General features: G+C 35.6%; 101 protein-coding genes, 4 tRNA genes, 3 riboswitches and 1 other annotated feature (1 of these 109 running past the window's edge). Of the genes, 22 read left to right on the forward strand and 83 right to left on the reverse strand.

The window, feature by feature from the left end:
* Positions 1 to 385 precede the first annotated feature (385 nt).
* Both CS063_RS08270 and rlmH read right to left on the reverse strand, forming a co-directional pair.
* Positions 386 to 571 carry a hypothetical protein gene (locus CS063_RS08270; RefSeq protein ID WP_099449234.1) on the reverse strand — a complete coding sequence of 62 codons (186 nt, stop codon included), beginning with the start codon at positions 569 to 571 and terminating at the stop codon, positions 386 to 388.
* 239 nt (positions 572 to 810) lie between these two features.
* Positions 811 to 1,290, reverse strand: a complete 480-nt coding sequence (gene rlmH / locus CS063_RS08275) for a 23S rRNA (pseudouridine(1915)-N(3))-methyltransferase RlmH (RefSeq protein WP_099449235.1) — start codon at positions 1,288 to 1,290, stop codon at positions 811 to 813.
* Positions 1,291 to 1,450: 160 nt separating this feature from the next.
* Between rlmH and CS063_RS08280 the strand changes: the two genes are divergently transcribed.
* On the forward strand, positions 1,451 to 1,870 hold the full coding sequence (locus CS063_RS08280; protein WP_099449236.1) for a DUF3783 domain-containing protein: 420 nt from the start codon (positions 1,451 to 1,453) through the stop codon (positions 1,868 to 1,870).
* Here the strand turns inward: CS063_RS08280 and CS063_RS08285 are convergent.
* The 6 genes from CS063_RS08285 to CS063_RS08310 all read right to left on the reverse strand — a co-directional run bounded on the left by CS063_RS08285 (position 1,867) and on the right by CS063_RS08310 (position 6,966).
* The gene (locus CS063_RS08285) at positions 1,867 to 3,327 is read right to left on the reverse strand and encodes a leucyl aminopeptidase (RefSeq protein WP_099449237.1); all 1,461 of its coding nucleotides are present in this window, start codon (positions 3,325 to 3,327) and stop codon (positions 1,867 to 1,869) included. The genes CS063_RS08280 and CS063_RS08285 overlap by 4 nt on opposite strands.
* 202 nt (positions 3,328 to 3,529) lie before the next feature.
* Positions 3,530 to 3,603 (reverse strand) — tRNA-Arg (locus tag CS063_RS08290).
* Positions 3,604 to 3,651: 48 nt separating this feature from the next.
* Entirely contained in the window at positions 3,652 to 4,527 is an 876-nt protein-coding gene (locus CS063_RS08295; protein WP_099449238.1) for a DUF3881 family protein, read from the reverse strand.
* Positions 4,528 to 4,795: 268 nt separating this feature from the next.
* Complete coding sequence (locus CS063_RS08300; RefSeq protein ID WP_099449239.1) at positions 4,796 to 5,524, reverse strand: glycerophosphodiester phosphodiesterase; 729 nt, start codon at positions 5,522 to 5,524, stop codon at positions 4,796 to 4,798.
* Positions 5,525 to 5,672: 148 nt separating this feature from the next.
* Entirely contained in the window at positions 5,673 to 6,632 is a 960-nt protein-coding gene (locus CS063_RS08305) for a polysaccharide deacetylase family protein (RefSeq protein ID WP_099449240.1), read from the reverse strand.
* 31 nt (positions 6,633 to 6,663) lie between these two features.
* Positions 6,664 to 6,966, reverse strand: a complete 303-nt coding sequence (locus CS063_RS08310; RefSeq protein ID WP_099449241.1) for a hypothetical protein — start codon at positions 6,964 to 6,966, stop codon at positions 6,664 to 6,666.
* Between the two features lie 269 nt (positions 6,967 to 7,235).
* Here CS063_RS08310 and CS063_RS08315 point away from each other — a divergent pair.
* A tRNA-Arg gene (locus CS063_RS08315) sits at positions 7,236 to 7,309 on the forward strand.
* A gap of 50 nt (positions 7,310 to 7,359) precedes the next feature.
* Here the strand turns inward: CS063_RS08315 and CS063_RS08320 are convergent.
* Positions 7,360 to 7,998, reverse strand: coding sequence for a TetR/AcrR family transcriptional regulator (locus tag CS063_RS08320; RefSeq protein WP_099449242.1), 639 nt, complete (start codon positions 7,996 to 7,998; stop codon positions 7,360 to 7,362).
* A 255-nt stretch (positions 7,999 to 8,253) separates the two neighbouring features.
* On the opposite strand from CS063_RS08320, the gene CS063_RS08325 reads away from it, so the two are divergent.
* Positions 8,254 to 9,645 carry a D-alanyl-D-alanine carboxypeptidase family protein gene (locus CS063_RS08325; RefSeq protein ID WP_099449243.1) on the forward strand — a complete coding sequence of 464 codons (1,392 nt, stop codon included), beginning with the start codon at positions 8,254 to 8,256 and terminating at the stop codon, positions 9,643 to 9,645.
* Positions 9,646 to 9,700: 55 nt separating this feature from the next.
* Here the strand turns inward: CS063_RS08325 and CS063_RS08330 are convergent, their stop codons facing one another.
* A complete protein-coding gene (locus CS063_RS08330; RefSeq protein WP_099449244.1) occupies positions 9,701 to 10,057 on the reverse strand; it encodes a DUF2752 domain-containing protein in 357 nt (118 codons plus the stop codon).
* A complete protein-coding gene (locus CS063_RS08335; protein WP_099449245.1) occupies positions 10,057 to 10,434 on the reverse strand; it encodes a TM2 domain-containing protein in 378 nt (125 codons plus the stop codon). Before CS063_RS08335 ends, CS063_RS08330 begins: the two co-directional genes overlap by 1 nt.
* Positions 10,435 to 10,601: 167 nt before the next feature.
* On the opposite strand from CS063_RS08335, the gene CS063_RS08340 reads away from it, so the two are divergent.
* Entirely contained in the window at positions 10,602 to 11,318 is a 717-nt protein-coding gene (locus CS063_RS08340; protein WP_099449246.1) for a M15 family metallopeptidase, read from the forward strand.
* 71 nt (positions 11,319 to 11,389) lie between these two features.
* Here CS063_RS08340 and CS063_RS08345 read toward each other — a convergent pair whose 3' ends face one another.
* The 5 genes from CS063_RS08345 to licT all read right to left on the reverse strand — a co-directional run bounded on the left by CS063_RS08345 (position 11,390) and on the right by licT (position 19,107).
* Positions 11,390 to 12,781, reverse strand: coding sequence for an MATE family efflux transporter (locus tag CS063_RS08345; RefSeq protein ID WP_308415467.1), 1,392 nt, complete (start codon positions 12,779 to 12,781; stop codon positions 11,390 to 11,392).
* 173 nt (positions 12,782 to 12,954) lie between these two features.
* Positions 12,955 to 14,241, reverse strand: a complete 1,287-nt coding sequence (gene serS, locus CS063_RS08350; RefSeq protein WP_099449248.1) for a serine--tRNA ligase — start codon at positions 14,239 to 14,241, stop codon at positions 12,955 to 12,957.
* 96 nt (positions 14,242 to 14,337) lie between these two features.
* Positions 14,338 to 14,552 (reverse strand) — a binding site (T-box leader).
* Positions 14,553 to 14,765: 213 nt separating this feature from the next.
* Positions 14,766 to 16,190 carry a 6-phospho-beta-glucosidase gene (locus CS063_RS08355; protein WP_099449249.1) on the reverse strand — a complete coding sequence of 475 codons (1,425 nt, stop codon included), beginning with the start codon at positions 16,188 to 16,190 and terminating at the stop codon, positions 14,766 to 14,768.
* 81 nt (positions 16,191 to 16,271) lie between these two features.
* The gene (locus CS063_RS08360) at positions 16,272 to 18,140 is read right to left on the reverse strand and encodes a beta-glucoside-specific PTS transporter subunit IIABC (protein ID WP_099449250.1); all 1,869 of its coding nucleotides are present in this window, start codon (positions 18,138 to 18,140) and stop codon (positions 16,272 to 16,274) included.
* 133 nt (positions 18,141 to 18,273) lie between these two features.
* Positions 18,274 to 19,107, reverse strand: a complete 834-nt coding sequence (gene licT, locus CS063_RS08365; protein WP_099449251.1) for a BglG family transcription antiterminator LicT — start codon at positions 19,105 to 19,107, stop codon at positions 18,274 to 18,276.
* A gap of 645 nt (positions 19,108 to 19,752) precedes the next feature.
* Between licT and adhE the strand changes: the two genes are divergently transcribed.
* Positions 19,753 to 22,368 (forward strand): bifunctional acetaldehyde-CoA/alcohol dehydrogenase, encoded by a 2,616-nt coding sequence (adhE, locus tag CS063_RS08370; protein ID WP_099449252.1) that lies wholly within the window; start codon positions 19,753 to 19,755, stop codon positions 22,366 to 22,368.
* Positions 22,369 to 22,503: 135 nt separating this feature from the next.
* On the opposite strand, the gene CS063_RS08375 is transcribed toward adhE, so the two are convergent.
* The 5 genes from CS063_RS08375 to CS063_RS08395 form a co-directional block, all read right to left on the reverse strand.
* Positions 22,504 to 23,265 (reverse strand): EFR1 family ferrodoxin, encoded by a 762-nt coding sequence (locus CS063_RS08375; RefSeq protein WP_099449253.1) that lies wholly within the window; start codon positions 23,263 to 23,265, stop codon positions 22,504 to 22,506.
* Between the two features lie 133 nt (positions 23,266 to 23,398).
* Positions 23,399 to 24,919: a DUF4179 domain-containing protein gene (locus tag CS063_RS08380; RefSeq protein ID WP_099449254.1), complete on the reverse strand. Its 1,521-nt coding sequence runs from the start codon at positions 24,917 to 24,919 to the stop codon at positions 23,399 to 23,401.
* Positions 24,920 to 24,987: 68 nt separating this feature from the next.
* Positions 24,988 to 26,256, reverse strand: a complete 1,269-nt coding sequence (locus CS063_RS08385; protein ID WP_099449255.1) for an HD-GYP domain-containing protein — start codon at positions 26,254 to 26,256, stop codon at positions 24,988 to 24,990.
* Positions 26,257 to 26,330: 74 nt separating this feature from the next.
* The gene (locus tag CS063_RS08390; RefSeq protein ID WP_180270733.1) at positions 26,331 to 26,699 is read right to left on the reverse strand and encodes a BlaI/MecI/CopY family transcriptional regulator; all 369 of its coding nucleotides are present in this window, start codon (positions 26,697 to 26,699) and stop codon (positions 26,331 to 26,333) included.
* A 364-nt stretch (positions 26,700 to 27,063) separates the two neighbouring features.
* Positions 27,064 to 27,705, reverse strand: a complete 642-nt coding sequence (locus CS063_RS08395) for a Crp/Fnr family transcriptional regulator (protein WP_099449257.1) — start codon at positions 27,703 to 27,705, stop codon at positions 27,064 to 27,066.
* A gap of 113 nt (positions 27,706 to 27,818) precedes the next feature.
* On the opposite strand from CS063_RS08395, the gene CS063_RS08400 reads away from it, so the two are divergent.
* The 5 genes from CS063_RS08400 to hcp (CS063_RS08420) all read left to right on the forward strand — a co-directional run bounded on the left by CS063_RS08400 (position 27,819) and on the right by hcp (CS063_RS08420) (position 31,322).
* Positions 27,819 to 28,301: a permease gene (locus tag CS063_RS08400; RefSeq protein ID WP_045093661.1), complete on the forward strand. Its 483-nt coding sequence runs from the start codon at positions 27,819 to 27,821 to the stop codon at positions 28,299 to 28,301.
* Entirely contained in the window at positions 28,298 to 29,011 is a 714-nt protein-coding gene (locus CS063_RS08405) for a permease (protein ID WP_099449258.1), read from the forward strand. Before CS063_RS08400 ends, CS063_RS08405 begins: the two co-directional genes overlap by 4 nt.
* Before the next feature lie 141 nt (positions 29,012 to 29,152).
* Positions 29,153 to 29,467: a cupin domain-containing protein gene (locus CS063_RS08410; protein ID WP_045093659.1), complete on the forward strand. Its 315-nt coding sequence runs from the start codon at positions 29,153 to 29,155 to the stop codon at positions 29,465 to 29,467.
* 39 nt (positions 29,468 to 29,506) lie between these two features.
* The gene (rd, locus tag CS063_RS08415) at positions 29,507 to 29,671 is read left to right on the forward strand and encodes a rubredoxin (protein ID WP_082082671.1); all 165 of its coding nucleotides are present in this window, start codon (positions 29,507 to 29,509) and stop codon (positions 29,669 to 29,671) included.
* Between the two features lie 19 nt (positions 29,672 to 29,690).
* The gene (hcp, locus tag CS063_RS08420) at positions 29,691 to 31,322 is read left to right on the forward strand and encodes a hydroxylamine reductase (RefSeq protein WP_099449259.1); all 1,632 of its coding nucleotides are present in this window, start codon (positions 29,691 to 29,693) and stop codon (positions 31,320 to 31,322) included.
* A gap of 428 nt (positions 31,323 to 31,750) precedes the next feature.
* Here the strand turns inward: hcp (CS063_RS08420) and CS063_RS08425 are convergent, their stop codons facing one another.
* The gene (locus CS063_RS08425) at positions 31,751 to 32,197 is read right to left on the reverse strand and encodes a manganese catalase family protein (protein ID WP_330400999.1); all 447 of its coding nucleotides are present in this window, start codon (positions 32,195 to 32,197) and stop codon (positions 31,751 to 31,753) included.
* 207 nt (positions 32,198 to 32,404) lie between these two features.
* On the opposite strand from CS063_RS08425, the gene CS063_RS08430 reads away from it, so the two are divergent.
* Positions 32,405 to 33,715: an FAD-dependent oxidoreductase gene (locus CS063_RS08430; protein WP_099449260.1), complete on the forward strand. Its 1,311-nt coding sequence runs from the start codon at positions 32,405 to 32,407 to the stop codon at positions 33,713 to 33,715.
* Positions 33,716 to 33,932: 217 nt separating this feature from the next.
* Here the strand turns inward: CS063_RS08430 and catA are convergent, their stop codons facing one another.
* The 3 genes from catA to CS063_RS08445 form a co-directional block, all read right to left on the reverse strand.
* On the reverse strand, positions 33,933 to 34,565 hold the full coding sequence (catA, locus tag CS063_RS08435) for a type A chloramphenicol O-acetyltransferase (RefSeq protein WP_099449261.1): 633 nt from the start codon (positions 34,563 to 34,565) through the stop codon (positions 33,933 to 33,935).
* A gap of 174 nt (positions 34,566 to 34,739) precedes the next feature.
* A complete protein-coding gene (locus CS063_RS08440) occupies positions 34,740 to 35,195 on the reverse strand; it encodes an AraC family transcriptional regulator (RefSeq protein WP_099449262.1) in 456 nt (151 codons plus the stop codon).
* A gap of 463 nt (positions 35,196 to 35,658) precedes the next feature.
* Positions 35,659 to 38,181, reverse strand: a complete 2,523-nt coding sequence (locus CS063_RS08445) for a cation-translocating P-type ATPase (protein WP_099449263.1) — start codon at positions 38,179 to 38,181, stop codon at positions 35,659 to 35,661.
* Between the two features lie 112 nt (positions 38,182 to 38,293).
* A riboswitch (NiCo riboswitch) is annotated at positions 38,294 to 38,399 on the reverse strand.
* A gap of 289 nt (positions 38,400 to 38,688) precedes the next feature.
* On the opposite strand from CS063_RS08445, the gene CS063_RS08450 reads away from it, so the two are divergent.
* From CS063_RS08450 to CS063_RS08460, 3 genes are all read left to right on the forward strand, one after another.
* Positions 38,689 to 39,582 (forward strand): helix-turn-helix transcriptional regulator, encoded by an 894-nt coding sequence (locus tag CS063_RS08450; protein ID WP_099449264.1) that lies wholly within the window; start codon positions 38,689 to 38,691, stop codon positions 39,580 to 39,582.
* Between the two features lie 66 nt (positions 39,583 to 39,648).
* Positions 39,649 to 40,089, forward strand: coding sequence for a GyrI-like domain-containing protein (locus tag CS063_RS08455; protein WP_099449265.1), 441 nt, complete (start codon positions 39,649 to 39,651; stop codon positions 40,087 to 40,089).
* Positions 40,090 to 40,121: 32 nt separating this feature from the next.
* The gene (locus tag CS063_RS08460; RefSeq protein WP_099449266.1) at positions 40,122 to 40,448 is read left to right on the forward strand and encodes a TfoX/Sxy family protein; all 327 of its coding nucleotides are present in this window, start codon (positions 40,122 to 40,124) and stop codon (positions 40,446 to 40,448) included.
* A 210-nt stretch (positions 40,449 to 40,658) separates the two neighbouring features.
* Here CS063_RS08460 and CS063_RS08465 read toward each other — a convergent pair whose 3' ends face one another.
* The 13 genes from CS063_RS08465 to CS063_RS08525 form a co-directional block, all read right to left on the reverse strand.
* Positions 40,659 to 41,123, reverse strand: a complete 465-nt coding sequence (locus tag CS063_RS08465; RefSeq protein WP_099449267.1) for a VOC family protein — start codon at positions 41,121 to 41,123, stop codon at positions 40,659 to 40,661.
* A 161-nt stretch (positions 41,124 to 41,284) separates the two neighbouring features.
* Positions 41,285 to 42,127: a L,D-transpeptidase family protein gene (locus CS063_RS08470; protein WP_099449268.1), complete on the reverse strand. Its 843-nt coding sequence runs from the start codon at positions 42,125 to 42,127 to the stop codon at positions 41,285 to 41,287.
* A gap of 92 nt (positions 42,128 to 42,219) precedes the next feature.
* Positions 42,220 to 42,438: a hypothetical protein gene (locus tag CS063_RS08475; RefSeq protein WP_099449269.1), complete on the reverse strand. Its 219-nt coding sequence runs from the start codon at positions 42,436 to 42,438 to the stop codon at positions 42,220 to 42,222.
* Positions 42,439 to 42,511: 73 nt separating this feature from the next.
* A complete protein-coding gene (locus CS063_RS08480; RefSeq protein WP_099449270.1) occupies positions 42,512 to 44,146 on the reverse strand; it encodes a class I adenylate-forming enzyme family protein in 1,635 nt (544 codons plus the stop codon).
* Between the two features lie 143 nt (positions 44,147 to 44,289).
* Positions 44,290 to 44,841 (reverse strand): hypothetical protein, encoded by a 552-nt coding sequence (locus CS063_RS08485; protein WP_099449271.1) that lies wholly within the window; start codon positions 44,839 to 44,841, stop codon positions 44,290 to 44,292.
* A gap of 191 nt (positions 44,842 to 45,032) precedes the next feature.
* On the reverse strand, positions 45,033 to 46,199 hold the full coding sequence (locus CS063_RS08490) for an HlyD family secretion protein (RefSeq protein WP_099449272.1): 1,167 nt from the start codon (positions 46,197 to 46,199) through the stop codon (positions 45,033 to 45,035).
* Positions 46,196 to 46,903: an ABC transporter ATP-binding protein gene (locus CS063_RS08495; RefSeq protein ID WP_099449273.1), complete on the reverse strand. Its 708-nt coding sequence runs from the start codon at positions 46,901 to 46,903 to the stop codon at positions 46,196 to 46,198. Before CS063_RS08495 ends, CS063_RS08490 begins: the two co-directional genes overlap by 4 nt.
* 271 nt (positions 46,904 to 47,174) lie before the next feature.
* Positions 47,175 to 49,697: an ABC transporter permease gene (locus CS063_RS08500; protein WP_099449274.1), complete on the reverse strand. Its 2,523-nt coding sequence runs from the start codon at positions 49,695 to 49,697 to the stop codon at positions 47,175 to 47,177.
* 115 nt (positions 49,698 to 49,812) lie between these two features.
* Positions 49,813 to 50,736 (reverse strand): sensor histidine kinase, encoded by a 924-nt coding sequence (locus CS063_RS08505; protein WP_099449275.1) that lies wholly within the window; start codon positions 50,734 to 50,736, stop codon positions 49,813 to 49,815.
* A gap of 29 nt (positions 50,737 to 50,765) precedes the next feature.
* Positions 50,766 to 51,683: an ABC transporter permease subunit gene (locus CS063_RS08510; RefSeq protein ID WP_099449276.1), complete on the reverse strand. Its 918-nt coding sequence runs from the start codon at positions 51,681 to 51,683 to the stop codon at positions 50,766 to 50,768.
* Positions 51,676 to 52,596 carry an ATP-binding cassette domain-containing protein gene (locus tag CS063_RS08515; protein WP_099449277.1) on the reverse strand — a complete coding sequence of 307 codons (921 nt, stop codon included), beginning with the start codon at positions 52,594 to 52,596 and terminating at the stop codon, positions 51,676 to 51,678. The genes CS063_RS08510 and CS063_RS08515 overlap by 8 nt, the downstream gene beginning before the upstream one ends.
* 99 nt (positions 52,597 to 52,695) lie before the next feature.
* Positions 52,696 to 53,385, reverse strand: coding sequence for a response regulator transcription factor (locus CS063_RS08520; protein ID WP_099449278.1), 690 nt, complete (start codon positions 53,383 to 53,385; stop codon positions 52,696 to 52,698).
* A gap of 228 nt (positions 53,386 to 53,613) precedes the next feature.
* Positions 53,614 to 55,722, reverse strand: coding sequence for a methyl-accepting chemotaxis protein (locus CS063_RS08525; RefSeq protein WP_099449279.1), 2,109 nt, complete (start codon positions 55,720 to 55,722; stop codon positions 53,614 to 53,616).
* Between the two features lie 271 nt (positions 55,723 to 55,993).
* On the opposite strand from CS063_RS08525, the gene CS063_RS08530 reads away from it, so the two are divergent.
* Complete coding sequence (locus CS063_RS08530) at positions 55,994 to 56,626, forward strand: hypothetical protein (protein WP_099449280.1); 633 nt, start codon at positions 55,994 to 55,996, stop codon at positions 56,624 to 56,626.
* Between the two features lie 62 nt (positions 56,627 to 56,688).
* Here the strand turns inward: CS063_RS08530 and CS063_RS08535 are convergent, their stop codons facing one another.
* From CS063_RS08535 to CS063_RS08555, 6 genes are read right to left on the reverse strand one after another with little or no spacing between them, the layout of a single operon-like run.
* Positions 56,689 to 57,777, reverse strand: a complete 1,089-nt coding sequence (locus CS063_RS08535; RefSeq protein ID WP_099449281.1) for a hypothetical protein — start codon at positions 57,775 to 57,777, stop codon at positions 56,689 to 56,691.
* 21 nt (positions 57,778 to 57,798) lie between these two features.
* Positions 57,799 to 58,566: a hypothetical protein gene (locus CS063_RS08540; RefSeq protein WP_099449282.1), complete on the reverse strand. Its 768-nt coding sequence runs from the start codon at positions 58,564 to 58,566 to the stop codon at positions 57,799 to 57,801.
* 1 nt (position 58,567) lies between these two features.
* Positions 58,568 to 59,275, reverse strand: a complete 708-nt coding sequence (locus CS063_RS08545) for a hypothetical protein (RefSeq protein WP_099449283.1) — start codon at positions 59,273 to 59,275, stop codon at positions 58,568 to 58,570.
* Positions 59,272 to 59,721: an ATP-binding cassette domain-containing protein gene (locus CS063_RS08550; protein ID WP_143452452.1), complete on the reverse strand. Its 450-nt coding sequence runs from the start codon at positions 59,719 to 59,721 to the stop codon at positions 59,272 to 59,274. The genes CS063_RS08545 and CS063_RS08550 overlap by 4 nt, the downstream gene beginning before the upstream one ends.
* Positions 59,714 to 59,932, reverse strand: coding sequence for an ATP-binding cassette domain-containing protein (locus tag CS063_RS17860; protein ID WP_143452453.1), 219 nt, complete (start codon positions 59,930 to 59,932; stop codon positions 59,714 to 59,716). Before CS063_RS17860 ends, CS063_RS08550 begins: the two co-directional genes overlap by 8 nt.
* Positions 59,933 to 59,972: 40 nt before the next feature.
* A complete protein-coding gene (locus CS063_RS08555; RefSeq protein WP_099449284.1) occupies positions 59,973 to 60,659 on the reverse strand; it encodes a Crp/Fnr family transcriptional regulator in 687 nt (228 codons plus the stop codon).
* A gap of 302 nt (positions 60,660 to 60,961) precedes the next feature.
* On the opposite strand from CS063_RS08555, the gene hcp (CS063_RS08560) reads away from it, so the two are divergent.
* On the forward strand, positions 60,962 to 62,821 hold the full coding sequence (gene hcp / locus CS063_RS08560) for a hydroxylamine reductase (RefSeq protein WP_099449285.1): 1,860 nt from the start codon (positions 60,962 to 60,964) through the stop codon (positions 62,819 to 62,821).
* Between the two features lie 189 nt (positions 62,822 to 63,010).
* Here hcp (CS063_RS08560) and CS063_RS08565 read toward each other — a convergent pair whose 3' ends face one another.
* The 17 genes from CS063_RS08565 to CS063_RS08645 form a co-directional block, all read right to left on the reverse strand.
* Positions 63,011 to 68,485 carry an S-layer homology domain-containing protein gene (locus CS063_RS08565; RefSeq protein ID WP_099449286.1) on the reverse strand — a complete coding sequence of 1,825 codons (5,475 nt, stop codon included), beginning with the start codon at positions 68,483 to 68,485 and terminating at the stop codon, positions 63,011 to 63,013.
* A 289-nt stretch (positions 68,486 to 68,774) separates the two neighbouring features.
* A complete protein-coding gene (locus CS063_RS08570) occupies positions 68,775 to 69,158 on the reverse strand; it encodes a hypothetical protein (protein ID WP_308415468.1) in 384 nt (127 codons plus the stop codon).
* Positions 69,159 to 69,765: 607 nt separating this feature from the next.
* The gene (locus CS063_RS08575; protein WP_099449344.1) at positions 69,766 to 70,419 is read right to left on the reverse strand and encodes a peroxiredoxin; all 654 of its coding nucleotides are present in this window, start codon (positions 70,417 to 70,419) and stop codon (positions 69,766 to 69,768) included.
* Positions 70,420 to 70,494: 75 nt separating this feature from the next.
* Positions 70,495 to 71,964 carry a methyl-accepting chemotaxis protein gene (locus tag CS063_RS08580; RefSeq protein ID WP_099449288.1) on the reverse strand — a complete coding sequence of 490 codons (1,470 nt, stop codon included), beginning with the start codon at positions 71,962 to 71,964 and terminating at the stop codon, positions 70,495 to 70,497.
* Positions 71,965 to 72,096: 132 nt separating this feature from the next.
* The gene (locus CS063_RS08585; RefSeq protein WP_099449289.1) at positions 72,097 to 73,233 is read right to left on the reverse strand and encodes a YibE/F family protein; all 1,137 of its coding nucleotides are present in this window, start codon (positions 73,231 to 73,233) and stop codon (positions 72,097 to 72,099) included.
* 126 nt (positions 73,234 to 73,359) lie between these two features.
* Entirely contained in the window at positions 73,360 to 74,889 is a 1,530-nt protein-coding gene (locus CS063_RS08590; RefSeq protein ID WP_099449290.1) for an alkaline phosphatase, read from the reverse strand.
* A 267-nt stretch (positions 74,890 to 75,156) separates the two neighbouring features.
* Positions 75,157 to 77,310: a glycoside hydrolase family 36 protein gene (locus CS063_RS08595; RefSeq protein WP_099449291.1), complete on the reverse strand. Its 2,154-nt coding sequence runs from the start codon at positions 77,308 to 77,310 to the stop codon at positions 75,157 to 75,159.
* A gap of 51 nt (positions 77,311 to 77,361) precedes the next feature.
* A complete protein-coding gene (locus CS063_RS08600) occupies positions 77,362 to 78,189 on the reverse strand; it encodes a carbohydrate ABC transporter permease (protein ID WP_099449292.1) in 828 nt (275 codons plus the stop codon).
* 22 nt (positions 78,190 to 78,211) lie between these two features.
* A complete protein-coding gene (locus CS063_RS08605) occupies positions 78,212 to 79,096 on the reverse strand; it encodes a carbohydrate ABC transporter permease (RefSeq protein ID WP_099449293.1) in 885 nt (294 codons plus the stop codon).
* Positions 79,097 to 79,208: 112 nt separating this feature from the next.
* A complete protein-coding gene (locus CS063_RS08610) occupies positions 79,209 to 80,558 on the reverse strand; it encodes an ABC transporter substrate-binding protein (protein WP_099449294.1) in 1,350 nt (449 codons plus the stop codon).
* 97 nt (positions 80,559 to 80,655) lie between these two features.
* A complete protein-coding gene (locus CS063_RS08615; RefSeq protein ID WP_099449295.1) occupies positions 80,656 to 82,281 on the reverse strand; it encodes a response regulator in 1,626 nt (541 codons plus the stop codon).
* Positions 82,282 to 82,309: 28 nt separating this feature from the next.
* The gene (locus tag CS063_RS08620) at positions 82,310 to 84,106 is read right to left on the reverse strand and encodes a cache domain-containing sensor histidine kinase (RefSeq protein WP_099449296.1); all 1,797 of its coding nucleotides are present in this window, start codon (positions 84,104 to 84,106) and stop codon (positions 82,310 to 82,312) included.
* A gap of 244 nt (positions 84,107 to 84,350) precedes the next feature.
* On the reverse strand, positions 84,351 to 85,850 hold the full coding sequence (locus CS063_RS08625) for a sugar ABC transporter ATP-binding protein (protein WP_099449297.1): 1,500 nt from the start codon (positions 85,848 to 85,850) through the stop codon (positions 84,351 to 84,353).
* Between the two features lie 35 nt (positions 85,851 to 85,885).
* On the reverse strand, positions 85,886 to 86,977 hold the full coding sequence (locus CS063_RS08630; protein ID WP_099449298.1) for a sugar ABC transporter substrate-binding protein: 1,092 nt from the start codon (positions 86,975 to 86,977) through the stop codon (positions 85,886 to 85,888).
* Positions 86,978 to 87,001: 24 nt separating this feature from the next.
* Entirely contained in the window at positions 87,002 to 88,012 is a 1,011-nt protein-coding gene (locus CS063_RS08635) for an ABC transporter permease (protein WP_308415469.1), read from the reverse strand.
* 19 nt (positions 88,013 to 88,031) lie between these two features.
* A complete protein-coding gene (locus CS063_RS08640) occupies positions 88,032 to 88,355 on the reverse strand; it encodes an L-rhamnose mutarotase (RefSeq protein ID WP_099449300.1) in 324 nt (107 codons plus the stop codon).
* Positions 88,356 to 88,365: 10 nt separating this feature from the next.
* A complete protein-coding gene (locus tag CS063_RS08645) occupies positions 88,366 to 89,604 on the reverse strand; it encodes a uroporphyrinogen decarboxylase family protein (protein ID WP_099449301.1) in 1,239 nt (412 codons plus the stop codon).
* Positions 89,605 to 89,950: 346 nt separating this feature from the next.
* On the opposite strand from CS063_RS08645, the gene CS063_RS08650 reads away from it, so the two are divergent.
* The 3 genes from CS063_RS08650 to CS063_RS18075 all read left to right on the forward strand — a co-directional run bounded on the left by CS063_RS08650 (position 89,951) and on the right by CS063_RS18075 (position 92,006).
* Entirely contained in the window at positions 89,951 to 90,847 is an 897-nt protein-coding gene (locus CS063_RS08650) for an AraC family transcriptional regulator (RefSeq protein ID WP_099449302.1), read from the forward strand.
* A gap of 98 nt (positions 90,848 to 90,945) precedes the next feature.
* Entirely contained in the window at positions 90,946 to 91,350 is a 405-nt protein-coding gene (locus CS063_RS18070) for a BMP family lipoprotein (RefSeq protein WP_330401000.1), read from the forward strand.
* Positions 91,351 to 91,406: 56 nt separating this feature from the next.
* Complete coding sequence (locus CS063_RS18075; RefSeq protein WP_334293219.1) at positions 91,407 to 92,006, forward strand: BMP family lipoprotein; 600 nt, start codon at positions 91,407 to 91,409, stop codon at positions 92,004 to 92,006.
* A gap of 85 nt (positions 92,007 to 92,091) precedes the next feature.
* Here CS063_RS18075 and CS063_RS08660 read toward each other — a convergent pair whose 3' ends face one another.
* Positions 92,092 to 92,298, reverse strand: a complete 207-nt coding sequence (locus CS063_RS08660) for a hypothetical protein (protein WP_099449303.1) — start codon at positions 92,296 to 92,298, stop codon at positions 92,092 to 92,094.
* Positions 92,299 to 92,477: 179 nt separating this feature from the next.
* Here CS063_RS08660 and CS063_RS08665 point away from each other — a divergent pair, with 179 nt between their 5' ends.
* Positions 92,478 to 93,437 carry an oligoribonuclease gene (locus CS063_RS08665; protein ID WP_099449304.1) on the forward strand — a complete coding sequence of 320 codons (960 nt, stop codon included), beginning with the start codon at positions 92,478 to 92,480 and terminating at the stop codon, positions 93,435 to 93,437.
* A gap of 75 nt (positions 93,438 to 93,512) precedes the next feature.
* Here CS063_RS08665 and CS063_RS08670 read toward each other — a convergent pair whose 3' ends face one another.
* The gene (locus CS063_RS08670; protein WP_099449305.1) at positions 93,513 to 93,755 is read right to left on the reverse strand and encodes a hypothetical protein; all 243 of its coding nucleotides are present in this window, start codon (positions 93,753 to 93,755) and stop codon (positions 93,513 to 93,515) included.
* Between the two features lie 277 nt (positions 93,756 to 94,032).
* Between CS063_RS08670 and CS063_RS08675 the strand changes: the two genes are divergently transcribed.
* Entirely contained in the window at positions 94,033 to 94,995 is a 963-nt protein-coding gene (locus tag CS063_RS08675; RefSeq protein ID WP_099449306.1) for a methyl-accepting chemotaxis protein, read from the forward strand.
* A 108-nt stretch (positions 94,996 to 95,103) separates the two neighbouring features.
* On the opposite strand, the gene CS063_RS08680 is transcribed toward CS063_RS08675, so the two are convergent.
* The 10 genes from CS063_RS08680 to CS063_RS08725 all read right to left on the reverse strand — a co-directional run bounded on the left by CS063_RS08680 (position 95,104) and on the right by CS063_RS08725 (position 103,652).
* Positions 95,104 to 95,541, reverse strand: a complete 438-nt coding sequence (locus tag CS063_RS08680) for a GNAT family N-acetyltransferase (RefSeq protein WP_099449307.1) — start codon at positions 95,539 to 95,541, stop codon at positions 95,104 to 95,106.
* 164 nt (positions 95,542 to 95,705) lie between these two features.
* A complete protein-coding gene (locus tag CS063_RS08685) occupies positions 95,706 to 96,131 on the reverse strand; it encodes an acetolactate synthase (RefSeq protein ID WP_099449308.1) in 426 nt (141 codons plus the stop codon).
* 14 nt (positions 96,132 to 96,145) lie between these two features.
* Positions 96,146 to 97,444 (reverse strand): phenylacetate--CoA ligase family protein, encoded by a 1,299-nt coding sequence (locus tag CS063_RS08690; RefSeq protein ID WP_099449309.1) that lies wholly within the window; start codon positions 97,442 to 97,444, stop codon positions 96,146 to 96,148.
* 150 nt (positions 97,445 to 97,594) lie between these two features.
* Positions 97,595 to 99,124 (reverse strand): glycerol kinase GlpK, encoded by a 1,530-nt coding sequence (gene glpK / locus CS063_RS08695; protein ID WP_099449310.1) that lies wholly within the window; start codon positions 99,122 to 99,124, stop codon positions 97,595 to 97,597.
* A 140-nt stretch (positions 99,125 to 99,264) separates the two neighbouring features.
* Positions 99,265 to 100,269 carry a signal peptide peptidase SppA gene (gene sppA, locus CS063_RS08700; RefSeq protein ID WP_308415470.1) on the reverse strand — a complete coding sequence of 335 codons (1,005 nt, stop codon included), beginning with the start codon at positions 100,267 to 100,269 and terminating at the stop codon, positions 99,265 to 99,267.
* A 30-nt stretch (positions 100,270 to 100,299) separates the two neighbouring features.
* The gene (locus CS063_RS08705; RefSeq protein ID WP_099449311.1) at positions 100,300 to 100,851 is read right to left on the reverse strand and encodes a Fe-S-containing hydro-lyase; all 552 of its coding nucleotides are present in this window, start codon (positions 100,849 to 100,851) and stop codon (positions 100,300 to 100,302) included.
* Between the two features lie 11 nt (positions 100,852 to 100,862).
* A complete protein-coding gene (locus tag CS063_RS08710; protein ID WP_099449312.1) occupies positions 100,863 to 101,705 on the reverse strand; it encodes a fumarate hydratase in 843 nt (280 codons plus the stop codon).
* 1 nt (position 101,706) lies between these two features.
* Positions 101,707 to 102,807: a sporulation integral membrane protein YtvI gene (ytvI, locus tag CS063_RS08715; RefSeq protein WP_180270734.1), complete on the reverse strand. Its 1,101-nt coding sequence runs from the start codon at positions 102,805 to 102,807 to the stop codon at positions 101,707 to 101,709.
* Between the two features lie 619 nt (positions 102,808 to 103,426).
* Positions 103,427 to 103,510 (reverse strand) — tRNA-Leu (locus tag CS063_RS08720).
* 57 nt (positions 103,511 to 103,567) lie between these two features.
* Positions 103,568 to 103,652: transfer RNA gene (locus tag CS063_RS08725), tRNA-Leu, on the reverse strand.
* A 147-nt stretch (positions 103,653 to 103,799) separates the two neighbouring features.
* Between CS063_RS08725 and CS063_RS08730 the strand changes: the two genes are divergently transcribed.
* A complete protein-coding gene (locus CS063_RS08730; RefSeq protein WP_099449314.1) occupies positions 103,800 to 105,068 on the forward strand; it encodes an AI-2E family transporter in 1,269 nt (422 codons plus the stop codon).
* Between the two features lie 51 nt (positions 105,069 to 105,119).
* On the opposite strand, the gene trxA is transcribed toward CS063_RS08730, so the two are convergent.
* The 10 genes from trxA to CS063_RS08785 form a co-directional block, all read right to left on the reverse strand.
* Positions 105,120 to 105,437, reverse strand: a complete 318-nt coding sequence (gene trxA / locus CS063_RS08735; protein ID WP_099449315.1) for a thioredoxin — start codon at positions 105,435 to 105,437, stop codon at positions 105,120 to 105,122.
* A gap of 151 nt (positions 105,438 to 105,588) precedes the next feature.
* Positions 105,589 to 105,774, reverse strand: a complete 186-nt coding sequence (locus tag CS063_RS08740) for a hypothetical protein (RefSeq protein WP_099449316.1) — start codon at positions 105,772 to 105,774, stop codon at positions 105,589 to 105,591.
* A 65-nt stretch (positions 105,775 to 105,839) separates the two neighbouring features.
* Positions 105,840 to 106,493, reverse strand: a complete 654-nt coding sequence (gene trmB, locus CS063_RS08745) for a tRNA (guanosine(46)-N7)-methyltransferase TrmB (protein WP_099449317.1) — start codon at positions 106,491 to 106,493, stop codon at positions 105,840 to 105,842.
* A 64-nt stretch (positions 106,494 to 106,557) separates the two neighbouring features.
* Complete coding sequence (locus tag CS063_RS08750; protein ID WP_099449318.1) at positions 106,558 to 107,388, reverse strand: energy-coupling factor transporter transmembrane component T family protein; 831 nt, start codon at positions 107,386 to 107,388, stop codon at positions 106,558 to 106,560.
* Positions 107,388 to 109,091 (reverse strand): ABC transporter ATP-binding protein, encoded by a 1,704-nt coding sequence (locus CS063_RS08755; protein ID WP_099449319.1) that lies wholly within the window; start codon positions 109,089 to 109,091, stop codon positions 107,388 to 107,390. The genes CS063_RS08750 and CS063_RS08755 overlap by 1 nt, the downstream gene beginning before the upstream one ends.
* A gap of 207 nt (positions 109,092 to 109,298) precedes the next feature.
* Positions 109,299 to 109,856, reverse strand: coding sequence for an ECF-type riboflavin transporter substrate-binding protein (locus CS063_RS08760; protein ID WP_099449320.1), 558 nt, complete (start codon positions 109,854 to 109,856; stop codon positions 109,299 to 109,301).
* Positions 109,857 to 110,029: 173 nt separating this feature from the next.
* Positions 110,030 to 110,130, reverse strand: a riboswitch (SAM riboswitch).
* Positions 110,131 to 110,274: 144 nt separating this feature from the next.
* On the reverse strand, positions 110,275 to 111,045 hold the full coding sequence (locus CS063_RS08765; protein WP_099449321.1) for an ABC transporter ATP-binding protein: 771 nt from the start codon (positions 111,043 to 111,045) through the stop codon (positions 110,275 to 110,277).
* Positions 111,045 to 112,073, reverse strand: coding sequence for a FecCD family ABC transporter permease (locus CS063_RS08770; protein ID WP_099449322.1), 1,029 nt, complete (start codon positions 112,071 to 112,073; stop codon positions 111,045 to 111,047). Before CS063_RS08770 ends, CS063_RS08765 begins: the two co-directional genes overlap by 1 nt.
* On the reverse strand, positions 112,057 to 113,031 hold the full coding sequence (locus CS063_RS08775; protein ID WP_099449323.1) for an ABC transporter substrate-binding protein: 975 nt from the start codon (positions 113,029 to 113,031) through the stop codon (positions 112,057 to 112,059). The genes CS063_RS08770 and CS063_RS08775 overlap by 17 nt, the downstream gene beginning before the upstream one ends.
* Before the next feature lie 114 nt (positions 113,032 to 113,145).
* Positions 113,146 to 113,314, reverse strand: a riboswitch (cobalamin riboswitch).
* Between the two features lie 914 nt (positions 113,315 to 114,228).
* Positions 114,229 to 115,343, reverse strand: the 3' portion of a protein-coding gene (locus CS063_RS08785) for an MATE family efflux transporter (RefSeq protein ID WP_099449325.1). 226 nt of this gene lie beyond the right edge of the window; only the last 1,115 of its 1,341 coding nucleotides appear in the window; its start codon lies beyond the right edge, outside the window; it ends in the stop codon at positions 114,229 to 114,231.

Below are 115,343 nucleotides of genomic sequence, written 5' to 3' on the forward strand. Positions count from 1 at the left end.
ATTTAATAAGGAATATGAAAAATTTAAACTTTCGTGATACAGTGCAGAGCAAGAAAGAAGGCTTTTCGCAGGTTTCCTCCACAGACTTTCGCAAAGTCTTGGTGAAAGCCTGTAGGCTGTCTTTAGGGACGTTATCGCAAGTGTTCTTCTTGCGATAGGTAGGACCGTTAGTCTACAGGCCTGAGCCTAGAGTTTGCCAAGGCGAGGACCCAGAAATCGGAGAAAAGCCTTCTTTCTTGCGGCCCCACAGGTATCCCTCCTTTTTCCTGACTTCTAGGACCCCAAGAGTACTTAAAAAAACTGAAATTTAACTAACTCTTTATCGGAAACCAATCCTCAATAATTGAGGTTTACTCATTCCAATAAGGACGATAATCCTATTTAATTATTTTTTCTTTCTTAGACCTACAAAGCTAATAATTACATTTAGAAAACATAAAACTAACAGTCCAGGAAAGCTATGTTCTCCAATATCCCATATAACATCAACAACTAACAGCACGCAAACTATAAGTGTGGCAATAATACTGACGATTTTGTAAATATCCCATCCCGTAATAACCCTTTTCATACTCCATCCCCCAATCATCCTATAAATACTTTTCATTAAACAAATAGTTACTTTATATTCATTTTAACATTCTATTTAAATTATTCAAATACTTAAACTTCTACACTTTAAACCTTATAGTTACCAATAATTTTACCATGTGGTATGGTCCCTACCTCCTTACTATAACTCTTCTTATTTATCCTTGCGGCCAACTATCTTTATTCTCTACATTTATTAACTCTAAAAAGAGTTATCACTTACTTATGATACGGTTCACCATTGTTAATACGATAGCCTCTATAAATTTGTTCTAGGAGCATCACTCTAAATAATTGGTGTGGAAATGTCATTTTTGAAAAACATAGCTTGTAATTTGCCCGTTTTAGAACTGCATCGGATAAACCTAGAGAACCTCCTATAGTAAAAATAAGATGGCTATTTCCTTTGATGCCGCAATCTAACATAAAGTGTGCTAGTTCTTCAGACGATAGCATCCTTCCCTGTAAATCCAGGGCTATCACATAAGCCGAATCACTTATCTTGGCAAGAATTTTTTCACCTTCCCTCTCTTTGATGATAAGTTCCTCCTTCACCGAAGCATTATCAGGTGTTTTCTCATCAGCTAATTCTATAATGTTCAGTTTACAATAACGACTTAAACGTTTGCTATATTCATCTATGGCTTGCACCAGATATTTTTCTTTGAGCTTACCTACACATATTACTTCAATCTTCATACCCTGTTCCTCTTTCATCTTGTTTTATCTTTCTTTTATTGTATCACGAATTTAAGCTTTTATTTTGACCCTCACCTATCTTTTGACCTTTTCTTATTCCTAGACAAACTTTATCCCTTCTTTTACAATAAAGTAAATAACACTCAAAAGGAGATTAACTATGTCATTTAAACCTCTTCATAAACAAGAAACAGCCTCTACCGAAGGCAGAAGCTGTCTTATATTTTATAATTTAGCAGGTAAGGATTTACAAACAGCTAAAAATCTTGCTGGAATGCTTGGCCTTCGTGATATCGTAATTACTACTTCTAAAAATAGTAAGGTTTGTATTCAAGATTTATTGGACACTAAACCTTTACCTGAAGACGGAGAAGGCATCAAAGAGCGTGCTATCTTATTTCATCAAATTCCCGCTACTAAGCTTTCTGCTTTTATGGATCATCTCAAGAAATTCAGGCTATCTGGCATTCTTTATGCCACTATCACTGAAACCTCTATTCATTGGACACTTGATGAGCTTTTAGCCAATCTAGTAGCAGAACGTCAAAGCTTTAAAGAAGGAAAACCTTCTTATCATTAATGTTTGCCACAGCCACAAGGTCCTTCTACCATTGCGTAAAGTGTGCGTACTGGTACACCTGTGGCTCCTTTTGTTAAATACCCTGTATTTGTCTCTACCCAAGAAGTTCCAGCAATATCAAGGTGTAACCAAGGTAAATCCTTTACAAATTCACCAATGAAAAGGCCTGCTGTAATGGTTCCAGCATTTCTTCCCCCTACGTTTTTAAGGTCAGCTACTTCACTTTTAATGAGCTTTTGATAATCTTTATGATTAGGAAGCTCCCAGAAGGTTTCACCTGTTTTTGCTGCTGCACCTTGAAGCCTCTCATAGAAAGCAGAATTATTCGTAACAACAGCTGTAGTTGTGGTACCGAGTGCAACAAGGGCTGCACCTGTTAAAGTGGCTACATCAATCACTTCTGTTACTTTTTCTTTTTCAATAATATAGGTTACTGCATCTGCAAGAGTTAGACGCCCTTCTGCATCTGTATTTAAAATCTCAATGCTTTTTCCTGCCATCGAACCAATAATATCACCTGGCTTATAACTACTTCCTGAAATGGTATTTTCACATGCTGCTACAACTGCAACAATATTTCTTTTTACTTTATTTTTAGCAATAGCACTCATGGCACCTATAACTGCACCTGCTCCACCCATATCACTATGCATGGTTTTCATGGAGTCAGTAGGTTTTAATGAGTAGCCACCTGTATCATAAGTTAAACCTTTACCTACTAATCCTAATATTTCCTGACTATCAGGCTCTCCCATATAACGCATAACAATGAGTCTTGGTTTGTTCTCAGAGCTCATCCCAACGGCTAAAAAGGCTTCCATTCCTAACTCTTTAATTGTCTCTTCTTTCATTACCTCTACTTCGAAGCCGGCTTCTTCCCCAAGCTTTTCTACTTCTTTAGCAAGACTTTCTGGATAGATAATATTAGAAGGTTCATTCACTAAGTTTCTAGCAATGATAACACCTTCTACTATATGAAGGGTTTCTTGTAATTTGATTTGGGCTCTATCCCTTTTTGCTTCTGGCACACCTGTTAGATAAATAGTCATTTCTTCTTGATGTTGATCGGTTGTTTTGTACTTAATAAAGTCATAAAGAGCAAGGCTCATAGCTTCTGTAATAGCTTTTACATTGCCACCTACACAAAGCTTTTCATTTACTAACAGCTGCACACCTAATGTTTTTACTTTAAGAGCCTTTGCCTTTCTAGCTCCTTCTGATAAAGCACGTCTAAAACCTTCTGACGTGAAATCTTCTTTTTTTCCTACACCTATAAAAATTTCATATCTTACTTTTTCCTCTATTGTTGTGGCACAAAAAACTTCTCCTTCTTTACCTAAAAAAGCTTTTTGTTCTTTAAGTACTTCTACTTTATTTATATTACTTACTTCATCCTCATAAACAGGAATCAGTAAAGCCTCTACCTCATGTAAAGTCACATCTTTGATTGTAATCATTTATTCTCTCCTCCTGTATAGTGTAAATAGCTTAACTTCTTTACTATACTCTATTAGTATAAACGCTCTCAATGAAAATAAGTAAAGATAGTTTTAATAAAATTTTCGTAATACATCAACGAAAATTTGCTACTCTTAGTAATAGATATAAAAAAATAGGGCTATCCTTTCACCCTTTTACGTGAAGAAATAGTCCTATATACGTTCCCGACTGGAATCGAACCAGCGGCCTACCGCTTAGGAGGCGGTCGCTCTATCCTACTGAGCTACGGAAACACTGCATCTATTATAGTACATTTTTATTTGTTTTTCGTCAAGTATTTATTAGCAAATGACAGTACCCTGTAACCAACACGTACCCATAAAACGCATACCTATACTTGGCTCGCCGATGAGAATTTTTTTATTAATCATAACCTCAAGAGGCATATCGTTGACGTTTAGGACAAAGAGATACATCTCTTCCTTTGTTTTCATATTTTTACGTATATGAATCTCTTTAATCTCACCTAAAATAGCATAAATAGCATCTTCCAAAGTAGTTGGAACAAAATAACCACTCATAATGGATAAGAAATCCTCTTCTAGCATACGCTCTTTAAGCTGCTCATCCAGTTCTTTTTCTTCTTTCTCAAGAAGTTCCTTAGCCTCTTCATCACCTTCTCTAGCCCTTTGAACCATCACTTTAAACTTCTCACGCTCTTCCTTTTCGATGCTTTCTTCTTCTTCATCTCTCTCTATCGGAAGGACAATAGTCCCTTCTGTAGCTAAGCCAACTACCTTAACTTTGTTAAACTTTTTATTTTCACTATTTGCCTCTGTATAATCAATTACATTTTGCAGCCAAAAAATAAAAGGCATACCTGTTTCTTTTTCTTCACAAATAGCATAATAACTATAATCATCATCTATACATTCTACAGTTAACTCTTCTACCTCAATACAATGGCGTGCTTCTACATAAGGCTCACACTGCTCTACTTCAATCTTTGCATCTTTCTTCTCTGAACGTACAACAATACGAACCATTAAATAAGTGTTCTCACCATATTTCTTATAGTACTCTCCCAATATTTCTTTGCTTTTTGTCTTACTAGCTAATTGTATAGTGGGTTTGTCTAAAATTTCTTTTACCATCTCTTGAAGCTTATCTTCATCTACAATTTTTGAAAAACCTATTGCTGTAATTGGTGCTTCCATACGTCACCCCCCTCTCTCGCATAACTATCCATGCTCAATAAGTATCATTCCTATTATACAAAGTGGCTGTTTAAGTTTCAAGTGCATTTCACCCTTAATTAAATATATCTATTCGCCCTCTTCATTATGCCTGCTGCTCCTCTAATAAAAAATGTGTAAATAAAAACAAGGGATTATTACAATCTTTCTTTCTCATTAGGCATGTTTAAACAGCAAACACACTACCTCTTATATAAAAGAAATGATCGTAGTAATCCCTCTTTATTTCCTAGCATAAACCATTAATGACATCATTAAAGGTATCTGGATGATTTGTAATAACTGCATCTACACCTAAGTCTTTCATTCTATGCATATCTTCTACTTCATCTACTGTCCAAACAGTTAATGTCTTGCCAATACTGTGCACCGTTGCAACAGCTTCTGCATCAATCTTTTCATAGTTACAAGAGATGGCATCCGCATATCTATAAGAGCGAATATCCCATGGCATTTCTTTACAAAGAAGAGCTGTCTGAATGTTAGGGGCTACTTCCTTTACTTTTCTAAGTGTTTCTACATTATAAGAAGAGATAATCACTTTGTCTTCTGCCCCTACTAATTTTACACGGTCAAGTACTTCTTCTTCTAATCCTTCATAATGTCCTGTATTATCTTTAAGCTCTACATAAAGCTTAACATTATACTTTTTAGCAAGCTCTAACGCTGATTTAATACATAAGATTTTTTGTCCTTTAAATTTAGAATCATATTTAATTCCTGCATCAAATTCTAATAATTCCTCTAATGTATAGTCTTTGATATAACCTGTACCTGTTGTTGTACGGTCTAATTTATCATCATGAATAAGAACAAGCATCTTATCCTTTGTCATGTGTACATCTACTTCAATTCCATCACAATAACCTTCTGTTAACGCCTTTGCAAATGCAATGTTTGTATTCTCTGGGTATTTTCCACTAAAACCTCTGTGTGCAATATTAAGTGCTCTTTTCATTGAAACACACTCCTTTTACATTATTATTTCTATTTTACTCTACTGATTATACATGAAAAATTGTACTTATTGTATACAGTATCCTTATATACTTCCTATTATATACTTTATATCTGTTGCACTCAATGATTTTTAGGGAAATTTTTATTTATTTGAAACGAATGGCATCTGATTGTGGGGTAAGCTCCTTAAAAACAAAGCCTTGTTTTTTTAAACCTTCTACAATAGCTGGCAGTGCTTCTACTGTTGAAGTTTTAGCTGCTGCATCATGCATTAAAATAACTGCACTGGCATTCTCAGATTTGCTTGCTACAGATTTCGCTCCATTCAAAACAGAGTCAATAATGACTTGTTTATCTTGTTTGCTTACAGCTGCATCACGTGAATCTACATTCCAATCAAAATAACTTAAGCCTGCTGCTTTAACTGCTGGGATCACTTGCTCCATGATATCTTCTCCACCATATTTCTTACTAATCGTATTATTGGAACCACCTGGGAAACGCATAACTGTTGGTTTTACCCCTGTAGATTCTTCAATAAGCTTACTCAGGTCATTAATATCTGTCATAAAACTATTTACATCTTTATAAATTTCTTGATACTTATGAGTATTAGAGTGAATAGCAATAGTATGCCCCTCATCTACAATTCGTTTATAAATATGTGTTTGCTTTTTATTACCTAGTACAAAGAAAGTGGCTTTAATATTATTTGCCTTAAGAAAGTCAAGGATCTTGGTTGTATTTGGACTAGGACCATCATCAAAAGTTAAGTAGGCTACCTTTTTTTCTTGTTCCTCTGCAATCTCTGGCATCTCAGGGTTTTTATTTTTAAGTTCTTCTAACTCTTTTTTGAGTTCATCTATCTCCTTCTTGAAAGCTTCACGCATTCCTTGAAAGTTTTCAATTTGTGTTTGTAAAACCTGTTGTTCTTCTTTTGCCACTTGAAGTGCCGTCTTTATCTCTTGTAGCTCCACAGTTTTTTTCTGTACCTTTTTAGATACAAAACCTACTGAAAAAGTCAAAAGGCTGGATAGTGTTAAGAGAATAAGTATCAAGCCTATTCTACTCTTTTTTCTTTTAGTTGTTTTAATTTTATATTTCACAGAATTACCTACCTTAGTATATTATATTTTATTATTTCATAGACTCTGGAATCACAATCGGTGCATAAAGCTGCAAAGTATCTTTTATACGCTTTACATCTTTTTCTGTAGTTTCCACCTCTTGCTTAATTTGTTCAAGCTGAGCTTCTAACTCAGATTTTACATTAATTCCATGCTCTACCTGTGTCTTATAACCTTGTAACTTCTGATAAGTGTAAATTAGTCTACAAGTTTGTGTGGCAGTAACAATACCTCCTATGCAAGTTATTCCCACCAAAATCTTTAACAAAATATTTTTTTTACGCTGTACTCCTAAGCTGCTATATCTTCTCATCTGTCTTCCTTTCTTATGTAACTACCGTCATTAAAAATTAGTCTTATCTAAATTATACCTTCTTTTATAATGAAATTAAACAGACTTTTATAATTAAAAACTGGTATTTAATAGTACCCTCTTATTTCCTTCTCTCTTATAAGACTCTTTTTTACTTCATAAAGTTTCTTTTTTTATTAAATTGATGTAAAATCCTCGTCTATCTCTTCCTAATAATTGTATTGAACTCTCTTTTAAAAAGTGTTACAATAAACAAGCAAACAAAATAGGCATGCGTAGTTCAGCTGGATAGAGCGTCTGACTTCGGATCAGAATGTCGTGGGTTCGAATCCTACCGCATGCGTATAAAATAAAACGGCCTCCCTTTATCTTTTAATGGGTTGCCGTTTTATTTTATTTCCATATTTTATTAAAAATATCTAGATACATGGTACCTTTGTTAACGGAACTACTTACATAGCTAGCTGTAAGTACACCTGCACACAAAGCACCTAGTTCTTTAGTTGGTTTTTGAAGAGTAATTTCCTTGTTTGCTTTTGCTTTCTCACAAATATCTTCAAAGAGCTTCTGTAAAGTTAAACCATTATAATAAGCATATTCTTGCTCTTTTATACCATTAAAGAAGTACACAAATTCGGCATCAATTAGCTTCATTTCATTAGCCTCCTCACCGATGCTTAAAAGGAAGTTAATATAGCCATCAAAGAACTTTATATACTGCTTCTCTTCACTAAACCAACTATAAATTTTCCCTAATTTCTCCTCAAAGCTTAAACCTGGTGGAAGTTCCTTTAAACGGAATGCTACTTTAATCGTAAAGATTCTCAGATAGTAATGAAAGATATGATCCTTTGTAGGGAAGTAATTAAAAAAAGTTCCCCTTGAAATTTGAGCCTTTTGACAAATTTCATCTACTGTAATAGCAGAAAAATCTTCATTCTTAAGTAAATTGGTGACTGTCTTTAAAATAGTTGTTCTTGTTTTAACATAATTTATCTTTCTTAATGGAAAGTTTTCTAATGATTGATACATGTTATAACCATCTCCTTTAGTACAAATATTTATTTCTTCTAAAGTATGGTCTAATTAAAATTTATTATTCAATCTTCAACAATTTATTTTTTTTTAAAACTATATCTTTACCTTTTTACATCCTTAAAGATATTTATGAAAAAAATTTCTACTTCTAATTGTTTCTAATTGTTTACTTAACTGCTATAATGTTAATGCTATAATAACTTACATTTTTTTACTCTACTGCTTCGTATATAATGAAAGGATTACCACATGATTAAGAGATTTACTATTGTTTTTTTGTGTTTGATAACATTTTGTTTTCCTATATTGGCTTCTTCTATTCCAAACCTTCATTCTGAAGGTGCTATTTTGATTGAGCCTACAACTAATACTGTCCTTTATTCAAAAAATGGTCGTTCTACCTTTTATCCAGCTAGCACAACCAAAATACTTACAGCACTTCTTTTAATAGAAGATTTAGATTTAGAAGCTCCTATCACTAAAACTATAGCTTCGATTAATAATACACCCATTGACAGTAGCCATATTGGTCTTCAAGTTGGAGATCGCTATACTGCATTAGATGGACTTTATGGCATTTTATTAGGCTCAGACAATTTCATTAGTTATGATATGTCTCTCAAAGCTGCTGGGAGTATGGAAGCCTTTGTTGATAAAATGAATCAAAAAGCAAAGGCATTAGGCGCAACCTCCTCTCACTTTGTAAATCCTCACGGTTATCATTCTCCTATGCATTATACAACCCCATATGATTTATCTCAAATTGCAAGAGGTGCCTTTAGTAATCCACTTTTACTTCAAATTGCTGGCACCCCACTTTATAATTTTGTGGTTCAAAATACTGGTACTACTATCTCCCTTAAGCATACAGCTGCTTTACTAGACACGAGTAGTCCTCTATATAATAATCATGTAATAGGTGTTAAAACAGGTTTTCACGATGCTGCCAAACGTGTTCTTGTAGCTAAAGCACACTTTGATAATATTGACTTAATTGGAGTGGTCATGCATACAGATGCCCCTTATCAATTTGAAGATATGAATACACTTTTTGAATACGGTCAAACTAATTTTAGTCTAGTACAAACTGAAAATTTTAGACCTTACATCGCTAATCATTCCTATTCACCTTGGGCCAAACCTTATATTGAAACTGCACTTTCTAAAGCCTGGATTACTCAAACTACTCGTAACTATACTGATTTTATTACCAAACGTGAGCTTATTCATTTATTAAAAAGTAGTTTGCCAGCTGCTTATCGTCTTATCCTAGATGAATGTATTACTTATAAGGAGGATTCTATTTATGCAGAAAATCTTCCTGCTACACGTCAGCAGTTAGAAGCTACCTTGCTCCATCTTTTTAACACACTTGCTCTTCCACCACGTGAGATTTTTACGCAAAAGAAATCCTGCTTGTCTTCAGCGCCTACACCTAGCCAAGAAGTTTTTCTTTATACCCTTACAGATACTCAGTCTATGGGGAAACCTGAAATGTCTTCTAGTCCAGATGACTATTTAACGTATGAAGAGGCCATTGCCATCGCCACTAAAATTTCTACACTCGTTCAATGCTATGATCAATCTAAATTAGTAGACAATGAGTACCCTTATTCTTTGCCTATCCTTAATTTTTATTAATAGTTTAACTCCAATATAAAAGACTAAAGGAGTGTACCTCATTAGATACACTCCTTTAGTCTTTTATACCTTTAAACATTGTTTTTATCAATTTATCTAACCAGCTTAGGCTACTTCTCTGAGTAATATAATCTTTACTACGGTGATATAATTCATTTACCCCTAAGCTTCCTAATAGAAGTACCCAAATAAAGATAAGTGGATTAAGCTCAAAGGCTTTTAGCCACTTCCCCCTTACCAAAACCTTTAAGGCTGCTAGGCTATTGCATCCCCAACAAGGCTGTCCTAATGCATCTAAAATACAACTTGTTCTAAAATGAGAATACCTGCTTACTCCATACATCATTGCTAGCATTGCTATACTATTTAAACTAATAAATCCCATTTTAAAAATTTGCCACTTTGTTTTCATTATTCCTTTAATGGTACACCATTAGCATCATTCGGCACTTGATCACAAAGGATAAGTATACCATCTACAATCGTCCAAATAATCCCCCCTATTGTAGCTAGCCCACAGGTAAAAGGTATCCCTAACCATACTACTAAAAGTTGTGCAACACCTATTGCCGTATAACCTAAATAAAATCTCCCTACACCAAAACACCCTAAAAAGATCTGAAGTAAACCTGCTACTAATTTAGATTTTTGATTGGATGTTACATGGTCATTATTAGGATAATAATTAGGCATAGGTTCTTGTCTATTCTCCACCATTATAGGTGCTCCACAATTCGAACAAAACTTAGCTTCTTCATTTAGTTCAGCACCACATTTACCACAAAACATATATACCCCTCCATTTACTCATTCTTTGCATATTTCCCTTCTTTTCATAGTATCATACTCACACAACTTACTTCAAGCACAAATCTTTAATAAAACGCACACTCTTAGTAGCTTGTAACATATATTATAAAGAGTATGTAACTGCTATAAATAAGGGAGGACTTTTTATGGGAATAGAACTTTGTAAGGATCTTAATGCATTACATCCTAAAGTGAAAGAACTCGCTCTCCAGCTTCTTGAAGCATGTAAAAAAGCTGGACTTGATATTTTAATTACAGAAACTTATCGTACTATGGAACGCCAAGACTATCTCTATGCTCAAGGTCGTACTCGAGCTGGTAATATTGTAACCAATTCTCCAGGCAAAAACATGAGTTCTTATCACCAATGGCGCTTAGCTTTTGATGTTGTTAATAATTCTAAAACGGCACCTTATGACCCAGCTATTTTAGCTAAGGTTGGAGCCATAGGCCAAAAGCTTGGTCTCGAATGGGGTGGGAGTTGGCAAGGCTTTAAGGATTATCCTCATTTCCAATACACCTTTGGTCTTTCTATAGAAGATCTTCGTACTGGAAAAAGGCCACCTACCTGTGCTTGTAATGAGGGAGACTATGAGATAGCCGTTGATCGTCTCGTAACTAAAGGAATTATATCAACGCCTTCTGCTTGGAAAAACCTTACTCAATCCAACCCTATCTATGTTGAAATGCTCCTTTTTAATATGGGGAAATATATTGATCCTACCATTACCACTTATCAAGAAGGTGTTCAAAGACTCGTCCAAAAACAAATCATTAGTTATCCAGATGCTTGGCTCAATCAAAAAAACTATCCTATTCAAAATGTTAAACGTTTAATTCTCCTTGCTGCCCAAAAGCTTTAAATAATTAACTATTTCTAAACTATTTAAATATAAAAACAAGCATCCTCATTATACACTGAGGATGCTTGTTTTTATCGTGTTACATTCTTTATCCACTTACCTTTCATAACTCGTATAACAGCCGCAACAGCTTTTATAAGCTCTTCTGAGCGCAAGAGCAAATAAACAACTGGTACCGAAAAACCAAATACTTTAAGTCCAATATAACCAAGAGGTATAGCAATCCCCCATAAGAAAAGAACATCTGCTATGAGTACAAACTTTGTATCCCCACCACCTCTTAGGATACCCATCATTAAAATAAACCCTAGGGATTGGAAAACTAGAATAAGTGCTCCTACTGTCATAATTTGCATAGCAATCCCTTTGGTTAGATCAGATACATTATACAGTAACAGGACATAAGGACGAATTCCATACATGATTATACCACCTATTATCCCTAAAATAATAGCAATAATAATGAAGGTGTTTCCATATTCCTTAGCTTTAGTATAGTCTTCCTGTCCAATAGTATTACCAATCATAACAGCTGCTGCATTACCCACACCCATAATGAACACAGATACAAATTGCCATACTACACTATTAATACTATTAGCTGCAACTGTTTCAGTTCCCATTAAAGCCACAATAAAGGAAAGAACAGATGAACCTAACACCCAAACTAGCTCATTTGCAATAACGGGTCCTCCAACCTTCCAAAAGTCTTTTACAAGAAGTTTATCTGTCATTAAAAGACTCTTTGGTTTAAATTTAATCTTCTTTTCGAAGAAAACAATAAAAAATAGAGCAATAATAAATTCTACTAAACGAGCAATTGTCGTTGCAATAGCTGCACCTTGTACACCTAATCGAGGTGCTCCAAAGTTCCCAAAGATAAGAACGTAATTAAGACAAACATTTACAATAAGTGAAGCCCCATAGACTACCAAAGAAATTCTAACTGTTTGTACTGAACGTAGTGCACTAATAATGATATTCGTAATAGCAAAGAAAATATAACTTATAAAAATAACCCTCAAATACTGTGTTCCTTGCTCAATAATAACAGGGTCTTTACTAAAAACAGTCATAAATTGCCCAGGAAATACTACAGCAATCACCATAAAAATAAGAGCTGCCACTATACTAATCTTAGTCACAATGGCAATAATCTTATGAATAGCTCCTATATCCTCTTTACCCCAATACTGTGAAATAAGTACATTGGCACCACTTCCAATCCCAAAACATAAAATCATAAATATAAAGAAAAGTTGATTAGCAAGTGTTACTGCTGAAAGAGCCTGCTCACCTAAACTGCCTACCATAATTGAGTCTGCCATACTTACTGCAAAAGTAATTAGATTTTGTAAAGCAATAGGCACAGCAATAGATACAATCAATTTATAAAAGGTTTTGTCACGTGTTAGCATTTTTAAAATCCCCCTTTTTGTTGATTTTGAAAATCTATTTTTCATTCTATCATATCCTTCTTACCTATTCTAGACTTTTCCTCTTTATTCACATTGATTTCCTTTTCTTTAAATTTCTTATCCTTTATTGTACTATTAACATTTTAAAACAAAAAAGTAGAGCTTTGTCCCTACCGTTTAGGGTTACAAATCTCTACTTTTTAATATTTACTGCTTTCTTATTTTGACTGAGGTAATTCGATCTTTTCTACTCCTCCCATATAAGGGCGAAGCACTTCTGGAATAACAATTGTCCCATCTGCTTGTTGGAAGTTTTCAAGAACAGCTGCTGTTGTACGTCCTACTGCAAGACCACTTCCGTTTAAGGTGTGTACAAAACGTGCTTTATCTTCTTTACTATCTTTAAACTTAATATTTGCACGTCTTGCTTGGAAATCTTCAAAGTTAGAACAACTTGAAATTTCTACATAACGTCCATAACTTGGCATCCATACTTCGATATCATAGGTCATAGCTGAACTAAAGCCTAAATCTCCTGTACACAGGCGTACTACACGGTAAGGAAGCCCTATTGCCTTTAAGATATCTTCTGCATCACTTGTTAATTTCTCAAGCTCTTCATAAGATTCTTCTGGCCTTGCAAATTTAACCATCTCTACCTTATTAAATTGATGTTGACGGATAATACCTCTTGTATCACGTCCTGCTGAACCAGCTTCTGCACGGAAACAAGGTGTATAAGCACAGTGCTTAATAGTAAGATCTTTGCCCTCTAATATTTGGTCACGATACATATTGGTAACAGGTACTTCTGCGGTTGGAATTAAGAAATAATCTGTTCCTACTACTTTGAAAGCATCTTCTTCAAACTTAGGAAGCTGACCTGTTCCTGTCATACTTGCACGATTAACCATTAAAGGAGGAAACACTTCTGTATAGCCATGTTTATCTACATGCATATCTAGCATGAAGTTCATAATCGCACGTTCTAGCCTTGCACCTAAGCCTTTGTAGAATACAAAACGAGAACCTGTTACTTTACCTGCTTTTTCAAAGTCTAATACATCTAAGCTTTCTCCTAAATCCCAATGAGCTTTTATTTCAAAGTCAAATTCTCTAGGCGCTCCTACCTTGCGAAGCTCAAGGTTCTCACTATCATCTGCTCCTACTGGCACGATTGGGTTAGGTAAATTAGGAAGATTCATGACAATAAGAGAAATCTTTTCATCTATTTCTTTGATTTGTGCATCTAATACTTTAACTTCCTCTGAAAGTTTTTTCATCTCAGCAAAGATAGCTGTTACATCTTCTCCTGCTTTTTTCAGTGCAGGTATTTGCTTAGATACAGCATTTTGCTTACTTTTATGAGCTTCTACTTCTTGTAGCAGTTCACGCCTTTTTACATCAAGTGTTGTGAATTCATCTAAGCTATATTTTCCACTTCTTGTAGCAAGCCTCGTCTTAACACCTTCTAAATCATCACGTAATAATTTAATATCTAACATACTCTTCACCTCATCATAAAATAGTTTATTAAAGTTAAATACACCCTATAAGCTTTTAAGCATTAAAAAACGCCCTTTTATCCATAAAGTTATGAATAAAAGGGCGAGTATAAGTCCCGCGGTGCCACCTTTATTTGTTAGCCCTAAAAAATCAGACTAACCTTGCATACTGCTATATAGGGCAGTCCCCTCCTGATTCATCACCAGCGACTCCAAAAGCGGACCATCTTAACATATTTACTAGTTCTCACCATCCACTAGCTCTCTAAAAAACATTATTAAGACTTTTCTTTTATCATCATCGTAAATTTATATCATTTGCTTCTATTATAAAATACCCCTTCACAAAAAGCAAGGAATTAGAATTATTATTTTAATAATGTATATAATGTTCAATTATTGGTGATAATATGCTTGTACCAAGTGTGAGGTACATCGCTAAATCCCCCCTCAACCTAGGTTTCTCCCCCTGAAACCTAGGCTTTTTTATGCGTTTTGTTAATATATTTCTAAACTCATTGAGCCTATTTTAATCCATTATTTGCTATTATATTTTTATACCAATTAAAAGATTTCTTTTTGTATCTTTTCAATGTACCATTACCAGCATTATCTTTGTCTACGTAGATAAAGCCATAGCGTTTTTTCATTTCGCCAGTTGATGCACTTACAAGGTCAATACATCCCCAAGGGGTATATCCTAATAAATCTACACCATCTTCTTCTACCGCTTCAATCATAGCTTTAATATGTGCTTCTAAATAAGCAATTCTGTAATCATCTTCTATAGTGCCATCTTCTTTTAAAGTATCTACTGCACCCAAACCATTTTCTACGATGAAAAGTGGCTTTTGATAACGATCATATAAGGTATTCATTGTAATTCTAAGACCTAGTGGGTCAATTTGCCAGCCCCATTCACTTTCAGGTAAGTGTGGATTTTTGATACCAGCAAAGGCATTTCCTTGTTTTGGTTCACCTACTGTTGGGTCTGCACTTACGACTCTTGATGAGTAATAGCTAAAGGCAATGAAGTCTACTGTGTTTTCTTTTAAAACCTTTTCATCCTCTTCACCCATCTCAAGCTGAATATTGTTTTTTTCTAAGAATTTCTTAGCATAGCATGGATATTCTCCTCTTGATTGAACATCGATGAAGAAGTAATTTTCTCTATCTTTTCCAAGTGCTGCAAAAACATCTTCTGGTTTACAGCTGTATGGATAGTAATCTCCTGCTGCAAGCATACAGCCTACTTTATTTTCTGGGTTGATTTCGTGAGCTAATTTTGTTGCTAACGCAGAAGCCACTAATTCATTGTGAGCTGCTTGGTATTGTACTTGAAGTTTGTTATCTCCTTCTTCGAACATAATTCCTGCACCCATAAATGGTAAGTGCATCAGCATGTTAATCTCATTAAATGTCATCCAGTATTTAACTTTACCATTAAATCTTTCAAAAATAGCTTTGCAGTATCTTACATAGGCATCAATTACTTTACGGCTTCTCCATGAACCATACTCTTCTACAAGTGTTAATGGAAGGTCAAAGTGGCAGATCGTAACCACTGGCTCAATATTGTATTTTAATAACTCATTAATGAAGTCTTCGTAGAATTTAAGGCCTTCTTCGTTTGGCTCTAACTCTTTACCTGTTGGGAAGATACGTGACCATGCAAAAGAGAAACGATAGCATTTAAAGCCCATTTCTGCAAATAAGGCAATATCTTCTTTATAGTTACCATACATATCAATGGCTTCATGAGAAGGGAAGTAAGCATCTTCTGGTAAATCTTTGTAGTGCATTTCACCTTTCATAATTGCTTTTCTATATGTTCCATGAGGGATGACATCTACTGTTCCAAGGCCTTTGCCTCCTGATAAATAGCCACCTTCACATTGGTTTGCAGCTGTTGCGCCGCCCCATAAAAAGTCTTTTCTAAGTCCACTCATTGTTTTTACTCCTTTTTCTAAAAAGGGGATGCTACCAAACAGTTCCCTATTTTGTATCATCCCCCATTTTTATATACTTTATTATTTTACTACTTTAATAACTTCTTCACCCATTTTAACAGCTTTATCAGTGATTGGTAAAACACTGCTATATTCACCGCTGTTAGTTACAATCACTGGTGTAATGACATCATAGCCCTCAGCTTTGATACCTTTTAAGTCAAAATCTACAAGTGGTGAACCGACTTTTACTTTATCTCCTGCTTTAACATGAGCTGTAAAGTATTTACCACCTAATTTAACTGTATCAAGACCTACGTGGATTAATAACTCTGTTCCACGATCATCTACTAAGGCAATAGCATGTTTTGTTTCAAAAATCATAGCTACTGTTCCATTCACTGGTGAAACGACTTTCCCTTCTGTTGGAATAATAGCCATTCCTGGTCCCATAATTTCTTCTGCAAATGTTAAATCATTTACTTCACTTAATGCTACTGCTTCTCCAGTAAGAGGCGCACAAACAATTGACATACCTTCTGCAACTGGTGCTGTTTTCACTTCTTCTTTTTTCTCTTCTACTGTTTCTTCTACTTGATCTTTGTAAAGGATAAAGGCTGCAATAAAAGCTACTGCAATACTAATTGCTGCACCGATACATGCATAGTAGAAGTTAGACATCGAATCTCCACCTATATAAACTGGTAATGTTAATAATCCTGGAGAACCTGTTGCATATCTCGCTACACCAAAAATACCGTAGAATAAACCACCGATAGCTCCACCGATCATAGATGCATAAAGACCCGTTTTGGTTTTTAGGTTAACACCGTACAATGCAGGCTCTGTAATCCCACATAGAGCTGTGATACCTGAAGTACTTGCTAATTGTTTAAATTCTGAGTCTTTAGTTTTTAAAGAAATAGCAACTGCTGCGCTGCCTTGAGCCACATTAGAAACGAGCATTCCTGGTCCTACTAATGTATCATAACCTACTGTCATAATATTATTAATCCCAATTGGGATAATCCCATAGTGTGTTCCTGTCATAACTAAAAGCGGTGATAATGCACCAAGAATGGTTGGTACTAACCAACTTACATGTGTTTCAATGGTACGAATAACAAATGCCACTTTATCACTAATAATATAACCAAGAGGTCCAACAATAACTAATGTTGCAATCCCTACTACCATTGCTGTAATTAATGGTTTTAAGAAGAATTTCACTGCATTTGGGGATACTTTATCAGCAAATGGTTCTACATAAGACATAAGCCATACTGATAAGATAATAGGAATTACACTTGATCCATAACTCGCTAATGGAATATTCATCCCAAATACCGCAATACCTGTCCCTGCTTCTTTAGCAGCACTAATCATACTTGTAAATGTTGGATGAAGGAGCACTCCTCCCATCATCATCGCTAAATAGGGATTACATTTAAACTTCTTAGCTGCAGAGTTTGCAAGTAAGATTGGTAAGAAATAGAAGCCTGCATCTGCCATAAAGTTTAATACTTGATAAGTTTGTGAGTCATTCGTAAGCAGTCCCGTTGTAATAAGGATGGCAAGTACTGCTTTTAGCATACCAGCTGCTGTAATGGCTGGCAAAACGGGTGTGAAGATACCTGAAATTGTATCAATTACCTTATCAAACACCTTACGATTATCTTTTTCTTGTCCACCATCACTACTTTCTAATTTTGTCATACCCATTATTTCTTTAAAAACATGAGATACATTGCTCCCAATAATAACTTGGTATTGGCCGCCATTACTTACAACGCCCATAACACCTTTCGTTTGTTTAAGCTTTGCTGTATCTGCCTTCTTTTCATCTTTTAAGGTAAAACGTAATCTTGTGGCACAATGTACAAGTGACACAATGTTGCCTTCTCCACCTACAAGATGAAGAATTTCTTCTGCTAAAATTTTGTAATTCATAGCTTAATCCTCCTTTTGTTTTTAAAATAGAATAAAAAAATACCTAAATAAGAATCAATTAGCCAAAACTAATTCATTTTTATTTAGGTATAGCCTACTTAAAGTAACAACCCTACTTCATTTTATTATTCGTTTATATAGTTGTAATACGATTAATGTGGATAGTTAAATAAATCATTTCATCCTCAGTAAGATCCCAATCAAATTCTTGTTTAATATAGTCTCTTATCTTTAGAGTACATTCATATTCTTTCTTATACTTAAGCCTTAAAACCTCAATAAATTGAGTATCTTGATCCTCTATTTTGATACCTGTAAAAATACGCTGAGCAAAAAATTTAAGATGTGTGATAAAACGTTCATAGTGAATAGAATATTCATCAAGCTCTAGATTAAAATGGTATTTAATAATACTTAATATTTTTTGAATCATCTTTGTCATATCTGTAGTCTTTTCCATAGATAAGTCATCCATAAGTGCATTGACCAAGTGAAGTGCAATAAAGCCTGCTTCATCTTCTGGTAAATTCACACCTAACCTGCGTGAGATAATATGAAGCGCTTCTTTTCCTACCAAAAACTCGTGATTATAAAGCTTTTTAATTTCCCAGAGTAGTGCATTTTTAAGAATGACACCCTTTTTGTAACGTTCTAAGGCAAAATTAATATGATCTACCAAAGAAATATAGATATTAGGATTCAGCTTTTTGCCTAAAGACGCTTTGGCAAAGCTGATAATTTCATTTGTAGCTTGAATATGTTCAAGCGGTATCTTTTCTAAAAGTTTAATAAGTTGATTAGAGGTTGTCTGATCATTACAGGTGTATACCTTATCTATCAACCGCTCCTCTATTTCATCTCCTGGCTTCTTTTTAAAACCAATACCACATCCCATCGCCAATACTTCATTGTTTTTATCATCAAAAGACTTTATGAGATTATTGTTAATTACTTTAACAACTTTCATGGCGTCCTGTCCTCTCTTGCAGTGTTATATCATCAAAAAAGGCTACACCACCTCTCTTAGTGAATTACAGTAATATAACTTATTCACTCTAAAAGGGTATAGCCTGCATTACCAGTCACAATCCCACTATTTATTTCTACCTATATGGTACAGCATGTCCCTAAAAAAGTCAACATCTTCATCCATTTTTGTATATAATTTACATTATTTTTCACACTACTTCCTCTTATACAAGTTTCTCTCTACCTACTAGTTGTTTATCTTTTCCTAGTAAAACTATTTTCTATTTTATGCTCTAAACTCAACTTATAAATAGAGTATTTATATGCAAAATATATAATTTAATATTTTGTTTTTTTTATCTAAGCCATAAATTAAACTAAAACATCTTGCTTTTTTCTTATATTTTCATTTTATTTTAGAGACTACTCTATCCTTCTATAAGTTTCATCTTGTTAAATTGTTGACAACTTTTTTGAGGTATGTTAGTATCAACCCATAAAGGCAAGCGACATTCTTTTAACAGACATGTTGTAACTTAACCTTTATTGTTAAAAAAATAACATTCTTCAAGATTTTACTTGAAAATACAAAATTTTTATTTTTCTCTTATATTAAAGTGATTATTTTAAGGAGGGTATTAAAATGTCTGAAAACAAAAAAGCTAAAGCAGTAGAACCTGAAGTAGATGCAGTAGTAATGGTTGATGAGCTTGTAAAAAAAGCTTCTGTCGCTTTAGATGCATTTATGAGCTATAATCAAGAACAAATCGATGAAATTACAAAAGCAATGGCTCTTGCTGGTCTTTCTAATCAAATGAAACTTGCTAAAATGGCTGTTGAAGAAACAGGTCGTGGAATCTTTGAAGATAAAGTAACTAAAAATATTTTTGCAACTGAATATATCTACCACAGTATCAAACATGAAAAAACTGTAGGTATCATTGAAGATAACGAAGATGAAGGTTACATTGAAATCGCTGAACCAGTTGGTATTGTAGCGGGTGTTACACCAACTACTAACCCTACTTCTACAACAATGTTCAAAGCAATTATTGCTATTAAAACACGTAATCCTATTATTTTTGGTTTCCACCCAGCAGCTCAAAACTGTTCTCGTGAAGCAGCTATTATCGTAAGAGATGCAGCGATTAAAGCAGGTGCTCCTGAAAACTGTATTCAATGGATTGACCATCCTTCAATCGATGCAACAAATGCTCTTATGAATCACAAAGATGTAGCAATGGTACTTGCAACAGGTGGTTCTGCCATGGTTACAGCAGCTTACTCTACTGGTAAACCAGCTCTTGGTGTAGGTCCTGGTAACGTACCTGCTTTCATTGAAAAAACTGCTAATCTTGAGCAATCACTTACAGACCTTATCCTTTCTAAATCTTTTGATAATGGTATGATCTGTGCCTCTGAACAAGCAGCTATCATTGAAGCACCTATTTATGACCAAGCAGTTGCCTTCATGAAAAAACAAGGTTGCTATTTTGCAACAAAAGAAGAAATAAAAAAACTTGAACCAGTTGTTATTGATCCTATTCGTCAAATGGCTGGTCCAGCAATTGTAGGTAAATACCCTCATGAAATCGCTGCTCTTGCAGGTATCACTATTCCAAAAGAAACGAAAGTAATCTGTTGTGAAATTGATGGTGTAGGTGAAGCTTACCCACTTTCAAGAGAAAAACTATCTCCTGTTCTTGCCGTTGTAAAAGCGAAAGACGTAGAAGATGGTATTCAAAAGGCTGAAACAATGGTTGAATTAGGTGGTCTTGGTCATACAGCAGTTATCCATACAACAGATAATGACCTTATTGATGAATATGGTAAAAGACTGAAAGCTTGCCGTATCATTGTTAACTCTCCATCAGCATTTGGTGGTATTGGTGACGTTTATAACTCACTTATGCCTTCACTGACACTTGGCTGCGGTTCTTATGGACGTAACTCAACTTCTTCAAACGTTACAGCATCAAACTTAATTAATACGAAAAGGGTGGCTAAAAGACGCGTGAATATGCAGTGGTTTAAAATTCCAGAAAAAATCTATTTTGAAGCAGGCTCTGTTCAATACTTAGCTAAAATGCCAGAAATCTCTCGTGCAATGATTATCGCTGACCCTATGATGGTAAAACTTGGCTATGTTGACCGTGTAACCTATCAACTCAATAAAAATTTAAATAAAGTAGCTATTGAAATCTTTAGTGAGGTTGAACCCGATCCAGACCTTGTAACAGTTAGAAAAGGGACTGCTGCTATGAATTCCTTCAAACCAGACGTTATCATCGCTCTTGGTGGTGGTTCTGCAATGGATGCTGCTAAAGCCATGTGGTTATTCTATGAAAACCCAGAAGCTGACTTCGTAGGTATGGCTCAAAAATTCATGGATATTAGAAAACGTGTTTACAAATTCCCTAAACTTGGTAAAAAAGCAAAAATGGTTGCTATTCCAACAACATCAGGTACAGGTTCAGAAGTAACTTCTTTCGCTGTAATTTCTGATAAATCTAAAAACATGAAATACCCACTTGCTGACTACGAATTAACACCAGATGTAGCTATTATTGACCCAGAATTCGTTATGTCTGTACCAGCTGGTCCAACTGCTGATACGGGTCTTGATGTATTAACACATGCTATTGAAGCTTATGTATCTGTACTTGCTTCTGACTACACAGATGCGCTTGCAATGAAAGCTATTGAACTTGTATTTAAATATTTACCACGTTCTTATAAAAATGGTGCAAAAGACCCTGAAGCACGTGAAAAAATGCACAATGCATCTTGTATCGCAGGTATGGCATTCACAAATGCTTTCTTAGGTATTAACCACTCACTTGCTCACAAACTTGGTGGTGAATTCCACATTGCCCACGGTCGTGCAAATGCCATCTTATTACCACATGTTATTGCTTACAATGGAGAAGCTAATCCTTCTAAATTCATGGCATTCCCTAAATATGGCAAGTTTATTGCACCTGAGCGTTATCAAGAAATCTCTAAAATGTTAGGTCTTCCAGCTTCTACTCCTGAAGAAGGTGTAGCATCTCTTGTAAAAGCTGTTAAAGACTTAATGAAAGAACTTAACATTCCATTTACTATCAAAGAAATGGGTATTGACGAAAAAACATTCCTTTCAAAAGTAAACGACCTTGCTTACAAAGCTTTTGAAGATCAATGTACAACAGCTAACCCAAGACTTCCAAAAGTAGCTGAACTCGAAGATCTTTACAAAAAAGCTTACTACGGAAAATAAGCTTTAAAACATGACATTTATGCCCCTCAATTAACTATATAAAGCGCATGATTAATGAGTTTTCCTACTCTTAATCATGCGCTATTCTATTATCTTTTATTTATCTCTTGCTTACTTCATTTATTACTCAAAAAATCAAAGATAGTTTTCTATTTTACATTGCTCGTGAAGGGTTTTTCCTAGTAATGTGATTGCCTGCTTAGGGCAGTTACTAATGCAGCGATAGCACATCGTACATCTGCCTTTCTGCTCTGCTTTTTGATTAAGGATTGCTAAGTTTTTCATTGGACATAACTGCACGCAGCTTCCACAACCTATACATTTTTGAATATCAATCTTTAATTTATTAGAATAGTTTTTGGTTTTATTATAAAACCAAAGCCTTTGCCCAAAAAGCCCTGCCATATGATAAAAAAATCCGATTCCCTCTTTTGTCGGTTGACCCTTTTTAAGGGTATTAACAGATTTTTCTATTTTTAGCTGTGCCTGTTTTACTATGGCTTTGTTTTGCTGTATCGTTTTCTTTAATTGCTTTTCATCCCCTATACAATCAGGCATTTTTAGATGTAGTCCACCAATAATTTCAGCTCCACACCGGGTAAGTAGCCTTGCACTATAGCCACTTCCATCCCCACTAAATAGCCCCATCGTTGCAATAATAAATACCTTTTTCCCTTGAAATGCTGATTGATTCTGCAAAATAAAATCTCTCATTATTTTGGGTAAGTTGCTGAAATAAATAGGATACCCCAGTATAATCCAATCATTTTTCTGTATTTCAGTTAGGACATTTGCATCTTCAATAGAAATACATCTTGATTCTGTGTCCATTGCCTCTGCAAAGTATTGAACGCAATGCCTTGTATTGCCAGTTCCGCTAAAATAGACTCCCAACATATCTTTGCTCCCCTTCTTTAAATATCATTATTCATCTATTACTCGTATTTCTTTTGCTCCCTCATCCTCCTACGAGAGGTATCTTCTCTCATTCACTTAACTATTCTAATATAAAATCTTTCTATATTAGATATTATTTATATGCTTTATAAAGAACAATATCTCCTACTTCTACACTTGCTATATCTGTCCCTATCCAGTCCCTAAAACTATAAATCAACGTCATTTTATCTTTCTCAAGACTCGATGCTTCACTCGAATTTAATAGGATTTCTTTTCCATCTTTTAATATCACTTTAAGCTTAGGAGTTATATCCCCAGCATTTTGGTTCTCTTCCTGCCTATCTAGTACTAGAGCCATAGATCCTTTTCCAATTTGAATTTCTCTTACATTAATCTCTTTTTCCGTTCCATAAGGGATGATTTGATTAACTGTGAGAGTCTTCACTTCACCTTTGTTTTCTACTTCAAATTCCCATGGACCTTGCCAGTTCTCTACTACCTCTCTCGTTGTTAACTGGAATTGATAAGCCTTTAGCTCTTCTGGAGAAGCAATATCATAAACCCAATAAGCTGTATTTTTTATAGTCTCATTTTCTGAAGTATGACTACTTCCAACTTGATAACTAGACTCTATCATCTCTCCTGTCTTATCATATAGTCTCATATCATATGTCTTCTTTCCTTCTCCTGCCATAAGAATATGTAATTTATCTTGTATAAAACCTATATTGTCTATCGTAAAACGATTATCTCCTTCTATTAATTGGAGTCCTAATCCTGCCTCATCTAGTAACATTTGCGGCTGCCCTTCTAGTTCTTTTTTTCTTTCAAGGTATAACTCTTCATTGCTGTCCTTGAGCCTCTCGAGATGTTTCTTTTCATGATCTTCTAATACATGTGGTATAAGTTTTAATGCCTCTCCTTTATGAGCCATAAGATAATCTGTTAAATTAACTGCTATAGGGTAAGTTTTTTCCTCTTCTCCCTCTATTCCTTCAATAGATACAATAATGTCCCCTAAAACAGATTCTCCATATCTTCCCTTATAAGTAAAGTATACCTTGCTATCTGTATTTTCCTTAGTATAGCACATCCCATAGGATGCACTACTTGTTCCTGACATCATACTTTGTGCTGTGTTTAAATAGGTACTTAACCCTTCCATGTCCAATGTATTATCTTCTTGAATAAATGCTTTTAAACCTTCATCAAACTCCGCCATTACCTTTATGTATTCTGTATAAGGCGCACCCTTTGGAATGGCTTCAAGGCGTTTCTGCTTTTCTATATCCTCTTTAGAATTTATTTCTATACTCCTTAACCTTAAATTCTCACTTGCTATAAAAGGGAATCCGTCTAGCTTTTCTACGCTAATAAGGAGCTGCATGGTATGTTTATCTGCTAATACCCGTTCAAGTGTCATCTTCAAGTCATCTTGCACCACACTCCTATAAACAGGCTCACCATATGTTCGTATAAAATGCATCTGGTTTTCCTGACCATCTAACATTATACTTTGTCCTGTAGCTTGTACAGACGTAGTCACTACCGCTTTCTCTTCTGCAACTGCTTGGGCTTGTATCACAGGACAACCTAACATGCTTGCTACTAGTAAAAGTACTAATTCTTTTCTTACCTTCCCTAATCTCATCTTGTCATCTCCTTACAAAATTTTATTTATTATTCCTTACTCACAATACAGCTTCACCTCATCTTATTTTACTTAAGGACAAAACCTATCTTTTCAAAATACCCCAATAAATCTTTGTACTCATTCATTAAATTAGTATATAAATCTACTGCCTCTTTCGTATTCACTTTAACCTTTTCTTCAATAGCGTCATAATTCTTAATAACCAAATGGCAGATATCCTTATCGATCTCATGATGAGCTACCATACTTAATAAGATGGATATAACCTTATCTTTTGAAAATTCATCCTTATAGCTCCTTTTTCCTATCAACGCACTTAATACATCTGCAATTGCTACTATTCTTGCTTCCTGTGATATTTGATTACCCTTTAAGCCAAACGGATATCCTGTACCGTTGAGCTTCTCATGATGCAATGTAGCCATATCTCGTATATCATCTATTCCCATATCGCTTAAAATATTATATCCGACTATAGCATGGCTTTTTATGATTTCAAATTCTTCCTTAGTAAGCCTTCCCTTCTTCTCTAATATATGAATTGGAATGGATAATTTTCCTATATCATGAAGCATAGATGCTATCTTAATAATTGTTGATTTATCATCATCTAATCCCATCATTTTAGATATTTGAAAACTTATCTCTTCTACAGTTATAGTATGTAACATAGTGGCTTCACTTCTAAAGTCTATAGCACAATTTAACATTCTTATATAGGAAATAATTTCACTTCTTGATAATGTTTTCTTTTCTAAAATCTCATACAGTTCATTTAAATAAGTATCATCTTTTATTTTTTCTAATAAATGATAGGTATCACATGTCTTTTTAAATAACACCTTATGCTCTTCAAGTATATAATCATCATTTTTATTTAATAGCCACATCGGATCTATTTTATTAAAATGCAATTGTAAAATGGCAATAGTATCCGCTAAATTTAATATAAGTGCTTCTTTAGGAATCTTCATTTTTGCTGAGCCACTAAAATCTTTAGGATATAAATGATGTCCTAACACTATATCTGCTAAATCTGATAAAGGTGAGAAATACTTTATAAATAAATAACCGTATACTGAATGATTCATGGGGATGTCTAATTCAATGTCAATAATATGCTCCCTTTCTTCTATCTTATAGACTCCTATATCATGAAACACAGCTAATGTAGTTAGTCTTAATATTTCTTCATTACTATAACCACCATGGCATTTTAATAGCATATACATTATATAGGCAACCTTTTCTCCATGGCCTGCTAATCTGTCATCCATAGAATCTAATGTTCTCTGTATGACCCTCACAATATCTTTTAAAGTAATTTTTTTCACACAAACACTACTCCCATCATCAACCTTTGTTTTTCCTATCTTGTCTTATTGTTTGACATTATTTATTAATTAATTTATTCTTCTATTTTATCTATAATTCTTTTAAGTTCCTCTAACTCTTTCCCTGATAACTTTCCCTTCTTATCAAAAGCTGTAATTAGCATCTCCATTGATCCCTCAAAAACAGTATTAATAAGATTCTTAGCTTCTTTTACCTGACATTCCCCTTTATCAATCAAAGGATAGTATTTAAAGTTTGCTGCTGTCTTATCAGCACCTATAAACTCTTTTTCCATAAGCCTTACCACTAAAGTTCGTACCGTTGTGTTTGACCAATTTATCTCTCTTTTTAATTCTTTAATAATCTCTTTTAAAGTTATAGGTGCGTGATTCCATAAAATCCTCATTATTTTCCATTCTGCTTCAGTTATTTTTTTATCCATCATTCCCCTCCCTCACCTATCCCTTTCAAATAAACTACAAGTTTAGTTCCTATTAAGACTACATGTGTAGTCTTAATATGTCAATATATTTTTAATTGTTTCACATAATTTATGCTTAATGATAGAGGTATCCTTCAGTAAAGATAGTTGTGAAAATTAGAATTTAAAAAAGCTGTCTGCAATAGCAAACAGTCAACTAAAAAGTATGTAGATCTGTTCATCACCTATATACCAAGGATACTCTGGACGATACTTGGATTATGATATTGGAATAGGAAGTGGGCAACCAAGCCAAGGTTGCCCACACTTTCGTAGTAGTCAAGATCAGCTTTGGTAATCCTACTTTATGTCATACTAAGGTATGTCATTTTTTTATTGTGATTGTACGGTTATTAATTTCAATAATACCTTCCTCTTTTAATTTCTTAAGCTCTCTAAATAGAGAAGGTCTTTGTACACCCAAATAATCTGCCAGTTGTCTTTTACTCATTGGAAGAAGAATTACCGAAGATTTCTGTATAATAGTTTGCTGTTTAAAATAATCCATAATATTTTCTCGAAGTGTTCTTTGAGTAAACATTGCTATCTTCTGATTTATTCCTTGCGAATTTTGTGAGATTGACTTTATATAGTGCAATGTAAAATTGTAATCATGCAAAAACTCCAAAACAGCATTTATGTCAATATGGATAATTTGACAATCTGTAAGACAATAGATAGTAAGAGGATAACTGTGGTTGTCACCAAATAATAAATTTGCTCCTATCACACTTCCCTGACTAAATTCAAACATCGTAGTTGCTGAACCGTTCGTTGATAAAGAATACGCAACCAAACTTCCTGACAATACAATATCTAATGTACGGCAAGTTTCATTTGCATTATGAACGGTTGCACCTTTCATATAGTGTTTTTGATAAATATGATTACCTGCTATTAGTTTTTCTAAATTAGATTCCTTTACAGCTGAAAATAATGAAATGTTTCGTAAAATGTCAATATTCATATGAATTTACTCCTCCATTTAAAAACATTATATCAAAAAGAAACATCGGTGTCTATTTGCGAATGATAAACTACTTTATAATTGTGTTATCACAAAAAGAATGGAGGATTTGTATGGATATTTTTACAGTGGCAATGTGGATAGGAACGATTATATTCCTTTTGATTTCCTTGAAAAAGGATAAAACAAAGACAGTGAAAGCCCTTAAAATGGCATTTGGTATGGGCAAGGGTATGTTGGGAAGCATATTATCAATTATTTTTTTAATTGGTTTAATTCTGACAATATTACCACCAGAGAATATTGCCAAATTTGTAGGAAGTCAATCATTGTTTATAGCAACGGTGGGTTCGGCGGCATTTGGAACAATTACACTGATCCCTGCTTTTATTGCTTTTCCGCTTGTCGGTACACTGGTTGACGCTGGGGTTAGTATTGTTCCTTCCGTAGCATTTTTAACTACACTTACAATGGTAGGGATCGTAACATTTCCACTTGAAAAGCGTGAATTTGGGCTTAAATTTACTGCTACCAGAAATGGATTAAGCTTTTTATTTGCCATAATTATCGCTATGGTAATGGGGGTGATTGTATGAAAATCTTAAAAAAAGCAAAAGATAATATCTTCTTGATATTGATTGCAACTTCCTATATCCTACTGTTTGTAATTAAACCAGATATGGGTGTCACATCAATTAAAAACAGTGCCTATTACATTAAAGAAATGCTTATGATAATGCCCGTGATATTTGTTCTTACGGCGCTTTTGGATACATGGATTGCAAAAGAAAAAATCACGAAATACTTAGGAAAAGAATCCAAAGTTAAAGGTATCATATTGTCGTTCGTTTTAGGCAGCATTTCTGCGGGACCGATATATGCAGCATTTCCTATGTGTGTCATGCTCCACAAAAAGGGAGCTTCTGTACGAAATTTGGTTATAATTTTAAGTTCGTGGGCAGTAATAAAGGTTCCAATGCTGCTAAATGAAGCAAAATTTTTGGGAATAAAGTTTATGGCAATCCGTTGGGTGTTAACAGTAATTGCTATAGTAGTATTTTCGTGGATTGCTTCAAAGATTGTTAAGGACGAAGACATAGTACAAAAAGAAGAAAAAGCAAGTGGACTTACATTAAACAGAGGATCTTGCATGGGCTGTACATTGTGTACTAAAAAATATCCTGAGGTTTTTGGTATGCAAGGTAAAAAAGCATATATAAAAGCTTATGACTCTGAAATAGATAAAGAAAGGCTTAACCAAACAATATTAGCTTGTCCTGTTAGAGCCATTCATTTTAATGAATAATTAAGAAATGTTGTAAAAGCAACGTACATTTCTTAGTATATGCGGTATAATTTAATCATTAGCTATTTTAACAATAAGGAATTATTGAATAATAACCCCCACAATTCAAAACCTATTATAATAAAAGAGGAGATATATACAATGATTGAGCAAATTCATGAGATGTCAACCGGAGATGAAAAAGCGATTGAAAGAGTAATTCAGGATGAAAATATTCATTATCTTCATATGGTCTTTAATAAGGAGGAAGGCCTCCCAGAACATTTCTCTAATTCCAACGTTTATATGACAGTGGTAAGAGGGACTTTATCTATCGGGCTAAATGATCAAGAAGTTCACCAATATGATAAAGGAACTCTTTTGAAGATTCCTGTAAATACAAAGATGAATGTAAAAAATTTATCCAAAAGTGTGCTTGAGTTAATTGTTGTAAAAGCACCGGCACCTTTGAAATAGTGAAACAAAATTTATAATCATTGAAAGGAGGAGCAAATAATGATAAAATATGTATGTATCCCATGTGGATATATCTATGACCCACAAATAGGTGATCCAGATAGTGGAATAGCCCCTGGCACTGCGTTTGAAGATATCCCTGATAATTGGGTTTGCCCAATTTGCTTTGTGGGTAAAGATGAGTTTGAACCAGTAAAGGAATAATACGAAGGAGGGAACGATTATGAGTATGTTTTGTTACCAATGCCAAGAAACCGCAAAAGGTACCGGTTGTGAGGTAAGAGGTGTATGTGGCAAAAATGAGGAAGTTGCAAAATTGCAAGACTTACTGATTTATGTTACAAAAGGGATTTCTGAAATAGTGGTAAAAGGCAAAGTGGATGTTAAATCCATAAGTGAAGTAAATCATCAAGTCCTAAAAAGCCTTTTTATTACTATTACAAACGCTAATTTTGATGATGGCGCAATCGAAAATCAAATCCATAAAATGATTGAATTTAGAAACGGGCTAAAAAAACAGCTTTCTGGTGTTAACCTTGGTGATGCGGCGGAGTTTGAAGTAATCGATAGAGCGTCTATGTTAGACAAAGCATCTAAAGTAGGTGTACTTTCAACGGAAAATGAAGATGTTCGTTCTCTTAGAGAGATGATTATCTATGGTTTGAAAGGTATGGCAGCGTATACACATCACGCCCTTAATATCGGAAAAGAAGATCTTGCTATCAATGCATTTATTTATGAAGCACTTGCTTCAACCCTTGACGATTCTTTGTCTGCAGATGATCTTGTGGCATTAACATTAAAGACAGGCGAGTTTGGCGTGAAAGCGATGGCGCTGCTAGACGAAGCCAATACCTCCAAATATGGAAATCCTGAAATTACCAGCGTTAATATTGGTGTAAGAAACAATCCTGGAATACTGATTTCAGGCCATGATCTCACTGATTTAGAGCAACTACTGGAACAAACCAAGGGTACTGGTATCGATGTTTATACACATAGTGAAATGCTTCCTGCACATTACTATCCTTTCTTTAAAAAGTATGATAATTTTGCGGGAAATTACGGCGGTTCATGGTGGCAGCAAGTGACCGAATTTGAAACCTTTAATGGCCCCATTTTATTTACTACAAACTGTATTGTACCTCCAAGAAGTGAGGAAATCAGACAAAGAATCTTTACTTCCGGTGCATCAGGCTATCCCGGATGCCCTCACATCACAGCTGATGAAAATGGCAAAAAAGATTTTTCTGAAATTATTGCGATGGCAAAGCAGTGTAAGCCTCCTGTAGAAATTGAATCAGGCAATATTGTTGGCGGTTTTGCTCACAACCAAGTTTTTGCCCTTGCAGACAAAGTAGTTGATGCAGTAAAATCAGGTGCAATTAAAAAGTTCTTCGTTATGGCAGGCTGTGATGGCAGAATGAAATCTCGTGAGTATTACACCGAGTTTGCAAAAAAACTGCCTAATGACACAGTTATTCTCACAGCGGGATGTGCCAAGTACCGTTACAATAAACTTGGATTGGGAGATATCGGAGGTATTCCAAGAGTTCTTGATGCTGGTCAGTGTAATGATTCCTACTCGCTTGTAGTAATCGCATTGAAGCTGAAGGAAATATTTGGACTTGACGATGTTAACGATCTACCGATTGCATATAACATTGCTTGGTATGAGCAAAAGGCGGTAATTGTACTACTTGCGTTACTTTATTTAGGTGTGAAGAATATCCATCTTGGACCTACCTTACCAGGATTTTTATCTCCGAACGTTGCAAAGGTCCTTGTTGAAAAATTTGGCATTGCAGGTATCGGACAAGTTGAAGATGATATCAAGTTATTCATGGGCGAATAATTCGTTTTGATATTTTAAATAAAAGCAAAGATTCTGATTAACATTCGGAATCTTTGCTTTTTTATATTTAGAAATAAATTTGTCACCACCCATATGCAAGGATACCCTGGACGATTTTGGGCATATAAGAATTATGGCACTGTACTAAATTGAATGGTACAGTGCCAAGATTGTGTGTTTATATATATTTTATTGCGCAGATAAAATTAACCATTAAAAGAGGGCATGCTCTTAATAGTTAGTAATTCAATATTGGAAGCAACGTCTGTTTCACAATTAAAATCTATTTGGTATTTGCTGATTATCATTTAGGGGTTGTCCGAGATAGTCAAAAATCCAAAGCTTTTCAGGAGCTACTTAGGGACTAATGTTTATAATATGAGTTATTGGGTCTAAGTCAACCCACTCAATATTACTGGGGTCATGGCTTATCCATTAGGATTATTGAAACTGACAGGATTGGCCGTTGTATTGCCAAATGCATTTGATGGAGAAGGTGTAGAAAGATCAAAATAAATACGGGAATCTTTTGTAACACCAAAATCCTTGTTGGAGCCAGGATCCTGAACACGATTAAATGCCTCTCGAAATATAGCGTTATGCGCTTCTTCACGGTTAAGCAGAAAATCGATGGTTTCCTTTACTTTTTTGTCGTTAATCTGACGATAGAGGTACTGATACACTACCTTTGCTCTCTGCTCTGATGCAATGTTCGATAGCAAATCTGCGCACAAATCACCAGTTACTGTAACATAGTCACCAGTCCAAGAGTAGCCAGAGGAATTGATTAGTCCAGGGTTAAGTCCTAAAATCACATGTGACTGAATTTCGCCTGCTCCGACAGCGGTAGCATCTACATCATGCCCATTAAGCAAATTGTGGGTTAGCCTTTTCTACCTCAACAGGGTGAAAAAGCTGTTTTTCGTGCTTAAACATTATAACACTTCCTTTTACACAGAATATTATTCCACTTTTTGCAAACAATATGCGTAAATAATTTAAAGCAATTTGAGGTTTAAATAATTAACTAATAAATGAAAATATATAAAATTACGCAAACAATTGCATTAAGGTGGGAAAATATGAATTCTGTATGGAAAGAAAAATCACATTTGCCAATTTACAATTCGTTGGAACATGATATTAAGACAGAAGTACTCATTATTGGCGGAGGTTTAGCAGGCATACTGTGTAACTATATGTTAACACAGGCTGGAATTGATTGTGTATTGGTAGAAGCGGATCGTATTTGCAGTGGAATTACAAAAAATACAACCGCAAAAATTACCTCGCAACATGGTTTTATTTTTGATAAGCTAATCAGTGAATTTGATGTGGAAACAGCAACACTTTACTTGAAAACCAATGAAGAAGCACTTGGTAAATATCGTACTCTGTGTAAAACAGTAGACTGCGATTTTGAAGAAAAGGACAATTATGTCTATTCTATTGATGATACACAAAAGGTCCAGCAAGAGCTTACTGCATTGCATAAGATCGGGTTTCCGGCACAAGTCATAAATAGCATTCCGCTTCCATTTTCTATAGCTGGTGCCGTTAAGTTTCCACATCAAGCACAATTTAATCCTTTAAAATTCATATCGGGTATTGTAGATGGACTGTCAATTTATGAGAAAACAGCTGTTCGTGAACTGATTGGTACTACTGCTATCACAGACCATGGGAAAATTAAAGCAAATAAAATTATTGTTACCACTCATTTTCCCTTTCTAAATAAACACGGAAGTTATTTTTTGAAGTTATACCAGCACCGATCCTATGTAATTGCTCTGGAGAACGCACCTTATGTAAACGGTATGTATGTTGATGAGGCCCAAAAGGGATTATCTTTCCGTAACTATGACAATCTTTTGCTTATTGGTGGTGGAGATCATCGAACTGGTAAGCAGGGTGGAAATTTTGCGGAACTTGAGGATTTTGCTAAGCGATACTATCCAAATTGCAATATCAAATACCGCTGGGCAACTCAGGACTGCATGACCCTTGACAGTGTACCCTACATTGGTGCATATTCTGCTAGCACATCAAATCTTTATGTTGCTACAGGTTTTAACAAATGGGGCATGACCAGTTCCATGGTTTCTGCACTTCTACTCTGTGACTTGGTTCAGGGCAAAGAAAACCCCTATGCATGCGTATTTTCACCATCACGTACCATTCTCCGTCCGCAACTTGCTGCAAATGCTTTTGAGGCTGTTATGAATCTGCTTACCCCAACGGTTCCTCGATGCCCTCATATGGGTTGTGCATTAAAGTGGAATAAGCTTGAGCACAGTTGGGATTGTTCTTGTCATGGGTCACGATTTGCGAAGGATGGCAAAATAATTGATAATCCTGCTACTGGAGATTTAAAGCTGAAAGGTAAAAAATAAGTAATTGTCAAAAATATTAATAAATTAGTAAATCGAAAAAGCTTTTTATTAACACAGCTTAATTAGTTGATTGTAAAATTTTGAATAATAATCATGATTTTTTAAAAAGTTTAAATCCGATTCCCATCCTTTTGTAAGGATATTATGGCAGATACTCGGCATTTAATGAATAAGAGGAGCCGCTACACAACCACGAAGTGTAGCGGCTCCTCTTAGATTAATTTGTAGGGAGTTGTTCAATCATTTCTTGTAGTTCGTTGAAAAATCGCGACAGATGAAACCCATCACAAACAGCATGATGCACTTGTACGGCAAGGGGTAATAAGCACCGATCATTTACAGTCTCAAACTTGCCCATTGTGAAAATCGGTAATAAATAGCTGTAGCCTTTTTGCAAATTTAGGTTGAAGCCCTCAAAGCTCGACCATGGAATCATAGATACTGAAAAGGTGTTTTTAGGGGCATTGGGCTTGGCTATCATACGATTGATAGAGCCATATTCCTGAATATCATTTTCGTAATTCGCACAAAACTGCTTATAGTTAGGACTATATGTAGTCCATAGGTTGGAGAAGGTTTCGCTTTCTTTGTGAAAGACAGTATAGCAAGGAGAAAGATAATCGTATACGCCTACTTCTCCGTTATCGTCCAACGCTGTGCGAAATTCCTCGTGGCGATTTACAACACAAGCAATCAGATAGAGCATGGTCGGATACAGGCTCACTCGTTTCTCCCTTAGTTCAGTAATATCAAGACGCACAGTCATGCTGTAGGTACACGGTACATCTGATAAGTAATGGTTAAAATATTCTTCACGCTTCCATGTGGAGCGGTCAATCAACTGAAACATTGTTGATTTCCTTTCAAGTTATTTTCGTTGTTTTTATTTTACCATACAAAAGTACACTAATCTACGTTGTAAATGCAAACTAATCATTGACCGTCCTTTTGCAAGGATTGACTGGAATATACTCGGATTATAGTAGTGAAAACGCAGGGCGGTTATCCGCCCTGCGTTATATTATTATAGAATAGGTACACAAATTTCACAGTAATGATTAGCTACAAGCTTAGCGATGTATCGTTCCATTATTGGTCGATTATAATCTACTTCATATTTTGATTTAGATATCGTGGGGAAGATTTCTGACCATGCTTTCTGCATTGCAGATGCAGTGTGTTCAATTGTAAATACTGCATATTTCCCTCCTGAGATCTTACCAATTGTAATGGTGTCATTACCTATAACAGTATTGTTGCCAAGAACAATGCAGGCATCATATCGGCAATTTTCAGGTTTTGTTAATTGCACATTATCATGAGCTATTCCTAAAATTATTGAGTTTTCATCCATATAATTATTTGTAGTAGCCCAAGATTTCAGTTTTTCCATAGTTTCAATATTTTCTACACCATATGCTCCATATCTTCTGTAATATGCAATGGTTGATGGTGAGATCGTTTCGATTTTGATATTCATAGCAAATATCCCTTCATAAATATAGTGACCGGCCCTTTTTTACTGTACAATGATTTAAAATGAATTACAAATACTATTTTAAAAGTTGTGCATAATAACTAAACCTATTGTTATCCTTTTGTAAGGATACTCTAGACGATTTTGGGTATGTAGTAAAATAGCTAATAAGTAATATCTGCAAACCAATCAAAATGAAGCCATGAAGAATGCATATTACCGAGCCAGAACGAACAAAAATGTTCATGTGTTGCGACTACTGTATCTGCTAAGTGAATAACGAAACGGTCAGGTGAGATGCCTGACCGTTTTGTACTCTATTTGCCACGTTCAAAATAGAAGTCGCAATATAAGCAGGACTTCATATCCTGTCAGAAATCTTGGATAAATGGGTGCATGGGGCGTCTGCAAATTCACAATATGCAAGCCACTGTTGCAGATTTCATCTTGATACCATCCCATTTTTTCACCCCTTGCGTAGCTTCTTAATCAGCTTTACTATTTCATACCAAAACACCGAGATAGCTGCAATGCCGACAGCAATCAAAAGAGCTGTTGCAGACAGCGGTGCCAGCTTCAAGAATGCATTTAGCGGCGAGTAAAGGATAATGCCAAGCATAGCAAGTGTTCCGATATTAACTGCCCACATCACCTTGTCTTTGGCAAGGCATTTGACCGACTGTATAGCAAAATCATGGTCGGAGCTGTTGACCTGCACAAGGAATAGGTTAGACAGCATAATAATTGCAAGCCCCATAGCACGAGCAATGGGTGCATTGTCTGCATTTCCTCCCAGTATGGTGTAGTATGTTCCAAAGAAGGCTGCAAAAATCACAAGTCCCTGTAATATACTTTTGGCAAGAGTTTTTGCGGTTAGTAGCTTTTCTTTGGGGTTACGAGGTTTGCGCTCCATAATGTCCGTTTCTGCAGGCTGACGTTCTAACACAATAGAGCAAGTAGGGTCAATGAGAAGTTCCAGTAGCACAACATGCAGTGGAAGTAAAAGTAGTTCTGTAGGTGCAATGCCCAGGATAGGTGCAAGCAAGGAGGCAAATGCAATAGGAATGTGAATAGTGAACACATAGCCCACTGCCTTTCGGATATTATCATAAATTCGCCTACCATCCTTGACTGTTTCCACAATGGTAGTAAAGTTGTCGTCCATTAAAATAAGGTCGGCGGCCTCACGAGATACCTCACTGCCACGCTTGCCCATTGCAATGCCGATGTCTGCATATTTTAGAGCAGGTGCATCGTTAACACCGTCGCCGGTCATAGCAACAATCTCGCCATTATCCTTAAACGCTTTCACAATGCGCATTTTATGTTCAGGAATAACACGGGAGAAAATGCTAACATCCTTAACCCTTTCACATAGTTCCGTATCAGACATTTCGTTTAGCATATCACCTGTAATGATATGGTCACTGTTTGGCATACCAATTTTCTTTGCAATGGAAGATGCGGTAATTCCGTTGTCGCCTGTAATCATAACAACACGAATACCCGCCCTATTGCATACTGCAATGTCTGCTTTTACGCCTTCACGTGGGGGATCTGCAAGCCCGATGAGTCCACAAAACTTCAAACGACAATCGGTGATTTGTGCTGGGATTTCTGACTCACTCTGAAGATTTGCAGTGGCAATTGCAATCACACGCAGACCCTGCTTTGACATTTCAGTAATTTTATGCTCTACTACTTCTTTATCATCCTCCGTCAACTCGCAGATGGTCAAAATACGCTCTGGTGAACCTTTTGCGGCAATAACAATACTGTCGTTTCTTCTCCATATATGTCCCATCATTTTCAGTTCATTGGTAAAAGCATATTCGCTAATTAGTTCACCGCTAAAGAGATGTTCCTTGGAGATGCCAAGCCAATCACAATGTTTAAGCATTGCTTTTTCCATTGGGTCGTAGGCGTCAGTTTCGCAGCCAAGTCCCATCACTTCACACAGAGTATGGGTATCACCATCGGTAGCCCAAATATCCTGCACTGTCATCTGATTCATGGTAATAGTACCTGTTTTATCCACACATAGTACCGAAACAGCTCCGAGTGTTTCCACTGAGGGAAGCTTGCGCACCAGTGATTGCTTTTTGGCAAGCCTCCATGCACCCATTGAGAGAAACACGGTGAGAATAACCGGGAATTCTTCCGGGATCATAGCCATAGCAAGAGTTATGCCTGACAAAATGCTTTCAATCAGTCGATCGCCAAAAGCGTGATCGGGTATGTTAAACCAAGTGAACACACCCACAAGGGCAAACAAAACAGCCGCTATTCCAGCGCATAGCTTAACAAGGCTGCCGGTCTGTTTTTGAAGCGGTGTATCCTCATTGGGTGCTGCGGCAACATTTGCACCGATTTTACCGTATTGGGTAGCCCCGCCGATTTTATCAACCAATACAGTTGCTGTTCCTTGGGTAACCAAGGTGCCTGCATAGCAATAATCACGGCGCCAGTAATCCTCTGTGAACTCGGCATTTTCGGTTGGGTTCTTCCACACCCCCTCGGCTTCACCTGTGAGAGAGGATTCATCTACGCAGAGGTCATTGCATTTAACAATTATTCCGTCAGCAGAAATTTTGACACCCTCATAAATCATCATTAAATCGCCAGGAACGAGGTCACTGCTGGCGATGGTCTGCTCCTTGTCATCACGAATGACAGTGACGTGTGGGGCAGATAAATCCTTGAGAGCATTTAAGGTTTTGTCAGTTTTCCATTCTTGGATAACATCAATGCTGATAATACCCACTACAAAAATGAGCATAATCCCACCATCTCTGGGCTCACCCAGAATAAAATAGATGATTGCAGCAACAATTAGTAGCAAAAACATCGGCTCACAGATAATGTGCAGAACTTTTCTTTGAAAACTCTCTTTCTTTTGTGAGGTCAATTCATTTTTGCCATATTGTTCTTGCAATCGTTTTACTTCGTCAGCGGTTAGGCCTACCATGTTCAGTTTGTTGCTTATCATAAAAGTTACCTCCGTTTTAGCCTTTCGGCAGTCGTTTGATAGCTCTATGGCACTCCATTTTCAGGGTCATTGTTCCATTTGGGCATAAAAATAGCACACCTATGGAACATACTACTGTCCCACAGATGTGCGTAAAATGCAATCTGTTGCCGCTCACTGGGCGGCCCGGCCCCATGACCTTTCAAAGAAAGGTTCATCGCCTGCTCAGTTTGTACTGTTGATCTCGCATTCACAAAGGAATGTAATGCAGCGCAAAGAGGTTACTAAATATTATATGCAGTTGTAATATAATTGTCAACTGAAATAAGATATTTTAATATTTTTTAAAAATTTATTATTAATTTTAATAATTAAAATCTGTTCGTCATCTTTATACAAGTATTGACTGGACGATACTTGGAATTCACTACAACGAACAAACACTCTTAGGAAGAAATACATTGTTTTTAATATGTCTTGTAGATGTCATAGGATCACCTTATAATTAAAAGTAATAGAGGTGATACTATGCAGGTTAATAGGCTGTTCGAAATGATTTATCTATTGCTAAATAAAGAAAGCATTACCGCTGGGGAACTTGCGACGCACTTTGAGGTTTCACCCCGTACGATTTATCGGGATGTAGAGCTTTTATCCTCGGCAGGAATACCCATTTATATGACCAAAGGTAAGGGGGGTGGCATTTCACTTCTCTCTGGCTTCGTTCTCAATAAAGCTATTCTTACCGATAGTGAAAAATCAGATATTCTCTCTGCTCTGCATGCTGTAGAGGCAGTCAGCTTGGAACAAACTAACTCTGCGGTGCAAAAGCTATCCTCTCTTTTTGGAAACACAAATGCAGATTGGGTTGAAGTTGATTTCTCAGGGTGGGCAAATACAGATGAGGAAGCCAAGCTATTTGGCATACTAAAGGCCGCTATTATAGGAAAGAAAAAAATGGCGTTTCATTATCATAGCAGTGAGGGCAGTATGAAGCGTATAGTAGAACCAATGAAACTCTGCTTTAAGGGGCAGAGCTGGTACCTTTATGCTTTCTGCACGGTGCGTAAAGATTACCGTTTTTTTAAGTTGCGACGCATTAAAAAGTTGGAGTTATTAAATGAGCACTTTGAACGCACGACTCCTACAAAGGTATTTGTTGACAGCAATGTTTTTCAAGATGATTTTATAACTATTACCCTTAAGCTATCAAAGAAAATGGCGTATCGTGTATATGATGAGTTCTCACAATACGAAATACTTCCTAGCGGCGACTTTATTGCTCAGCTCATCATGCCGAGAGGTGATTGGGTCTATCATTATCTCGCAACCTTCGGTGAGCATTGTGAAGTTTTAGAGCCGGAAGATATGCGTCTACAAATAAAGGATACCCTGCAAAAAACACTGGCTCATTATTTATAATATGACATGCTATTGTCGTATTATCCTTGATATGATGATTGTATCAAAAACAAGGAGGTTTATAAAATGAATTATGAGGTTGTGCATTTAGAGCAAAAAATCATTGTGGGGGTAAGTGCAATAACAGGAAGCAGCGACCCTGAAATGGGAAAAATCATTAGTGGACTTTGGGAGAAGCTCTACCAAGAAGGCATTCATGCCGTTATAAAAAACAAAGTAAACGACTATGCTATTGGACTTTATTCCGATTATACGGCGGATGGGTACTGCGTTACAGCAGGGAATGAGGTTTCCAAGGCAGAAAATCCTGAACTGACCATAAAAATAATTCCTGCTGGGAAATATGCAAAATTCTCTGTACATGGACATATGGAGAAAGCTGTTGCCCATGCATGGGGAGAGATTTGGCAAATGAATTTAGACCGTAGCTTTACTGGAGACTTTGAGGAGTATCGAAATGCAGACTTTGAAAACTGTGATATTGATCTCTACATTGCCTTAAAATAAAGGGACGCACTATCGACATAGGAGGAGAAAAAATGGCATCTTCACAAAATTATGTTTTATATGTTTGTGAGCAAGTGAGTCTTGCAGGAAATATTACTTTTAGAAAGATGTTTGGTGAGTATGCCATCTATTGTGATGGCAAATGCTTTGCCCTCATTTGCGACAATCAGTTCTTTATTAACCCTACTAAAGCAGGACTGGCACTTTTACCCAATGTGCAAATGGGAATCCCCTATGAAGGTGCAAAGCCAAGGATACTGCTGGAAGATATAGAGGATCGAGATTTCTTGTGCAAACTGGTGCAAGAAACCTGTGCCGAATTGCCAATGCCCAAGCCTAAAAAGAAGAAGGAGAAATGAAATATCAGGTTTGTTTCTTTCTTTTGGAGCTGTTGCACTAAACAATTAGTGTTCGGCTCCTTTTCTACGTAAAATACACTACACATATGAAGATTACAAAAAAGCCATGTATCAAGGGAAATACTAGCTTGATTCCTGTTCCACCTATTTGTACACATAAAAATAACCTCTGAGAGATTACTCACCCAAAGGTTATTTCAAAATATCTACTTAATTATTCAAGATTTTTCCTAAATCTGTTAGGGATGCACCCATTCTCTTTGAGATTTCTTCCATAGATAGCCCAGAAGAAAGAAAACGCTTGATAACCATTTTCATACATTCGCCCACTTCAATAATATGACTATCTAAGTCATAAAACCTTATCACGCGTTGTCCCCAAGTATGTTCTATAACATCTCCCAAATACTTAATATTAGAGTACTGTTCTAACTTCTTTAAAAAACCATCAAAATCCTCTTCCTCGAAGCATAGTTCCATATTATTGGATTCTTGTAGTATTTTATTTTTAGGAATATTTACAAGCCAATCAAATTCTTGCTGCAATGCTAAACCACAATCAAAAGCAATATTGATTCCATAATCTTGATATACTTTTAGTCCAAATAAATCTTCATAAAATTTTCTCGATGTATTTATATCCTTTACTGATATTACAGTGCATGAATATTTCACTTTGTCTCCCCTTTTACATGTTCTTCCCCTTACCAGATTCCCTGTAAGTTTCTCCTTTGTAAATGAATCAATTTTATTACAACTATCTTACCTTGGAATAAGCCTTTTCTAAAATCAATATCTCCTATTCCTTAGTCCTATTCATTTAATTTTAGGTTGGTTTAATTAATAACAATAGCTGTTGCATCTAATATATTATCATAAATCCACTGAGCATTTTCTGTTGCCAATCTGATACATCCATGACTTAAAGCCATGCCTAACCTGTCGTCAATCACTTCAGTTCCCTCTGCATTAAATAAAATTGAATGATAATAATAAGCACCTTTGATTCTAGTAGCATATTTTACTCTATAAGCGTCAGTACCAAAGTAAGGCTTTCTACCAGTTACATAAAAAGTACCTTTGATTGTCGGGGTACTAGGCTTTCCAACAGTACATTCCCATTTATAGAGTTGTTTCCATAGATTGTTATCATCCTGTACAAATATATACGTAAGTTTATTTTCTAAATCCGTTGTAATTAAATTTGTGGTAGGGCTTTTGATTTGATTATCATTTACGAACCGAGTCATATCTGTATAAAAATATGTGAAATCATATTCTGTTGGAGGATTAGCATCATCAGATAGAAAAGGGGTAAATATATAGCCCTTTCGATTATTATAGATAACTTGACTCCAATCTCCAGTTACAGATAAAACTTGTACTTCAGCTTTGGCCGGAATGACAGTCACTGGGTTGGATTCAGCAGATGGATAGGATCTTAAGAGTGTATCCCTCCAAGTATATTTCGTGATTGATAGGAAGGCATCATAGACATAGCCTTTTAGGTTATTATAGATGACCTCATACCAATCTTCTGCTGCATCAATAACTTGAACCATTGAACCTAAAGGTATTACAGCAAGTACTTTAGATGTTGCAGTGTTATTTTCTCTTAGATTAACATTAGCCAAGGTATATTTATAGACATCTAGCTTTTGGCGGGCATACTTTCTCATCATTCACCTCTAAATTAGTCTTATAATAAAGTATGCTAGCTTTAAGATATTAATGAAAAGATTGATGTATTAACCTATCACTTCTATTTATCTTAGTTAAACTCTTTTTTAATCCACTGCCCTACTTTTACTATTTCTTCTTTTAAGGAACATAACCCAAGTAATATTCCACCAATAAGTAAGGCTCCTCCTACTTGTTGTAATGAAAATGTCCAACCTTGCCATGTATTTCCTGTAACATCCAAGGCTCCTATCGAAAACATAATAGCTCCAGAAATCATAACTCCTACACTAAAAATGGTTAATTTCATACTTTTATACTCCTTACACCTTATTTCTAAAGCACAAGTACCTCATTAAATCTCCCTAGTTAGTAAAATAGATTTATCCTCTATTTTGTGCCTCTACAAGATTTTGGCTACTGAACATCTTACGCAAGGTATTTTTCTCAATTTTACCTGTGGGATTTCTAGGAATATCTTCAAAAAAGATTTTACGTGGTCTTTTGTAACGAGGTAATTTAAGACAGAATTGATTAATTTCCTCTTCTGTTAGTGTATGGTCTGGTTTTACTTCGATAATTGCTGCCGCAATCTCACCTAGACGTTTATCAGGAAGTCCAATAACGGCTACATCATGCACTGCCTCATTGGTGCGAATGAAATCTTCGATTTGAACAGGATATAAGTTTTCGCCACCGCTAATGATGACATCCTTCTTACGGTCTACTAACAGAATAAAGTCATCTTCATCTTGCTCAGCCATATCTCCAGTAAATAACCAACCCTCCTTCAGAACTTCATTAGTTGCTTTTTCATCACGATAGTAGCAGGTCATCACACCAGGTCCTTTAACTGCTAGCTCCCCAACTTCTCCTTTTTTAACAGGATTGCCTTTTTCATCTACAATTTTCACTTCCCAACCATAGCCAGCCTTACCGATAGTACCTACTTTATGTACATTCTCTACTCCTAAATGTACACAACCTGGTCCTATAGACTCACTTAAACCATAGTTCGTATCATATTGATGATTAGGAAAGTATTCTAACCATTTACTGACTAAGCTTGGTGGTACAGGCTGTGCTCCAATATGCATCATACGCCACTGATCTAGCTTATAATCTGCTATTTTTAATTCCTCACGGTCTAAAGCTTCTAGTATATCTTGTGCCCATGGTACGAGTAACCATACAATGGAACATTTTTCTTCAGAAACAGTTTGTAAAATAAACTCTGGCGTCGTGCTTCTTAAAAGGACCGCCTTCCCCCCTGAAAGTAAGCTACCAAACCAGTGCATTTTAGCCCCTGTATGGTAAAGTGGGGGAATGCATAAGAATACATCCTCTTTTTCTTGTCCATGATGAGCTTGTTCTACAACAGCCGCATGCATCAAGCTACGATGCTTATGTAAAATAGCCTTTGGAAAACCGGTCGTACCTGATGAGAAATAAATGGCTGCATCATCCTCATCAGTTAATTCAATATCAGGTGTACGACTTGAACAATTGGCTGTAAGTGCCACATAATCTTCAGCAAAAGTTGGACAGTTATCTCCTACATAAAACAAAAGACGGTTTTTACTAATCTCATCTGCTATTTCTTCCACGCGTCCAATGAATTCTGGTCCAAATACTAAAATATCTACTTCAGCTAGCTCCACACAATATTTAATTTCATCCGGTGCATAGCGAAAGTTAAGAGGAACAGCCAGAGCACCTGTTTTTAAAATACCAAAATAAATAGGTAACCATTCCAGACAATTCATTAAAAGAATACCTACTTTGTCTCCTTTTTCAATTCCTCTATCTAGAAGCATATTAGCAAAACGATTGGCTTTTTCATTAAAAACATGCCAAGTGATTTCTCTGCGATAATGTGTCATAGGATTAGGTTCCATCAGCTCGTACTCCTTCCAAGTGACACGCCTCTTCTCTTTTACCTCTGGATTTATCTCAATTAAACAAATAGCATCACCGAACTTTTCACTATTTTGTTCTAACAATTTCGTAATAGGCATAATAACTTCCTTCCTTAATGTGTTTAAAAACTTACTCATTATAGTGTACACATAATTTAGGCTATTATCAATGTTCGAATTTAAATTTTACTGATTTTTTTAATAGTTTTTGTTTATTTTTTATTATCTTAGTTAATCATTTTTTATTTTCTTTTATATATAATGGGTTCATCGTATCCAAATGTTTTCTTACCGTTTGCTTCCATCATTTCAGTCACTTCTAGCCTTTCTTCCGAAAATCGTTCAAATAAAGTAAATTTGAGAACAGGAGAGAACATACTTACACTTCCACCTTCCCATACACCATTTTTTAGGACATAAATTGCTGGTGTAAATTTCTCAGATTTCTTTAAACACGAATACTCTACATCTCTTAGCGCATCATATGTAAAAGTTGTTTTATCATAACCATTTGGTATGTCATAAGATGTTAGCTTGATTCCTTCCTCTTTCTCTGTAAACAAAAATAAATGAGGAGCTGCATGTGTTTTTCCTTCAGAAGTGTAATAACTTTCCTCTACAAGAAAAATACCTTTAAAATCTTCTGGTAAATGGATTATCTTATCATTACATATCGTATTAATATGTTCGGCAAATGGAAAATGTCTCATTCCTTGATCTTGAAATCTTTTGTATTGCTCCCTATTATCAAACTTACCTGTTAAAATATTCATGAAAGCTTCTAATTTGCTCATATGGCATCCTCCCAAGTCATAAATTAATTGTTTATCAATTGATGATGGTAAGTATACTCCACTTTTTTATGGTTGTCACGTATTTTGAATATATTTACATTTATATCATATAATGGTTCTTTGTATAAATAACTTTCTTAATATATTTGAATTCTTATTTGTTAACTTTATTTTATCTAAGAACTTGCATTTTAATAAAAGATAGTAGCATCTACTTCATAACCTTTTTTCAGTATTCCTTTATTTTCTTGAAGCTCAAGATCTACCTTAATCATATTTTCACCATTTACTACTACTGATTGGTTGGCAATGCGACTTACTTTGGCTTCTAGTACTTGTTCCTTATTAGCTAAGAGTGTTGCTTCTGCTTTACTACCTACTGCTATATGACCAATAAAACTTTCTGGAACATCTACTGTAATTACTAAATCCTCCGTATCTACCATACGTAAAATAGGCTCTTTGCTATTTTCTTCTAATAGACTTCCTTCTTGAATAAGTAAATCACAAATCACACTATTCTCTTTGTCTACTACAATAGCATTTTCTTTTAAATAACTTTTAGTTAATTTATCTTTCATATTCTTGAGCTCTATTTGAGCAATTTGAATTTGCATATTAAGCTTCTTTGCATAAGTTATTTTATCTGCATGTGCATTGTCGACAGTTGTTTGAAGACTTTTTATAGTAGTAGCAAGTTCACCTATTTCAAGTTGCTTTTGGGCATAAAGCTTTTCAAGATTAGCTTCATACTCTCTTTTGCTGTTTGTAAGCTGTTTCATGTTAAGTACCATCTTTTCTAACTCGTGTTTCGCAACATCGCCCATTTCTGCTAACTGCTCGCTAGCTTCATATTCTTTATGAGCTACTTTAAATTTTTCATCTGCTAAAGCAATTTTTTCCTGAATAACTTTTATCTCTGAGTCTGTTCCAGACTCTAAAAGATTTTTTTTAAGAGCAAGTTCACTGCTTTTTTGGGCTATTTGAATACTTTCTGGACTAAGATTACGATTTGCTGCCGCCAGTTCTATTTCTAAAAGTTGAATCTCCTGTTCTTTTTTTAAGATGTCATTTTTATAACCTTCATAATTAATACTTACTAATTTATCACCCCTTTTAACTTCATCTCCTGTCTTTACATAAACTTTTTCTATAGAAGTTGGAAAATCCACATAAATCTCTCTTATTACATTAGCCTCTACCTTGCCAAAAACATCTACTTTATTTTCTTCTACTTCTTCTGCTTGTTGTTCCACTACGACTGCAGCCTTGGTTTCCTTACCGCTACAACCTGTCACCCAAACACCTGTCCCGAATATACTCATACTTAAAATAAACATACTCCACCACTTCCTCATTTTCTTCCTCCTCCTATCAGTATGGATCCTTCTTTATGAATATGTCCATCTTTTACCCTAAGCAAATGAGTCCCATAATCAGCAGCTTCTCTGGAATGGGTTACTTGTACAATAGTCTTTCCTTGCTCTCTATTAATGCACTTTAGCAATTCCATAATCTCTATGCCTGTCTTGCTATCTAAATTTCCTATTGGCTCATCTGCAAAAATAATATCTGGCTTATTAATCAGTGCCCTGGCAATAGCTACCCTCTGTTGCTGACCTCCTGAAAGCTCTCTTGGCGTATGTTTCCTTCTGTCTTTAAGTCCCACAATCTCTAAGATTTCATCTAAATCTTGACGATAATTTTTCATCTTTTTGCCATCTAATAAAATAGGTAAAAGTATATTCTCCTCTACATTTAAGTTAGGAATAAGGTTGTAAAACTGAAAGACAAAACCAATATCATTTCGTCTCATCTGACTTTCCTCCTTATCCTTCATCTTACTAAGTTCCTTTCCATTAATTTTAATAGTCCCTTCAGTCACCTTATCTAATCCACCTAAAAGGTAAAGTAATGTACTCTTCCCTGAACCAGAAGGTCCCATAATAGAATAAAAATGTCCCTTCTCAATCCTTAGATTAATATCCTTTAAAATATTTATTTTTTCACTACCTAAAGCATAACTCTTACAAAGTCCCTGAGTTTCAATAGCAATCTCCACCTTTAACCCCTCACCTTTCCTTATCTAACCCTTTTCATCTCTTAACCTTACGATTAATTTATTTAACGTTTAATATTTTCTTTATAGAATTTATCTTAAAAGTTCTCTCATAAGAAACTTCTAAGAAAACCTTAAAAAAACCTTAAGAAATAAAATTTTTCTTCATACCATCCAATTAAATAGGCGAGTATAGAATTACAGGCAGATATAGAATCTCGGGCAGATATAGAATCTGCCCCTACGGGAAGAAAGTGGTGTATAGACTTAAAGTTTACTCAAACTTAATGGCTTCAATGATATTAAGTTTGGAACTCTTAAAGGCTGGCGAAATAGAAGCCACCACTGTCACAAGGGTAGCCATCATTAAATATACCCCTATCCCCTCTCCAATAAAATAAGCAACAGGTGGCATTTGAATAAGTTCTAAAGCATAAGGTAAATTCTTCATCATTATCCATCCCATTCCAATCCCTACACTTGCTCCCATAGAACCGGTATATAAAGCTTCAAGAAAAATCATTTGAAGCACTTGTTTCTTACTCATTCCCACTGAACGGTAGACTGCGATACTTCGCTTCCTTTCGATAAAGCTAATAAAAAGATTATTGATAATCCCTACAATTCCAATTAGTACAGCTAATAGGGATAAAGTAGATAAAACCATCATAACCGAAGCATTTGAGTCTGCATTATCTTTTATTTGATTTTGTAAACTCCTACCTTGTAAATGCCTATCCCTATATTTCATCTTTAAATATTCAAGAACAGCATCTGGTTCATGGCTTGTTTTAAGATAAATGGAAGTATAATTATGGCTTGCAAAGTCTTGCCTATAATAATTTTCTCCAATTTGCACCATGTTACCATTATTCATTAGAGTATCAAAAAAACCTACTATCCTATAAGTACGAATTCCCTCTGGCAACTCTAACCTTAATAATTGACCTTTTTCAAGGTTATAGCGTTTTTTTAGGATGCTCGCTACAGCTATATTACGTCCCTCTCTTAGGCTATTTAAAATTTCTCTCTTTGCTTCTTCACTAACATAAGTATAGGTTTTATACTTACCATGTCTTTCTCCTTGTACTGCTTCCACTGAAAGAATAGGTGCATTATCATAATCCACTAATAACGTTTTCTGTCCTGCAAATACCCCTCCCTCTATATTACCGTATGCTTCTTTTATCCCCTCTTCATAATAAAGAGCTCTTACATCTATTTTAGTCATTCGATCCATTTTTATCTCTAAGCTATAGGCAAAGCTTTTCTCATAAGCATTGACTATTTCAACTGCTAGGTTCTGTCCGAAATTATTAATCATTAACAGTATGCCTACACCAATGACAATAAGTGTCAGGCTATTACGGATACTCTTATTATCTTTAATGTTTTTAATAGCCAATAAACCAATATTGCCAAATAGGCTACCAAATAAACTTTCAATTAAACCAGTAGTCCACTTAACAATTAGTGGCAAAACGCCAATGACACCTAATATACAAAGTATTAAACTTAAGCTTCCTGCTACTAAAGAGAGCTGCTCTGGCACAACTTGTGTACCCCAAATGCTAAACCCCACTATCAATAGATAAAATATATCCTTCCAAAACCTTCTTCCTTTCATCTTTTCTGTACCCCCTAATACAATTTCCTTAACTGGTATCTTGGAAATCTTTAAAATAGGGAAAAGACTACTTAATAAACATATCAAAAGACATAACAAAAAGGTACCTATAAAGTAACTGGGCTTTAAAACCACCTTTCCAGTTACCACCTCTCCTTTTAGAGCTACCATCATAGCCATAACAATACCTTTTAGAATCCCTACTCCTACTAAACTTGCTAGCACTCCTCCTAAAACACCATAAAAGCTTCCCTCTAATAGCAATACTCTATTCACCATCTGCTTACTTGCACCTATACTTCGAAATGTGCCTATAACTGGCATCTTTTCTAGCATAATAACCTTAAAAGAAGAATACACAATAAATAAACTCATCATTGTAATAATGACTGCCATCATCACAAGCATAGTAGAAAAAGATGTCAGTATTTCTCTAAAACTCCCTAAGTCCATAGCTTCACTCACTTCATACTTCGGATAAAGTTTTTTTATACTCTCCATCAAAACCCTTAGATCTTTACCTCCTGTAGCCTTAATATAGAGAATTGTTGCTCGATTATCTGCCCCTAAGTTACTAGAGAGCTCCTCGTAAGGAACCATAAGAAGTGGCGTATCCCCCTCATTCTTAAAAATCCCTACATTTGTCGTCACACCATAAATAATGTACCTTTTTCTTTTATCTTTTAAACGAACCTCTAAGCTATCACCTACTTGAAATCCGTATTTATCGGCTGTCTTTGCACTAATAATTATGTTACTTCCCTCAAAGGCAAGACTTTTACTCACCCTTATAAGTTCTAATGTATTCATTCGCATATAATCCTCTAAGGTAATCCCTATCAGATGCATTTCATCGTATACTTCTTGCCCAACTTTGTAATATGCTGAGGTATTTATAGTCGGAATAATATAATTTGTTTCTTTACTTAATTGTCTACTAGGCCCTAGGTTCACATATTCACTAGGCGATTTACCATTAGCTGTAATCTTAAGGTCAGCATTCCCAATGCTGGCCTTTGCATTATCTTCATACAGCTTCATGACTGAATCTGTAATCCCCATAGAAGCAAAGCATAAAGCGCCGGATAAAAGTATTGCTAACATAATAAGCAGCGTACGCAGTTTTTTTTCACACATGGATTTTATAATGTATTTTATAATAATAGACATCTTCCCCACTCCTTAAACTAAAAAAGTTAGTATAAAAGCACTGTATCTTAACTTGCTTCTATACTAACTTTTCACCTATAAGAAATCTCAAAGAAAATCTTAAGAAAATCTTAATTTATTTGCTCTCTTTATTTATCTGCCACATACACTTCATAACTAAATTCTCTTCTTTTAAATACGCCTCTATAGAACCTTCCATTTTTTCCATAAGTCCTTTAGCAATGCACAATCCAAGACCAGATCCTTTACCTACTCTTACCTCGTCTGCTTTATAAAAGCGATCAAAAAGTTTATCTACTATTTCTTGTTTTAAACCTCTAGCTTCATTGATTACTTTAAGATACACTTTATCCTTGTCTTCATCAAGCTGTATTGTAACCCTTCCTTTGGCATGCTTTAAGACATTACCAATTAGATTCTCAATAACCCTTATCATTGCTTCCTCTTCCCCTAATACCCAAAGTGAGTAATCAGGAAAAAGAAATTCTGGATAAATCTGCTTTTGAACAAAATCATCATAGTAAGAAAATAAAAGTTCTCTGACTAAATTATTCACATTAACTCCTTTTAGATGCAGTTCATAATCCACCGATTCCACAACAGACAGTTCAAAAAAGTCATTAAGTAGCTTTTGAAGGCTCTTACCCTTTTTTTGTGTTACCTCTAAGAATTTCTTTTTTTCTTCTATACTCACTTCGTCTTCTCGCAGAAGCTGAATGTAACCTAAAATTGAGGTTAAAGGCGTCCGTAAATCGTGTGACATATTAGCAATGGTCCTTTTTAATTTCATCTCTGTTTCTTTGCTCCTTGCTTCACAATCATTGTAAAGCTTAAGATAATGGTTCAGGTTTTCACCTAACCGTTCGACCTCTTTATGTCCCAAGGTAACTTCAAGGCGACTAAAGTCCTTCGTCTTATACTGTGTTTCTAACTGCTTATTAAGCCCCTTTAAAGCTTGTTGCATCTTAAATAGCTTTAGCCCAATAAGGCTTAACAAAAGTATTAAAATCCCTACTATAAACTGAGACCCTCCCCCCACCTTTCCACCTTCCCTCTTGTTTTTTAGTTTTACTTAAATTCTGCTCGTTCAAAAAGTATCTTCCCCCACCATAAAGCTATCACTGTTATAGTCACTGCTTGTATAACAACACCTAATATCCCTATAGATGTTATTTTTTCTCTTAGAAGGATAATATATTGTCCTAGCCATAAATGATGCTTCCATTCTACTGTATGAAATAAGCTTACACCTACTATGCTATAAATTAGCTCATCTATTACTGCTAGAGCCATACCTGCACCAATGGTAGCTGCTACATGCTTTGTCAGAATAGCTACTCCTCCTAAGACGGTCATTATACTTATATGAAGTAAGCTCCCTAGCGCAAAAACTCTTAATACATAAAGTATGCTTTGTACATCAAAAGGCTTTCCCCATCCACAGGTCAACGTTATAAGTATACTACCTATAATAGGGAAGAGCCATGTAAGTAATAATCCACCTAGCCAATACGCAGTCATTTTAGCTACAAAAAGTTTTCCTCTACTATGACCAAAAGCTATACTTATTTTAAGAGAACCGTTTTTAAATTCCCTACTTATGAATAAGGCTGCTAAGAGGGCTGCTACTAAAATAATTTGAGATACATTGCCTACAGTCATGACAAACATTTCTTCTCCATTAGTAGGCATACCATCTCCTACTTCCAAGAGAAGCCTCCTAACTTCGCCTTCTTTTAAGTTGTATCTTTTCATTAAACTTTTATAAACCTCAACCTCTAAAGGAGTTATGCTATCATTTTGTATACTTTTTTCTAAAATAAGGATACCACCCTCTTCTGTTCTATAAACAGCTGATTTTTCCGGACTAGCAACCCACATCACACCACTCACAATGGCACTACATAGGATTATTGCAATAAATAATATCTTAAAGCTTCTTAATCGAGATAACTTATAGCATTCACTCTTTATAAGATTAAACATATTCTTGTCCTCCTACTACTTCTAGGAAATATTTTTCTAAGTTCCCTTCCTCTTCTATAATCTGACTAACCATCATATTATTTTTCACTAATAACTTGTTAATTTCACTTGCTTCATGCTTTGTATCATAAAGGCGTATAATATGGTCAGGGTAGACTTCAAAATCGCATATATGAAAACTTTCCTCAATAAGGCTTGTAGCCTTTTCCACATTGTCTACCTTTATCTTTAGTGATTTTCTAGAGCGTTTGGCAAGTTCCTCACTCGTGAGCTGCTCAACAAGCCTTCCTTGATGAATAATACCATAGGCAGTTCCTATCTGGTAAAGCTCACCTAACATATGGCTCGATATGAGAATAGTCACCTGATACATACTATTAAGGTGTTTAAGAAGTTCTCGCATCTCCCGCATTCCTTTAGGATCAAGTCCATTAAGAGGCTCATCTAAAATCAAAAATTGAGGTTCCCCTAACATAGCTGCTGCTAAACCCAAGCGTTGTTTCATTCCTAACGAAAAGTGAGCTACCTTTTTCTTTTCTGTATGAGTAAGATTCATCACCTCAAGCATCTCATCTATACACTTCTTCCCTGGAATACCTTTTATCTGCCGAATAATCTCAAGGTTTTCTCTAGCAGTTAACGTGGTATAAAAAGAAGGTCCATTTACCATACAGCCTATATGCTTTCTATGAGGCATTTGTTTCTTTTTATCTCTTTCACCATAAAGCTCAATCTCTCCTTCTGTAGGTTTTACTAAATCAGCTATCATACGAAAAAGTGTTGTTTTCCCAGCTCCATTTTCTCCGATAAAGCCATAGATCTCGCCTTTCTTAATAGTGAGATTAACGTTTTTTAATGCCCACTCACTTTTAAACTGTTTACTTAAATTAATTGTTCGCAAAATAGTTGTCACTACTTATTCCCTCCTATCCTTACCTTACTTATGCTTCCTACCTCTAGACTATAGAAAGATACATAAGAAATCTAAAAGAATTCCTTAAGAAAACCTTAATTATTTTAACCGATAGCCCATTCCCCAAATGGTCTCTATATACTCTTCATTAGGATTATTTTTCCCTAACTTATTGCGTAAATTGCTCATATGTACATTAACTGTATTATCATCGCCCATATAGTCCTCGCCCCATACACTTTCGAACAAATTAGCTTTGGAAAAGATTTTTTTAGGATAAGTAAGTAAAAGCTCTAGGATGCCATACTCTCTTACTGTTAAGGTTATAGTGATACCACCTACACTTACTTCTTTAGTATCCCTATCTAAGCAAATATTCTTATGAATAAGCTGAGAGTTTTTGGGCTCTATTATAGCTACCTTCCTTCGTCTGAGGTTTGTTGCAATTCGAGCTGCTACCTCATCTAAATCAAACGGCTTTGTAATATAGTCATCTGCCCCTGCTCTCAGTACATTAATTTTAGTTTCTTTATCTATACGTGCCGAAATTACAATAACAGGGATCTCCCCTTTTTCACGTATGACTTTTAAAATTTCTTCTCCATTCAGTCCAGGTAAATTCAAATCTAAAATTACCATTTGCCAGTCCCCTTGCCCTAAATAAAGCATTGCTTCTGTTCCTGAATAAGCCCCTTGCGCCTTATACCCATTCTTATCAATTAACTTACAAAGTAACATATTAATCGCATCATCATCTTCTACCACTAATATACGAATTGCTTCTTCCATCTTACTTACTTCCTCCATGACTTTATTCTTTATCTCATGTTAGCGTATACCGGTAAAATAATCTATATTTTTATACTACTTAAACAACTTAAATTTTCATAATTTATAAAATAAAATATATTAGTACTATAAAAATTAATAAAGACACTTGTAGTGAAAATGGCCTTAACCTTCTTTCACTTACAAGTGTCTTTACTCCCCTTATACTCTCTTCTCTTTCTTTTCTCTCTAATTAATTTTGAAATGTGCCATCGCCTTACTTAGTATATCCATAGAAGTGCTCAGAGTCTTGGATACTTCTAGGAGCTGTGTCATAACAGCCTTTTGCTCCTCACTTAAAGCATTTACTTGTTCTGTAGCTGAGGCTGTGTCCTCTGTAATCATTTTAATACGACTAATATTTTCAAGCATATTTTCCTTTAAATATTCCATATCATTTACTTCTGTATTTATATTGCCTATATCACTATCCATGTTTTTTAGTTTTTGTATAATGGTTCTAAAGGCAACATCTGCCTTATCTACCGCAGCTTCTTGATTAGCAAAAATAGCATTAGCAGCTTTAACAAGATTAACAGCATCCTTCGTTTTTTTCTCAATCGTATGAAGTGTATGTCTTACATTATCTGTAGAATGTTTAGACTGTTCTGCTAGATTGCGTACCTCATGGGCAACTACTGCAAAACCTTTACCCACTGCCCCTGCCCGTGCTGCCTCAATACTTGCATTTAATGCAAGAAGATTGGTCTGTTCACTAATGCCATCTACTAGCTTCATAATCTCACCAATACTTCTCGTAAGACCACTTAATTCTGTGATACTCTCTTTGATCTTATTAGCTACTTGTATAGATGAAGCCATAGTTGTATTGAGCATTTCCATACTTTGAGTAGCTTCTTCAATAATGATTTTAGCCCCTTGATTATCTGTATAAATATCTTTAGTCTTTACCATAACTCTCTGAATACTATCTGAAAGCTGATCCATTTTCTTTGAAGTCTTTTGTGCATCTACTGCTTGGTCACTAGAACCTACTGCAATATCTCCAATAGATAAGGCTAACTGTTCAAATGCCTCTACAGATTGATTAGTTGAAACAGCTAATGTCTTACTTCCTGCAATAGTTTGTTCAATAACAATTTGTGTGTCTTGAACAAGCTTTTGAATATTACCCATCATTTTATTAAAACTTAGGCAAAGAAGCCCAATCTCATCTGTTCGTTTTGTATCTATACGTACTGTTAAGTCTCCATCTTCTGCTAACTTCATGAGTTTCATTATATGAATAATGGGGCCTGAAAAGCTTTTAGCTACTACAAAGCTAACACCAACTGCTATAGCAGCTATACCACCTATAATGAGCCAAATAATAACTGTTGCTGCATGTAAATTCTTAGTCAGTGATTTTTGTGGAAGTTCCGCAATAACTCTCCAGCTATTATCTGTTGTTGCATAGGTAATTAAGGTATTATTTTTAATTGTACTTCCTATAGTATCTTTAGAGTCTTTAATAAATTCCCATATGTAATCTTTTATCTGAAGCTTTTCTGTGTTTTTGTTATAAATCATCTTCCCCTCTTGATCTACTAAATAAACATCTGCTCCATCTAATAATTTAATCTTTTCCATGTCTTCCTTTATGGCATCTAACTTAATGGGACAAAACATCAAACCAAATTCTTCACCGATGGCTGTATTGGGTACTTTTCTAATAAAATAAATACTTTTTACATCTGAACCTAGCCCCTTTTGCCATATATACTCACCATTAAGTTCTAAATCTTTAAAGCTAGAAAGCTCATCTGGTGTTATACTTGGAAGCTTCCCCATAACTGTACCATCCCTATGTACAATAGCTGCACTCTCTATACTATTTTCAATGGAGCTTAAATAAACCAATCCTTTCTGTATAGATTGAACAACCTTTACTTTTTCTGTTTGATTCTGCTTTGCCTTAGAATAATTAATAAGTAAATTTTCTGTAGTAGAGTTTAAATCATTTATAATATATTTGGTTATATTTTTTTCTATATCCTCCAAAAAATAATTTACCGTTGAAGAAGTTTGATTCACAATATCCGCAGTAAGCTGTTTACTTGTATTTCTTAATGTACTTGTAGATATAGAAGATGAGAGAATATTAATAAACAAAAGTGGAATCGTTGTAAATGCTACCGTAATTATAATAAGCTTTATCTTAATAGAATCAATACTAAAAAGCCTCCCTAATTGAAACTGTTCTATCTGATGTTTATTTATCTTAGGCTTACTTATTTTGAGTTTACTTTCAGGGGCACCCCCTTTGGTCTTCTTCAACTGTCCTTGTGCCAAACTCATCTCTTCTCCTCCTCCTCAACTAATTACTTACACAATATATATACTTAATATGCATTAATATTTGTGAATTTTCAATATACTTTATTGTTGTACAATTTTTCAGTATTAACTTGAAAGTTGACTTTTCATAATTGATACTCTGCTTTTAAGTTAACTTGAATAAAATATTATTTTTGATTATAAAATTTTATTTTTTCCTTTCTTTCATTCATATTTTTTTCTTTTTTGCAGATAGTAATGAGTAGGTTTATCTCAATTAAAGGAGGATACTATGAAAAATAAATGGCTTTTTTGGTTCTTATACGCTCTTGTAATCTTTTGTTGTGTAGGTTGTGGTACTGATAAAAAAACAGATTCTACACCTACTGAAACGACTCGTAAATTTTTAGATGCTCTAAAAGACCAAAATTTTAGTGCAGTCAAAGAAATTTATGCTGAAAATATAGATAATCTCCCCAATTTTAAAAACAAAGTGGAGGATATCTCACCTTTATTGGCAAATAAACTCTTTGATAAAATGTTTGATTTTGAATATACCATTGATAAAGTTGAACTGGATGAAAAAAATCCTAAAAAAGCTACGGTTTTAGTTACCTTGAATAGCTATGATTTAGGAAAAGCCTTTCAAAGTACTATTACAGATTATTTGAAAACCGACTTACAAATGACATTTAATGGGGCAACTGATGATGAAATAATCAAAAAAGCTGAAGAAGTTATTGTAAAAGATATTGAAAAAGCTGAAAAAAATTTTGTATCTCATGTAGGTATTAAGCTTACAGAAGAAGAAGGTAATTGGAAGCTTGATAAAATAGGGGATAATCCTGAATTCCTTAATGCACTTTCAGGTAATATTATTGCTACAATTAATCAGTTAAACAACAATTTTAACACCACTCAATAAATAACAAGATACCTTTGGAACTTAGATTGTCTCTAAATTCTAAAGGTATCCTTTATTTGACCTTATTTATTTACCCCACTACTTAAACTAAAACCTATATCTCCTTCTACATTCATTCCAGTACTCATAATCAGCTCTACAACTTCTTCCCTAGAAAGCAATCTTCTCCCTTCAACTCCTTCTAAAAAAATCACATTGGTTTTTTCTTTTAAATCAATACCTTGATTAATAACATCTTTTACAGCTGGCAGGACTTCCTTGGTCATTTGTTGAATAAAGACTGGTAACGCTAGAACAGGATTATAAGAAGGGTTAGAAGCATCCATAGGTGCAACAATCTCCTCCATCTTATTTAAGGCAACATTTGCTGTGTCAAAGTAAGTATTGATGTGATTGTAAATGGCTTCAAATTCTGGTCCTTTACTTTTTACATCTGCATATTTTTCATTAAATTCAACTTTTAGAGCATTCATCTGCTGTGCACTGTCTGTCACTGCACCCTTTTTAAAATCCTTAAAATTCATAAAACTATTAACAAGTGGATCTAAGCTCTTAATGACATAAGTTTCCATATCATTAGCTAGAATTTTGCGTTCTTTCCTAAGAGCATCTGTTTCTTGCTCACTATAAATATAACCATCTAGAAAATAATTATCTATAAGATAGGCAGTTACCCCTGCTATTTGTTCTTTAGTAAGAGTTATGCCTTCTGTTATACTTTGTCTCACTGCTACTATGCGTGGGTCTTGCTTCCCTAGGTCATCTTTCCCAATAGTAGCAAGTACTGCTACTGTCTGTTCCTTTTGCACCTCTTCAGCTAACTTCTCCTCTTGCTTCAGCTGTTCCTCCTTTTTTGATGTTTCACTTACTACTTCCTTTTTTAAAGCTTTTTTAGGTTTTTCTGGAAGAGGCGGCTTCATCTCTATTTTTTCTTCTTCAATGACTAGATTCTCTTTTTGAACCTCTTCATCAATTTGCTTTTGCACTATATCCAGTTGCTTAGCTACTTCCTTTTGAATCAATAAATCTGCTAATGTCTTTTGCTTATTCTTGGTTTCTATAACCAATTCATTAATTGAAAAACTAGCCAGTTTAAAAACTCCAAAGGCTACTAGTGCAACTATTCCCATTTTGATGATATTTCTCCTCATAGCACTCTCCTAATTTTTCATCTAAATTTTTCTTTCAATAGAAAAATCTTTTTTATGAAGTACCTGGTTGCATAGGATAAGAAAAAAGATAGTTAATACAAAATAGCCACTATTTCTCAGTAAATAGCCAAATCGGTTCATTTGTGCTGTCCAGGTAATAGCACTCAATAAATAATGCATACCTAGGCCTGCAATTAAGCTGAATAATAAGCCATAGGCTTCTTCCCTTGTCTTCATAGCAACCCATAAACTCACAGTGCCTGTACATAAATAGTGTAAAAAAGTAGCTCCCAAAGATGTCCCTATAACCTGTAAGGGGCTAGAAGTAAAATCTCTTACTTGTTGTCCCATCATTACCCTTACCTTAATAAAATCAGAACTCCACTTATTTACATAGGGAAAAACTTGATAAGCTATAAGAAAGTTCATCCAAAAAAGTCCTAAGAAAAAGAGTAAGGTATAAAAAATAAAGGTTATGTACTTGGAAATAAACCAATTTCTCCGGCTTCCACTTCGTAAGACTTCCAAACTCCCAAAATTATCATCAAACATAATACCGCAAATTAAAAATAAATAGGTTGGTAAATAAATATAAGTAATACCTACCGTATCATTTAATATCAAATAAGTAATTTCAAAGGCTGAAAAATTAATAGCGACTGCATCAGATAGTGAAATATATTTACTGACACTTACAACTGCTACAAAGGCAAAGATAGCAAAGGTTAAACACCACCTAATCGCATTAAAGCTCTGTGAAAGTTGATACTTTAGTATGCCTACCCGCATCTTATTTCCTCCTCCTTCTTAAAGATTCAAAAATTGCTACTAGTAGTACACTAAGCATTGCTACTCCTACTAGAACACTTATCATTTCTTTTATAGCTATTCTATTCACATTTTCTTCTAATAACCAAGGAGAAAAACATAAAGGAGGATAATAAGTCTCTAAACCAAGGTAGGGAAAAGCATACGTCATTAAAAGGTACATCACTTCTGGTGCTACGAGTGGAATATATCTTTTAGTGTTAACAAAAGTAAGTATATAGGCAAAACTTGCAAAGCTTACCCCAAATAAGAAATCCAGTATAAATATTTGAACAAGATTGATCTTCTCTTCATAAGGCCCTAAAAGCCTACAAAGCCCACCTAATAAAAGAAGAGGTAATAAAAGAACCAGGCCCCCTGCTACTGCATTAACAAGTCCCCTCCTAAATACATAGCTTCTAGTATTTGCTTTATTTAGTAAAAAGGTATCATAACCATAATCTTTTTCTAACATATTCATATTACTATAAGGTAAGCTAGCAAGTAGGGGAGCTAGGAAAGGTAACAGATAAGACTGTGATATCTTAAAAGCTTGCCAACTATCATATGAAGTATGCCCATAAAAATAATAACTAAACGATACAACTATCAATAAAATACCCAGTACAAGAGAAAATATAAAATTTCTCTCCTGTAAGCTTCTTTTAAAATCGACGACTAAAAATCTCATGCCGTCACCTCGCCTTTTCTCCTTACTCCTTTATCATGAACTTCAAAGAGTTCATCACAAAGGACTTCTAAGTCCTCTTTATTATGACTTGCCACTAGTAAGGTGACCTGCTTTTCTTCTCTTAGCCGTAAAAAGAAAGCACGCATTTCTTTAATGCTTTGCTCATCTAAGCCATTCATCGGTTCATCTAAAATAAGAAGCTCTGGCTCATTCATAATAGCTTGGGCAATCCCTAACTTTTGACGCATCCCTAAAGAGTAGTTTTTCACATGCTTTTTACTATTCGGATCGAGTCCTACTTGGATCATGGCTGCCCGTACTTGTTCAATAGGTACCTTCATCTTACTCATACCATTTAAGATTTTTAAATTTTTAATGCCTGAATAATGTGGGATAAAACCAGGATTCTCTATCAAAATACCTAACTTTTCTGGGAACTTATGCATCTTTGAGATATTTTTGTCTTCTAAAAAAAATATTCCCTTTTGTGGGTCTTATAAGTCCTGTTAGCATTTTAAAAATAACCGTTTTACCTGAACCATTACGTCCTACAAAGCCATAAATTTTACCTTTCTCTAGCACAAAATCTACATTTACCAAGATGTCTTCTTTTTTAAAGCTTTTACATACTTTCTCAAATCGAATATAAGCCATCATCGGTTCCCCCTATTACTTCTATGTTTGTCCTTCTTAACTATTATATTTGCTGACTAAGACGATTAGCATCTAAAATTTTAAAACCATTCTTATAATAATCAATAAGTCCTTCCTGCTTCATGCGTGAAAGCTCCCTACACATAGCGCTTCGACATACATTTAAATAATCAGCCAACTCATTGCGATTTAAAACGATATTAAATGCCATTTGTCCTTGCTTCCTTGCTTCATCAAGAAGGTACAAAGCTAATCGCTGCCTTAAACCCTTAAGAACAAGGTAATCTATTTTTTGATTTAAAGTAAAATTTTTCTCTCCCAATATCTTTAACATATTTTTAATAAGACTTGTGTGGTAAGTGCAGCTACTGGGGCATTTAGTCACTATCTTTTCATAAGGAATAAACAAAACTCTGCTATGACTTCGGGCTCTTACTGTTACAGGACTTATTCGCTTGTCTGTACAAACAATGCCTTCTCCAAAAAGCTGACCTGGACTAAGCAGGGCAATGATATGCCTATCTCCAAGGATATTTTCTTTTACAACTTCTACTTGCCCCTCTAGTACAATCCCAATTCGATCTACCTGCTCACCTAATGAAAAAAGCGTTTCTTCATTTATATATCCCTTCTCTTGAGCACCCAAGCAGTATAATAAGCTCTCTAATTCTTCTTCTTTGATATTCATAAAAAGTGGTACCTTTTTAAGTAAACACAAATACTGGTTCATTTTTTTCTCCTATTTCTTCTTTAATATACTCTCTACTCATTTAGTATAGACCTATTAATGGATGATTGATTTCAAAATTAAAAATGTCATTCTAGTATATCCTACTGTGGTTTATTTAACACCTATGTTACTATTTTTTAGGAAGCATTTATAGGACTTTTTATCTTTAAAAATTAAATATAGTTAGATTATTTTAAATATATTTTAAGTATAAGCTTTTTTAGTTGCTATAGCAACATACTATTTTTCATCTTTATATTATGCTTAGATTACAGAAATAAATTGTAAAGGAGCGAATATAAATGGAAAATAAAATGTTTTGTTATCAATGTCAGGAAACAGCTGGAAATAAAGGATGTACTAAAGTAGGTGTTTGTGGTAAGAGTTCAGAACTTGCTAATATGCAGGATTTGCTCATCTATGTAACTAAGGGCTTATCTGAGATTACTACTCGCTTACGTCAAGAAGGAAAAACAATTAGCAAGGAACTTAATCACTATATTACACTCAACCTTTTTACAACTATTACTAATGCTAACTTTGACGATGAAGTATTTTATATAAGAGTAAAAGAGACCTTAACCAAGAAAAAGGAATTAATGAAACAATTAGTAAATAAAGACGGTTTATCTGACGCAGCAACTTGGGAACTTCCTACTGGTGCTACAATAGAGTTTTTAGCAAAAGCTGATTCTAGTGAAGTAGGTGTATTAGCAACTGAAAATGAAGATGTGCGTTCTTTAAGAGAGCTTATCACCTACGGTTTAAAAGGGTTATCTGCTTATTCTAAGCATGCCAATGCTTTAGGCCATGATAATGAAGCCATTGATGCTTTTATGCAAAGTGCACTTGCCAAATTATTAGATGATACGCTATCAGTTGATGAACTGATCGCTTTAACTTTAGAAACAGGTAAAGCAGGTGTGGATGGTATGGCATTACTTGATACAGCCAATACTTCTACCTATGGCAATCCAGAAATCACTAAGGTAAATATCGGTGTAGGTAAAAACCCTGGTATCTTAGTATCTGGTCATGATCTTGCCGACCTTGAACAGCTTCTCATTCAAACAGAAGGTACGGGTGTAGATGTTTATACACACTCTGAAATGCTACCTGCTCACTACTATCCACAGCTTAAAAAGTATAAGCATCTCGTAGGTAATTACGGTAATGCATGGTGGAAGCAAAAAGAAGAATTTGAAAGCTTTAACGGGCCAATCCTTATGACCACCAACTGTATTGTACCACCAAAGGATTCCTATAAAGATAGACTCTTTACAACCGGTGCAGCAGGTTATGTAGGTTGCAAACACATTGAAGGAGAAGCAGGAAGCCAAAAGGATTTCTCTTCTCTGATCGCTCTAGCAAAAACTTGCCCTGCTCCAACTGAAATTGAAACAGGTGAAATCATTGGTGGCTTTGCTCATGAACAAGTTTTTGCTCTTGCTGATACAGTAGTTGATGCTGTTAAATCTGGAGCTATTAAGAAGTTTGTTGTAATGGCAGGTTGTGATGGTAGAGCTGCTAAACGTAACTACTATACTGATTTTGCTAAAGCCCTTCCAAAAGATACTGTCATCTTAACTGCTGGTTGTGCAAAATACAAGTATAACAAACTTAATTTAGGTGACATCGGTGGCATTCCAAGGGTACTTGATGCAGGTCAATGTAATGACTCTTATTCTCTCGCTTTAATTGCCCTTAAATTAAAAGAAGTATTTGGTTTAAATGATGTAAACGAATTACCCATTATTTATAATATTGCATGGTATGAGCAAAAAGCAGTCATCGTATTATTATCCTTATTATACCTTGGTGTGAAAGAAATTCACTTAGGACCAACACTTCCAGCTTTTCTTTCTCCTAACGTTGCAAAAGTTTTAGTTGAAAACTTTGGTATTGCTGGTATTTCTACAGTAGAGGAAGATATGAAAATGTTCTTTGGTGAAGAAGTAAAGGCAACTACCTCAGAAACTGGCACATTCACTAAAGATAGGATCATTGGTGAAATATTAAAATCTAATCCAGAAAATGCTCAAGTGCTCATGGCTGCTGGTATGCACTGCCTAGGTTGTCCATCCTCACAAATGGAAACATTAGAGGATGCTTGTGCAGTACATGGATTAAAGGTAGAAGATATTTTAAGTAAATTAAAATAGAATAGTTAAGTAGCCCCCTTCCTACCTTGTCTCCAATGAGATTAAGGTTAAAATAAAAAACAGAAATTTTCTAAAAGGCAAACATGAATAAAGACAACTTAAGGAGACATAAACTAAATACGAAAAAGTAAGGGTGGAAACCGATATTGGTTTCACCCTTACTTACTGTATGCTACTGTTTGTTTTTATTTATTTCTCTGAAAACCGGCGTAGCACTGCTGCAACCTCAGCCCGTGTGGCTGTACCCTGTGGGTCGAAAAGATTGCCATTTTTGCCACTAATGAGGCCTGCCATCTGCATCTGCATTACGGCATCCTTGGCGTAGGCGCTGATTTTGGTGCTGTCCACAAAGGTGTTTTCTTCATGAATCTTTGGCAGGGCGAAACCGATGACTTTGGTGTAGTTCTCCATGATAACCGCCATCTGCTCACGGGTAATAGACTGATCTGGGGCAAACTTGCCATCTCCAGTGCCATTTACAAGGCTGTTTTTGCTTGCCCATTCAATATAGCCCCTATAGTAAGCATCACTTTTCACATCGGTAAAGCTACTGTTTTGGTAGACGCTCACATCGGCATTTGCTAGCTGTCCTAGCGCCGTTATGAACATTCCCCTTGTCATAGTAGTGTTTGGGCTGAAGGTGGTGGCAGAAGTGCCGCTAAAGAATCCACGGCTTACTACAAACTCAATATCTTCCTTTGCCCAGTGACCTATAATGTCCGTGAATGTAGGGCTCTGCTGTTTGTAGCCGATGCCATAGGTGGAAAAATGAGAAGTAGCAAAACGTACCACTTTTTCTACACTGTCATAAACCGAGCCGGTCATCCAGTGTACCTTTCCATTGCTATCTACATAGACAGTCTGCACATTTTCTGCCTTTTCATTTGCTCCCAGGGTATATGGGATGGTAACCGATACGTTACCGTTGCCAAAGCTCTGTACCTGCTTGTTAGTATCATAGTTCACCTTGAGGTCAAATACGGGACGGCTACCAATGGCTTTTTTCGCATCGGCTGTCAGCTTGCCATTGTCCATGCGGGTAGCGGTCATATGCACATCAGCTTTTGCCTGTTTGTTAATTGCCTCAACTGCTGGCAAATCCATGCCGATTTTGATACCGGGATTATCCACCACCACAATAGTGTTTGTAATTCTCTTAGTAAGGATGGTATCCTGCACTGTTTTGGGCAGATTGACCGTAACGTTAGATGCATCCTTGCTACCGGTGTCCACTCGGAAAACCACAGTGATACCGTTTTGTTCATTGCCATTTTTCTTGGCAGCTGCTAGTGTCTTGTCAAAAGCATCTGTTACAGTTTTGTCAGTGATGTCCACTGTGATATTGCCCTTGCCGTCTACTGTGCCGGGAACCTTGATTTCCCCCTGTGTAGGAGAATGGGGTTTATCGGGCGTAGGTGGTGTGATGATGACAAGGCTGCTGTTGTCAGGAGAGCTTCCGCCACTGCCGGAGCCGCCACCGCCGGTGTATGTCCAATGGGCATAGTAGGTCACATTAGCACTAACAGTTGTGCTTGCGGAGATCTGAGTTCCACTGCTTGCCGCCGTATACCAGCCGTCAAAGCTGTAACTACCGGAACGTGTCGGTGTCGGGAGCGTTCCTACCGCCGTGCCGGATGCAACCGAGCGTGAAGTTTCACTAACTGTGCCTCCATTCGGGTTGAAGGTGACGGTATGGTTGCCTACTGCATGTACGGTGATGGAAACTGTTGCCGATGCGGTGCGCTCGCCGTCATAAGTGACGGTGATGGTAGCAGTATGTGTACCCACCGCAAGACCTATTGCAGGCTTTATTGTCCATGAGTTGATACTGCTGTTGGCACCAATGATGGAATAGCCGGAGTGAATCGAAAAAACGGATGGGCGGTCAGTTGTCACACTGCTGATGGTCGCCTGTGCGCCGCCGCTGTTGGTGATGATGATAGACTTGTTGGTGGGCATATAGCCCACGGTAACCGCATCAAAGGTGACATCAGCAACGGAAAGATTGGGGGTGGGTGCACCGATTACCATACTGAATGCCGCAGATGTTGTCCCGTCAAGCGTCAGCGCAAGTGTACTGGTGGTTCCCGCTGCCGCCGTATCTGCAACGGTCAGAGTCAGCGTTCCGCTGTTACCTGAAACCGTCACGTTGCCGCTGTTGCCGACGGTTACGCCAGCCGGCAGATTTGCAACGCTCACCGCGTATGTTCCGCTAGCGATATTCGTCGTCGTCACAGTATAGGTTAAACTTCCCGCCGTAGCTGTACCATTTTGTGAGCCGACAGACACGGTTTTTATGAGTACATTATTTACAGTCAGGGTGAACGACGCGCTCCCTGGAGCAAATTGACCCGGAACCATTGCCGCATTTGCCGTAATGGTTGTGTTTCCCGCACCAACAATCACCACTACGCCGCTTGTGGGATGCACGTTGGCAACACTCGTATCGCTGCTTGAATAGGTTACCGTGCCTGTTCCAACGCTGTGGGTGAGCGTATTTGTGAATACGGGATCTCCCAATGTCTTTGTAACCGTGTTGTTTGCAAAAGAGAGTGTTTGTGCCGAGCCTGCGGCGTTTGTTGCAAAAGTAAGATATTTGTAGCTACTAATGCTTTCTGCAATGTAAGGGGTCGTTGGTGAACCGTTATAATTGGTGCTTGCCGTGACAGCCACATTTGCATAGCCACTCAAATCTGGGGCTTTGTCCATGGCCATATTACCGCCCCGAATGACAGGCGAACCACTTGGGATTATGATTTTTCCGGTGCTATAGTTAGAAATCGCAATACCCAGTCCGTTATCCACTTTGCCACCAGAGATAGACACTTCACCAGTCGAGAGGTTCGCAATCGCTTCATGTTCTATTATGCTGCTAATACTTTTTACTTCACCGCCCAAAATGCTTACTTTGCCGCTCTTATCGTTTAAAATTGCACGGAATCCAGAACTTACTGTGCCACTCGAAACGCTCACGAGACCTGTTGAATGATTTGCAATTGCAAAGCTACGCCCTCCAAGTGCTGTCACTGTGCCGCCTTCAACAGACACGCTACCGCTCTCGACATTAGAAACCGCAGCATTTGAATCTGAAGCATTTGTATTTTCTACTATTCCGCTCATAACAACAAGACTTCCGCCTTTTAGATGTATCGTACCATCAGCAACTCTACTGGTTACCTTACCTCCGCTTACGGTATCCTTGATGGTCAGCGTACCGCTACCGTTGTGCTGAATAGTGATGGCATTGTCACCATCCAGTGTCTTGCCATTTAGGTCAAGGGTGAAGCTTTTCGTGTTATCGCTTGGAATGGTGACAGTAGCCGAAAGGGTAATGTCCTCCAACAGCTTGGTGGTCTGCCCCGCCGTAGCCGCGTCAACCGCTGCTTGCAGGGTGGAGTAGTCTGTACTGCCGATTTGGGCGACAGGCGCATCCGCCCACTGTGCCGTCAAGCCTGTGACCGTATTGGTCACCGTGTCTCCCGCAGCGTAGGTTGTTATACTGTTCGTATCCTTCCAGCCATCAAACACCTTGCCAGAGGGTACGGTTAGCCCCTCCCCGCTTGGCGCTTTGAAGCTGTTGCCCGCGCAGATGATGTTGATGTCTGCTGCGCTGTCCTTTAGCTTGCCACCGTTTAGGTTCAGCGTCACCTCTTTCAGTCCACCAGAACCTAGAGCGCCAGGGTTCAGTACCTCAAGGGCGGGGCGGATGCCGTAGGTTGAGTACACACTCGACGCAGAATTGTAATAAACGAAGCGGGCTGATTTGCCCCCGCGAAACGTGCGGTTCTGCATACCTACTGTATAAGAATCCTGTATCCAAGAGTACTTGCTGTCCCAATTTTTTATCCAGCCCGTTGCATTGTTAATTGAACCTGATTTATCCAAAATCTGATCCCATTCGTTGGTATTTGGCTGTCCAATATGATCACTACCATCTAATGCAGAACCTGTTTTGCTGCTCCCTCCACTCAAGGAACGTAGCTTGTAGTTTATATCAAAGGTTTTGCCGAAAATAAGATTTGCTTCTTCCAAATTGTTCCAACTGGTGCTTGTGCCGATGACATAATCTCCGACAAACAAGCTACGGTCAGATTTGTTTGCGTTTGCATACTCTTCGGTTGTAGCCATTGCGCTTGTCAAACTATAGGCGTTCACTGTGCCTGCGTAGGTAAATGGCACATAGTGCAGGGTTGTGTCAGGTAGGGCGGTATTGACCGTGCCGATGTTGTTCTTTTCGCTGGAAAGGTCGAAGTAGTAGGTATCGCCGGGGGTAAGGGTGAATTGCTCGGTGACACCTGACGAAGGCTCAACCTTAATATATTTATAGGTTGCGAGGTTCGTCGCATTATACGCACCCGCACCGCTTCCGCTTTTATTGGTGCTTGCAGTAACGGTGCATCCCGTATAACCCGAAGTCGTCAAGGTTCCGTCCAGCGCCTTTGTATCACTTTGGGTTGTCACCGTGCCGCCTATGACGGCTAGCTTGCCGAGTATGCCCTTCTCAGAGCCGGTTGCATTAACCACACCATCGGAGATTGTGACGGGGTTCGTTGTTGCGTTCGCGTGCAATCCTATTTTTCCGGTTACAGTTACCACGCCTCCATTAATAGTGTACCCGTTGGCTGCTATCATCCCATAAGAATTACTTGCGGCTGTTTTCGCTGATGCTTCTACTATTCCATCGGAAATCGTTACCGCCCCACCGGAGTATATGGCGATCGAGGTCACGTCTTCCCCTATGCTGGCAGCCGTAACCGTTCCGCTTGAAATTGTGAGATCTTCCGGGCTGTGTATGCCAACGCTAAACTTTCCTGTGCCGCCGCTGACACTCAGGCTACCGCTGCCGGAAAGGGTCAGTGCGTTAGAGGTATAGATGCCAGCGCTGTAGATACCGCTTTGACTTTTACCTGTGACGGTGTTGCTTCCCATCAGCTCAATCTTCAGGCTATCGGTATTAGCATAAATACCATAGTAGGCGGTTGTCATACTGTCAAACTTTGGCCCTTCATATGCCCCGGTGATGGTTGCGCCGTTCAGAGTGAGAGTTTTGGTGGCTGGGTCATAGGTAACGGTTCCGCTAATGCCCGCGCTGGTGATGCCGTCCTTATTATCAGCAGTCACCTGTACGCCGCCCACCCATAGGTCGTAGGTTGTGGTAGACAGGGGAGTGACCAGCCCGCGTCCCATTATCGCCGTCCCCACCGTCACGGTAATCTCCGGCAGTGGGGCATTGACCGTATAGCTCGCAATCACCGGTTTAAAGACATATTCACCCTCGGCGTCCATGTCATATTCCGGTGTGGATTCCCATGTTACCGGAATGTCCACGGTGGTCTCTTCCCATTCGGATTCAGTTGCTGTTGTGGGAGTTGTAACCCCTAAATTGTCGGTTACCGTATCCTCGTCCGAGCTGCCGAAATCCTGCATACACTCCTCCCCAAGGGACACGGTTGTTCGCACCGTAGCTGTTAGGTCTTTGGGCAGTTTCAAATCCTTTAAGGGTGTGCCGATTGTAACTATTTTTTCTATTTCTGTAAGCGGCGCAAAGTTGATGATTTCCCCGCCCCTACCAATAGGCGTATGTATTTCTTCTGCCATTGCAGTAACCGGCAGCAGGGTCACTACCATGCACAGATTAAGAAATAAACTAAGTATTTTTTTCATGGTATTGTTCCTCCTTCAATAAAATTGATTTTCATTGTTTCAGAAGTATCTTGAGTTTCTTGGCTTTTTCCTCGGTAGTCATGCGAATATGGTTTTTCGCTTTCGTACCCCACATAACCCTTTGTCAAATCCAAAAAAGCTGTCAAAGCTTCAAAACGGTGATTGCGATGAAGCTTGGCAGCATAATAAAGTCCTCCCTATTTATTTTTGTAATGAGCACATAGATGCCGATTTTGTTTATCTGCCCATTTTATGACTTATATGGGTGATTACTCCAAAATGAGGGATATCAATGACCGGCTTCATCTAAAGCGGCACTGGCTTCAGCGATGAATTGGCGGCCTACATCAATGGCTACCGTTAAGGCACCCATAACCTCAGGTGTGAGCGTTTCAGGACTAGCAAAATATTCGTCCGCCTTGATAATTTCATTGGAAAGGTCATTCATAGCAGTGACAAGTTCCTCACTACTTAAAAGTTCAGGGTTTGCATTTACCTTGTCAGCCACTGCATCAAATTCTTCTACCATGCTCATAAATTCTTGTGCAAGGGCTTGCTGCTCTTCTGTAAACTCCACTTCTTCGACTTGTGCGGGTGTGGAAGACGCGGGTGTGGAAGGTGCCACTGCGGGAGTAGCCTTACTTCCTCCGCAGGCTGCAAGGCTCAGCGTCATGACAAGTGCCATTATAAGTACCAGTAATTTTTTCATTTCTAAATCCTCCGTTTTCTATTGGGTTGTATAGGTTAAATTTCCCTGGGTTCACTCTATCAAAAATTTGCCTCTAAAAACCATTTGCTACATGAAACATGATTTTTTCTACATGAAACATAGTTTTGAAAACTCAACCTTAAGATAAACTCAGCTTGGTCGCATAAAAAGGCAATCGGCAGATAGCGAAAATTCACTGTCTGCCGATGTATGCCCCGCTATTAGCCGTACTTAAAGTGTTTCCCAGTGGGAATGTGGCTAAAATGGAGCTCCTACTTTTTGTTATTTTATTTAATATATCCTATTATTTAAAGGGCGGATATGGAATCCGCCCCTACCGTGAATATCTATTTGTAGGGGACGATTCCATATCGTCCCAACCATAAATATTTTCATCTACTCTCCTAATAATTGTTATCCTAACTAAAAAGGTTACTTAAATTATTTTAGTGCCATTATAGTGATATCCTATTTAAAGGGTGGATATGGAATCTGCCCATACGGGGAATATCTATCCGTAGGGAGGATTCCATATCGTCCCGCCCCCTAAATATTTTATGTTTATTATAGATTATTTTTTATTATCAAGGGGTTTATAGCAGAACCACCAATCATAGCAGGTATATTCCTTAGGTCTTTCATCTGCTTCTGGAATAGTGGTTGGTGGTGGAATGATAACTTGATCACCAATAAGTTCATTATTAGGCCAATTAGCTGGCATAGCTACCCCATTTTCCGTTGCTACTTGCAAAGCTACTAAAGACCTAATAATTTCCTCCATATTTCTACCTATCTCTGCTGGATAATAAAGGATAAGGCGTACTTTTGAATCGGGATCTATAAAAAAAGTGGCCCTTACAGTAGATGTTTTACGTGCAGGTTGAATCATCCCTAATTTTTTTGCTACATCTCCTAATGGGTCTGCAATAATAGGAAAAGGAATGACTTCTCCTAGATTATCTTCTATCCACTCTACCCATTTCATATGAGGTTGTACTTGGTCAATAGATAATCCTAAAAGCTCCGTATTTAACCTCTGGAAAGTTTCATAATTCCTAGCAAAGGATACAAATTCCGTGGTACATACTGGTGTGAAATCTCCCGGATGGCTAAATAAAATGAGCCATTTCCCCTTATAATCCTCTGGTAATTTTTTGATGCCATAAGTAGTTTGGACTGTCATCTCTGGTAATTGATCTCCTATTAGAGGAATAGAATTCATCATTTCCACGACAAAAAACCCCCTTTATTCATACATAAACTGTTCGTTACTATATGTATGAATAAGGGGCTTATACTATTACTCAAATATTCTATCGCCTTGACTCTCTAACTTTACTATACATTCATCTATATATTTTAACTTCCCTAACATTTCTTTAGATAAGCCTTCTGCTTCTTCATGCAATTTTTGCGCTGCTTGTGAATTGCCGTCTTTAATAGCTGTTATAACCTTATCCCCTAAGTCATGAAACGCTTTATGTACACTGCCTATTTCCTTCCACTCCTTACTAATCATAGGGTGTTCAATAGCAAGTACTTGATAAAAATGACCAAACTCACATTTGTTTGAATTGGTTTGGAGTGGTACAACCTCCATGCTCTCCACCATGCCTTTAAGCTTACTTAGCCACTTCATATGCGCTAAAGAAGCCTTTTGAAGTACTGTACGGACTTCTTCATTGGTTACGGCATGCTTGCCACTTTTTAAGCCTGCATATAAGTGAGTTGCTTCACTCGATAAACGTTCATCTATAGTTGCTATACTCTTCGCATAGTTTACACTCTCTGTTGCTGCTTTATGAATGCTTTGAGTCATGTTACTTAATTTTTCAGCATCCGAACTAGAAGTTTCCATGGCTCTATTAATTTCCCCAGCCGCAGCCTTGATTCCCTTCATAGAACCATCTACCTTATTAATACTACCAATCATACCTTGTAGCATTTCAATCGTACTTCCTACTGTTCCTGAAACCACATCTATTTTTTCACTCATTTGCTGAGTAGAACCTAGTGCACGGTCTACACTTTCTTGTCCTTCTCTTGCTGCTAAATAAATGCTCTCTACAAAGGACTTCATACCATCTAGATTTTTCCGTGTATCATCTGCTAGTTTCCTCACTTCTTCTGCTACCACTGAGAAACCTTTTCCTTGTTCACCAGCTCTAGCTGCTTCTATTGCTGCATTTAAAGCAAGTAAATTCGTTTGGTTAGCTATATTTTGTACACTTTCTACTACTTTACCTACTTCTACAGCAATTTCAACTAATTGCTGTACTTTACTACTCATCTTTTGAGTATCTTCGATAACATTTTCTCTTAATAAACCTACTTCATTGAGTAGGGTTTTACTCTCATTATTTTTTTGAGCAATGGTACTGGATTCATTATTAAGACGGTCTAAAGTCTTTGCCGTTGTTTCTATTGTATCCGTTACTTCATTCATTGTAGCTGTTGTTTCTTCTACAATAGATAAATTGGACTCACTTAAGTTTGCCATTTCTTTTGCAAATTCCATTAATTCTGTTGAAATATGACTCATCTCTACATCAAAATTACTTGTTGAAGTGGCAATCTCAAGTATAGCTTTAGCCGCAATAGACATCCTTTTTTCATTGCTTAATAATTTCTCAAAATGTGCAATAACTTCACTATGAATAGGATGACTGCTCTTCGGGCAAGTTAATTCTTTTCCCTTCATTGTCTCCTCTACATAGTTCAATATACACTTCATTTCCTCGCATGCGGACTTTTTCTTAATGCCAAACATTGAGTATCCCCTTTCATGTCTTACGATAGTAGATATTATAACAAAAATTTTTATTATAATTTATTTTTGCACATATAATTATACTTTATTAAGTCTAGAGTGTCTATATAGGAAGTTACTAACTTTTACTAATCAAAAATTTTTCTCAATAACACTCGTGTATATTCTACTACAAATAAGAGCTGTTAATGGTGAAACAATAACTAACCCTATACATCCTACAAAGGTATGTACAATTTCTGCAGCTATGGATTGTGAAGTTAAAATATGAAGTAGGGGTGTTCCTTGTGCCATATATACCATCATAATACCAATGAAGCTTCCCATATAAGCAAGAAGTAAAGTGGTTGCTTGAGACCCTACTACTGATTTGCCAATATTTAAACCTGATAGCAGTATCTCCTTAGACGAAATATGAGGTTTTTTATCCACAATTTCATCAATTGCAGCTGAAATATCAATAGCTAAATCTACTATAGCTCCTGAGCAAGATAAATAAATAGCTGCTTGATAAATCATAGTAAGATTTAGACCCGAGTACCCTGCATAGAGAATAGACTCTGACCAAGGCATAACGGCACCATGAATTTGAAACCAGTTTCCAAAGATAATCGCCATAAAACAGGTCATAAATGAGGCACAGGTAGCTCCCAGTATGGCACAATAAGCCTTTTTGGTAAAACCTGCAACAAGTATAAGTGTTACCATTGCCATGGTTACACCAATCAATAAACTAATAAGCATAGGATGATATCCTTTAAGAAGCATAGGAATTAATAATTTCCATATACATAATAAGCTAAAAATAAAAGACATAATGGTTCTTACACCTATGGAACCTGAGAACACAATAAGGGCCACTGCAAACACTAACGCAAGTACAATTTCTTTATCAATACGGTAGTAATCTATCATATTGGCAAAGAGAATTTCTTCAGCTTCACCTTTCTCTAAAAGGACAAATGCTTTATCTCCTACACGAAAAAGCTTATCAAATTCTAATTTTCCTGTTAAAAGATTCGTTGCTTCTACCTCTACACCTTTATATCTACCTTGCATAATCCTAATTTGGCAGGTTTGAGCACCTTGTTTAATAAGCCCTGTCTCATAAATAGTACTCTCATTCGTACTTAATACTTCTGCTTTAACTGCTTCTGCATTGAAATACATTTGTTTTTCGAAACCCGTAGGAACAAGCATTAAAGCAACAATTAAAGTTAAGCAAACTAGCGAAAATACTCTATTCTTATCCATTAAAATTTTTTTCATATTAATTTCTAATTGCTCCTATCTTTTTTGATACAACTTTAATACAACAAAAAGTGGAGTTAGGATCCACTTTTTGCTACTATGTGTTTATTTTTATAGAAATACGTACTAAAGATCACGTAATAACTAGTTAAGCTTACAAAGCTCTACCATCTTATTAAAGATATCTGTATTGTCATAAGAACCATTAAAGATTTCTGCACCTGTACCCATTGTATATACTGGAACAGGTACACCTGTATGTGCATAAGAGGTCCAACCAATACCTGCTTTGTTATTAAGGATATGTGTAAGTGTTATACTAAGTGGTTCATAGCCACCATAAAGAATTTCTACTTCCACACCTGTACTACGTATTTCTTTAGCCTTCATTGTTTCTTCAAAAGCACTAACCAGTTTGTTGTACTCGTAATCAGTCAGAACTAGAGCTGAATTTTTTGCTACTTCTGCATCGTTAGGACTTATTAGGCCAAAGTTTTCTTGAATAAGTGGAAACACTTCTTCAATCGTCCCTTTTTTATTACCTACTGCTACTTCTTTTTTATAATCCTTTATAAGATTATCAAATTCTACATAAGTCATTTTTTGATGTGAAAGAAGATTAAATGCTGTATCATAACCTGTTGTTGCTTGACCAATACTCATACCACCTGTTTCATGGTCACCTGTTACAACAATAAGTGTTTCCTCTGGATGTTTCTTAGCAAATTCCATTGCTACTTTTACCGCTTCATCTAAAGCAATAGTATCTTGAATATTCGCCATAGCATCATTAGCATGACCTGCCCAGTCAATCTTCCCACCTTCTACCATCATGAAAAAACCATCTTCATTGTCTAATACATCAATCCCTTTTTGCACAAAATCTTTAAGTCTTATAGATGTGTTTTGAGCATCTAAATCGTAGTACATTGCCTTAGAATCTTGTAATTCTGGACTGATTGCATACGTCTTTCCTGAATTGTTATTAAGAGATAGAATGTCTTCTTTTGTATTAACAATGTTATAACCTTTTTCTTTGATAATTTCGTAGGCATCTTTTTGATCACCATTTGCACCTGTTGGTTGCACAAGACCACCACCTGCAAAGTAATCAAAATCACTCTCTGCTAATTGAAGTGCAATATCATACATGCTTTTGCGGCTAGCAACATGTGCATAGAAGGCTGCTGGTGTTGCATGATCAATGGATACTGATGAAACAATCCCTATCTTATACCCCTCTTCTTTAAGTTTCTCTGTGATACTCTCTGGTGCTGTTTTTTTATCAATACCTAGGCCAATGACACCACTATGTGTTTTGATACCACTAGAAATAGCTGTAGCTGTTGATGCTGAATCTGGACAAAAGGAAGTAGAATCTTGTGTTGTAGCTGACCCTACTACTGGAAATTGTGTGATTGCTAATTTACTAAGTTCAATGTTACTACTTTTCATTGCACTCTGGTAAACTTGTGCTGCATTAAGTTGAACGTAGGACATGCCATCTCCAATGAATGTAAAGATATATTTAGGCTTTTTATAAGTTGCTTGATTCACACTTTGTGTTTGTACGATCTTTGTTTGGGCGTTTGTTACTGTGCTAAAAGCTGCAAGACCTGTTGAAGCAATGGCGATACATGCTATAGCTGTGAATAATTTTTTTACTTGTCTCATTTCTATTCTCCCTCATCTTTAAATTTTAAAATTTCATATCTTTATTTATTTGTATTTTATAATTCCAAGGTTAATTGTAGATTAGTCCAAAGTTATATTTATGTTAAGACTATATTAATCCTCTTTTCTATATAATCTTATTTCTTTGTAAATAGAATTTACTTTTCAGCACATACTCATACCACAATGTACTCAAAAAAGATTAAAATAAAAAAGCTGTACAACTAGAAATTTCCATTAGTCGTACAGCTTTTCTCATAACTAAAATTAATTATTTTTTAGAATACAAGCGAAACCACTAAAATCTTGTATAGGATCTATAATCAAAGTATTTTCAACGATGTGAACTGGACACTTTTCACCAAAGGCTTTTTCTATCTCCCAATTTCCACTTGGAAGCTTAATCTCTATCTTTTGCTGCATTGCTTCTTTAAAGCCATGACAAACCAACAATCCCTTTTTTTGCTCTCTATCTAAACGTAATACAGCTTGTGTGCCTTCTGGATGACGGGTATTTCTTGATCTATTTCCATAAATAACTGTTTTACCATATTTGATAATCACTTTACAAGCTTCATAAAATGTCATAGCTTCTTTTATAATCTGCCACTGCTCTTCATTCAAAGCTTCTGTATTTCCTGAGAGGCAAAAACGTCCTAGGAAAGTAGAAGACAAACGATAATAGAAGGTTTGCTTAGTATATTCTGGATTAATAACTGCCCATATTTGACTTTGACGTGGCAAGATAAGGTTGTGTAAACTTGCAGCAATATAAGGGATCTCATCACATTCATGCGCATCTGAAAAAGAACTCATGGCCGTTAGATCCATCATAGAGGGCTCAAGCCTATGACCACCTGAAGCACAATTTTCAATCACTAAATCTGGAATTTCTTCTCTCAGCATTCTAAAAAATCCTTTTACCGCTTGCATTTGCTCCCGCAATCCTTCTCCTAAGCTTTCCGCTCCATCACAGCCTATCCCTATAGAACCATTATAATCCACCTTTAGATAAGCCATCTCATTTGCTTTAAGAAAATCTATCACTTTATTTTTTAAGTAGGCAATCGTTTCTGGATTTCTAAAGTCCCAAAAGCTCCTATCACCACCCGTTACAATGAGCTCATTATTTCTTTTAAGATGCATCTTATCATAAGCTTTTTCAAATACTTTTGCCCCTTTGGTCGTCACCTCAAATTCAAACCAAATGCCAAGCTTAAATCCTAACTCTTTAACTTCCCTAGAGGTAGCCAGAATACCTTGTGGGAATTTCTTTTTTGAGTATTCCCAATCGCCATTTCCTCCTTGCCCAAAGGAGTTCTCCAGTACATCTGTCCAGCCTGCATCTATGGTGATGTACTTAACAGCACTTCCTTGCATTCTTTTAGCTATAGCTAGCATTTTATCGTGAGTTGGATTTCCCCAAGTAGTACACCAATCATTAAACAAAATCGGTAAACTTTGTTCTGAAGCTGGCTGCTGATCTACATATTTATGATGCATTTCAGTTAGATTATAACATAAGTCATCTAGTGTTCCTTTTGCTGTGCTAATAAAAGCCTTAGGTGCTTTAAAGCGCTCCCCAGGCTTTATAGTCTTCCACCAACTTCCAAATTCACAGTCAGCTATTCCTCCCGAAAAAGAATAACAATCATTTTCTCTAGAAAGCTCCATCTGCCAAGAAGAGTTACTGGCTAACTGTGCCCCCCAAAAAGTTTGATTTTCTTTATCTTCTACTGCACCAAATGAGAAAAAACGTTTAACAGGGTGAGACCCTATACATCCATATCTTTCACTTTCAGGAAAAGCACAAAGCCAAGAACGCTCTAAATTAAGGTCTTCTATATCATCTACGCAGTGTTTACCCTCTAAACTCCATCCTCCTCTGTATCTATGTAGGGCTAGCGCATTAGGCGCATCTGCTGTGTGATAGGGGCTTATATTATCTAAAGAAAAACTTGTTAGCATATCTAACGTTACACTTCTAGTGCTATGATTCAAAAATTCAGTCTCAACTTCAAAACCCTTTTCATTTTCATAGTGAGATAAGGTATGAATAACCTCATATCCTTCCTCTGCCTTAAGATGAGTGATAACCTGTGATTTTCCATTTTCCTCTATAAGCTGCTGCGAATAAAACTTTAGAAACTTTGTAGATTGCCCATGCTTTAAGGTATTGCCTGCCCCATTACCTTGATTGTGGTGACGAAGTGCTAAGTGACATAAACTTCCTACCTCCCAAGCCCTTGCATCCATCCCTGTTTTGACAAGTTCAGGTATTTGAAGCCACTGTCTTCTTTGCTCATAACATGACTCTTTCGCATCAGGCAATAAAACCATCGCTATTTGATCGGTTTCCTCATCTAATAAATATTGAACTGTTATTCCATTAAACCAATAACTTTTAGTAGTTATATTCATCGTTTTAAGCTCCTTATCTATACTTTTCTACATACATGTATAGGTTTGCTATTATTTTAAGACGGCTCCTGCTGTCAGTGAATTTTCTATTTGTTTGTTTCCAAAACAATAGACAATAACAGTTGGAATACTGGTCATAATCATAGCTGCCCCTATTAATCCCCAGTGGGAAACACCAATACTGGTAAAAAAGCTTAGTAGTCCAACGGGTAATGGGCGTAAGTTTTCTTTTCCTGCAAGGATAAAAGCTAAAAAGAATTCATTCCATGTGTTCATAAAGATAAGGACAAACTGAGTGGCTAAAGCGGGTTTAACTATAGGTAATATAATTTGGAAAAAACATTGATACACGTTACATCCATCAATGCTGGCTGCCTCCTCTAGTTCTTTGGGTAGCCCTCTAAAAAAAGCATTTAGCATCAGTACACAAGAAGAGAGTGCAAAAGAAGCATAAGGAAGGATAAGAGACATCCTGGACCCCTTTAGTCCAAAAGTATTTACTATCATATATAAGGGGATAACCACTACTTGTGCAGGGATAATAAGCCCCATGGTTAAATAGACAATGGCATAGTCTGCAAATCGCCATTCCATCCGACTTACGCAATATGCCAGCATACTACCTAAAAAAATGGTAATAAGTGCAGTGCTCAAGGTATAGATAAAACTATTATTGAGATATTTTAAAAAATCAAAGGTCTTAAGTGCTTCCCCATAGTTGGTAAAAACCCATTCCTGTGGCAGTCCAAAAGGATTATTATAGACTTCACTTTTAGATTTAAAGGATAAGTTAAGCATCCAAAATAATGGGAATAAAAAGCTACAACCAAGTATAAATAAAATTATCTTTATCAGATAATCTCCTATTTTATGTCTCATATTATCAACCCCCTTATATAAGTTAAAATTCTATTCTTTCTTTAGCAGTAAACTTATTGATAAGAACAGTAACAAATAAGCATTCTATAATAAATAAAACAGCAATAGCACTTCCTACTCCAAATTCTGAGGTCGAAAAAGCAGTATAATACATTTGATAAATAACTGTTCTTGAACTATCCCCAGGTCCACCAGAAGTCATTACACGTACATGAGCAAATAAGCTCATTGAACCTAATACAGATAAAATTAAAACGTATTTAATCACATCTGTTAGTAATGGAATAGTTATAAAAAAACTTGCCTTAAAAAAATTGGCTCCATCAATCATAGCAGCCTCATAATATTGTTTGGGAATCGATTTAATTCCCGTATAAAACAATAAGGCATTAAGCCCTATATACTGCCATAAAAATGCAATCGTAATACAAATGACCACTGTACTTTTATCGGTTAACCATTGATGTGCCCACCCTTCAAGACCTATAGATCTCAAAAAGCTATTAATAAGTCCCCATTGAGGTTCATACATTGCAACCCACATTTGAGAAATAACGGTTACAGATAAAACTGCTGGAAATACAGAAGAAAATTTAAAGAAATTTCTTGTCTTAGGTGTTTGAACATCTATCGCAAGGGCCAATAACAGGGATAAAGGAAGTGCAACTAATAATGAAATCAGTACGATAATAAGTGTATTCCCATTAGCCCTCCAAAAAGATGCTGAACGTAGTACTTTAATATAATTATCAAAGCCTACCCATCCTGAACTGTTAAATCCATCATGCTTTTGAAAACTGATGAGGATCTGAGGTAATATAGGGTAAACAGTAAATATCGTAAATAAAAGTAGACCTGGAAATGCAAAAATAAAGATTGAAAGCTTGTTTCTATAATGTTTTTCCATAGTGTAACACCAACTTTCTGTCATATTAAATGATCAACAGTATAAATCAGATATCCCCATATAAGGTGAGTATTTACACTTATACAGGGATATTGAAAATGCAAAATACTATTTATTTTTTAAACCATGTGTTTTCTTGCCAAATACTGTTGAAATCCTCTACATATTGCTCTGCTGTATAAGCACCTGTTAATAAATTACCACCTATTGTTCCAAACTCCGTACCTGTTTTAGCATCCATAGCATTTAAGAATATAGTTGGAATTTTAAGCTTAGTATTCTCGTATAGTCTAATATTTTCTTTCATAAGTTCACTTTGCTCTCCAACTTTTACATTGGTTTGTAAATTAAGCTTTGAACCTTGTTCTGCATAGAATAATGCTTCTTGAGATACACAATATTCAGCAAGCTTAACAGCCATTTCTACATTTTTACTGTTTGAATTAACAGCATAACCATTTAAGGGTGAACCCCAGAATTGTGTAACATCTTCAGTTGCATATTGCGTATTAGATGTAGGCCACATAAACATCCCAATATTTGGATCAGCTGATAAGTTAGCTGTTTCCCAAGAAAATCCACCAAACATAGCTGTTTTCTTAGAGGTAAATAATTCTAATGATGGGCCATAGTCAAGATTGGCTACTCCCTCTGGGAAAACACCTTCTTTTGCCATTGTTTCAATCTTTTTAACTGCCTTTAATACCACTGGATTGGTAAAGTCTGTTTTGTTTTGTAATAAGTCTAAGGCTACTTGAGGATCTTCACTTTGAATCATTGTTTGAACCATATAAAGTTGTGGTGCCCATCCACCTTTACCCATAATAGACATTGGTACAATGCCTTTTTCTTTTAATGTTTTACAAGCTGCCATAAATTCATCAAAGGTTTTTGGAATAGCAACACCGTTTTGTTCAAAAATATCTTTGTGATAGAAAATTCTTGGAGTAAAATAAGTATCTGCACCTGCTGATAAGGCATATATCTTACCATCTGAAAACTTTAGTGCCTCAGGAATTGCAAAGTTTTTAATAAAGCTATCATCTGTAATATACTGAGTATAGTCAAGCTGATTTCCAGCACTAATAACTGCTGTTGCAAAACCTGCTTCACTGTACCATACATCTGGCAAGTCTCCTGAAGCATTATATGTTTTTAGTTTATTGGAGTAATCCTCTCCGCCACCACCTGGCTCAAATTCTATCTCTACATTCGGAAGTTCTGCTGCGAGATTTTTCTTAATGTAATTTTCTAGTATTTTAATTTGATTTTCATCTGTACTAAGGGACATCAATCTTAATTTTACTTTTTCTTCTGAAGCAGGCTTAGGTGTTTCTGTCTTACTTGTTTCAGTAGGAGCTGCCTGTTTAGTATTTGTTTCAGCTTTTTGTCCACCACAGCCTATCATACTCATTGCGAGTGCTACTGTAAAAAACATACTTAATTGCTTTTTCATTTTCATTATAATACCCCCTAATTTTTCTTAATTCATTACTCGTCTTAATTATAGGATAATTTAGAATTTATAGAAGATAATTTTGTTGGTATCATAAGTAAAATTATTTGTTATTACTTGTTTTACTCGTAATATACCGACTCGGTGTCATACCAAATTCTTTCTTAAAGCACTTTCCAAAATAATTAACATTTGAAAAGCCTATAGCATAGGCTACTTCTGTCACACCAACATTCCCTCGTTCCATAAGTTCAATAGCTTTGTTCATTCGATACTTGGTAATATATTCGTTAAGTGTCATATCCATCTGTTTTTTAAATAAAAAACATAAATAGGTATAATTCATATAAACTGCTTTAGAAATCAAATCAATGGTAAGGTCACAATTACTATAGTTTTCAGCAATATAATTAACTACAGCTTCTACAGTTTTTGATGATTTGGCACTTTTATTCTGATTAACGTACTCAATAATAGTTGAATAAATTTCAATGATATATTTCTTTATATCTTCAATTGTCTTTTTAGATTTTATATTCTCAAACAGATTTTTAAAGTACGTATGGGATACTAAATCAAACTTCATGTTGTTTTCTGCAACAAATTCCAAACAAGGAGTAACCATCTCAACGGCTATAACAAGCAATAATTCCGGCTCAATGTTTTTTTCTTTAACTTCCTCAAATAAATACTCAATAATTTGTTTAACATCTTCTAAGCTTCCCAGCCTCATATTGGCTAAAAGCTGCATACGATGTTCAGCCTGAAAAAAGTGACCTATAAAACCTATTTCTGAAACGGATTGATGGTGTATAATTAAATTTTTCCCCAATATCAATTTGTTCCTTAAAGCATATAGCGCTTCATTATAGGATATTGCAATATCTTTTACTTCTTTACAATAGTTGCCTACTCCAATTGTGATGGTAAATTGCAAATATGTTTTTACTGCATCTAAAATATTTTCAAACGTTCGATTTAATTTTTCTGCTTTGAAATCTTCTACTGCTTCAAAACTTAATAGAATACAAATCCTATCTCCACTATCTATACAGGTTTCATAGACAAAATCATTTCCTAGTAGTTCCTCTACTATGTTTATAACCCCATAGTTCCAAAGGTGTTTTTCATGATAACTCCAGTCTGAATAGTCTTCACTATCAATTTCTAGCACAGCTACTATATAGATGCCTAATAATAAGTTGACTCCTAGATTTTTAATTTTATCTAAAATAACTTTATTACTTAAAAAATCATTTCCTTTTATTAATTCATTGAGAAATTGGCCTTTTAATACAGGTAAATTTTTGCTTACACTTTTTTTAAGCTCATGCATTTCAACTTTTATTTTTCTTTCTTTATGAATAAGTTTGATGGTATCCTGCAGTGCATTATATAGTTCTTCGTTAGATACGGGTTTTAAGATATAATTATGTACACCAAGAGTTAAAGCTTGCTTCGCATATTCGAATTCACTATAGCCTGAAATAATAATGATTTTAATGTTATGATTGATCTCTTTTACCCTCTGAACAAACTCTAACCCATCCATTAACGGCATATTGATATCTGCAAGGATAATATCTGGATTTAATGTTCTAACACGCTCTAATCCTTCTATCCCATTTTTAGCTTCACCACAAACGATAAGGTCACATTCTTCCCAAGGAAACGAGACTTTTAGTGCCTCTCTAAAATAGTATTCGTCATCAATAATTAATACTTTCATTGTAAAAGCCCCTTTCTCTAGTAAATAATCATTTACTATCTAATGGTATACTAACCGTAACTAGGGTATATTCCCCTTGTACACTTTTAATGCTTATACCTGAATGACTTCCGTATAGTAGCTTTAATCTTTCATCTATACTTCTAAGTCCAAATGACCTTGAATCCGATTCTCTTAATAACCCAAACCTTGAAATCTCGTCTAATCTTTCTTTAGACAGTCCTACCCCTGTATCTAACACCTCTATAATAATAGAACCCTCTTTTATATAGCCTTTTACTAAAATTATTCCTTTGCTTTGGCTTTGTTTAAGACCGTGATAAATAGCATTTTCAACTAAAGGCTGAATAGTAAGCTTTGGTATAGTATATTTAAATATCGTGTTATCAAAATCAAGAGTATAATCCATATATTCCGCATATCTTAGCCGTTGTATACTTAAATAGCTTTCGATAATTTTAACTTCTTCCTCTACAGTAATCATCTCATTTCCACGACTTAGTGATATTTTATAAAAGTTAGAGAGATACTGAATCGTTGTCAGTGCATATTCCTTCATATCCAGTTTGATAAAGGAAGAGATTGTTTCCATCGTATTATATAAAAAATGAGGTTTAATCTGAGATTGAAGTAGCTTAAATTCATTTTCACGCTTAAGTTTCTGCTCTTTATAAATCTGTTCCATCGATTGTTCCAACTGATTCATCAACATATTAAATCCATTGGCTAATACGCCTACTTCCCCATTAAGTTCTCCACATGCTCTTACTTTTATATTACCATCCTTTATTTTTTCCATAGTACCCAGTAATAAATAAATAGGTTTAGTTACTGTATGTGAAATAATATAGGAGGTTATAAATACAATAATGACACATAAAATAAGTATCCAAATAATAATGCTTCTAATCTTATTCTTTTCACTTACTATTTCTTCAAGTACTGAAACGCTAATCACCTTCCAGCCAAACTTTCCATACGCTTTCATAGAATATAAAACAGGAATCTTTTTATCAGTGAGTAATAAATTTCCCTTGTCCTGGAGCTGCTTATAGACGCTATTTTTTATTTTAAGAACCTGTCCAATATCTTTATATAAATCAGCTTTATTATACGAAGAAATCACTTTATTATTTTCATCCACAATATAATAGCTACCTTGCGCATTGGCTATATTTTTTGTATAAATATTAGAAATATTGACTTCATCTACAAATAGTGTGACCACCCCTAATGCCTCTCCTGTATTTCTATCCCTTATAAGCTTTGAAACTGAAAACACATCTTTTTTTCTATGGTCAATGAATTCAAGGGGTGCAAGTCCCGTCCAAGTAGGACGCTGTATTTGATATACTGTTTCAAGATAGTCATTATGAATGATTTTATTCACACTCTTTTCATCAATACTATGACCTGAATAAATTACTTTTTTATCTTCAAACACTGCTATACCTGCAATTTGTGTATTAGGTGATATAATATTACTTACAATCTCAGACATGGCTGTTTTTATTCTTAAATTTTTGAGTAGTATCTTATCTGCTTCACTTGTATGTTTTATTTCTACAAGTTCTTTTTGCAGTCTATATTCGGAGGCAATCACTCGAGAGTAATCTTCTATACTATTAATCATTGTATCTAAATTAATATTAATAAGATCAATTTCTCTTATGGAACTTCTTTTAGTACGTTCCATAAGTTCTTCTGAAAAAACCTGATTAGCAAATATAGCAAAAAACAACAACGCTACTGTAATAATTAAAGTATTTGAAACAAATATCTTATTTTTTAAAGAAAAGTTTTTAATTTTTTTGATAAAGACCATATTACAACCTCCGAATAATGCTACAATAAGCAACTCACTTATTATTACTAAATAGTATAAATTACATAAATATTTTACACAATCATTTAATTTATAAAAACATCCATTGTAGGTTTTTTAAATAAAAAATATCCGCTCTTAAATGTTTGTTAATCTGTTTTAGATTAGTACAAACATTTAAGAGCGGATATTTAAACTTATATTTTCATTAACTTGTAACAGTTGTTAGCTATTTATTCCTATATTACATATAGGCTCCTATCCTATCACTCACTTCTTGATAACCATATTTCTTTTCATTGAGGCCTACTACTTCCCCCGTAATTTTAAATTCTTTAAAAACAAGAATACGTCTTGAAAGAGTAATGAGTTCTGGCATATCTGAGGAAATTAAAATAATAGACTTTCCTTCCTCCTTAGCTAGCTTCCATATTAATTCATGAATGTATTCTTTAGCGCCTACATCAACACCTACTGTTGGTTCATCGATAATTAAAATATCACATCCTGCAGTAAGCCATTTACCTATACTTACCTTTTGCTGATTACCTCCTGATAAGCTGCCTACACTTGTTTTAGGAGTAGGAGTTTTGACTTTCATTTTATCAATCATACTTGTAGCAATAGTATTTTCTTCTTTAAGATTAATCTTACCAAACTTATTCCTAAGCTTATGCCATATACTAATAGAAAAGTTATTTAAAACACTATCATCTAAGATAAGTCCTTCTTCCTTCCTATTTTCAGTAATATAACCTAGCCCATAGCGGTAAAGACTATCTGATATAGAGGTAATCTTAGCTTCTTTACCATGAATAAACACTTTTCCCTCATCAAAGGAATCTACTCCCATGAGGAGCTTGGCAAGCTCTGTTCGACCTGAACCTACTAAACCATAGAATCCCAATATCTCACCTTTTTTAAGATTAAAATTGATGTTGTTAAATTGCCCATATTTACTGAGTCCCTTAACTTCCAAAACTATTTTATCTTCTATATTTAGTCGTCCTAGGTATTTATCTGCCTCATCTCTACCTATCATCATCTTAACAATATCATTACGTGAAAGTTCTTTGCAATCCTTTGTGCCTACATACTTGCCATCTCTCAAAACAGAAACCTTATCACATAGCTCAATTACTTCTTCAATTTTATGTGAAACAAATATGACACATACATTTTGCTCTTTCAGCTGTTTAACAATCTTAATCAGATTATCTGCTTCAAATTTGGTAAGCGAAGAAGTAGGTTCATCCATTAAAATATAGGATGCGTTAGATGAAAGTGTTTTTGCAATCTGTATAAGTTGCTTTTGTGCAGCTGTTAAATCCCCTATTTTCTCAGTAGGTGAAATATCTAAGCCTACCATTTTTAAGTATTTAGCAGCAACCTCATTCACAGCCTTCCAGTCTACTATCCCTTTCTTTTTAAATTGTCCAATACGATCTAGCACGATATTCTCTGCAATAGTTGCCTGTGGGATAACCTGAATCTCCTGACTAACCATATTGATACTATGGTTAACCGCATCTTGAAAGCTCTTATTCTTAAGCACCTTACCATCCAATAGAATTTCACCTAATTCTGCTTGGTAAATCCCTGTTATAATTTTCATCAAGGTGGATTTGCCTGCTCCATTTTCCCCCATTAAAGCATGTATCTCTCCTCGCTTAAAGGTTAGGCTCACATTGTCTAGTGCCTTTACGCCAGGAAATACTTTAGTAATATTTTTAATTTCTAGCATCTTGTGCGGCTCCCTCCATTTCCTTTAGCATTCACTTATTTTTCAAGATACATTTCTGTAAGTGAACTTAAAATACCTTGTGTGACATTATCTATATCTGCTGTATAGGTTGTAAGATTATCTTTACCTACAACAACACATCCTGCATCAATAAAGTATTGGCCTTCTTTAACTTTATAGCCTTCATCTAATAGCTTAAGTACCATACAAGAAATATAGCCATGGCCTTTTGGATTCTGAGCAATTGTTGCATCTAAAACGCCCTCTTCAATAGCCTTTATAACGGTAGGATCTGTATCTATACCGATTGTATAAATTCTTTTATCCATACCTTGCTTTTCATAGTAATCACTTAAGGTTTGAACAACAGCAACTGTTGTATTAAATCCCGTGCATACAATTCCATCAATCTTGCCTACATTAGCAGAAAGAGCACTTTCGATCTTACTTACACCTTCCTCAGCTGTTTTAATACCTGCTACTTCTTGGATAATGTTTACATCAGGATACTTTGCTACACATTCTTCTACTCCTTGTTTTCTAAGAGTTGTATTAGGATCTTCTAATACTTCAAGTACATTAAGGATATTACCTTTTCCACCCATCATATTAATAACTGCCTCTGTTGCATTATAAGCTGCCTGCTTCACATCTGTAGCTACTGCAAAAGATGCTGTAGTTGGTTTACCTGTATCTGTACCAAAATTAATTACATGAATCCCTCTATCTGTAAGTTCCTCATATAAACCATTGGCACCACTAGCATCACATGGATAAATAGATAACCCTGTCATGCCTTGAGCAGCTAAAGCTTCTACCTTTTCATTTTCACTGGCCTGTGTCCAGTCTGGACCAATTTGCATTTTTACCTCTATTCCTTGATCCTTAGAAAACTGTTCTACCCCTTGCTTTACTTCATCAAAATAAGGATGAGGTGCTGGTGCATACCATACAATTTGACTCTTAGAATCTTTTTGAGCTCCTTCTTTTTTAGATGTTTCTTCCTTTTGTGTCACTTCTGAATCTTTACCTGCATCTGTACTTGATTGACCTACTTGCCCTCCACATCCTGTTAAAGTTCCTAACACCATTACTCCAGTTAAAAATAATCCCCATATCTTTTTCATATTCAAATCCTCCTTAAGTTATTTTTATATACTTTGCGTTACCTTCTGCTGTGCCAGCTTAAGATCCTTTCTGGCTTTGTATGCTTTCATAATATTGTTAATACTATCAAGTGATACGGCAAGTAATAAAATTGCTCCTAAGTAAGCTTGCTCGAAGTAAATATTAGCATCTACCATAACAAGTCCATTTTTAACCATGACAATGAGGAATGAACTAAATAAAATGCCTATAACATTAATCACCCCACCTTTTAAGGCTGTTCCTCCAATAACTGCTACCGCAAAAGAGATTACCATCCAGTCACCACCTGTTGAAGGCTGAGCAGAACCTGTTCTTGAAATCCAAAGCAGTCCAGCCACAGCTGCAAAGAAACCTGATGCAATATTGGCTAATACAACGGTGTTGTTGGTATTAATTCCTGACATTTTAGCAGCTTCTATATTTCCTCCAGTTGCTAAAACACGACGTCCTGTTACAGTGTACTTAAATATGTACCCTACGATAATAAGTGTAATAAGTGCAAACCAAAGTAATAAGGGGATACCTAAAAACCCTTCTCTTCCTAAAAATGTAAAGCTTTTAGGAATCTCAGTATAAGGATATCCTTTTGAAATACCATTAATAAGGCCTGTAAAGATAAATGAAGTAGCTAACGTTACAACAAAAGAATTTAACTTTAACTTCGTCATTACAAAGCCATTGATAAATCCTGATAAACACCCCACAATAAGTCCTGCTACAATAGCCACTAGAGGTGGGAGACCCATAACATGCATGCAGTACCCTGAAATAACAACTGTTAAGCCTCCTATTTGCCCTAACGATAAGTTCATACCCCCTACAATTACTACCATAGCTTGCCCTAGTGCAATAAAGATATAGATAGCTGCTGTTCGAGAAATATTAAATAAGTTATAACCTGATAAAAAACTATCTGAAAACAAAGAAAATATAATAAAAAGTGTGGTTGTCGCTAAGATAACCGTTATTTCACTTCTAGCAAATAGGCTTTTTATAGTATTTTTCTCTTTCACTTGTTGTTCCTCCCTTTCTTTAATCAACATGGAAAACCTCTTCCATGCTTGCCCACCATTCATCTTTGGTAGCACTTTCTATTTTTTGCTGGCATGGATCCGTGTATTTCCACCATTCCTGTGTTTTAGGGTCCTTTGCCATCTTTTCCATATCTTCTTGGTAGTCTTCTCCAATGTATTCATAGTAACTAAACAAATAGCCATCACGATAGTAAATAGAATAATTGCGAATATTACACTTATAAATCCTATCTAATACTTCTGGCCAAACAGCTGCATGAAGTCTTTTATATTCTTCCAGCTTATTAGGTACTACTTTAATGACTGAACCATATCTTTTCATATGCTCTCTCCTATCTGTACTCATCTATTGCTTCAAACATGGCTACAATGTTTTCTGGCGGTACATCTGGCATGATATTATGAACAGTATTAAAAACAAAGCCTCCACCTGGTAATAAAATCTCTATATTTCTTCTTACTTCATCTTTAACTTGTTGCATAGTTCCTCTATTAAGAATGTTGCGTGTATCTACCCCACCTCCCCAAAAGGTAATATCTTTACCAAATTCTTTTTTAAGTCGTTCTGGTTGCATATCTACAACACAGGTTTGCACTGGATTAATGATGTCATAGCCTGCATCAATTAAATCTGGCATAAGCTTATAAATAGAGCCACAAGAATGTAAAAAGGTTTTCATCTGACTGTGCTTATGTACATAGTCACAAAGCATCTTGTGACGTGGCTTAAAAATAGTCCTATATTGCTGTGGAGACATAAAGGGACCGCTATCCATTCCTAAATCATCTCCAAATCTTATAATATCTACTATATCCCCAACTGCCTCACATACCTTTGCAAGTGTTGCTAGGTGCCCTTCTAAAAGTGCATCTACAAGTCTCTCTACTTCTTCTGGCTCTGAATAAATATCCATTAGGAAATTATCCATTCTTCTTAAAAAAGTTCCCCATTCAAATAAATTACATCCACATACAATCATGAGTGCCTTATCTGTGGTGTTCCTAAGATGAATGCATTTTTGCCTTAATTGCTGCCAAAAGTCAAGTTCATCAGCATGATCCCATGGACTATGTGCTAATTTTTGCCATAATACTTTATTCATAGCAACTCCAATATCTTTATAGCTTTCTGGATATTCATCAAGATAGGGGAAAATTGTTTGATCGAAGAAGGTAGCACCTTGAGGCATTTTTGCAATAATCTCTCCAAACTCATCCCTAGCCACATAAGCGCCATTAGGTTGTAATTCTGGTTTAAACCATTTAGGGTAATAAGCTGTATCTCCTGTTGCCAAAGTAGTAGGTGCCCAATCTTCAGGGGCTGCATTAAAAGCTCTTCCTACATCAATAACATCTATTCCAAACCTATCCAAAATAGCTTGCTCAGGCTGCGCAACCTGTTGTACAACATCATATATATAGGTCTTTGAATCCTTCATGTTTAAATACTTAGTTAAGTTGGTATAAGCTATAGCCGAAATACCTGAACTAGGGGTAGCACCTAAATCTACAGGTATACGAGTAGGTTGCTTATGATTAACGCTTGCCATTACGATCTCTCTACTAGTCATAATTTCCTCTCCTTATTTAGATAGTGTTACCAAGTCCTTGATACTCTTATCATAGCTTAGTCCACATGAGGATAATACGCAGATTACGCAAACTAGTTGTTGTTTCGCGCATATTTATGTTGTAATTTTTATTTAATTACACTAAAATCATATTAATGATACACAACTCTTTTTTAAATGCTTTTAAATTTATTCTATTTTTTTAATAACTTTTTTATATGTATTTTATATTTTTTGTGGCATTTGTAAAAAACACTTTTATTTTTATAATTATATTCATTTTTCTCATCATGGTCTATTACGATTACTATTTGTCTTTTTACGCAATCACAAAAAGGAGGTTCCTATGTTTAATACCTATTCCAAACTGATTATTAATCAGAAGTTTGAGTTTAAACTCGGCAAATACAGTGTCATCTGTAAAATTGTAGATTACTGCACTTTTAATCTTGATCAGTTATCAAACAACATACATTCTCATAGTTGCTATGAGCTTTGCTTCATCCTTAAGGGTAAAGGTATCTTTACTTATAATGATGTCGATTATCCTATTGCTGCTCAAGATATCATATTGACAGACCCCTATGCTTATCATGCTATTACTTGCACGAACTACGACGAATTATTTTTGCTTTATGTTTTTATCGATATCAAGTGCCCAGATAACTCTGTCCCTATCTCTTCTCTAGAAGATAGTATTCTAGAGCAGTTTCTTAAACAGCATCAATGTATTCACTCCAAAAGTTCTAAGATTTTTACATACCTAGATTTTATTAATAACTATAGTCTTTACTGTTCTAAATTTGATTACGGACTTTTACAAATTACTAAAACGCTACTTATGGAAAGTTTCCAATATCTTACTACAAGTAGAACTCAGTCTTTATCCTCTAATATTCCCTTTACTACCTTGGAAAAAGCGCAAGATTATATTGATTCCAATCTTCATAAGAAAATTTATATTGAAGATATCGCTAAACACTGTTCTATCTCCATACGTTCACTCCAGTATGTGTTTAGAAAAAATCTTAATACCTCTATCATTGAATATATAAATGAACATAAAATTAAACTTGCCTGTCACTATCTTCTTAACCATTTCTCTATTGCAGATACAGCTAACCTAGTTGGTATGCCTGATATCAGTCACTTTAATAAAGTTTTTAAAAAAGTTACAGGTTTTACACCTAGCCAACTTCAAAAAATAGGTACTTCTAATAATGGTTTTGGTAGGCGGCTCTAGTAAACCTGTATAAACGTAATATATTTTTTCTTTTAGGTTACACTAATACCTAGACAATTGAATTTTTTCGTTTTAAATTCAACAATATGAGGTAACCTATGAAAATTAAAAAACTTTTTAAAACAACTCTTTTTCTACTTGCTACTACTGCAAACCTGGTGGGATGTAGTAACCAAACAACTCCTACTACTAACACCTTAAAAGTAGGAATGGTAACCAACTCGGGAACCATTGAAGATAAGTCCTTTAATCAAGGTACTTGGGAAGGTATTGAACGTGCAAAGAATGAGTTAGGCGTTCAAACGATGTATCTCAAACCTAACGGAACAACAGAAGCTGAATACCTTAAAGAAATTGGCAATTTAAAAGATGCCGGCTTTAACCTTATTATCACTCCAGGTTTTAAATTCGAATCAGCTATCTATGCTGCCCAAACTAAATATCCTGAATGTAAGTTTATTCTCTTAGATGGGGCCCCTCTGACGGTAAAACGACTTATGTAGCAGATAACACAGTATCCATCTTCTTCGCAGAACATGAAGCAGGCTTTTTAGCAGGTGTGGCTACAGCTCTTGAACAAAAAACTGGTGAAGTAGGTTTTTTAGGTGGAATGAAGATCCCTTCCGTTGTGCGTTTTCAAACTGGCTTCATGCAAGGTCTTCAATATGCTAATAAAACACTTGGAACCTCTGTTAACTTAGACCCTACTAATAGTATTTATCAAGGTTCTTTTGAAAATGTTGCAGCAGGTCAACAAATTGCTGCTCAAATGTATGATAAAGGTGTACAAACTATTTTCTGTGCTGCTGGCGATGTGGGTTTAGGTGCCATTACAGAAGCTAAAAGTCGTGCACAAGCTGGAAGCTCCGTCTGGATTGTAGGTGTAGATGTGGATCAATATGCTGATGGTCTTTATGCAGATAATCAATCTGTCATTCTTACTTCTGCTGTCAAAAAAATTGATAATGCTGCCTATGATATGATTAAGGCTGAGCTTGACCACAATTTCCCAGGTGGTCAAACCCTCACCTTTGATGTGCACAATGAAGGTGTAGGACTCCCTCCTAATAATCCTAACCTAAGTAATACCACTCTTGAAAAAGTAAATGAAGTTTATCAAAAACTTCAGAGTGGAGAAATCACCGTATCAGCTGAATAGAAGAGGTGTTTTTCTCATATATGAGAGCCTTACTTAAAATAAAAAATCCCAATGACTAGGTTATTCTCCACTAGTCATTGGGATTTTACTTATTTTCTGAAGGCTCTATAGTATTTGGATAAACACCTGTACCATCTAAGCTCATACCTGGCTGATATTGATACACTTGCTCTCCACTAAGCATCACATCTATAATTTCTCTATGAAAAAGGCCTATATATGCAATAAAGCTTACAATAATAATTAAAAAGATCTTTATTTTGGGCCATAGCTTCATGTCTTTAAATCTCATACTCTTCCCTCCATTTTTTAAACATGCATAATTGTTCCTTATTATCTTACACTATATAAGACTCATTTGAAAATAAGATGTTGATAAAAATTTCTTGCTTCTCTTTAAAAACTAAGATATAATAACACATTCTTATTTTTTTACATGACTATAAATGCATTTAAAGGAGATTCATCTTTATGATAAAATTATTTACTCATAATGACCTAGATGGTATAGGCTGTGCACTTTTAGCTTGTCTTGTTTATGGACAAGAAGAAGTGGCGTTCGAAACCTGTGGTTATGATTTTATTAATGACAAGCTTACCGAATATATAGAAGAGAAAAATTTTGAGAATTTTACTCGATGTTACATTACTGATATTTCTATGAATGAAGAGGTTGCCACAAAAATTAGCACCTTGGTCTCACCTCGAAATGAAATTTCAGCTTCTATCCAAAATCACTTTCAACTTCTTGACCACCATACGACTGCTACCTTTTTAAATGCTACTTCATGGGCAAAGGTTCAGCTTCAAACTGAGGATGACACTCTTTGCTGCGGTACAAGCCTCTTTTACGACTATCTCAAGTGGCAAGAGCCACAAGCTCTTGCTCTTTTAAACAAACCCCTTATTATAGAATTTGTAGAAAAAATTCGTCGCTATGACACATGGGATTGGACTAGACTAGAAGATTTAGAAGCTAAGCAGCTTAATGATTTATATTATCTCCTAGGCAAAGAACGCTTTATGGCTTACTGGCTAGAACGTCTTTCTAAAGGGCAAGGAACTTTTGATTATGATGCTACCCATAAGCTCATCTTAGAAATGCGTCAAAATGAAATTGATAAATATATTGAAGCCAGAAATGAAGACTTAACCATTCAAAGAATTCTCTCCTATGAGGCTGGTATCGTCTTTGCAGATCGTTTTCAAAGTGAATTAGGTAATAAACTTGCTGAACTTCACCCCGAGTTAGACTTTATTGCCATGATTAATATAAATGGCGGTGTTTCTTGCCGAACTAATAAAGATACTATTCATTTAGGAGAAGAAGTAGCTAAGGTCTTCGGTGGTGGTGGTCATGCCAAAGCAGCAGGTCTACCTGTTACAGATACTATTCGCCAACTTGTTGTAGAAGCTATTTTTAAACAGTAACAAAAAATGCAAGGGCTTGTGCCTTAGCTCACCTCCCTTGCATTTTTATGTATTAATGAAAATCTATATATAACCCTATAAAATTTTTCTTACTTCGTCCATTCTAAATTCTTTTAGATATCTATTAGGACTACTTGTAATAAGAAGTTCTAGTTTGTCCCCCTTAATCCGTCGCACTTTCCCTTTAAGCTTAGTGCCTATTATATTAACAGGTGTGCCTAATTTAATCTCTTTTACCCCATTTTCTATCTCACATCCACACTTATCTTCTTTCATAAATACTCTCTTACATTCTTTGCAAAAATAAACTCTCTGCATTTTCTTTCCCCCTTATAATTTAAAAAATATTTTATATTTTTATATAATATACTCAAATACAATAATTTTTATTATATAAATTTTTTATTTTTTTTGATATAATAATCTTATTCAGTTATAAATAACTTACCACTTAATAAAGTGTATAGCACCCAATACTTTTTTTGAAAATGACCACTACTTAACCGGCTTTGCTACTCAAACAAAAAACAGTTTAATCATTAGTAATTTAAACATAGCACTTGCAATATTCGAATAATTTTAAGGGGGAAATATTATGTTTAGGTTTTTAGGTTCAAAAAGAACAGAAGCTATACAAGAGATAGCAGCTGTACAAGAAACAACAAATGCTTTAGATAATCATCTAAGTGCACTTGACTCTAGTGTCTCCTATGTAGCTAAAAGAGTTGACAGTTTAATGAAAGATGAATCTGCTATGGATTCTACCCTAGGTAATATCGAATCTTCTTTTAATCATGTTGTAGGAAATATCCAAAATATAGGTGGTACAATTACTACCTTCTCCTCTAACTTCGCTAACCTTTCCAAACTCTCTGTTGATATTAATAAACTCATGGATGAGTCTATGGATTCTATCACACGTTCTGACGTACGCATGGACAAGCTCAAAAATAAGATTAAGCAATTAGAACAAAATATTCAAAGTGTATCTGCTTCTTTTGAACAGCTTCAAAGCTCTTTTAATAATATTCGTCAAATGTCAGATGGTATTTCTAATATCGCTAATCAGACTAATCTCTTAGCACTTAATGCTTCTATCGAAGCAGCTAGAGCTGGCGAAGCTGGTAAAGGATTTGCTGTTGTAGCTGAGGAAATTAGGAAGCTCTCTACCTCCACCAAAGAATTAGTTGGTGGTATCGAAACACAAATGACTACACTCAATGAAGGTGTTGCTAATCTTAGTGAATCCCTTTCTGGTTCTAAAGAATCTATTGATAAAAGCCTTGTTTATGCTGAGCGTACACAAGAAGCTGTGCGTGAAGTTTATGCTGTTTCTAATTCAGTAAAAGACAAAACAACAACTATTAATAAAGAAATCACCACCACTAACTCTGAACTTTCTTCTATAACAAGTGAAGTTTCTAACATCCTTCGCTCTACCACTCAAGTTAATGATAAAATTCATGAATTTAATACTTCTGTTAAAAATAAATCTGCTATCTTTAGTGACATTATTAACTTCATTGAACAGGTTAAAACTCTTATTTCCTTAAAATAAAAATATACCCTTTTATGCCCAAAAAGTTTGGTCTGTGGTTTTAAATAGCCACTCCCAAACCTTTTCTAAGGCATACTTGCTTCTAGGAAGCTAAACTTTTTTCATGTTTTAATCTCTTAAATATTTCCTAAAACCTACTACATGGTCGCAGTCATAACCTAGCCTTTTGTACATCTGATGTGCAATCTGCCTCGTTTCACCTGAAACAAGATAGATATATCTACATCCTCTTTCCAATGCAATTCCTTCTATAGCATGAAAAAGTTTTTTGCAAATCCCTCTCCCACGATAGCTCTCATCTACAATAACATTTTCAATCGTCATAAAGTGTTTATATTTACCTGCTAAATCAAACCCTACTATTCCCATAAGGGTACCAACCACCCTCCCCTCTACTTTAGCCCCTAATAAATAGTAATCTTTATTTTGACAAATACCTTCAAAAACTTCTTCCATCTCCTTAAGGCTTTTTTCGTCGTCACAGAGTCCTCTATAAAGTTCTTGTAAATCAGTCAGTTCTTTTTTAGTAATTTTTTCAATAATCATCCAGGATGTCCTTTCATGGGAATTCAGTTTACTTTATTTTAGCATAGTTCTTTTAGTATGTAACTTTTATAAACATTTTCTTTTTAAAGTCATTATTCTTTCAAAAAAATCTCCTTATTATAAATCGTCTTTATAGCTTGACAACTCATAACAAGGAGAACTTTTTAAATTTGATAAATTTGACTCGCACTCATTAATTCCATTTTATGGTGAGATAGACTCTCAATAGCCTTTTGACAATCTTCTGTACGAAGGATAATCGATGCATCATCTCCTACTGAAAAGGCATACATGTACTCAATACTAATATTATCTTCTGTTAAATAAGTTAATAATTTTTTAAGTCCACCTGGTGTATTAGGCACCTTACAACAAATAACAGGTGTTTTTTGAACAGAAAAATCATGCTCCTTTAAAAGCTTAAGACCTTCTCCTGGATCACTTAAAATAAGCCTGACAATACCGTAATCAGATGTATCCGCAATAGATAAAGCAGATACATTAATATTCGCATCTCCTAAGATAGCCATAACCTCATAGAGTCTTCCTGATTTATTCTCAATAAATACGGAAAGTTGTTCAATAATCATATCTGATCCTCCTCTTATTTTTGTCTCTTATCAATAATTCTCTTTGCTTTTCCTTCGCTTCGTTCAATGGTACGAGGCTCTACAAGTCTTACCCTCACATGAAGACCTAATAAACTAAATAGTTCATTCGTAATATGCTTTTCAACTCGCTCAAGTGATTTAATAGCATCTGTGAATAGGCCTTCTTTCGCTTCTACCCATACCTCTAAAGTATCTAAATTATTAATACGATCTACAATGAGTACATAGTGTGGCGCTGCCTCTGCTACTTTTAGAATAATACTTTCTATTTGTGATGGGAATACATTTACACCCCTTATAATAAGCATATCATCACTGCGCCCTGTTATCCGGCCCATACGAGTAAGGGTTCTTCCACATGCACAAGGTTTTGTGTAAAGTTTCGTTACATCATGTGTACGGTAACGTAGAAGTGGTAAAGCTTCTTTTGTAATACAAGTAAAAACAAGCTCTCCTTCTTCTCCATTCGGCATAAGCTCTGTAGTATCTGGGTTGATGATTTCAGGTACAAAGTGATCATCATTAATATGTAAACCATGTTTATGTTGACAATCAAAAGCTACTCCAGGTCCCATAATTTCACTTAACCCATAGATATTCATAGCCTCTATACCAAAAGTACTTTCAATGGTTTCTCTCATTTCATCCGTCCAAGGTTCTGCTCCGAATATACCTACCCTTAAATTCGTACTACGAGGGTCTATCCCCATATTTTTCATACTTTCCCCAATGTAGAGTGCATAGGAAGGAGTACAAGCAATAGCTGTAGAACCAAATTCTTGAAGAAGTTGTATTTGCTTCTTAGTATTTCCACCAGAAATAGGAACCGTCGTAGCCCCTAAGTACTCTGAACCATAATGAGCACCTAAGCCACCTGTAAATAATCCATAGCCGTATGCAACTTGTATAATATCTTTTTTCGTTAGTCCATAGGCCGTATAGCATCTAGCCATCATATTTTGCCACATCTCAATATCATTTTTAGTATATCCCACAACAGTAGGTTGACCTGTTGTACCTGAAGAAGCATGGATTCTAACTACTTCCTCCATTGGTACTGCAAAAAGTCCATAAGGATAGTGGTCCCTTAAATCTTGTTTATTCGTAAAGGGCAATTTACTAAGGTCATCAATACTTTTAATATCCCCTGGCTCTATACCTAATTCTTTCATTTTTTCATGATAAAAAGGGACATTCTCATAGACTCTATTGACGGTTTTAATCAATCTTTCGGTTTGAACAGCTCTTTTTTGCTCTAAACTATAGGTCTCTTCCTCTTGCCAATATTTCACTACTCTTTCCTCCTTATATGCATCTGCTACTATTTACACAGAACTTATAGTATACAATTCTAACAAAAATTGTATCATTTAAGGTAAGATTATGCAATATTTAAAGTCCAATCCTTCATTTTTTACAATAAGTTATTATTGAATTTATTTTTAAAACTCTTCTTTATCCTCTATCTCCCATTCCATACAGCGTTTAATTGCCTTTTTCCATCCTCGATATTTTTTAGCACGTATCTCTTTTTCCATAACAGGTACAAAAGTCTTATCCACTCTCCATGCTTCTAGTAACTCCTTTTTATCCTTCCAATAGCCGATAGCTAGCCCTGCAAGATAAGCAGCTCCTAAGGCTGTTGTTTCTGTTACAATAGGACGTACAACATTCGCCCCTGTTATATCTGCTTGAAATTGCATGAGAAAATCATTTTTACTAGCACCGCCATCTACTTTAATACTGCTTAAGCTATGTCCTACATCTTCAACCATAGCATCCATTACATCTCTACTTTGATAACCTATTGCTTCCAAAGATGCTCTAATAATATGATTACGATTTGACCCTCTAGTAAGACCTAAAACACCTCCCCTTGCATACATATCCCAGTAAGGTGCTCCTAACCCTACAAAAGCAGGTACTACATAAACCCCACCACTATCTTGTACCTTATTGGCAAAATAAGCTGTATCACATGCTTCATTAACCAAATGCAATTCATCTCTTAGCCACTGTACCGTAGCTCCACCAATAAAGACTGAGCCCTCTAAAGCATATTCTACTTCTCCATTTAACCCAATAGCAATGGTCGTTAATAGCCCATTTTTACTGCTGATGCATTCTTTACCTGTATTCATAAGTACAAAACAACCTGTACCATACGTATTCTTTACATTTCCCTTTTCAAAGCAGCCTTGTCCAAAAAGTGCTGCCTGCTGATCACCAGCTATACCGGCTATAGGTACACGTATACCTCCCTTAGCCCCTAAATTGGTTGTCCCATAAACTTCAGATGAATTCTTTACTTCAGGCAGCATACTCCTTGGAATATCAAAAAGCTGTAAGAGTCTTTCATCCCATTTTAATTGCTTTATATTAAAGAGCATGGTACGAGAAGCATTGGTATAATCTGTTACATGTACCTTCCCATTTGTTAATTTCCATACAAGCCAACTATCTACTGTTCCACATAAAAGCTTCCCTTCCTGTGCTGCCTTTTTAGCTCCTTCTACATGGTCTAAAATCCATTTGATTTTACTAGCAGAAAAATAGGCATCTAATACAAGCCCTGTGGTTTTCTTTATATAGTCTTCCCAACCTTGCTCTCGTAATTGGTCGCAAAACTCAGCTGTACGCCTACACTGCCAAACAATAGCATTATAGATCGGCTTACCTGTTTCTTTATCCCATACAATGATTGTTTCTCTTTGATTTGTAATACCTAGGGCTGCAATATTTTCTTGTGTAAGATTAGCCTTTGCCATTACCTCTTGAAGCACCCCATATTGAGAAGCCCAAATTTCCATAGGATCATGCTCCACCCAACCTTCTTTAGGATATATCTGCATAAATTCCTTCTGACTTATTCCTATAATGTTTTGATTTTTATCAAATAAAATTGCCCGTGAGCTAGTAGTCCCCTGATCAAGGGCAACAATATATTTCTCTTCCTTTTTATAGTCACTCATTTTTCTTCTCCTTTTCTCTCTTTAAATATGGAAAAAGAGCACTAATAGCCTTCTTCACTACCTTTCATTGCCTCATGTAGTTTATATTGCTACATTTTTTAAAGTAGTTTTTAGAATGACATTAGCACTCTCCTTATCTTTTAGGGTCTATAATAATACATCAACTTACCATTATTATTATTTTCCAAATAATCTCTTACAGCTGCAAATTCACTGGCTTTACTAAGCTTTTGACTCATGGTTCCAAACAAAGTTTCAAAAAAAGTTAATTCTCTTACTTGGTCATTGACTTCACATCCATAAAGGTCATTATCCTTTTTAAGACTTTCTAAAGCTGCTTCATAAGTCGCTACCTCGTCGATTAATGCCTGTTCTTTTGCTTGATAAGCAGAATAAACTCTCCCATCTGCTAACTCCACCACTTTTTCACGGGAGAGCTCTCTGTTTTCAGCTACAATATCTACAAAAATACCATAGGTTTCATCAATCATTGACTGAAGAATCTCACGTTGCTCCTGTGTTAAAGGATTCCCCATTGCTTTATTTTTCCCTGATACAATGTTTTCGGTTTTTATACCTAGCTTTCCTTCCAGTTCACTTGTGTCTAGCAAAGACATAATCACGCCTATGGAACCTGTCATGGTCATGCGGTTAGCAAAAACCTTATCTGCTGCCATACAGATATAATAACCTCCTGAAGCTGCTGTTTGTGCCATATAGGCATAAACAGGTCTTCCTGTTTTTTCTTTATATTCCTTTAATTTAAGATAAAGCTCATCAGATTCATAAACACCACCACCTGGTGAGTTCACATAAAGCATGATAGCTTTGTTCTGATCACTGTTTATAAGCTGATCAATGGTTTGCAAGGTCCAGTTATGATCATACCCTACCGCACCAAAACCTGAAGCTTCTCCACCAATAACACCTTCTACATAAATTACATCAATACTCTCACCCTTGGCTACCGTCTTAATCACATGATTAGTTGCATCTAAATTACTTAATTTACCTGCATTAACACCTAACATATTTTTTATAACACTGCCCATCAAACTAAACCATAAAATGAAAGATACAATAACTGCTATAATAATCACTATGACTAGAAATCCTTTATTTCTCTTTTTTCCTTGTGATTCCATATTTATTCCCCTTCACAAAAGCTTTTATTTTTATTTCTTTTGATAGGCCATTTTGCCTGTTTCATACAAATTATTACCTTGACTATCAATAGTCACAATAACAGGGAAGTTTTCAACGGTAAGTTTATAGATCGCTTCAGCTCCTAAATCTTCAAAGGCGATACACTCCATCTTTTTAACACATTTAGCAAGTAATGCTCCTGCTCCACCAATGGCAGTTAAATAAACTGCTCCATACTTTTTCATAGCTTCAATCACCTCTTGGCTTCGAAGCCCTTTACCTATCATCACAGTCTCACCCCATGCCATAAACTGTGGAGCATAGGCATCCATGCGTCCACTAGTGGTTGGTCCACAGCTTCCTATTACTTGGCCTGGCTTATGAGGTGTTGGACCTGCATAGTAGATAGCTATATCTTTAAGATGCATAGGGAAAGGTTTTCCTTCTTTATGCTGCTCAATGATTCGCTTATGGGCAGCATCTCTTGCTGTATAGATAATACCATTAAGAAGTACCTTTTCGCCTGCTACTAAACTTCTAGCTGTTTCTTTATCCATGGGTGTATTTATTTGTTTGTTCATCCTCTTCCTCCCTATAAGGTAATACTCTTATGTCTATTTACATGACACCCCATATTAATGGCTAAAGGCATCGATGCAATATGGCAAGGGTAGTCTTCTATATGTACAGCTAATGCTGTTACTGAGCCTCCTAAGCCTTGTGGTCCAATACCTAATTTATTAATAGCTTCAAGGAGCTCACCTTCTAATCTCGCCATTCGTTCATCCGGGTTAACAGAGCCTATATCTCGCGTTAGGGCTTTTTTAGCTAGATAAGTAGACTTTTCAAAATTACCTCCTAAACCAATCCCTACAACAACGGGAAGACATGCATTAGGACCTGCTAAACGAACTGCTTCTAAAACTGCTCTTTTAACTCCCTCTATTCCCTGTGAAGGAGTAAGCATATAGACCCTGCTCATATTTTCACTACCACCACCTTTGGGTGCTATAAGGATTTCTAACTTGTCACCTGCTACTATTTCATAATGAATCACTGCTGGGGTATTATCTTTAGTATTTACCCTATAAAGAGGGTTCTCTACAATAGACTTTCTTAAGTAGCCTTCCTTATACCCCTGCCTCACTCCTTCATTAATAGCTTCACTTAGGAGGCCTCCTTCTATATGCACTTCTTGACCAAGCTTTACAAACACAACAGTGGTGCCTGTATCTTGACAAATGGGTACTTGTTCTTCCTTGGCGATATCTGCATTATAACAAATATCTCTTAAGATATCTTGTCCTACTGGACTTTCTTCCTTTACTATTCCCTCTTTAAGCTTAACATAGACGTCTTCTGGTAAATCATAATTGGCTCTTATGCATAATTCTTTTACACTACTTATAATCGTTTCTATTTGTATTGTTTTCACACTATTTCCCCTTATTCTTTTGTTCTTTTATAGGTTTAAACGGAGGGATAACCCCTACTGCTTGCAATGTCTTTACACATACTGCTACAATTGGACCTAAAATCAGCCCTAAAACGCCAATTGCTTTATAACCTATATACATAGATATAACAGTAACAAGTGCATAAACACCAATTTGGGTAGAAAGTATCTTTGGCTCCATAATTTGTCTTGTAATAAATATTATACCATAGATGCCTAAAAGTCCTATGGCCAACATCAAGTCCCCTACAACTAAATTATAAATTGCCCATGGTATAAGTATGGTTCCACTGCCAAACACAGGAAGTGCATCAACTATAGCTATAATAATAGCTAGAAGAAGTGCATAATTAATTCCTAACACAAATAAACCTACTAAACAGATTCCAAAAGTAATGCTCATAAGAATGACTTGTGTCTTAACATAACCACCTAAAGCACCTAATAAACCATCTTGCATCACCACAAATTTAGAAATAACTGTCTCAGAAAGCTGAGCCTTAATAAAATTTTTAATGTACTGATAATCCCGTGTTATAAAAAAAGTTGCAATGAGCATTACAATAATAAAAATAACCATATCTGGCACTTTACTTACCACATTATATGCTCCTGGAATAATAGCCGTAAAAAAGGCTCCTATTCCTTCTAATATCTTTTCAATTGTAGTATCTATATTAGTAAAGACCTCTGAAGCCGGCAGTACACTTAAAGCACTCCCCCATTCATCTTGAAAGTCATTAATCGTCTCAATAAGCTGACTACTAATATCAGGAAAAGCACTCGCAAATCCTACCATTTGATGCCAAAGCTGCCTAACTAACATAGAAATGATTCCTAGTACACCACTTAAAATAGTTAACATACTAAAAATGGCTGCTATTCCTCTTGGAATCTTCACTTTTTTATTGAGCCAAGTTACAAAAGGATTTAATAGCATAGCAAATAAATAGGCAATTATAAACGGAGCAATATACTCTATAGCCTTTAGTCTAAAGAATAAATAAATAGCTACTAATATAAGCCCAATACGAACCCATTTTCTCCCTATATTTATATACCACTCTTCTAATCCTTGCATCCTTTTATACCCCCTCATCTTATTTCTAATATATCATATAAATATTCCCGTTAATATAGGATTTCAAACTATTTTAAAGGATTTTCATAAAGACACTATAAATTATTTTATATCCATTTTTTGCAAAAAAAGAACACCCTATTGGGGAAAATAGGGTGTTTAAATAGAGTTTTGTAAGGGTTTGCTATTAGGATTTATTTTTGCTACTTTAAATTTTCAAGAATGTATTTAGGGGAGTTAAGAATCTCATTTAGTCTAATTCTCTTACATCTTTAAAATTTGGGGTTTAGGGGAATAAAATAGCAAAAATAATTCCCTTTAACCGCATATTGCGATTAATATTTCCGTTCGTTTATAGAATAGCAGTAGTTTTTGTATTTTTTTGTACAAATTTGTAAACAAAATGTTAACAAAACATTTTTTTCTACTACATTCTATTTTTTTAGCTTATTTTTGCATTTTATTTTATCAAATAATTCCACCTTAAAGCAATAAATTCATCTCGTTTTAAAATATATTGCCGCTACTTATCTACAAATCAAAAAAATCCTCCTATTCCACATACTTAATAAGGCTCTTATATGCAAAACAGGAGTATTCTTTTTTAATCTTATGACTATGCGACTGAGGGGACTTGAACCCCTACGTGATTACTCACACTAGAACCTGAATCTAGCGCGTCTGCCAATTCCGCCACAATCGCTTAAAGACTTAAAATATGCAAAAAGACCTAAGCTTTAAGCTTAAGTCTTCTTAAGGATGCGGAAGATGGGACTTGAACCCACACAAGCGCATTGCTTACAAGATCCTTAGTCTTGCTCGTCTGCCAGTTCCGACACTTCCGCATATTTTCTTTTCCCTAACGGACTACTTTCCTTAGGACAAGTATTATTATATCGAACCCCCACGTTTGTGTCAAGCATTTATTATTTCTTTTTTTCTACATAATAATATGTTAGAATAAGTTAACTAATTCATGAGTGAGGTATGAAATGAAAAAATTTTGGCACAATAATACTTATTTAAAAATAGCTTTATATGCTATTTTTGTAGTCGTAGTCTCTATTTTATTTTACAGAGTCTCCTCTAATACAGATAATATTGCCCCTGCTATTATGAATTTCTTTAAGGGCATATTCAACACTCTATCTCCTATTTTTTATGGTTTATTGATTGCTTACCTTTTTAATCCCATTATGGATTTCTTTGAGAGGTATCTTCTTAAGCTATTTAAGCCCCAAAAAATAAAGTATCGTAAATTTATTCGTACTTTATCCATCGTTATTGTTTATATCGTCATCCTTGGAACATGTGTATTAATGATTCGTTATCTTGTCCCTCAAATCCTTCAAAATATTAAGGAGCTTTTTGATATGCTTCCTATTTATATGCATGCATTCCAAAAGACACTTGCTTCTTTAGAGGGAAATATAAATGAAGCCATTACAGCCTTTAGTCTACCTATTGATACACCTAAGCTTTTTGAAATGATTAATGCTAATTTACAAGACTTTTTAAACTTTTCTAAGTTAAATGTAATGGTTTCAGCTCTTTTCTCTACTATTGTTACTCGTGCCTATACCTTTACCTTTTCTCTTTTTAATGGAATTATGGCATTAGTAATAGCATTTTATACTTTGCAACAAAAAGAAGCTTTTACTTATGGTGCTAAACGTGTGATCTATTCATTTTTCAGCGTACCTACTGCGGATAAAATCATCACTATTTCAAGCGAGGGTCATCAAACCTTTATTCGTTTCTTCATCGGAAAGTTTATTGACTCTACTATCATTGGTATACTGGCATTCATTGGCTTAACCATTTTAAAGAACCCTTATGCTATCTTACTTGCCTTTATCGTCGGTGTCTTTAATATGATTCCTTATTTCGGTCCACTTTTAGGAGCCATTCCAGCAGTTATTATTACACTCTTTAGTGGTTTATGGCCAGCAACTCTTGTAGGACTCTTCATTTTCTTACTCCAACAGTTTGATGGTCTTATCTTAGGGCCTAAAATACTTGGAGATTCCATTGGACTTAGTCCTTTCTGGATTGTCTCTGGTATCCTAGTTGGAGGGGCATTATGGGGTGTTTTGGGCATGTTCTTTGCTTCACCTATTATTGCCATTCTACTTGTTAATATTAATCGCCATATGGACAAGGTACTGCATACTAAACACGTTGCCGTCCCCCCTACCCTCTTAGCAGAACCTACTGGCTCTTCTAAAGAGGAAATTAAAAGTAGGAAAACTAAAAAATAAAAAACAAATGTCTCCTAATAAGTTTAAAACTTCCTAGGAGACATTTTATCTTTATAACATTGCATTAATCTTTTGCTCTAAAACAGTTTTAGGAACAGCACCTACTACAGTATCTACTACCTTCCCATCTTTTAAAAACACAATGGTAGGAATGCTCATTACATTATATTTAGTAGCTACCCCTCTATTTTCATCTGTATTTACTTTACCGATTTTTACTTTACCTTCGTAGTCTTTTGCTAGTTCTTCAATAACAGGAGCAATCATTTTGCAAGGTCCACACCAGTCTGCATAAAAATCTACTACAACAGGTACAGATGATTGAATTGCTTCTTCTTCAAAATTGTTATCTGTAAATTTAAAAGCCATTTTCTTTTCCTCCTTAAATCGACCTTATTTTACTCCCTTGTTCATAGACATTATATAGAAGTCTATTGTTAGTTTAGTCTATAAAATTTATAAATGCAAGTACTTTTGCATTTACTAGTAGTATATCATGTTCGAATATTTCTATGCAGAACTATCTTTTTGAACTTGAATGAAAAGGCTTCGTTTTTTCTTGTAAATAAGTCTCCATCTCATCTAATCCTTGAGTAAATTCTCCCCAAAAAGCCCTTGGGCTTCTAGATTTTTTCTTCCCTTTTTGCTGAGCAGCCTCGTAGGTTATATCTGTAACAAACTGCTTTACAATATCTTGAAAGCTCATAAACAAGCTCCTTTCTAAGTATCTTACTATACTATATGAAAGAACCTTGGCTAAAAACACTGGTATTAGACATGAGCTTGTGGTTTTAAAGCTTCTAATCGATTAATGGTAAAGCCCATTTCAGAGAATTTTTTCTCATACTCAGTCATAATATTATCTTCCATTCCACTATTATGAAGATCTAAAGTTACGTTCTTCATAAGCCAATTGCAAGCTGAAAATTCTTCAATGGAATAGGCAAATAAACCTTTATTATCTGTCTTGAAGTGAACTTCTCCTTTAGATGTTAAAATAGCTTCATACATTTCTAAGAAGCTACGGTCTGTTAAACGACGATTTGCATGACGTTTCTTAGGCCATGGATCAGAAAAATTTAAATAAATACGTTCTATTTCTCCTAATTCAAAAACCTCTCTACACTCTCTTACATCCCAAAATAAAAAACGCATGTTATGTGGAATCTCTTCATTACGATTTGCTTTTTTACAAGCCTTATAAACAACAGTTTCAGCACGCTCTACTGCTATATAGTTGATATGTGGATTACGAAGAGCAAGCTCTGTTATAAAGCCACCTTTACCACACCCAAACTCAACATGAATGGGGTTTTCATTTCCAAAGTATTCTTTCCATTTTCCCTTTAAATTTTTAGGCTCAAGAATAACTCTTTCGTCTTGTGCCAAATATTCAGGTGCTCTACTATCTCTTCTTAGACGCATCTTTTTAACTCTCCTTGTTCTTCTTTTATGTTATGCTCATTTTTATTTACTTAGTATTCCAACACTAGAGAAATGGATTATAAAAACGTCCACCATTTTTAATCATCATTAAAAAAGCTACAACTAAAAAAGCTGTTGCTACACCAATAGCTATATAATCTCCTTTTTTAAAAGGACGTGCACTATACCATGTACGTTTTTTATTGTTTCCAAAAGCTCTTAATTCCATTGCACAGCTAATGGTTTCAATTCGGTCAAGGCTTGAAAAAATAAGAGGTAGGAGTATAGCTGTAATATTTTTAATACGTTTACTTAACTTTTCTTTTTTAGACATATCAATCCCCCTTGCTTGTTGAGCAAAGGCAATATCATGGTAATCTCGTTGTACATCTGGGATGTAACGAAGGGCAATAGCTACAGCATAAGCCCCCTTGTAGCTAACTCCTATTCGGTTAAGGGAAGCTGCAAATTCACTAGGGTGTGTAGCTACCATAAATAAGAGCGCCATAGGAATAATGGATAGATATTTAAGTGTAATATTAAACTGATAGAAAAGCTGTTCTACTGTTACCGTATAAGGACCTACCAATTTAAATAAATCTGTCCTCATTCCATAAATCTTTACACCTTCATAGGGTGAAAAAAGAAAGATCGCAATATTATTAAGAAGTAAAAATACTAATATAAAATAAACTACAAAAGCTACATCTTTAAACTGAATCTTAGATACCTTAAACATTACTATACTAAAAATAAGTATAATGGCTAATAAGCGTGTGTCATAAGTAAGCATCGAAGCAAAGGAAAATAACAGGAGGCAAATAAGCTTCGTTGCTCCTGTCAAATAGTGAATAGGAGAATCCTGTTTGATATATCCTAGCATAGTTTGGCTCATTACAACCTCATCCTCCTATCATAATCAATAAAACATTTTACAAAGGCTCTTGGCTCATCTATTCCTACTTTAAGTGCCAATTCATAGAGAGAAGTTTTTTTCAAATAAGCCTTATTAATGGTTTCTTCATCGGTCAAAATGTATGTGGTCAAATCATCTGCCACCTTTTGCCCCTCTGAAACGACAATGGCTCTATCAGTATACTCTAGCATCAAGTGCATATCGTGTGTAATCATGATAATAGTCATACCTTGCTGATTAAGCCCCTTAAGAAACTCCATAATCTCAGTGTAATGCTTAAAATCTTGACCAGCTGTCGGCTCATCTAAAATGAGCATTTCTGGACGCAACACAAGTATAGCAGCAATCGTTACACGTTTCTTTTGTCCAAAGCTTAAAGCGGAAATAGGCCAGTTGCGAAATGGATAAAGGCCACACACCTTTAGTGTTTCATTCACACGCTTTGTTACCTCCTCTTCACCTATGCCACGTACTCTTAGACCAAGAGCAACCTCATCAAAAATCATATTTTGAGAAATCATTTGATTGGGATTTTGCATAACCATCCCTATTTTTTGTGCACGCTCTTTAATAGTATCCTCTATCATATCTTTTCCTTCAAAAAGGATACGTCCCTTGGTTGGTTTAAAGAAGCCACAAACCAACTTCGAGAGAGTAGATTTTCCTGCACCATTTTTCCCTACAATACTTAACATTTCTCCTTTATAAACTTTAAAGCTAATATCCTTTAAAATTTCCTTTTGAGGATTATACCCAAAGCTTACTTTATCAAATTCTAGGATAACTTCTGCCTTTTCCTCTATTAATTCTTTTGATTGATCCGCATACCAGGTAACAAGTTGGTCTTTGCAGCTTTCTACTTGAAGTGTATGTATACGTTGGGGCTTCATCTCTGATATTACCCTGCATCCTGCATACTTTAAAGCTGTAATATAAAGAGGTTCCCTGATACCCGTATCTTTTAAAAGAGATTGCCCTAAAAGCTCTTCTGTACTCGTATCTGAGATGATTGTCCCTTCATCCATGACAATAATACGGTCTACCTCCTGGTGAAGTACATCCTCTAAGCGATGCTCAATGATGATAATAGTTTTGCCTGTCTTTTTCTGAAGCTCATCAATCAGTTCAATAGCAGTTTTACCCGTTGCAGGGTCTAAACTTGCTAACGGCTCATCAAAAAGTAAAATATTTACATCTCCAATCATAACACCTGCCAAGTTTACACGCTGTTTTTGACCTCCTGAAAGACTATGTGGTGCACTCTCTAATTGGTTATCAATTTCCACAAGTTTAGAAGCTTTTCTCACTCTCTCCTTCATCTCTTCTTGAGGCACACAATCATTCTCTAATTTAAACGCAATATCCTCTGCTACTGTTAAACCAATAAACTGTCCATCCGGATCTTGCAGAACGGTTCCTACCTCATTAGATAGCTCGAAAATACTTGAATTTTTCGTTTCCTTACCATTTATAAGTAAACTTCCTGTTATTTCCCCTTCATAATAAAAGGGAACTAATCCATTTATACAGTTGGAAAGTGTACTCTTGCCTGAACCTGATGGCCCTACAATAAGCACCTTTTCTCCCTCATAAATGGTTAAGTTAATATGTTTTAGCGTAGGTTTTGCCTGTGCATTGTACTGAAAATTAAAGTCTTTAAACTCAATAACTGGCTTTTTCATCCCAAATCCTCTCTAGTCTTTAACATCCTTCGTGTCATACCCTCTCATTTACTTACTTGTATATTTAACCTCTTACCTTGATACTTAGAATACCTTGGTTATTTGTTTCACTTTTATATTATACTCTATCTTTTTTCTATAAGAAGCTTAAGTATTCGCTTAGTTTGGCTAAGCCTAGCCAAACTAAGCATTGTTAATTTCCCTTACCTATTCTTTATCTAAGCTTCCTTTTTTAGTACGTGTCTTAGCATATGCATATAGTAAGGCTGTTCCTAACACCCCTACTGTAATAATATTTGAAATACCTGCTACACTACCTTGTAAATAAAGTTTATCAAGTGGTTCTGCATAAATTACAATATCTAATGTAGGTGCTACAAGCCCCCATGCAATAAGGTTAGCAATAATCTGGTAAATATTAAAAGTAATCATCTCTTTCTTACCAAATACGCCTTCGCTTACATGAAGCTTCTTCCAAGCAAGACCCATTATTAAACCTACTACTGCTGAAGCAATAATCCAGCTAAACCATGGCATCCCATATGCTGTAACATCCTTTAAAGTATGTCCAATAAATCCAATAGCTGCCCCTGCAACTGGTCCATATAAAACTGCCATTAGTGCTAAAAAGGCATAAGCTGTCTGTATTTCTGTATTAGGCACCCCTGTTGGTATAGCCGCGAAACGCCCTAACACTAAGAATACAGCCGCCCCAATACCAATAGCTACAATGGTTTTGATAGATAGAATCTTTTTTTCATTCATTCTCTTTTCCCCCTTTTTTTAATTTCTCACTTTAGTATCTACTCTACAACTTTAGTAAATCTCACTTTTGAGCCTTTCAGTCATCCTGCTCCTACTCTTTTTAAATAGCTTTTTTAAAAACAGCACTAGAAAAAGCCCGAGCATAATGCTCCGGCTTAGCGCACGAATGATTATACTCATCTTCCAGCTCTCTAGCTGTTGGATTTAGCACCTTATAATAATAACAGGTTGCTGGGCTTCATAGGGCCAATCCCTCCACCACTCTTGATAAGAGTTCCTTTATTGTAAACATACATACTATTATCTACTATGTTAGTCTGTCTACTTCGCTTTGTCAACATTTTTCCCTAACTTTTTACTAAGCCAAAAGCCATAGCGTAATGATCATCACACCATTTTGAGCTTTATCTAAACTATTTTAATAGTTCATAACTGGAACGATGTAATTTTTCCCTTTTTCTTGTATCACCTTTAATTTATTTTGATATACTTCTCGAAGTATCTCACTTGTTGTCATGCTTTGAGAGGCATCTTTTGCAACTACCTTACCGCCTTCTAACAAGATTAACTCATCACAGCTATAAAAAGCTAAGTTAAGATCATGAATAACCATGATAACTGTAAGACCATGCCTTTCTTTGAGTCCCTTAATACACTCCATCATTTCAATGCCATTATGCATATCCAACATAGATGTAGGTTCATCCAAAAGTAAAACAGGTGTCTCTTGCAAAAGGGCTCTACCAATAAATACCTTTTGAGCCTCACCACCACTTAATGTGCTAATCTTTCGGTTGCGTAAGGCTGTAATATGTAGCTCTTCTAGAATAGCTTCTATAGCTTCTTCATCACTTTGAGCGATATTACCCCAAAGATCCATCCTCGTATATCTTCCCATCATCAATATCTCATGAACGCTAAAATCAACCTCACGCACATTTTCTTGAAAAACAAAACTTACTTTTTTGGCATACTCCTTAACTTTAAAATCTGTGATATCTTTACCTTCATAATAAATCTTATGTTTAGGTGGCTTAATCAAACTCATAATATGCTTAAGAAGCGTGCTCTTTCCAGCTCCGTTAGGGCCAATAATGCCATAAGTCTTACCTTTTTCAAAACTTATGCAAATATCTTCTAAAATAGGCTTGTCATTCACATGGTAATTCAGTCCTTGAATCTTTATCATTACCCTACCTTCTTTCGCTCTCTATAAATTAGATACATGAAATAAGGCGCTCCCAATAACGCCGTTACAATACCGAGAGGTAGTTCACCTCCCTTAGATACTGCTCTTGCTAGATTATCACAAAATAACACAAAATACATTCCAAAGAAGCCACATAATGGCAATGTTCGCTTATAGTTAGAACCAAATAATAGTCTTGCTACATGTGGGATAATAAGTCCTACAAAACCGATAGTCCCCGTAAAGGCTACATTAGTAGCAATCAGCATGCTACTAAGTATAAGTAGTTTTTTCCTCACTTGAGTTACATCTACTCCCATAGCCTTGGCTGCCTCTTCTCCCATTAAAAGCATATTAAGCTCCTTACGATAAACAAAGAAAAGAAGAAGTATAGGTACCGTAACTAAAAGCAATATCCCTACCCTTTCATAGCTAGCTGCATTCAGTGTACCCATACCCCATATGAAGACAGCTAGATTCTTATCTTCAGTTTGAATACGAATAAAAGATAAAAAAGCAGAGAAAAAATAATTAATAGCAAGACCTGCTAAAAGTAAACGAATAGGAGAAATCTTTCCACTAAGCCCTGAAAGTAAAACAACTAACCCATTAGCAATTAGTGCACCGGTAAAAGCATATATCGGCGAAAACCCTCCCATACAAAAACCAATAGCTGCTCCTAAAGAAGCTCCTGATGAAACACCTAACATGTAGGGATCTGCCATATCATTTCTAAAAATAGCTTGATAAACTGCACCTGTAACAGCTAAATTGATCCCTGTTAAAAGTGCCATTAAAATACGAGGAATACGTAGATTCCAAATAATCATCTGCTGTCCCTGAGAGATCTGACTAGTGAGAGGGCTATTCATAAGTTTAGACCGAATAATTGCGAAGGTCTCTCCTAAAGTAATATCTGCTACACCTATAGTCACAGAGATACACGCAAATAAAATAATACCTATCGTTAATAAGAAATATAAGAGCCTTATATTTCTTATTGTAGCTTTTTTATTGAGTTGCCACATCTAACTCTAGCTCTGGATTAATAATAAAGGCCATTTCAGTAAGTGCATCAGCTATACGTGGACCTTGTCTTGAAATACTATCTCCATCTATTTCATAGATATGTCCCTCTTTAATCGCCCTTAAATCCTTATAAAAATCTTGAACCTCCATATTGGCCTTCATATCTCCTCCTGTAGGCACAATAATAATATCTGGATCACCTTGTGCAATTTGCTCCTTGCTAATAGACCAGCCTTGCACATCTTTTGCAATATTATCACCACCAGCTAAAGTAATGATTTCCCCAATAAATGTATTTCCTCCCGCTCCGTAGTCACTTTCTCCATAACCTGTTGCATAATACACAGTGGGCTTATCTTCTTTATTTAAAGCTGCAAGTGCACTTGCTACTCGCTCCAACTTACTTTTCATATCTTCTATAACAATCTCAGCCTCTTCACCGGCTCCTGTTAATTGTCCTATTTTACGAATAGCTGAATAAGTTCCTTCAAAGTTCTCTTGCTCATTAAGAAATACCACTGGAATCCCTACTTCTCTCAGTTTATTAATTACCTCATCTGATACATGAGTAGATGCTACAACCAAGTCTGGGGCAAGGTCAACCACTGCTTCTATATTCGGATTAGACGTCCCACCAATTTCAGGTACACTTACAAGACTTTCTGGGTAATTACAATACTTCGTTCGTCCTACAATTTTACTTTCTAAGCCTAGAAAATAAAGAATCTCTGTTGTACTTGGTGCTAGGGAAACAATGCGCTCTGGCTTCTTTGTTAAAGTGATTATTTCACCTGTTGAATCTGTTACAGATACATTAAAATTTTGCCCTACTGTAGGAACTGGAGTAGGTATAGCATCCTGTTTATTCTTTGTACAACCTACCAAAAAACCACTTATAATGACCATAATTACTAGAGCTATCCATCTCATTTTTCTTAAATGCCTTACTGCTTCCATCTTTTCCTCCTATGCTATCAAAAAAAATAGCCTTCTTAATCTTAAGAAAGCTTCATAGCACCATTAAACTACCTTATAGATAGCCTACTGTACTATTCTCTCCCTCCGAAAGAATATTAACACACATATAAGGCAGGTCTCCTGGCTCATAGTTCCTTCTCCGGTGACCTTCCCACAAAATCACTTGCAGTGGCCCTATACCTTCGTCCCTATGTACAGTAGCGGGGGCTGCAGCTTTTCACTTTCCCTATTAAGCATAAGCACCCTATATGTTCTTTATTCATTTCGCTATTATCATGTCACACTCTCTCCTAACTGTCAAGCCTCTAATCCGTATCTAACTTCTTGTATCTATCCACTCCTACAGATACTTATTTCTTTTAAAATCTATCATTTTATGTTTGATAAGCCTTAATATTGTCCATATTATAAAGGCATTAAACAACTATGGGAGGTATTGCTTTATGCTTGGGAAGCTACTAAAAACTGAACTTAAAATGACTACTCAGTTCCTTTTGCCTATCTATACAGGTATCTTTTTAACTACCTTTGTCCTTTTTAATATATTAAAGAAGAACTTTACACTAAACTTTAAAGTCTTCCTTTTAACTTTTATTTGTTTAGCTCTACTCTTTCATTTTTTTACTTGGCTTATATTGGGTATAGCTTTCTATAGGCAACTCTGGCTTAGTTTTTCAGCTCCCTTAGCTTGTAAGTTTACTATTGCCTACTTTATAATTACCCTGTTTTGGAGCTTAATAAGCGAATTGTTCACTATCATTAACTTTATTTTTCTTATAGGTGGCTTTAATCATACTTTTTTTACTTCACTTACCCAGAATTTTTCTTTGCATACTAATCCTTTTCAGGACCTTTTTAAACTCATCCTTACTGATTTCTTTCTAAAACAAATAGTGCAAATCATTAGCAGCATAAGCCTTATTAGTTTTCTTAGCTATATAGCCTTTATTTTTATGTTTTATTTAGCCATTGCTATGAGTAGATTTATCAACCACTTAAGCCCTAATTGGTTGATTAGCTTTGGTTACTTTATCCTTCTTGCGCTGTTGTTTGTAAGTATGATGAGTTTAACCCTTGCCCTATTACTACGCTACACTCTATCTATCCATACTCTCATAACCGTACTTCTATTAGGCATTTTTCTTTTCAATATAACTCTCTTGCTAACTTTAGGATTTATTTTATATTATCTACCAGTTCGTTGTAAGATTTTCTAATTAATTTTAAAGTAATAACAAGTGTCAGTACTTCACTAAAGAACACAGTAAGCCAAATTCCAGCATTCCCTAAAATAGGAGGTAAAAAGATAATACCTATTAAAACAAATACAATACCACGAAGTAATGAAATAATTGCTGATAATTTTGCCTCTTCTAGAGCTGTAAAATATGCAGAAGCTAATATATTGATACCATTAATCAAAAAAGCTAGAGAATATAATCTTGTTGCTTCATTAGTCATTTGAATAAGCTCAGGATCATTAGGAGCAAAAAAATTGATAAGTGTTTCTCCATAAATAAACATTCCTATTGTACATGCTATTCCCACAATGGCTACTACTTTAATACCTAAACGATTAAGATGTATAATGCGCCTACCTTTACCTGCTCCATAATTAAAACTAATAATAGGCTGCATCCCTGTGGCAATTCCTAATAAAACCGCTATAAGTAATGATGAAATATAACTAATAATCGAAAAAGCGGAAACTCCCTGTTCTCCTATGTGATTTAGAAGTACAATATTAAAAATATACGTTGAAAAAGCTACTGCTACTTCTGTTAATGCTTCTGATGAACCATTATAAAAAAACCGTCCAACTTTCTTAAAATCTAGTTTACACTTGGTAAAATGCAAAACACTTCCTTTTAAGAAATAAGGTACAAGTCCTACTCCAAAGGAAATGGCAAAAGCAAATCCAGAAGCAAGTGCTGCTCCTGCAACCCCCCAGTGCCATTCCACTACTAGTACATAGTCAAACACAATATTTAATACAGACCCTACTATCATTACTGCCATGGCATAATTAGGCTTTCCCATGGCCCTAATACCAGATGACAAAAGCCCTCCCCCTGTAAAAACAGGAGTAGATAAACATAAAATGACTAAATATACCTTCACCATAGAAAGTAATTCAGGTGTAGCACCTAAAATGATTGCTATAGGTTCTAGAAAAAGGAGTGTCACTATTCCCACAGAAATAGAGACTAGCATGAGAGTATAAAATGCTAAGCTGAAACTCTGGCTAGCTTCCTTTAGCTTACCTTGTCCAAGTTCAATACCTACTACTG

It is taken from the genome of Sporanaerobium hydrogeniformans (assembly GCF_002735925.1).
GTDB classification, from domain to species: domain Bacteria; phylum Bacillota; class Clostridia; order Lachnospirales; family Cellulosilyticaceae; genus Sporanaerobium; species Sporanaerobium hydrogeniformans.

Excerpts from the sequence above, each read along its gene's own strand:
- CS063_RS08270 (WP_099449234.1), bottom strand. The coding sequence starts at position 571 with ATGAAAAGGGTTATTACGGGATGGGATATTTACAAAATCGTCAGTATT.
- rlmH (WP_099449235.1), bottom strand. The coding sequence starts at position 1,290 with ATGAAGATTGAAGTAATATGTGTAGGTAAGCTCAAAGAAAAATATCTG.
- CS063_RS08280 (WP_099449236.1), top strand. The coding sequence starts at position 1,451 with ATGTCATTTAAACCTCTTCATAAACAAGAAACAGCCTCTACCGAAGGC.
- CS063_RS08285 (WP_099449237.1), bottom strand. The coding sequence starts at position 3,327 with ATGATTACAATCAAAGATGTGACTTTACATGAGGTAGAGGCTTTACTG.
- CS063_RS08295 (WP_099449238.1), bottom strand. The coding sequence starts at position 4,527 with ATGGAAGCACCAATTACAGCAATAGGTTTTTCAAAAATTGTAGATGAA.
- CS063_RS08300 (WP_099449239.1), bottom strand. The coding sequence starts at position 5,524 with ATGAAAAGAGCACTTAATATTGCACACAGAGGTTTTAGTGGAAAATAC.
- CS063_RS08310 (WP_099449241.1), bottom strand. The coding sequence starts at position 6,966 with ATGAGAAGATATAGCAGCTTAGGAGTACAGCGTAAAAAAAATATTTTG.
- CS063_RS08320 (WP_099449242.1), bottom strand. The coding sequence starts at position 7,998 with ATGTATCAATCATTAGAAAACTTTCCATTAAGAAAGATAAATTATGTT.
- CS063_RS08325 (WP_099449243.1), top strand. The coding sequence starts at position 8,254 with ATGATTAAGAGATTTACTATTGTTTTTTTGTGTTTGATAACATTTTGT.
- CS063_RS08330 (WP_099449244.1), bottom strand. The coding sequence starts at position 10,057 with ATGAAAACAAAGTGGCAAATTTTTAAAATGGGATTTATTAGTTTAAAT.
- CS063_RS08335 (WP_099449245.1), bottom strand. The coding sequence starts at position 10,434 with ATGTTTTGTGGTAAATGTGGTGCTGAACTAAATGAAGAAGCTAAGTTT.
- CS063_RS08340 (WP_099449246.1), top strand. The coding sequence starts at position 10,602 with ATGGGAATAGAACTTTGTAAGGATCTTAATGCATTACATCCTAAAGTG.
- CS063_RS08345 (WP_308415467.1), bottom strand. The coding sequence starts at position 12,781 with ATGAAAAATAGATTTTCAAAATCAACAAAAAGGGGGATTTTAAAAATG.
- serS (WP_099449248.1), bottom strand. The coding sequence starts at position 14,241 with ATGTTAGATATTAAATTATTACGTGATGATTTAGAAGGTGTTAAGACG.
- CS063_RS08355 (WP_099449249.1), bottom strand. The coding sequence starts at position 16,190 with ATGAGTGGACTTAGAAAAGACTTTTTATGGGGCGGCGCAACAGCTGCA.
- CS063_RS08360 (WP_099449250.1), bottom strand. The coding sequence starts at position 18,140 with ATGAATTACAAAATTTTAGCAGAAGAAATTCTTCATCTTGTAGGTGGA.
- licT (WP_099449251.1), bottom strand. The coding sequence starts at position 19,107 with ATGAAAGTTGTTAAAGTAATTAACAATAATCTCATAAAGTCTTTTGAT.
- adhE (WP_099449252.1), top strand. The coding sequence starts at position 19,753 with ATGTCTGAAAACAAAAAAGCTAAAGCAGTAGAACCTGAAGTAGATGCA.
- CS063_RS08375 (WP_099449253.1), bottom strand. The coding sequence starts at position 23,265 with ATGTTGGGAGTCTATTTTAGCGGAACTGGCAATACAAGGCATTGCGTT.
- CS063_RS08380 (WP_099449254.1), bottom strand. The coding sequence starts at position 24,919 with ATGAGATTAGGGAAGGTAAGAAAAGAATTAGTACTTTTACTAGTAGCA.
- CS063_RS08390 (WP_180270733.1), bottom strand. The coding sequence starts at position 26,699 with ATGGATAAAAAAATAACTGAAGCAGAATGGAAAATAATGAGGATTTTA.
- CS063_RS08395 (WP_099449257.1), bottom strand. The coding sequence starts at position 27,705 with ATGAATATTGACATTTTACGAAACATTTCATTATTTTCAGCTGTAAAG.
- CS063_RS08400 (WP_045093661.1), top strand. The coding sequence starts at position 27,819 with ATGGATATTTTTACAGTGGCAATGTGGATAGGAACGATTATATTCCTT.
- CS063_RS08405 (WP_099449258.1), top strand. The coding sequence starts at position 28,298 with ATGAAAATCTTAAAAAAAGCAAAAGATAATATCTTCTTGATATTGATT.
- CS063_RS08410 (WP_045093659.1), top strand. The coding sequence starts at position 29,153 with ATGATTGAGCAAATTCATGAGATGTCAACCGGAGATGAAAAAGCGATT.
- rd (WP_082082671.1), top strand. The coding sequence starts at position 29,507 with ATGATAAAATATGTATGTATCCCATGTGGATATATCTATGACCCACAA.
- hcp (WP_099449259.1), top strand. The coding sequence starts at position 29,691 with ATGAGTATGTTTTGTTACCAATGCCAAGAAACCGCAAAAGGTACCGGT.
- CS063_RS08430 (WP_099449260.1), top strand. The coding sequence starts at position 32,405 with ATGAATTCTGTATGGAAAGAAAAATCACATTTGCCAATTTACAATTCG.
- catA (WP_099449261.1), bottom strand. The coding sequence starts at position 34,565 with ATGTTTCAGTTGATTGACCGCTCCACATGGAAGCGTGAAGAATATTTT.
- CS063_RS08440 (WP_099449262.1), bottom strand. The coding sequence starts at position 35,195 with ATGAATATCAAAATCGAAACGATCTCACCATCAACCATTGCATATTAC.
- CS063_RS08445 (WP_099449263.1), bottom strand. The coding sequence starts at position 38,181 with ATGATAAGCAACAAACTGAACATGGTAGGCCTAACCGCTGACGAAGTA.
- CS063_RS08450 (WP_099449264.1), top strand. The coding sequence starts at position 38,689 with ATGCAGGTTAATAGGCTGTTCGAAATGATTTATCTATTGCTAAATAAA.
- CS063_RS08455 (WP_099449265.1), top strand. The coding sequence starts at position 39,649 with ATGAATTATGAGGTTGTGCATTTAGAGCAAAAAATCATTGTGGGGGTA.
- CS063_RS08460 (WP_099449266.1), top strand. The coding sequence starts at position 40,122 with ATGGCATCTTCACAAAATTATGTTTTATATGTTTGTGAGCAAGTGAGT.
- CS063_RS08470 (WP_099449268.1), bottom strand. The coding sequence starts at position 42,127 with ATGAGAAAGTATGCCCGCCAAAAGCTAGATGTCTATAAATATACCTTG.
- CS063_RS08475 (WP_099449269.1), bottom strand. The coding sequence starts at position 42,438 with ATGAAATTAACCATTTTTAGTGTAGGAGTTATGATTTCTGGAGCTATT.
- CS063_RS08480 (WP_099449270.1), bottom strand. The coding sequence starts at position 44,146 with ATGCCTATTACGAAATTGTTAGAACAAAATAGTGAAAAGTTCGGTGAT.
- CS063_RS08485 (WP_099449271.1), bottom strand. The coding sequence starts at position 44,841 with ATGAGCAAATTAGAAGCTTTCATGAATATTTTAACAGGTAAGTTTGAT.
- CS063_RS08490 (WP_099449272.1), bottom strand. The coding sequence starts at position 46,199 with ATGAGGAAGTGGTGGAGTATGTTTATTTTAAGTATGAGTATATTCGGG.
- CS063_RS08500 (WP_099449274.1), bottom strand. The coding sequence starts at position 49,697 with ATGTCTATTATTATAAAATACATTATAAAATCCATGTGTGAAAAAAAA.
- CS063_RS08510 (WP_099449276.1), bottom strand. The coding sequence starts at position 51,683 with ATGTTTAATCTTATAAAGAGTGAATGCTATAAGTTATCTCGATTAAGA.
- CS063_RS08520 (WP_099449278.1), bottom strand. The coding sequence starts at position 53,385 with ATGGAAGAAGCAATTCGTATATTAGTGGTAGAAGATGATGATGCGATT.
- CS063_RS08525 (WP_099449279.1), bottom strand. The coding sequence starts at position 55,722 with ATGAGTTTGGCACAAGGACAGTTGAAGAAGACCAAAGGGGGTGCCCCT.
- CS063_RS08530 (WP_099449280.1), top strand. The coding sequence starts at position 55,994 with ATGAAAAATAAATGGCTTTTTTGGTTCTTATACGCTCTTGTAATCTTT.
- CS063_RS08535 (WP_099449281.1), bottom strand. The coding sequence starts at position 57,777 with ATGAGGAGAAATATCATCAAAATGGGAATAGTTGCACTAGTAGCCTTT.
- CS063_RS08540 (WP_099449282.1), bottom strand. The coding sequence starts at position 58,566 with ATGCGGGTAGGCATACTAAAGTATCAACTTTCACAGAGCTTTAATGCG.
- CS063_RS08545 (WP_099449283.1), bottom strand. The coding sequence starts at position 59,275 with ATGAGATTTTTAGTCGTCGATTTTAAAAGAAGCTTACAGGAGAGAAAT.
- CS063_RS08550 (WP_143452452.1), bottom strand. The coding sequence starts at position 59,721 with ATGCATAAGTTCCCAGAAAAGTTAGGTATTTTGATAGAGAATCCTGGT.
- CS063_RS17860 (WP_143452453.1), bottom strand. The coding sequence starts at position 59,932 with ATGATGGCTTATATTCGATTTGAGAAAGTATGTAAAAGCTTTAAAAAA.
- CS063_RS08555 (WP_099449284.1), bottom strand. The coding sequence starts at position 60,659 with ATGAACCAGTATTTGTGTTTACTTAAAAAGGTACCACTTTTTATGAAT.
- hcp (WP_099449285.1), top strand. The coding sequence starts at position 60,962 with ATGGAAAATAAAATGTTTTGTTATCAATGTCAGGAAACAGCTGGAAAT.
- CS063_RS08565 (WP_099449286.1), bottom strand. The coding sequence starts at position 68,485 with ATGAAAAAAATACTTAGTTTATTTCTTAATCTGTGCATGGTAGTGACC.
- CS063_RS08570 (WP_308415468.1), bottom strand. The coding sequence starts at position 69,158 with ATGACGCTGAGCCTTGCAGCCTGCGGAGGAAGTAAGGCTACTCCCGCA.
- CS063_RS08575 (WP_099449344.1), bottom strand. The coding sequence starts at position 70,419 with ATGATGAATTCTATTCCTCTAATAGGAGATCAATTACCAGAGATGACA.
- CS063_RS08580 (WP_099449288.1), bottom strand. The coding sequence starts at position 71,964 with ATGTTTGGCATTAAGAAAAAGTCCGCATGCGAGGAAATGAAGTGTATA.
- CS063_RS08585 (WP_099449289.1), bottom strand. The coding sequence starts at position 73,233 with ATGAAAAAAATTTTAATGGATAAGAATAGAGTATTTTCGCTAGTTTGC.
- CS063_RS08590 (WP_099449290.1), bottom strand. The coding sequence starts at position 74,889 with ATGAGACAAGTAAAAAAATTATTCACAGCTATAGCATGTATCGCCATT.
- CS063_RS08595 (WP_099449291.1), bottom strand. The coding sequence starts at position 77,310 with ATGAATATAACTACTAAAAGTTATTGGTTTAATGGAATAACAGTTCAA.
- CS063_RS08600 (WP_099449292.1), bottom strand. The coding sequence starts at position 78,189 with ATGAGACATAAAATAGGAGATTATCTGATAAAGATAATTTTATTTATA.
- CS063_RS08605 (WP_099449293.1), bottom strand. The coding sequence starts at position 79,096 with ATGGAAAAACATTATAGAAACAAGCTTTCAATCTTTATTTTTGCATTT.
- CS063_RS08610 (WP_099449294.1), bottom strand. The coding sequence starts at position 80,558 with ATGAAAATGAAAAAGCAATTAAGTATGTTTTTTACAGTAGCACTCGCA.
- CS063_RS08615 (WP_099449295.1), bottom strand. The coding sequence starts at position 82,281 with ATGAAAGTATTAATTATTGATGACGAATACTATTTTAGAGAGGCACTA.
- CS063_RS08620 (WP_099449296.1), bottom strand. The coding sequence starts at position 84,106 with ATGGTCTTTATCAAAAAAATTAAAAACTTTTCTTTAAAAAATAAGATA.
- CS063_RS08625 (WP_099449297.1), bottom strand. The coding sequence starts at position 85,850 with ATGCTAGAAATTAAAAATATTACTAAAGTATTTCCTGGCGTAAAGGCA.
- CS063_RS08630 (WP_099449298.1), bottom strand. The coding sequence starts at position 86,977 with ATGAAAAAGATATGGGGATTATTTTTAACTGGAGTAATGGTGTTAGGA.
- CS063_RS08640 (WP_099449300.1), bottom strand. The coding sequence starts at position 88,355 with ATGAAAAGATATGGTTCAGTCATTAAAGTAGTACCTAATAAGCTGGAA.
- CS063_RS08645 (WP_099449301.1), bottom strand. The coding sequence starts at position 89,604 with ATGACTAGTAGAGAGATCGTAATGGCAAGCGTTAATCATAAGCAACCT.
- CS063_RS08650 (WP_099449302.1), top strand. The coding sequence starts at position 89,951 with ATGTTTAATACCTATTCCAAACTGATTATTAATCAGAAGTTTGAGTTT.
- CS063_RS18070 (WP_330401000.1), top strand. The coding sequence starts at position 90,946 with ATGAAAATTAAAAAACTTTTTAAAACAACTCTTTTTCTACTTGCTACT.
- CS063_RS08660 (WP_099449303.1), bottom strand. The coding sequence starts at position 92,298 with ATGAGATTTAAAGACATGAAGCTATGGCCCAAAATAAAGATCTTTTTA.
- CS063_RS08665 (WP_099449304.1), top strand. The coding sequence starts at position 92,478 with ATGATAAAATTATTTACTCATAATGACCTAGATGGTATAGGCTGTGCA.
- CS063_RS08670 (WP_099449305.1), bottom strand. The coding sequence starts at position 93,755 with ATGCAGAGAGTTTATTTTTGCAAAGAATGTAAGAGAGTATTTATGAAA.
- CS063_RS08675 (WP_099449306.1), top strand. The coding sequence starts at position 94,033 with ATGTTTAGGTTTTTAGGTTCAAAAAGAACAGAAGCTATACAAGAGATA.
- CS063_RS08680 (WP_099449307.1), bottom strand. The coding sequence starts at position 95,541 with ATGATTATTGAAAAAATTACTAAAAAAGAACTGACTGATTTACAAGAA.
- CS063_RS08685 (WP_099449308.1), bottom strand. The coding sequence starts at position 96,131 with ATGATTATTGAACAACTTTCCGTATTTATTGAGAATAAATCAGGAAGA.
- glpK (WP_099449310.1), bottom strand. The coding sequence starts at position 99,124 with ATGAGTGACTATAAAAAGGAAGAGAAATATATTGTTGCCCTTGATCAG.
- sppA (WP_308415470.1), bottom strand. The coding sequence starts at position 100,269 with ATGGAATCACAAGGAAAAAAGAGAAATAAAGGATTTCTAGTCATAGTG.
- CS063_RS08705 (WP_099449311.1), bottom strand. The coding sequence starts at position 100,851 with ATGAACAAACAAATAAATACACCCATGGATAAAGAAACAGCTAGAAGT.
- ytvI (WP_180270734.1), bottom strand. The coding sequence starts at position 102,807 with ATGCAAGGATTAGAAGAGTGGTATATAAATATAGGGAGAAAATGGGTT.
- CS063_RS08730 (WP_099449314.1), top strand. The coding sequence starts at position 103,800 with ATGAAAAAATTTTGGCACAATAATACTTATTTAAAAATAGCTTTATAT.
- trxA (WP_099449315.1), bottom strand. The coding sequence starts at position 105,437 with ATGGCTTTTAAATTTACAGATAACAATTTTGAAGAAGAAGCAATTCAA.
- CS063_RS08740 (WP_099449316.1), bottom strand. The coding sequence starts at position 105,774 with ATGAGCTTTCAAGATATTGTAAAGCAGTTTGTTACAGATATAACCTAC.
- trmB (WP_099449317.1), bottom strand. The coding sequence starts at position 106,493 with ATGCGTCTAAGAAGAGATAGTAGAGCACCTGAATATTTGGCACAAGAC.
- CS063_RS08750 (WP_099449318.1), bottom strand. The coding sequence starts at position 107,388 with ATGAGCCAAACTATGCTAGGATATATCAAACAGGATTCTCCTATTCAC.
- CS063_RS08755 (WP_099449319.1), bottom strand. The coding sequence starts at position 109,091 with ATGAAAAAGCCAGTTATTGAGTTTAAAGACTTTAATTTTCAGTACAAT.
- CS063_RS08760 (WP_099449320.1), bottom strand. The coding sequence starts at position 109,856 with ATGAATGAAAAAAAGATTCTATCTATCAAAACCATTGTAGCTATTGGT.
- CS063_RS08765 (WP_099449321.1), bottom strand. The coding sequence starts at position 111,045 with ATGATAAAGATTCAAGGACTGAATTACCATGTGAATGACAAGCCTATT.
- CS063_RS08770 (WP_099449322.1), bottom strand. The coding sequence starts at position 112,073 with ATGTGGCAACTCAATAAAAAAGCTACAATAAGAAATATAAGGCTCTTA.
- CS063_RS08775 (WP_099449323.1), bottom strand. The coding sequence starts at position 113,031 with ATGGAAGCAGTAAGGCATTTAAGAAAAATGAGATGGATAGCTCTAGTA.